Origin of the sequence: Pseudomonas ceruminis (assembly GCF_021602025.1) — a bacterium.
In the GTDB taxonomy this organism is placed as follows: Bacteria; Pseudomonadota; Gammaproteobacteria; order Pseudomonadales; family Pseudomonadaceae; genus Aquipseudomonas; species Aquipseudomonas ceruminis.
On the sequence record NZ_BQHW01000026.1, the window covers coordinates 1 to 91,217 of the forward strand.

Genomic DNA, 91,217 nt, shown 5'->3' on the forward strand with positions numbered 1-91,217 from the left:
CCCACCGTTTCTGGCGCGCAGAACCCTTACCTGCGCATCAGATTACGTCGTCGCAACACAACGCGGTCCGGTGCGCAGATGTACTGGGCGAACGAAGATGGAGGGCTATCAGAAGTCCGGCGCATGGCCTGGGCCATCAGTACTACGACTACGGATTGGCAGGACATTGAAATCGATCTCTCCGGGCATGCCGGATGGAGCGGCAAGAACATGTATGCCATCCGCTTGGATATGATGAACTCGGCCGACACGACCGGTGAAATCGACATCGCCTACATCGCAGTGGGAAGGCGATCGGCGGCAGCCTCAGCGCAAGCGCTATCCAGCCTCGACAGTGTTGTAACGCAGCAGGGCGCAACGCTCACTGCGGAGTCGAAGCGCATCGACGGGCTGTACACCTCAGTTGGGGATGCCAATGCGGCCATCCAAAGTGAGGCCACTGCCAGGTCCAGCGGTGATGCTGCGCTGGGGCAGCGTGTGGATACGGTCCAGAGTAATCTTGGCACCACCAATGCCACTGTGCAGCAGATAAGCACGGCGCAGGCTGCACTCAACGGGAAAGTGAACGCCACCTGGTCTGTGAAACTAGGCCTCACGTCCGGCGGTACCTACTACGCAGCCGGGTTTGGTCTGGGGCTTGAGAACCAGGGTGGCACGTTCCAGTCGAGCTTTGTTGTACTGGCCAACCGGTTCGCGGTTATGAACCCGGTGGGTGAGGGCCTGATCGTGCCGTTCGCTGTTCAGAACGGTCAGGTATTCATCGATGATGCGCTGATTTCGAAATTGGCTGTTCAGAAAGCCATTGTAGGAAACTCAATCAACTCTTCTGAGCTCGCCAATGACGGCACACCAATTATGCGAATGGACTTCGCCTCAGGGACGATCATCATGCTTAATAAAACGGCCACGGCGTACACTGTATATAATCGCCGAGGCATTGACATGGTGATCAACGGTATTCGGCGAATAAGAATGGGCGAATGGGACTGATCTATGCCGAATGGTCTGGAAATATACGGTGCTGACGGTAGGCTACTCGTCAATATGACGATGTCTATCAGTCAGCATCAAGGAGAAGTTGTAACCAATGCCGCCAATGGAGCTGTTGCTATGCCTGCTCTCCCTGCAGGTAAACAGCGCTTTTACATTGTGGTCACGTTGGTCGACACGCAGCAGTGGAAGGGAAAGAAACCAGGTGTAACAGTTTCTGGAAATACGCTGTCATGGCAATACCAGCACTCAACTTGGTTTGGCCAGTTTTCTGCCAATTGCCGTATCTATTATGGATACTATTAGGATGACATATGCCCGTTGGATTCCAAGCCTTCAAGGAGGACGGCACCCTCCTATTTGACATCGATCGTATCTGTTACGGCCTGCTAAAGAGTGGTTACCTAAATTTGGTGGACAGATGGGGCCGTTACTATATCCGCTCCGCAAACCTTCCCCCCAATGAGGAAAGCAGCTGGTCCTATCTGAATTTGCTTGACCCGATATGCGGGATCACGGTAACCGGCGCGGTTTCCCCTATCGTTTTCTTGGTGGGTGACGGGAAGCCTTGCGGTGAAAGCATAAGTGGGGATGTACGAACCCTGTACTTTCAAGGCTGCACGCCTGGCACCAAGGCATTCGTATTCGATCTGATGCGCGATGTGGGTGAGAGGAGCGGCATGGAATGTTACGACGCATCCGGGAGAGTAAGCTTCACAACAGGCATGCCGCCACTGAACATAGTGGCAACTGTGAATCCGCCGCCCATCAGTCCAACTCAAGTCCCGGGCGCTGACTCTCGAGCAACCCCGTACGTGGGTGGTGCAAATGAAACATCTGGTAGAGAGTGGTCAGGCTCTGATTACAGGCAGCCAAAAGGGGCGGTCTTTGTCGGGGGTGTTAGCGGCGAATTAGCTGCTTGCCTTACATTCTCTAGGAGCTGCGCCTTGAATCAAGGATCAGATTTTGGCGATGGAGTGTACCGGGTTGGTGCAAGCGAGGGGTGCGGCGGCTCTCAAAATGGCGTTCGCTTCTTTTTTAGTCCGGCGGTAGCAACGACCGCCACAATATTCAGCAACTCAAATACATCATGGTTCGATATCCCAACTGATCGGCAACCTCAGGCGCTCGTAATTCGAGCTTCTGATTACCCATTCCCATTTAGATAAACTTTCGTGAAAGAGGAAATCCCTATGCCATATGTAACCGTAAACGTCAGCAATAACTTCGACTCCGCCAACAACAACCGCTATGCCACCCCAGAAGAGGCTGACGCCCGTGCCCGGGAGATCCTGGCTCAGTTTCCGGCGGCCCAAGTCTTCACCGCCAAGGTGCTGAAAGACTACACCGCCAAGGTGACGGTCACCGCCAAGGACCCGGCCGAGCCGGAACCCGCCCCCGAGACGCCGGAATCCTGACTTCCACAACAGATCACCAAGGCCCGCCTCGAGCGGGCTTCTTTTTGCCTGGAGAAAACGCATGCCGATCACCGAGCAGCAACTGCTGCAGATCTTGCCCAAGGCCCGCCCAGTCGCGGGTATTTTCCTGCCTGCCCTGAACCGGGCCATGTCCCGCTGGCGCCTCGACAGCCGGATCAGGCAGGCCGCGTTCCTGGCACAGATCGGTCACGAGTCCGGCCAGATGCGCAACCTGGTGGAGAACCTGAACTACAGCGCCGAGGCCCTGATAAAGACTTGGCCGACCCGTTTCACTGCTGAGAACGCCGGCGCGTACGCCAGGAACCCCGAGAAGATCGCCAACAAGGTATACGGCGGGCGCATGGGCAACGGCCCGGAGGCCTCCGGCGATGGTTGGCGGTACCGCGGTCGCGGCCTACTGCAGGTCACCGGGCGCAGCAACTACCGCGCCGCTGGCGCCGGCCTGGGGCTGCCGCTGGAAGATGATCCTGGGTTGCTCGAGCAGGCCGAGCACGCCGCCCAGTCCGCCGCCTGGTGGTGGGCGAAGCACGGGCTGAACGAAATGGCCGACGCCGGCCGAATCCAAGATATCGGCAGCGTCATCAACACCGGCCAGCCGGGCAGGGTTCCGCATGGCGCGGCCGAGCGAAAGGCGCTGTATGACCTGGCGCTGCGGGTGCTGGCATGAAGTCCTTGGCCATCAGGTGCGCGCTGCTGCTGGCGCTCCTGGGCACCTATTGGTTGACGTACCAGCACGGCCGGTCGGTAGAGCGGGCAGAGGCTGCTGCCGCCTCGGCGCAACGGGACAGCGGCGACCGCCTGGCTGAGGTAATCGGCGAGCGCGCGGCCCGCCAGGAAGAACAACGACGCGCCCAGGCGCAAGAGGAGGCGAGAGCCCATGCCCAGGAAGAACGGAAGATTGCTGATGCTGGCGCTGCTGGCGCCGATGCTGTTGGCCAGCGGCTGCGCGACGAAGGCGCCAAGCTCGCCGCCACCGTCAGTTGCCCCGGCACGGATACCGCAGCTGTCGCCCGAGGCCAGGCAGCCACCCGCGCCGCCATGGTGCTCTCCGACCTGCTCACACGGACTGATGCTCGAGCGGGAGACCTGGCGAAAGCTTATGACCAAGCCCGAATAGCGGGACTGGCTTGCGAGGCGTCCTATAATGCTCTGATCAACTGATTGGAGCATAGCAGTGGAGAAGCGCACCTTTATTGGGATGGTAGAGGCAGGAGAGCCGTTGATACAGCAGGCGGTTGACGCCATGCGTGAGTACCACCAAGCCCAAGACATTGGCGCGCCGCCGGCAGAAGTGGAGCGCCTGCGCCTGCAAGCTGAGTCGTTGTTCCAGGCCGTCTCCGACTATCAGTTCAGGGTGATAGCCAAGGCCCGTGGAAAAGTTTTACCACCTCTTCACTGAAGCGGCTTAACCAGCTCGGCGCCCTGATTGCGCACGTTACCTACGGCAGTGCTCACCCGGTACCACTCGAAGGCCTCAGCCGGCTCACCCAGGTTGAGCGCCATTTGCTCGGCCTGTTCCTTCGGGGTCCCGGCCGTCATCCACTCTCGAGCCAAGGACGGCGCGAAAACCACCGGTCTACGGTCGTGCACATCGACCATGCCACCCTGTGCGTCGGCGGTGATGATCACGAAACCGTCATGCTCGTTGCCTGCGAACTGGCCGATACTGGCGCACAGGGCAGGATGCCCGTCGCGGCGCCGGATGTAGTAGGGCTGTTTCTTCGGCCCGCCCTCGTCGACCCACTCATACCAACCGTCGATGGGCGTTATGGCGCGGTGCGGCCAGATAGCCCGGAAGAACGGCCCGTGCGCTACCTTTTCGACCCTGGCGTTGATAGGTGCAGCGCGGTCGGTCGCCCAGTGCGGGCGCCATCCCCACCTCACCAGGTCCGCACGCGGGCCTGCCTCCCCCATTCTCAGCACGGCAACAGACGTAGTCGGGGCGACGTTGAATCGTCCCAATGCCTGGTCACCGACGTTGTTTGTCCAAGCCTCTGGCAAGCTGAGGGTCTCGACGAAATCGTGTATCCCCCGGTATTGGCTCAGCCTTCCACACATGCATCGTCCCTCCCGCCTGAGCACTTAAGCATAGTCCGCCGAGCGGTACTGGCGGGTGTGCGTTGCCTGGTGGTGAAATACTGTATCGATATACAGTATTGGTGCTCTATGTATTTCCTCCTTGTCCGCCGTCGCGAGCGCGGCGTAGCAATACCAAGCGAAAAACTCGGGAAAATCACGGCCCTGAGCGCAGACGTGCACATCGAATACAGCCATAGCGACGTGTTAGGGCGCCCCTCTATACAGGCCTGGGTCTTCAATCCGACCCCAAGCGGGGACATCATTCCGCGCCTGCACGATGCCTGCGTGAACGGCATGGCCCAGCTCGGGATGAACATCACCGGGCTGGAAGAGATCGATGGCGTGCTGTATGCGCAGTCGTGGTGGTGTAGGACGGTCTGATGGATGGGTTGCCAAGGGCCTGGCTGGACGAGCTCAACGACCAATTCGCCCTGGTCATGGATCCTGACGGGCGCGCTGTCGTGCTCAGCGAGATGGCCTACGCGGCGCATCGCCGGGGAGAGGTGGCTGAAGATGCCCTAGTCGACATGCTGGAGCTGGTCGAGGCGGCCAGGCTGTGGGCGCTGGAAGCGCCGGCCTTTGAGTAGCTATATAAAGGAAGGGAAACGGTCGGCAGAACGCCGGAGAAGGGCAGCAGCAAGCGTGGGACAAAACTGGGACATTGAATGCCCCAAATGATGATGAATCAATATGCAGCAAAATTAGGCTAAACCCAATGGATACAGGGGTTTGAGCGATTACACCTAGCAAAATAGCAGGTTCTTACCGGATTGCAAATCCGTCTACGCCGGTTCGATTCCGACCTCGGCCTCCACCATTCGAAAGCCCCGCAGATTAACGTCTGCGGGGTTTTTCTTTGCGCGTCAAAAAGCCAAGAGTTCCGAAACTTTTGGCATGGAGTTCCGAAACCTCGCTTCAGATCCTGCTTTAGATTTCCCTCTCCAAAAGGGAAGGCTGGGCTCGCCAGCCTCCGTTGGGGGGGTTATTGATTATTGTCGAAATGTTCTTTGATCGCTTCGTTTATCAGCTGTTTCTGTGAAGAGCGCCGAGAATTAACCAATTGCCAAAGTGAAAAAATGAGAGTAAATGCGAAAGCTGCTATCGAGATGTAGAGGCTCGCATTGCTGCTATTTAGGTATTGATGGATCAGGCTGTTTTTCGTTTTTAACGACGAGATAATGGTGCTTATTTCATCTTGAACCGACTCGTACTCCGAAGAGTTAAGCTTTTGCGCAATGTTTTTGAAACTTCTTGTGTCTTGCTCATCTAATCCGTCGAACGGATTTATTTTGTTGTACTCGAATATAAGATCTTCAAGTTTCTTTAAGAAAATTGTTTCATCGTTTACAGGGCTCGCGCTGCGGATGTAGATCCCTACCTTGAGGTCATCGAGGACATCCGCCAAGGTTGTGGTGCTTTTTTCATAGTAGAGGTGAGGCTTAAATGCTGGCCAAAAGCTGCTCTCAGCATTTTGGCTTTGATTTGTGAAGACTGTTTTAAGGGTTTCAAGAGAGGCGCCATGAATGATCGAATTACGGATCGATAATTGCAGGTCTTGCTTTCCAACGAATTTCCCCGTGGTATCAACAAGGATTAGGGCTCCAGCCAATACTCCCATCAGCATGGTTGCTAGTACAGAGGCCCAGACGAGTAAGATGCTCTGGTTCTTCTCTTTTTTGACTACGGTCTTAACAATGTTGTCCACAATGTCTGAAATTATTTTATCCGAAACGTTGCCGGCACCTTGTTCGTTTATCTGCTTCCGTACTTCTTCACGTATCTGCTCATGAGACTTATCTTTCCAGTCTTTTTTAAATGTTATTTCAAATGATTTCTTTTTTTTACTCGGGCCGTTATTTTCAATGCTGTCATCAACTGTAGGGGTTGTTGATGTATTGTCGTTTTTTATATCGTCTGCTGCTACGGTCATCGCTCAGAGCCTGTAAAGATAAGTTAGCTGGTAACATAATCATCGGGTTGAGGAAGGTATCATTTTCGGCGTAATGATTCATCTTCTTTGTAGGTGTGTTCCACTCATTTAGATGGTTTAGCAATCGCACCAACGCGACGATATACCCGTTCCAGTTATTCCCTCCTTGGAATGACCCAGCAGTACACTCGCATCGCTAAGGTCGTTGATCTCCGAAGCCGCCTTCGGTCGGATGTCGCGGAACTGGAACTGGGCGATTCGATTGGCCAGGTCCGGCTTCTTTTCCAGTTCGGCTTTTACCCTGGCTGCCTCGCGGGCATCCGCCCACCGGTTTCGCAGCATCGGCCAGCTCATGCGCTTGCCGTGCTCGTTGACGATGAAGAACGGCGAAAGGTGTTGGCTGGTGTATCGCATGATCCGATCGAGCAGCAGGCCCAGCCAAGCCGCAATTGCCTTTGGTCGGACGCCGTCGGACATACGCTTCAAACCGGCCTGCCAGTACATCGCCGTGCAGTTGATCGTCCTGGCTGCAGCCAATCCAGTATCGGCCACGGGCAGAAGGTTGGCTGAGTTACGGGGAGGTGTTGCGGGGATGTTTCTGGATCACCGCCCAAGGCCAGGAAGGCCTAGGGCGGTGAAGATTTCCAAGACCCGGTATCCGGTGGATCGCAAGGCTGCTCCGCTTAAGTGAACAGCATTAGGCCATGCGCCGGGTTTTTTCGTTTGAGTTCCCCGCAAGGGAGGAACCGAGTCAATATTGGCGTGGCGTGGATCGACTGCGCGCTGGAGCAGCTGCGCGAGACAGCTTTCCGCGCGGATAAACACCTGTCTTCATAGCAGCGTGTCCAGCTTGAGACAGCGCGACACAGTGAAGCCCTGGCTCCGAAAGCCGGGGCTTGTGAGTTTTCAGTAATGACCAAGTTGTGACCGAAGCCTGAATTCGCGACTCCCAGTTAGCTGTCAGCTCTTCAAGAACTCATCCAGCACGCATAGCAGCCACTTTGGCTGGCTTTCCTGCACGGAGTGATCAGCAAATGGGATGTTCAATAGCTTCGCTCCAGGGACTCGTTCTGCAAGCTCCATCGAGTTAGCGCGTGATACGAGCCGATCGTCATCGCCACGAACGATCAGGACATCGGCGCTGATAGCCCCCACCGTTTCGCCCGGATAGGCTTCCTCGCTTTCGTCCAGCCAGAGCTTTTGCACGGCAGCAATCAGCCTGTCGAAATCTGGTTCCGGGTTCAGCGCAAGGTAACGATCGACCTCTTGAGGAAACAGTCCGCGCCAGCGTGCGGCGGTGAGGCCTGCATACATCTTTCGAGTCGGATCATCTGGCGGTAGGGCCCAATGTGCGCCAATCGTGACCAGCTTGTTGATCCAGCTCTGGCCTGTAGCAGCTGAGCGGAGGGCTGCGATACCGCCATCACTATGGCCAATGACGTTGGCACCGACCACTCCAAGATGTCGTACTACGGCTTCAACATCCTGCTGAATGCGCTTGTAAGTCAGAAGTGACGTGCCGAGTGTTGATTTCCCTTGTCCACGACTGTCTACGCCGATCAACCGATAGTTCTTTCCAAGGTGTGGCGTAAGAGAATTGAAGGTCTCGATATTGCCAAGACCTCCGTGCAGGAATACGAGTGGAAAGCCACATTCATTGCCTTGCTGCTCGTAGTAAATCCGAGCGCCATCGATCTGAACGTATTCACCGTCCTGGTGATTGAAGACTGTCATACATTTGCGCCTGTGCTGGGAACAATTTCAGCCCAGTCTAGTGCTCATCTGCGATCAAATGAAGACATACGGCACGCCCTACTGCCGTTGGCAAATACCATCTCTGATGGAGTTCATGATGGACCCGACCGACCTCGGCCCAGGCACAGCCACCTGGCTGGGCGGTACGAGCACCGTATTGCTTGGCGGCTTCCTGTGGTTGCGCAAATGGCTATCAGAGATGCAACCGACCGCGCAATGGATACCGCCGACATCGGCGTTGTCCGGCGCCTGAATGAGGTGCTCGACATTGAGCGTGTGGCTCGGAAAGAAGCTGAGGCCCGCGCGCGGACCAGTTCGCCAAGGAGCGAAACGACCTTGTGGCTACTGTAGGGCGCCTGGAGGGCGAGATCGAAGCCCTGACCAGTCAGGTAGGCCAACCAACCAGGCCGCCGACAAGGCGGATGAGGCTCTCAATCGGGTATCGCCATAATCGCGCCACATTTGGAGATGCGCCGTTTCGTGGCGCGTAGTAAGCCCGTTGAGACTTGGACCTGATTCAGTCACCTCACCCGTTCATCTTTGCGGCCGACAGGGCTCGTTCCTTGGGAAGGGGCTTCAGTACCCCTGGGTGCTCGCCGGTTTTGATGAACAGGTAATAACGGTCTTGATCGTCATGCAGGATGCGGTAGACATCGGCTGTCCTGTTGGTGCTTGGCGAGGTGAGCTTGTCCACGATCAACGTGTAGCAATCAACGCCCAATCCGCTCAAAGCTGCCTGCAGCTCTGCGTCGATCTTTGATCGCCATTTCTTCATGTTATGCCGGTACGCTAGGAAGACCAGTGCTATTGCCAGTAGTGGCGTGACACCGGATGCTAAGGTCTTGAGCAACGTTTCCATGTTTCCCATCTAGAAGCTACGTAAACGACCATAAATACCTGCATTCGTGCGCGACGACAATGGGAAGCTGATGATGGTTGGGTACGACGACAAGACTTAAGGCAGTGTCCGGGATTAGTTGACCGCTACAGCGGGGTTTTTCTTTGTGGGTCGAAAATAACAGAGAGTAGGCTAGCGCTTAACGCTCGATATCGGCTGAACTTCTGAGAGCACCTGTGGATCTGAGCTTGACGTCGCGTAACGAAGTGCTAGGCGGCGGATAAGATCACTGTTGCCCAGGGGAGCTCAGGCATGTTTTCGGAAGACTTTTACGGCGCATTCCTCGTGGCCGGAGTCGTACTCGTTTTTGCGGTTCTGGCCATAGCCCTGCATTCGACTCAAGGGTCATGACTCGCAGCCTCACGTGGCGGTGAGGTGGGGGCCGGCGGTGGCGTCTTGCTCCGAACCGCCGGCAAAGAGGATGGCTATTCTACGGTGCAAATCCAGCGGTGGTTGTGCCGGTATGGTGCTCGAGTGAATGTTACGTCCGCAACCAAGGTCATGCCACGATCCTGAAGCGCTTCGGTCAGTTGTACGAGTGTCTCTGCTTCGATAGTCATTGCTGTTACCTCGTCAGATTTACTGCGTTCCTAATTCCTGACCAGATGGGCAACCGCCTGATTCAATTTTTCTTGCTGCTCTAGCCTAAGCCAGAGCCAGAAGGGCAGGCGCCCTGAGCATCAATATTCCAACCTGCGGACAGGCGCATTGCCGCGCTTGAATTGCTGATAGCCGGTGTAGGGAAGAATCACAGTGTCAGCAATACCCGATGCAGCCATGTCGATCAGAATCGGGAATGGCGCCCAATGCGCTCCCGATCTTTGTGGACTGTCCAGGTTGCAGAACTGATACGCAACGCCGCTGTACGCCCGAGGAATGGTGTGGCAATGGGTATGCCATTTAGCCAGGTCATCTACGGCCTTCGGCTCGTTCGACACTGTGCGCACGGTCCCGCACCCGGTCAGCGCAACTGTAATGAGTATTCCAATCCATCGTTTCATGAAACGACCTCTCCCGGTGACGGCCGAAACATAGCGCATCTCTGTCATCACGATTGTCGCCCGCAGCCATCCGGGCGATGGCAAGGGCGGATTCATCCGCCTTTCAGGCGCACATTCTCCTTGCGCTTGAACGCCTCGTACCGAGCAGCCCGTTCCTTCGCGAAGCGACTGCTTATCGAAGCCTCCAGGTCTGCGCGCTGCACAGGCACTGCGCAGTGCGGGCAGACACTGGCCACGCCGACGTCATGGCCACATGCACGGTGCACAAAATGCACTGCAAGCCCCTCGTCTTCCTGCTTGCACCACGTTTCCCCCCAGGCTCGCAGGGCGTAGATCACGGGGTAAAAGTCCCACCCTTTTTGTGTCAGATGATACTCATGTCGCAGCGGCTTTGCGTTATAGGGCCGGCGCTCTACCAAGCCATCGGCTTCCAGTGCTTTCAGGCGCGATGTCAGCATCTGCGGCGTGGCCCCGGTATGGATCTGCATCTCCTCGAAGCGCGCCGTGCCCATGTACAGCTCGCGCAGCACCAGGATCGTCCATTTGTCGCCCACTATATCCACCGAGCGGGCCACCGGGCATACCGTAGCCGGTCTATCTTCTTGAGTTCGCATTGTGTCCGTCGTACCGTGGTAACTATTGTTTTCATAGTACCACGCCGCAGCGGTACAACCCTATTCGATCACGTGTTCACCAGGTGCGCAAAAAAAGCCCGCCGTGAAGGCGGGCAATGAACGTTTTTGAAGGGAGAGCCTTCAGCCTGAGGCTGGCCGGTTAAGTGAGTATTAACTGCAATCCATTGACCCGGACCCACGATGGGCCTATACAGGCGTGCCAGATTTCCAGGAGCAACCATGCGCGACGAAGACGACCTGCACGAGCCTGAGCACGATCACCTGCTCGATCACGAGTTCCTCTACGACGATTTCGAAGCAGAGGCGGATGCCCAGGGCGCCGAGGATGAGGTAGAGGAAGACGAAGCATTGCTGGATGACCTTGATGACGACGATCATGATCACCCAGCCTGGCATGACGACCTGGACGACTGATTAGCGCCCGTCGAGCGAGAAGCGCCCCGGGCCGCTGACGGCCAGCAGCAGCAGCCCGCCAATGATGCTCAGGTTTTTCAGGAACTGCGTCATGTTGGCGGCGCGTTCGGGGTCGGCCATGTTCCAGAACGGGTGGCCGATCAATGCGGTGCCCAGCACGAACAGGGCAAACAGAAAGGCCAGTGGGCGGGTATAGAAGCCTAGGATCAACACGATAGCCACGAAAAACTCCATGATCACCGCTACTGCGGCGGCAAGCATGGGGGCAGGTGCGCCCAGTGAAGTCATGTAGCTGACTGTGCCCTCAAAGCCGGTCAGCTTGGCCCAACCGGACAGGACGAACAGAAGCATCAGCAAAACCCGGGCGATCAGGAGGATGATGTCGCGTTGACCAGCGAACAGGGAGTAGCGCATGGCAGCATTCCAGAGGACGGAGACAAGATCCACTCTAGCAGTTGCGGGATGGATTTCCGCCGGGCAGTAAAAAGGCGCCGCAAGGGCGCCTTTTTCACGGGAATTTGGTGCGAGTGGCGGGACTCGAACCCGCAAGGCTCACGCCGACAGATTTTAAGTCTGCTGTGTATACCAATTCCACCACACTCGCACGCTTGAAAGGGTCGTGACGACCGGCGCGCTTCTAAGCAGAAGGGCCTGACAATCAAGCGCGCTTTATAACCCATTGTTATAGTTGAGTCAACCGCAGCACCTATGATCAAAGGAACGAAGGGTCAATCCAACGGGCAATTGACACCTTGCTGTCATTAGGCCACTGTTGCCCATCTGGTTGGATCCAAATGAGTGCAATGCAATGTCCCAGGCTGGTCCCTCAACTACTACCGAGCGCGTTGTGCGTCCTCGCTTGATCTGGCGCCTGTTGTTCATGGTAGTTGTGCTGCTGGGCGGCTTTCTCTACCTTGGCCTGATCTGCCTGGGTGGCTACCTGCTGATGCTCGGTTTCGAGGCTGAGCGGCTGCAGCCGCAGCGGCTGATGGCACTGGGCGGTGGCACCCTTATTCTGCTGGTGGGCCTCTGGTTGTTGAAAGTGGCCATGCCGCGGCGGATGAGCCCGGTGCTCGTTGAGCGTAAACGTTGATAGGCACTTGCCGCACATGCTGAGTCAGGCGGGTACTATTGGCTAAGCGCATCACGTCCCTCCCGCTGTGCCTGTGGGGTTTGCATGGTTTTAGCTGACTGCATCGAACAACCCGTCATGCCCGCCAGCCGCTATGAGCAACTGGTGCAATCGGTCGTGGACTACGCCATCTACATGATCGACACCACCGGCCGTGTGGTGTCCTGGAACGCCGGTGCCGAACGCATCAAGGGCTACCGCGCCGAGGAAGTGATCGGTCGGCATTTTTCGCTGTTCTTCACACCGCAGGATTGCGCCGCCGGGCGCCCTGAATGGTTGCTCGAACAGGCGCTGGAGCAGGGCGTGGCGCAGGACGAGGGCTGGCGCGTACGTAAGGATGGCACGCAGTTCTGGGCCTTGGCCGCGCTCGATGTGATTCGTGATGACCAGGGGCAAGTCATCGGCTTGGCGAAGGTCACGCGCGATATCACCGACCGACGCGAAACGGCATTGCAACTGGACGCAGTCCGCGCGCAACTGTTCCAGGCGCAGAAGCTTGAAGCGCTAGGCCAGTTAACCGGTGGGCTGGCCCACGACTTCAATAACCTGTTGACCATCATCATCAACTCGGCACGCCTGGCACAGGCCTGCCAGGACCCCAAGCGCCTGGAACGCCTGCTGGAGCACATTCTCGATGCAGGCCAGCGCGGCACGGAGCTGACCAAGCAGCTGCTGACGTTTGCCCGTCACCGTCAGCTGGAGGTCAGCCCGATCGCACCGGCCAAGTTACTTGCTGCCACGCGCGGGCTGCTGGAGCATGCGTTGCCCCGCGATATCGAGCTGGAAGATCACGTACAGCCTGATTTGCCCCTGATCGAGGTGGATGTCGGGCAACTGCAAATGGTACTGCTCAACCTGCTGTTCAATGCCCGGGATGCCATCAGTGGTCAGGGGACGATCCGCATGGCGGTCCATGCGGTCGAGCTCGTAGGCGAGGTGGAAGGCTTGCGTGGCGCCTTCGTGTGTTTCGAAGTGAGCGATACCGGGGCAGGCATCGACCCACAGGTGTTACCGCGGATCTTCGAGCCGTTTTTCACCACCAAGCCGTTTGGCAAGGGCACCGGGCTTGGCCTCAGCCAGGCTTATGGGTTCGCCAAGCAGAGCAACGGCGCAATCAGCGTGCACAGCGAAATCGGCAAGGGCACCTGTATGCGCCTGTTCTTGCCGGCTTCTGGTCCCGGCACGGAAGATCAACTCGATAGGTAGCCACCATGGCACAAGCACTGAAACGGCTGTTGACGGGGATCGAGGGGCTCGATGCACTGCTCAAGGGCGGTTTGGTAGCAGGGGCTTCCTACATCATTCAGGGGCCGCCTGGGGCCGGCAAGACCATCCTCGCCAACCAGTTGGCATGCGGGCATGTGCGCAATGGTGGCCGGGTGTTGGTGGCGACCTTGCTCAGTGAGTCCCACGAGCGCTTGTTCCAATACCTTGGCACACTTGAATTCTTTGATCCGGCCCTGGTGGGTGACCAGATCCAGTTCGTCAGCGCCTTCGACACCCTCGAGCAGGAAGGGCTCGACGCTGTGGTCAGGTTGCTGCGCCAGGAGATCGCCCGGCAGCAGGCCAGCCTGCTGATTGTCGATGGTGTACTCAATGCCCGGGTGCGTGCGGAAACATCCCTCGACACCAAGAAATTCGTCTCGGAACTGCAGGGGCATGCGGCCTTTGCCGGGTGCACGGTGCTATTGCTGACCAGCGCTCGGCTGGATGAGGGCAGCCCGGAGCACACGATGGTCGATGGCGTGATCGAGCTGGGTGAGCAACTGATCGGCAGCCGTGCCATGCGCCATGTCCAACTGCGCAAGACGCGTGGCAGCGGCGCACTGTCGGGGCGCCACGAGTGCCTGATAGACGAGGCGGGGATGCATGTCTACCCGCGCCTGGAGGCCTTGTACAGCCACCCCAGCCAGCATGGCACTGCCACCTTGAGCCGGACCTCCACCGGCATCGCGTCACTGGACGAAATGCTTGGCGCAGGGGTGGCCACGGGCTCGATCAGCCTGTTGATGGGGCCATCGGGAATCGGTAAGACGTCGCTGGGGCTGGCCTTTCTGGCTGCTGGCACGGTCCAGGCACCTGCGCTGCATTTCGGCTTTTACGAAACACCAGAACGGTTACGCCTGAAGGCAACATCGCTGGGTTTCGACTTTGCCGCGCTGGAGAGTCAAGGCGCTTTGCAGCTGTGCTGGCAGCCTACGACCGAGGGCTTGCTCGACCAGGTAGGTGCGCGCTTGTTGGCGCGTGTCGAGCAACAGCGCAGCAAGCGGGTGCTGATCGATAGCCTGGGTGCGTTCAGCCGCCTGGCGGTCGACCCCGCGCGGCTCAATGCATTCTTCCGCGCCCTGACGGGCGAGCTGCGCGCGCGCGATGTCAGCGTCATGCTCACCTGGGAGATGCGCGACCTCTTCGGTTCGGAAATCACCGCACCGGCTCCGGACCTCTCAAGCATTGTCGATAACCTTGTACTGATGCGCTTTGTCGAGATGCAGGCGCAGATGCGGCGCATGCTGTCGATACTCAAGGTGCGCGACAGCCATCATGACCCTGCGCTGCACGAGTTGCATCTCGGGCCTCAGGGCGTCAGCCTGAGCAAGGCTTTCGAGGGCGCCTGCGGCGTGCTCTCGGGTACCCCCGTGCCGCAAGGGGGCGGGTGACGGACCAACCGATGAACACCATTCTTGTGGTCGATGATGAATACCTGATCGCGGATATCCTGGGCTTCGCCCTGGAGGACGCAGGCTTTCTGGTGGAAAAGGCCAGCAACGGGCGCAAGGCCCTAGAGGCGCTGATGGAAAAGCGCGTGGAACTGGTGATCACCGACTACATGATGCCCGTGCTCAATGGCGAAGAGCTGGTGCGGGCGATTCGTGAAGAGCTGCAATTAGCTGACCTGCCGGTGATCCTCATGAGCGGCGCCCAGGCCAGCCAAGGTCGTCCGGAGCTGTTCGCCGCCATATTCGACAAGCCATTCGACATCGACAGGATGATCGCCAAGGTGCACGAACTGCTGGGCACCTGAGGCAGGGGGCGCGGTGCGTGCGGCCATTCGGTCAAGCGCGTCCGTGCGGCTTGAGGCCAGGCGTTCAGTGTTGGTCGTCGTGTTTTTCCGGAGCCGGATTGCCGGCCTGGATGCGCTTGAAGATCTCTTCCCGGTGCACCTGGACATCCTTTGGTGCATCGATGCCAATCCTCACCTGCATCCCCTTGACGCCCAGAATGGTGACTTTGATGTCATCATTGATGACGATGCTTTCGCCAACCTTACGGGTGAGTATCAGCATGTAGTTCTCCTTGGTGATATAGAAATCCGCCTGGCCAGTGACCGCAGCGGTGGGAGCCTGTCCCTCTTCCTTCTCATTAAAGACGCTTTCGGCGGATATTAATTCCCCGCCAGACAAATTCTATCGCGTGTCTTTAGCCGCAGGTGCCGATATGCAGCGTGATGTGCGTGTCGGCGAAGGTGCTCGGTGGCAAGAATAGGGGGCTTCGGCCTGTAAGGGAAATTTCTATGCATGATGGCGCGCATAGTGAGGCTCAATCGTCCTCACTTTGCTCAAGGGCCTGCAGAAACAGCAGCAACGTCACCTCTTCAGGGTCCAGCCCTTTGCGTACGCGCCGCCCTGGCAACTGGGTCAGGCGCCCCAATGCATAATGCTCAAGCACCGCTGGGTGGATATAGCAGCGCCTGCACACGGCCGGGGTATTGCCCAGGCGCGCGGCAACCTGCTTGACGATGGCCGCCACCTGGCGTTTGGCCTCGCTTTCTGGCTCCCAGGCCAGGGGCCTGAGCAGGCTCAAGGCCAGGCTGCTGCCCGCCCAGGTGCGGTAATCCTTGGCAGTGAAGTCGGCACCCGTCAGTTGCTGCAGGAACTGGTTGATCTCGCTCGAGCCGATACTGTGCCGCTGGCCATCTTCGTCCAGGTACTGGAACAGCGCTTGCCCGGGCAGCTCCATGCAGCGTTTGAGCAGGTTGGCCAGGCGCCGGTCGCGCAGGGTGACGTTGTGCTCCACGCCGCGCTTGCCGCGGAACTGGAAGCGGATGGTGCTGCCTTCGACCTTGACATGGCGATTGCGCAGGGTTGTCAAACCGTAGGACTTGTTGTCGCGCAGATAGCGTTGGTTGCCGATACGGATCAGCGTGTGATCCAGCAGGCTTACCACCAACGCCATGACTTTTTCCCGGTCCAGCCCTGGCCGCGCCAGGTGCGTTTCCAGTTGGGCGCGCAGCTTGGGCAAGGCTTGGGCAAACGCCAGCATGCGCCCGTACTTGTGCTGGTCGCGCAGCTCGCGCCACTGGGCGTGGTAGCGATACTGCTTGCGGCCCCGTGCGTCTATCCCGGTGGCTTGCAGGTGGCCTTGCGGGTCGGCGCAGATCCACACATTGGTGTAGGCCGGCGGGATCACCAGGGCGGCGATGCGGGCCAGGGTGTCGCTGTCACGTACACGCTGGCCTTGCGCGTCGAGGTAGACGAAGCGGTCGCGCCAGCGGCGGCGGCTCAGGCCGGGTTGGCTGTCGTCTACGTAATGCAGGCTGGCGGGTAAGGTGCAGTCGAGCATTGGCGGCGTGCCTCGATCAGGATGCTGATCAATGGACAACGGCTGCGTGCCCGATGCTCAGCCCAGCAGCGCCACCGACTTGATCTGAGCGTACAAGGCCAGGCCTGGGTGCAGGCCGAGCTGCTCCGCCGAGTAGCGGGTGATGCGCGCCAGCAAGGCGTTGCCGCCGGCGTCCAAGCTGACCAGCACATGCGCCGGGTTGTCTGCCGAGCGCGTTTCACGCACCCGCACCGGCAGGCGGTTGAGGATGCTGGACGTGCTGTCTGCTGTCAGCGCCAGGCTCACGTCGCGGGCTTGCACCTTCACGCGCAGGGTGCTGCCCATGCTGTGGGCCGGATGGGCGATGCGCAACACCGGGGCACCGTTGCCGGGCAGGCGCAAGTCAAGCAGGTCGTACTGCGGGTCATGGCCGACGACCAGGCCTTCGAACACCACACCGGCATCCTCGCCCTGGGCCAGTGACAGGTCGAGGCGGGCAAGGGTCTCGGCGATCGGCCCGCTGGCCATGGCTTTGCCTTGCTCGAGCAGAACCAGGTGGTCGGCCAGGCGTGCCACTTCGTCCTGGGCATGGCTGACATACACCAGGGGGATGTCCAGTTCGTCATGCAGCCGTTCAAGGTAGGGGAGGATTTCCCGCTTGCGCGGCCCATCCAGTGCTGCCAAAGGTTCGTCCATCAACAACAGGCGTGGGCTGCTGAGCAGTGCCCGGGCGATGCCCACGCGCTGGGCTTCGCCACCAGACAGCGTTGCCGGGCGACGTTCGAGCAGGTGGCCGATACCTAGCAGTTTGCAGGCTTGGTCCAGGCTGACCTTGCGCTCATTGGGTGCAATGCGCCGCCAGCCGAATTCCAGGTTGCCCCGTACCGACAAGTGCGGGAACAGGCTCGCCTCTTGGAACACGTACCCCACTGGGCGCAGGTGTGGCGCCTGGAAGTAGCCCCGTGCGCTGTCTTCCCAGACTTCACCGTTGACTTCGATGTAGGCGCTGGCCGCCCGTTCCAGGCCCGCCAGGCAGCGTAGGCACGACGTCTTGCCTGAACCTGAGTGACCGAACAGCGCGCTGATGCCGCGCCCAGGCAGTTGCAGGTCGACATCCAGGGTGAAGTCGTCACGCGCCAGCTTCAGCTGCGCCAAAATCGATCCGGTCATTTCAGCTCCAGCCAGCCTTGCTGCGGCGTCCGGCGTACAGCAGGAGCAGCACCAGGAACGAGAACACCAGCATGGCACCGGCCAGCCAGTGGGCTTGCGAATACTCCATGGCCTCGACGTGATCGAAGATCTGCACCGAAACCACACGTGTCTTGTCGGGGATGTTGCCACCGATCATCAGCACCACGCCGAACTCGCCCACGGTGTGCGCAAAGCCGAGGATGCTGGCGGTAACGAAGCCGGGGCGCGCCAGCGGCAGTACCACATGAACAAAGGTGTCCCACGGGCTGGCGCGCAGGGTGGCGGCCACCTCCAGCGGGCGCTGGCCGATGGCGCCAAAGGCGTTCTGCAGCGGTTGCACCACGAACGGCATGGAGTACACCGTCGAGCCGATCACCAGGCCGGTGAAACTGAACACCACGCTACCCAGGCCCAGCGCCTGGGTAGCCTGGCCCAGCCAGCCATGGGGGCCAAGGGCGATCAGCAGGTAGAAGCCGATCACGGTCGGTGGTAGCACCAGCGGCAGCGCCACTATCGCGCCCACCGGCCCGCGCAGCCACGAGCGCGTGCGCGCCAGCCACCAGGCGATGGGCGTACCGATGACTAGCAGGATCAAGGTGGTCAGGCTGGCCAGTTTGACGGTCAGCCAGATTGCACCCAGGTCACTGGCGTCCAGTGGCATCAAAGTTCATAGCCGTAGGACTTGATCACCGCGGCGGCTTTCGGGCCTTTGAGGTACTCCACCAATGCCTTGGCGGCAGCGCTGTCCTTGCCTTTGTTGAGGATCACCGCATCCTGGCGGATCGGGTCGTGCAGCTCGGACGGCACGATCCAGGCGGAGCCATTGGTTACCTTGCCATCCTTGTAGATCTGCGACAGGGCCACGAAGCCCAGCTCGGCGTTGCCGGTGGACACGAACTGGAAGGCTTGGGTGATGTTCTGCCCTTCGACGATTTTGCCTTTAGTGGCGTCGCTCAGGCCCAGCTTGCTCAGTACCTGTGTGGCGGCCAGGCCGTAAGGGGCGGCTTTCGGGTTGGCGATGGACAGGTGCTTGTATTCGTTCTTCTTCAGGACTTCGCCCTTGGCATCAACGTAACCTTCCTTGGCCGACCATAGGGCCAGGGTGCCGATGGCATAGGTGAAGCGCGAGCCGGGGACGATTTCTTTTTCCTGCTCGAGCTTGGCCGGGGTGCTGTCGTCGGCGGCGAGGAATACCTCGAACGGTGCGCCGTTCTTGATCTGTGCGTAGAACTGCCCGGTAGCGCCGAAGGCGGCGACCAGCTTGTGACCGGTATCTTTCTCGAAGTCCTTGGCGATGGCCTGAATCGGCGCGGTGAAGTTCGCAGCGACCGCGACCTGAACCTCGTCGGCCCAGGCGCTGTTGAGGGAGATCAGGCTTGCCAGGGCGGTGGCGGCCAGGTGGTTCAGGCGGATACGCATCGAGACAGCTCCTTGGGGTGGTTATCGTTATAGCGGTTACTATATAGCGATAGGCCACCGGCCGGGAAGGGGCTGTAGGGAGGGGCGAACGCCCGTCGAATGGTTCAATGTGCAATAAGCGCCAAGGCCTTCGCGGCAATCTCGCGGGTCAACTGCTCAGCCGGCATGGCCTTGCCCAGGCGTAGCGCCTGCCCCGACCACAGGTTGCTGAAATCGCTGTTCCCTTTTGGGTCGGTGATCGCCCGCAAGGGCATCAGCGCGCCGCCCGCCAGCGGGAAGCGTGGCGCCAGGTCGCTCATCGGCCCCAGCTCGCGCATGATGCGGTTGTTGATGCCGCGGGCCGGGCGTCCGGTGAACACGTTGGTCAGGGCCGTGTCGCTGGCGGCTGCGCTGTCCAGAGCGCGGCGATGAGCCGCAGAAACCTTGGCCTCAGGGCAGAACAGGTAGGCTGTGCCGATTTGCACGGCGCTGGCGCCCAGCGCCAATGCGGCGACCAGGCCGCGGTGATCGGCGATACCGCCTGCTGCGATCACTGGCAAACGGACCGCATCGGCGATCTGCGGTACCAGGGCGAAGGTGCCGATTTGGCTGGTGATGTCTTCGCTGAGGAACATGCCGCGATGGCCACCGGCTTCGTAACCCATGGCGATGATTGCGTCGCAGCCATGGTCCTGGAGCCATAGCGCTTCTTCTACAGTGGTCGCGCTGGACAGCACCTTGGCGCCAGCCGCTTTGACCCGCTGCAGCAGCGCCGCCTCCGGCAAGCCGAAGTGGAAGCTCACCACCTCTGGGCGCAACTGCTCGACCAACTGACAGCTCGCCTCGTCGAACGGTGCGCGGTTGGAGACTGGCGTGGGTGCCTCGAAGTCGGCACCCACTTCTGCGTAATACGGCTTGAGCGCTTGTTTCCAGCGGTTGTCACGGTCGCTGTCGGGGGACGGAGGCTGGTGGCAGAAGAAGTTGAGATTCAGCGGCAGGCCCGGGCAGGCACTGCGAAACGTTGCGATCTCGTCACGCAGTTGCTCGCCTGACAGCATGGCGCAGGGCAGGGCACCCAGCCCGCCTGCCCGAGCCACGGCGATGGCCATGGCTGAACCCGTGGCACCGGCCATGGGCGCCTGGAGAATGGGCAACTGGATGCCCAACAGATCAACGATACGGTGGTCGGGCCAGTTGCTCATGCAGTTCTCCTTTTAACGGTGGGCGTTACAGGGCCTTGCTGACTTGAATGTCGCTGATCTTGTCGGCGTCGTCGCCATGGATCTTGCGCAGCGCATCGAGCGCCTGCGCTTGCGATGCATCGGGCATCACGGCGAAATCCCAGCGGCGCTGGCCGTCGAGCTTGTACTTGATGACGTATTTGGTCTGGGTCATGGCAGGTGTTATCCGAGTTTTGACGACGAGCGACGAATGATCTTGATCTTATGGCTGAAGGCCGGCTTGCGTGTCACCGAGATCGGGCGGGCCGTCACCGTATCAATGGTGATGTTCCAGAAGCCGGTGCTGGGCACGGTGATCTTGGCCGGAAAGCGCTCGAAGTGACCACCGTGGTAGGTGTGCCGGCCGCCGTTCTTGAAGCTGCGGAAATTGGCGTCGTTCATCAGGCGGATGTTGCAGCGCTGGGAGCATTCGATGACGACCACGTCGTCCTCGTTCAGGTGCTCGCGCTGGTGTACGAATTTCATGTGATGCTCCGCAAGGTCTGGTTCTGCAAAGGCGAACGATACCACGCTGGCAGATAAATCCGCCAAAGCACGGAGCAAAAGCGCCTGGCTGCTGTCCTAAGCATTCTTGAAAGCAGAGGTGTTGCAAATGAAGTGGATGGTGGCGGCGTTGTCCCTCGCGCTGGGCGGTTGTGTCAGCGTTTCGGAACTGGAACAGTCCCGTGAAACTCTGGATGTGATCTCCGGCAAGACGCCGCGTGAATATGCCGATTGCGTCAAGCACGAGCTTGCCAGTTCGCGTGACCCGTTGGTGGAAGAGCCACGCGGCGACGGCTTGCGGTTGATCGTGCCGCAAAAGCTGTCATCCGGTGCCGGCCCCGCAGCCTTGGTGGATATCGACAAGCGCGGCAGTGGCAGCAGCATCAAGCTGCACGAGCGGTTGAACAACTTCCCCCTGCGTCTGGGTGATGTGCGCACGGCGGCGACCGAGTGCATCTCCGGCAGTTGATCCAACTCAAGTAAAACGCGGTTAAGAGGCCAATTGCCATCCCTTGGTCGGGATGGGCGTTGTTGCGAATTCCCCTCCGGGGCTAGTATCCATTTGCTTATGTTTTTTGAGCCTAAGCTTATAACAAAAGAAATGGAGATTCGTGATGACACCGTTGAGTCGCGTCGTGATCGGCAGCCTGCTGATCCTGGCCTGGCCCTCGGCGCACGGCGCTGATGGCCAGAAAATCTTTACCCAAGGCGGGGCTAATCCTGCTGCCATGGCTTGTCTGGGCTGCCACGGCCCAGACGGCAAAGGCATTGCCGCCGCCGGGTTCCCTCGCCTGGCTGGCCTGCCTGCCGGCTACCTCAGCAAACAATTGCATGACTGGCGCAATGGGGAGCGCAAGCAGGCGGTGATGGAGCCGCTTGCCAAGGCCTTGACCGAGGAGGAAATCAAGGCGGTCAGCAGTTACCTGGCTGGCCTGCCAAGCGACCCCGCCCCAGACGTGCGTCGCCAGCAGATCGCCGACGATCCCACCACTCGGCTGGCCCTTTACGGCGATTGGAGCCGGCAGATCCCCGGTTGCGTGCAATGCCACGGCCCCGGTGGCAGTGGGGTTGGCGAGCACTTCCCGCCGTTGGCGGGGCAACCTGCCAGCTACTTGGTGGCACAACTCAACGGTTGGCGCGATGGAAGCCGCCGCAACGACCCCAATCAACTGATGGTCGGCGTAGCCAAGGCCATGACCGACGAGGAGGTCAAGGCCATTGCCGAGTTCTTCGCCAAATCCGCCAGCCCGGAGGTCACGCCATGAACGCATTGATGCCGACACTGCTGCTGTTGGCCATGGGCAGCGCCGTTGCCGCGCCCATTGCCATGGAAGATCAGTCGCAACTGAAAGTGCCTGCTGCCCAGGCTGCCCCGCAGTTCGTGCCGCCGGCCGAACGCGAGTTGCCGGACAATGCCTTTGGCAAGATGGTCCGCGAAGGCCACGCGCTGTTCGTCGACACCCGTCGGTTGATGCCCGAGGCCGTGGGCAATGGCATGAACTGCAGCAACTGCCACCTCGACCAGGGGCGGCTGGCCCATTCCGCGCCGATGTGGGGCGCCTATCCGATGTACCCCGCGTATCGAAAGAAAAACGACAAGGTCAACACTTACGCCGAGCGTATCCAGGGGTGTTTCCAGTTCAGCATGAATGGCAAGCCGCCCGCGGCTGACAGCCCTCAGATGACGGCGTTGGCGGTCTATGCGTACTGGTTGTCGACCAAAGCGCCTACCGGGGTCGAACTGGCCGGTCGCGGTTACCCCGACGTGCCCCAGCCCGAGGGCGGCTACGACTTCAAGCGCGGACAGCAGGTGTACCAGGAGCAATGCGCCCTGTGCCACGGTGACAATGGCGAAGGGCAGAAAGTCGCCGGTGAATACGTGATGCCACCGCTGTGGGGCAAAGACTCCTACAACTGGGGTGCCGGCATGCACCGGATCAACACCGCGGCTTCCTTCATCAAATACAACATGCCGCTGGGCAAGCCGGGCAGCCTGAGCGACCAGCAGGCCTGGGATGTGGCGGCCTGGGTCAATCGCCACGAGCGGCCGCAAGACCCCCGGCTGGTAGAGGGCTCTGTCGAGAAGACGCGAGTGAAGTTCCATGCCAATGACGGCGTCAACCTGTATGGGCAGAAAGTCGAGGGGGTGCTGATCGGGCAGGGGACAGGTAGCTGAGGGGCTGACAATGCCGGCCTTTTCGCGGGTCTGCCTGCGAAAGGGCGCGCCGGGCACCTGTTTCTGTCATCCCGTCGTCACCGCCCTGCAATCACCGCCGGGTAGCAATGGGCGCTATCTACCTCAAGGAGCGCGGCCATGGAACTCTGTGTCATCGGGGCGGGGTATGTAGGGTTGGTGACAGCGGCTTGCTTTGCTCAGTTGGGCAACCGCGTAATCTGTCTGGAGCGAGATCCGCAGCGGCTTGCACAATTGCGCCAGGGCCAGTGCCCTATCCATGAGCCGGGGTTGCAGGCACTGCTGCACAACGGCATTCAGCAAAGGCTGTTGAGCTTCAGTGATGACTGGCAGCCCTCGCTGGCCAGGGCGCAGGTCGTGTTTATCGCGGTCGGTACACCCAGCCAGGAGGATGGGTCGGCCGACCTGCAGCATGTGCTGGCCGTGGCAGATAGCCTTGGTCGCTTCTTGCCCCGCAGTTGCCTGGTGGTGAACAAGTCGACCGTGCCGGTAGGCACTGCCGAACGCGTTGCCCAGCACATCATGCTTGGCCTGCGGGCACGCGGTGCAGCGTTTGCCATCGAGGTGGCAAGCAACCCGGAATTTCTCAAGGAGGGCAGTGCAATCGATGATTTCATGCGCCCTGACCGCATCATCATCGGCACTGACAACGACGCCGCGGCCCAGTGCCTGCAACGTCTGTACGCGCCGTTCGTGCGTAACCACGACCGCATTCTGGTCATGTCCGCGCGTGCCGCCGAGTTCAGCAAATATGCAGCTAACGCCTTCCTGGCGACCAAAATCTCTTTCATCAACGAACTGGCTGGGCTTTGCATGCAGCTTGATGTGGATATCGAACAGGTTCGGCACGCCATCGGCAGTGACCGGCGCATCGGTAGCCACTTCATCTATGCAGGCTGCGGCTACGGCGGCTCGTGCTTCCCCAAGGACATCCGCGCATTGCTGCGCACGGCACAGCAGCACGCCTATCAGCCCGCCATCCTGGAGGCGGTGCAGGCCCGTAACGAGGAGCAGAAGACCCTGCTGTTCAAGGCCCTGCAGCAGCATTTTGGCGGGTTCATGCGTGGGCGTACCGTGGCGCTCTGGGGCCTGGCATTCAAGCCGGGTACCGATGACCTGCGCGAGGCGCCCAGCCTGGTGTTGCTCGATGCCTTGCTGGCCGCCGGCGTGCGGGTTCAGGCGTGTGACCCGGCGGCGTTGGCGGGGGTTGCCGAGCGTTATCCGCAGGCGCTTGCCAGCGGCCAGTTGCGGCTTGGCGAAGACCCCTACGCCTGCGTCACAGGCGCCGATGCCCTGGTGCTGGTAACCGAGTGGAAGCTGTTCCGCCAACCGGATTTCGCCCGCGTACGTGGGCTGATGCGCATGCCGGTGCTCTTTGACGGGCGTAATATTTACGATCCTTTGGAACTATCTACACTGGGTTATCTCTATCATGGCATCGGTCGGCCGCAGGTGGGGCATTGTAAGGTGACTGCCGCCTGATTAGACTGCGCCGAATTCCCTAGGCTATGCCTTCGTTTAAGGACGTATATGATCAAGAAATGCTTGTTCCCGGCAGCCGGTTACGGCACCCGCTTCCTACCCGCTACCAAAGCCATGCCCAAGGAAATGCTGCCAGTGGTCAACAAGCCGCTGATCCAGTATGGCGTTGAAGAGGCGCTGGATGCCGGCCTGAACGAGATCTCGATCGTCACCGGCCGTGGCAAGCGCGCCCTGGAAGACCACTTCGACATCAGCTATGAGCTGGAAAACCAGATCAAGGGCACTGACAAGGAAAAATACCTGGTCGGCATCCGTCGCCTGTTGAACGAGTGCTCGTTCTCTTACACGCGCCAGACCGAAATGAAAGGCCTGGGCCATGCCATCCTGACTGGCCAGCCGCTGATCGGTGACGAACCGTTCGCTGTGGTGCTGGCGGACGACCTGTGCGTCAACCCGGAAGGTGACGGTGTCCTGACCCAGATGGTCAAACTGTACAACCAGTTCCGCTGCTCGATCATCGCCATCCAGGAAGTCGACCCGCAGGAAACCAACAAGTACGGCGTTATCGCCGGTGACATGATCCGCGAAGACATCTTCCGTGTTACCAACATGGTAGAAAAGCCCGCGCCGGAAGACGCCCCGTCGAACTTGGCGATCATCGGTCGTTACATCCTCACCCCGGATATCTTCGATATCATCCGGAACACCCCGCCCGGCAAAGGTGGCGAGATCCAGATCACCGACGCCTTGATGCAGCAGGCACAGAACGGTTGCGTGATCGCCTACAAGTTCAAGGGCCAGCGCTTCGACTGCGGCGGCGCCGAAGGCTACATCGACGCGACCAACTTCTGCTTCGAGAACTACTACAAGACCGGCAAGGCATACTGATTCGCCAGCGCAGATCCACGAGCCATCCTTCGGGGTGGCTTTTTTGTTTGTGGCGGCTAACGGCGGTATGCTGGGCGCCAGCCTAGGAGACTGAATACATGGCCTACGATTTTGATCTGTTCGTGATTGGCGCCGGTTCCGGCGGTGTGCGTGCGGCGCGCTTCGCTGCCGGCTTTGGGGCGAAGGTGGCGGTAGCCGAAAGCCGCTACCTGGGGGGCACCTGCGTCAACGTCGGGTGCGTGCCCAAGAAGTTGCTGGTGTACGGCGCCCACGTCGCCGATGAGCTGGAGCAGGCCGCCGGGTTCGGCTGGACGCTGGAAGAAGGCCACTTCGACTGGGGCACCTTGATCGCCAACAAGAACCGCGAAATCGAGCGCCTCAATGGCATCTATCGCAACCTGCTGGTGAACAGCGGCGTGACCTTGTTGGAAGGCCATGCGCGCATCACCGGAGCCCACGAGGTGCAAGTGGATGGCCAGCGCTACAGCGCCGAGCACATCCTCATCGCCACCGGCGGCTGGCCACAGGTGCCGGACATTCCGGGCAAGGAACTGGCCATCACCTCCAACGAAGCCTTCTACCTCAAGGACCTACCACGGCGCGTGCTGGTGGTAGGCGGTGGTTACATCGCTGTCGAGTTTGCCGGTATTTTCCAGGGGCTTGGCGCCGATACCACTTTGCTGTACCGCGGCGACCTGTTCCTGCGCGGCTTTGACGGTTCGGTCCGTACCCACCTGAAGGAAGAGCTGGAAAAGCGCGGGCTCAACCTGCAGTTCAATGCTGATATCCAGCGCATCGACAAGCTCGATGACGGCAGCCTCAAGGCCACCCTCAAGGACGGCCGCGAACTGGTCGCCGATTGTGTGTTCTACGCCACCGGCCGGCGTCCCATGCTCGACAACCTGGGCCTTGAAAACACCGGTGTCGAGTTGGACCCGCGTGGTTACATTCGGGTCGACGAGCAGTACCAGACCACCGCGCCGTCGATCCTGGCCATCGGTGATGTAATTGGCCGCGTACAGCTGACCCCGGTGGCCCTGGCCGAAGGCATGGCCGTGGCACGGCGCTTGTTCAAGCCAGAGCAATACCGGCCGGTGGATTACCAGAACATCCCCACGGCGGTGTTCAGTCAGCCGCCGATCGGGACCGTTGGCCTTACTGAGGAGCAGGCGCTGGAAGCGGGGCACAAGGTGCAGATCTTCGAAAGCCGCTTCCGCGCCATGAAGCTGACGCTCACCGACATTCAGGAGAAGACCCTGATGAAGCTGGTGGTGGATGCCGACACCGACAAAGTGCTGGGTTGTCACATGGTTGGCCCGGATGCCGGCGAGATCATCCAGGGCCTGGGCATTGCACTGAAGGCGGGCGCGACCAAGCAGCAGTTCGACGAGACCATTGGCGTGCACCCGACTGCTGCCGAAGAGTTCGTCACCCTGCGTACCGCCACGCGCTGATAACGCTGGGCTCATCGCTGGCAAGTGGCTCCCGCACTGTACTTGTGGGAGCCACTGTCTTGCACAACTGCAGAAGTCGACGCATTTCCTGTGGGACTGGGGTTCACCCGCAATCCTTTGCTCAGCCCAAACCCTTCTATTAATAATCTCCTCTTATAGCCAAAACCAATCGTCAGCATGAGGTTTGCCAATGAGCCTTTTTGACGACCAGCGGTTAGGATTCTCTCCGTCAACTGATTTCAACCCCATGAAGGAGCGTCTCTCATGCCTATCATCAACAGCCAGGTCAAACCGTTCAACGCCACCGCCTTCCACAACGGCGAATTCGTTCAGGTAAGCGAAGCCGACCTGAAGGGCAAGTGGTCTGTCGTGTTCTTCTACCCGGCCGACTTCACCTTCGTCTGCCCGACCGAGCTGGGTGACCTTGCTGACAACTACGCCGAGTTCCAGAAGCTGGGCGTGGAAATCTACGGTGTGTCCACCGACACCCACTTCACCCACAAAGCCTGGCACGACACTTCGGAAACCATCGGCAAGATCAAGTACCCGCTGATCGGTGACCCAACCCACGTCATCTCGCGCAACTTCGACGTGCTGATCGAAGAAGCCGGCCTGGCCGATCGCGGAACCTTCGTGATCAACCCGGAAGGCCAGATCAAGATCGTCGAAATCAACGACGGTGGTGTAGGCCGTGACGCCAGCGAGCTGCTGCGCAAGGTCAAGGCTGCCCAGTACGTTGCCGCTCACCCGGGCGAAGTTTGCCCGGCCAAGTGGAAAGAAGGCGAAGCGACTCTGGCTCCGTCGCTGGACCTGGTCGGCAAGATCTAAGACCGTGCGTCAGATGCGGGCGGTGAGCAGCCGCCACTTCTAAGCTGTCACCGCCCCGCAAAAACGCCCGGGCGACATCGCCTGGGCGTTTTTATTTACACGTTTGAAAAAAGGAATCGCCCGTATGTTGGACGCCACGCTTAAATCGCAACTGAAAACCTACCTGGAGCGGGTCACCCAGCCGATCGAGATCGTTGCTTCCCTCGACGACGGCGCGAAGTCCCGCGAATTGCACGACCTGCTGGTGGAAATCGCCGGCCTGTCGAACCTCATTACCCTGAGCGCGGACGGCACCGATGCCCGTCGCCCATCGTTCTCGCTCAATCGCCCCGGGGCAGACATCAGCCTGCGCTTTGCCGGCATCCCCATGGGCCACGAATTCACCTCCCTGGTATTGGCGCTGCTCCAAGTCGGCGGCCACCCATCCAAGGCCAGCGCCGAAGTGATCGAACAGATCCAGGCCCTGGAAGGCGAGTTCACCTTCGAAACCTACTTCTCGCTGTCGTGCCAGAACTGCCCCGACGTGGTCCAGGCGCTGAACCTGATGGCCGTGCTCAACCCCAATGTGCGCCATGTCGCCATCGATGGCGCACTGTTCCAGGATGAAGTCGAGTCGCGCAAGATCATGGCGGTCCCGAGCATCTACCTCAATGGTGAAGTATTTGGCCAGGGCCGCATGGGCCTGGAAGAGATCCTCGGCAAGATCGACACCAACGCCGGTGCTCGCCAGGCCGAAAAAATCAATGCCAAGGACGCCTTCGACGTGCTGGTGGTCGGTGGTGGCCCCGCCGGTGCGGCCGCAGCCATTTACGCGGCGCGTAAAGGCATCCGTACCGGTGTCGCAGCCGAGCGCTTCGGCGGCCAGGTGCTCGATACCCTGGCCATCGAAAACTTTATCTCGGTGCAGGAAACCGAAGGGCCGAAACTGGCCACGGCGCTGGAAGAACACGTCAAGCAGTACGACGTCGATATCATGAACCTGCAGCGCGGCGAAGCGTTGATCCCCGCCACCGACGGCGGCTTGCACGAAGTGCGCCTGGCTGGCGGTGCGTCGCTCAAGGCCAAGACCGTGATCCTCGCCACCGGTGCTCGCTGGCGCGAAATGAACGTGCCGGGTGAGCAGGAATACCGCGCCCGTGGCGTGGCCTACTGCCCGCACTGTGACGGCCCGCTGTTCAAAGGCAAGCGCGTGGCGGTGATCGGTGGCGGCAACTCCGGTGTTGAAGCGGCCATCGACCTGGCCGGCATCGTCGCCCAGGTGACGTTGATCGAGTTCGACAGCCAGTTGCGTGCCGACGCGGTGTTGCAGCGCAAACTGCATAGCTTGCCGAACGTCAAGGTGATCACCAGTGCATTGACGACCGAAGTGGTCGGCAACGGTGAGAAGGTGACCGGTCTGCGCTACAAGGACCGTACAACCGACGCGCTGCATGATTTGGCGCTGGAAGGTATCTTCGTGCAGATCGGCCTGCTGCCCAACACCGACTGGCTCAAAGGCACGGTCGAGCTGTCGCCACGTGGCGAGATCATTGTCGATGCCAAGGGGGCGACCAACATCCCCGGCGTGTTCGCCGCAGGTGACGTGACCACGGTGCCGTACAAGCAGATCGTCATCGCCGTAGGCGAGGGTGCCAAGGCATCGCTGGCGGCCTTCGACCACTTGATCCGCGCTTCTGCACCGGCGTAATCCTGCTGTTGCTCCTTCGCGGGCAAACCCGCCCCCACAGGCACAATGCAGCGCCTGTGGGGGCGGGTTTGCCCGCGAATGCGTGGGTTCAGGAAAAACCGTGCCGAGGGTGTCTATGATTACTGCAGACACCTTCAGGAATCTCACCCATGACCCTGATCAGCCGCGAACCCTGGTGGCTAGTGCCACCCAAGCCCGGGCAGAAGGAGCAGGACCTGCGCTGGGGCTACCTGGAAATCTACGCCGACGGCCGTACCGTGTTCGTCGACCAGCGCCCCAGTGACCGGGAGCTGGCAGAGCGCAAGAGCTGCCGCAACTTCCCCGACCTGGAGCACTGAGTGCCCTAGCCCTCCAGCTCGGCCAGGCGTGCTTCAAGCGCGGCAATACGTGCTTCCAGGGCTTCGATTCGCTCTTCCGACACGTTACCGCTACCCGCGCGTGCACCGCCTTCCTGCTGGCGCGCCGCCAGAATCGCCTCGATTTCAGCCGTGTCGCCCAGCGCGTGGGTATAGCGGTCTTCACGTTGCCCCGCCTGGCGCGGCAAATGCAGGGCCAGGCCGCGGGAGATCAAGCGCTCGAGCTGGTGCTGGATCTGTTCGGTGTCGTCGAATTCGTGCAGCCGGTTGCTGCGGGTCAGCAGCTCGTTGAGGGTTTGTGGCCCGCGCAGGAACAAGAGGCCCATCAGTATCAGCTGTGCCGGTACCAGCTCCAAGGCCTTGTCCACGCGTTGTTCCCAGCGGTCGGCACGGCTGCCCATCTGCAGGCGGGTCATGTCCTTGCCTTCCAGCGCACGCAGGGCCTGGCCGACCTGGCCTTGGGTCAGGTTCATGACCGGTTCGCGGCTGGTCTTCTGGTTGCAGGCCAGGAGCAGGGCGTTGAGGGTCAGCGGGTAGCTTTCAGGGCTGGTGGCCTGTTTTTCGATCAGCGAACCGAGAATGCGGATCTCGATACTGGTAAAGCGGCCTGCGTCTGCGGTTTCGTGTTCTGACATGGCCCTGTCTCATTGCGAGGAAAAGGCCACTAGCGTAGGTAAAGCGCCTGGCTTAAGCAATCACTGGCCTGTTCGCTGAACAAGCCCGCTCACCGCTACCGCGTTTGGCGCAGGCGCTTCGGCGCTATCCTGGGGGCAGGGAACTACCCCGGCCCCAGCCATCTCAGGCGCTGCGTCGCTCCTCAGCCTGGCACGCCGCCGCCGTGAACAGCACATCGGTCGAAGAATTCAGCGCTGTCTCTGCCGAATCCTGCAGCACACCGATGATGAAGCCTACCGCCACCACCTGCATGGCGATTTCGCTAGGGATGCCGAACAAGCTGCATGCCAGCGGAATCAACAGCAGCGAGCCGCCGGCCACACCCGACGCGCCGCAGGCGCAGATGGCCGCAACCACACTCAGCAGCACGGCGGTCGGCAGGTCGATCGCAATGCCCAGGGTGTGCACTGCTGCCAGTGTCAACACGGTAATGGTGATCGCCGCACCGGCCATGTTGATGGTGGCGCCCAGCGGGATCGACACCGAGTAGGTGTCTTCATGCAGTCCCAGGCGCTCCGACAGCGCCAGGTTGACCGGAATGTTGGCTGCCGAACTGCGGGTGAAGAATGCCGTGATGCCGCTTTCGCGCAGGCACAGCAAGGTCAGAGGGTAGGGGTTGCGGCGAATCTTCCAGAACACGATCAACGGGTTCATCACCAACGCCACGAACAGCATGCAGCCGATCAGCACCGCCAGCAAATGCAGGTAGCCCAGCAATGCATCGAGGCCCGATTGGGCGAGGGTGGCGCTGACCAGGCCGAAAATGCCCAGCGGGGCGAAGCGGATGACCACGCGCACGATCAGGGTGACGCCATTGGACAGGTCTTCGACCACGGTTCGGGTGGTATCACCGGCATGGCGCAGGGCCACACCCAAGCCGATGGCCCAGGTCAGCACGCCAATGAAATTGGCGTTGAGGAAGGCGTTGACCGGGTTGTCGACGGCACTGAGCAGCAGGTTCTGCATCACCTCGACAATGCCGCCTGGCGCGCTCAGCGCAGCCTGGTCAGTGGTCAGCGCCAGGTGCGACGGGAACAGCATGCTGGCGACCACGGCGACCACTGCAGCAGCGAAGGTGCCCAGCAGATACAGCCAGAGAATCGGGCGTATATGGGTTTCCTGGCCGTGGCGATGGTTGGCGATCGAGGCCATGACCAGGATGAACACCAGTACCGGTGCCACCGCCTTGAGGGCGCTGACGAACACCTTGCCGAGAAAGCCTAGGTCGCGCGCAATGTCGGGGGCGAGCAGCGCCAGGGCGATGCCGGCAACCAGGCCGATGACGATCTGAGTCACCAGGCTGGTGCGGTTAAGGAGGCGGAGGACGGGGGACATGTGCAGCACAATCTCGGTATCTTCAAAGCGCGCGACTTTACCATAGACCATTGGCTGGCAGTTCCGGCCTCTTCACTGGGTCACCTGCCAAGCGCGCGCCGCGATCACCAATGAAACAACTCCCTCCTCGCGCCCTCGGTGATGGCCACGATCCCTGGGTGCTTGACCTTGCGTTCGACCGAAATGGCATAGAACGACTCGCGCACCGCCTCGGTCTGCCCGATCAACTGCACCCCATACTGCCGGCACACCTCCTCGGCAATCACGCTCGGCGCCACAAACAGGCCGCTGCCCGACTGGCCGAACGCCTGCATCAAGGCGCTGTCGTCGAATTCGCCAATGATCCTTGGCTGTACCTGCTGCTCGCTTAGCCAGCGCAACAGGCGGCTGCGCACTACCGTTTCCTGGCCGGGAATCAGCAGCGGAGCATCGTGCAGGCAGGCGGGGAAGTCGCCCGCATGCTGCAGCGCCAAGGCTGGGGTTGCAAAAAAGCTCAGGCCGCATTCGCCAAGCTTCTGGCTGTAACCCTTGATGTCCAGGTGGCTGGGCATCGGGCTGTCGGAGATCACCAGGTCCAGGCGTTGGATCGCCAGGTCTGCCAGCAGGCGTTCGAGCTTGTCTTCACGGCAGTTGATACGCAGGACTTCGTCCAGTGCCATGGTGGGAGCAAGCAGGCGGTAGACGATCGACTTGGGCACCACATCGGCAACCCCCACACGGAACAGGATCTGCTCCTGCGGGCCGGCGCGCAGCATGGCCTCAAGCTCACCAGCGATCTGGAACATCTGCTCGGCATGCACCAGCGTCTGGCGGCCCGTTTCGGTCAGTTCCAACTGCCGGCCAACGCGCTGGAACAGCTCCAGGCCATAGGTTTGCTCGAACAGGCTGATCTGGCCGCTGATGGTCTGGGGCGTCAGGTTCAACTGCTCACTGGCGCGGGCGATGCTGCCGGTCTTGGCCACGGCCCAAAAATAGTGCAACTGGCGATAGTTGAGCATCGCTGCGCTCTCGATTCGTAAAAACCGAAGTATAACCGCTGAAAATACGAATTTTCCTGATGTATGGGCCTCTTTAGAATCCCAACCCATCAGGTGCCGTGCGCGGCGCCGGGAAATCGACAAGCGAGGACGTCATGCTGCAACTTAAATCCATTGGCACACCGTTGGTGCTGGCCTTGGCACTGTTGAGCCTGGTCGGCTGCGACCAGGCGGAGAAATCCGCCCAGCAGATGCTCGACCAGGCCGCCCAATCGGCCAAGCAAGCCATCGATGACACCAACAAGGCAGCGCAACAGGCGCTGAGTGACGCCATCGGCACCGAGGGGCACAAGCCCAAGGACGCCGAGGCGCAAACCAAGACCCAGGACATCTGACCCAGAACCGCTGCAGGACTGAAAAATGGAATATCTGCTGGAACTCGCCGCAAGTCCCACCGCCTGGGTAGCCCTTGCCACACTGGTGGCCATGGAAGTCGTACTGGGTATCGATAACCTGATCTTCATCTCGATCCTGACCAACAAACTGCCGCTCGAGTATCGCTCCAAGGCGCGACGCATCGGCATCAGCATGGCCCTGGTCATGCGCCTGGCGTTGCTCAGCACAGTGGCCTGGATCGTTCAGTTGACCGACCCGGTGTTCGAAGTGTTCGGCAATGCCTTCTCCTGGAAGGATGTGATCCTGATCGCCGGTGGCCTGTTCCTGTTGTGGAAAGCGACCAAGGAAATCCACGAAAACGTCGACCCGCACGGCGCCAAGGAAGAAGCGAAGGTCTCTTCCACGGTTACCCTGGGCTTTGCGGCGGCGATCTTCCAGATCCTTTTGCTGGACATCGTCTTCTCGGTCGACAGCATCATCACCGCCGTGGGCATGACTGAGCACCTGCCGATCATGATCATCGCCGTGATTGCGGCCGTGATTGTAATGATGGTGGCCGCCGACCCGCTGGCGAACTTCATCAACGACAACCCGACCGTCGTCATGTTGGCCCTGGGCTTCCTGATCATGATCGGCATGACCTTGATCGCCGAAGGCTTTGGTGCCCATGTGCCGAAAGGGTATGTGTACGCGGCGATGGCGTTCTCGACGGTGATTGAGATCCTCAACATCCTGGCCCGCCGGGCGCGGCTCAAGCGCGAAGCGGCCGAAGGCTGACAGGGCGGGGCGCTTTGCGCCTCGTTTGCAGGCAAGCCTGCTCCCTCGCGGGCCACCACTGTTGCTCAAGGCAGTGGCGGCCCGTGGGGAGCGGGCTTGTCCCGCGAAAGTGCCGCAGAACTATCAGCTGTCAGTGCGCTTGTGCGTGCCGCCGTGTACGGTTGGTCGGCTGGGCCCTGGCCTCAGCCTGCGGTGGCTGGTGGTGATGCTGTGAATGACGCCGTACGATCCGCAGAACGCCCCATAACATGGCGGCTGCAACGCTAAGCCACATCCCTACCAGCATGAGAATTGCCATTGTCAGGCTCATGTGTGCCTCCTTCTCTCGGGCTAGCCCACGGCTTGCCCTCCAGACACTGCTTTAGTCTAGCTGCAGGCCTGTGACGTTCCATTGATCGATGGTCGACTGCTTGGGTCGTTTCGTTCCAAGCCTGCGTCGGGCTATACCCGCGCTGCGTGGCGTCCTATGATCTGCGCCAGAGCCGGGCGCTGACAGCCTGGCGTCGGAACAAGCGAGTGTCCATGGAGCGAAATTCCCTGAAAGCGTGGGCCGCCAGCCCGCGTCGGTTGCTGGTGGCCTGCCTGTTGGCTGTAAGTGTGGCCGGTTGTGCCGGGGCACCACCCGCCACGCTCAAGGGCCTGCCACAACGGGTCGAGATCAGCAGCGTGCCGTTCTACCGGGGCAACGCCAACCACAGCGGTGCAATGGCCTTGGCGGCCTTGCTGTCGCAGCAGGGGGCGCCGATCACGCCGGGCTTGCTGGATAAGCCATTGGGCCTGCCCCAGGGCACCGCATCGCTGGGTGACAGCATCCCGCGGGTGGCACGGGAGTACGGCATGGTCGTCTACCCGCTGGAAAAACACCTGGATGCCTTGCTGACTCAGGTGGCGGCGGGTAACCCGGTGCTGTTGCGCTATCAGGAAGGGTCGGCGTGGTGGAGCGAGCCGCGTTATGCGGTGTTGATCGGTTACGACCGGTACAAGCAGCGGGTGTTGCTGCGTTCAGGCATGCACCGGCGGCAACTGATGGCCTTTGATGATTTTGCCGCAGGGTGGGCGAAGGAAGGGCATTGGGCAGTGCTGGTGCAGCCCCCGCGGCAACTGCCGGCCCAGGTGGACCGACAGCGCTGGCTGCAGGCTGCCGACGAACTGGCCCGGGCAGGCCAGGAAGTCGCGGCGAAACAGGCGGTGAGCAGCCTCGGCAAGTAGCGTTGCGCCACCGGCCCGCCGCGGCGAGCCGGGGCTGCCTGCCTCAGAAGCCCAGGCGATCGCGCAGGCTGTAGTACCACGCACCGATGGCGCTGAACGGTACACGCAGCATCTGGCCGCCAGGGAACGGGTAGTGCGGCAGGCCGGCGAAGGCGTCGAAACGCTCGGCCTGGCCACGCAGCGCCTCGGCCAGCACCTTGCCCGCCAGGTGGGTGTAGGTCACGCCGTGGCCCGAGCAACCCTGCGAGTAATAGATGTTATCGCCGATACGGCCGACCTGGGGCAGGCGCGACAGGGTCAGCAGGAAGTTGCCGGTCCAGGCGTAGTCGATCTTGACGTTCTTCAGTTGCGGGAAGGCCTTGAGCATCTTCGGGCGGATGATCGCTTCGATGTTGGCCGGGTCGCGTGCACCGTAGACCACGCCACCGCCGAAGATCAGGCGCTTGTCGCTGGTCAGGCGGTAGTAGTCGAGCAGGTAGTTGCAGTCCTCGACGCAATAGTCTTGCGGCAGCAGGGTACGGGCCAGTTCCTCGCCCAGCGGCTCGGTAGTGATCACCTGAGTGCCGCAAGGCATCGACTTGGCAGCCAGTTCTGGCACCAGGTTGCCCAGGTAGGCGTTACCCGCAACGATGATGAACTTGGCGCGTACCTTGCCCTGTGGGGTGTGAACCACCGGGTTGGCACCGCGCTCGATGCGCACGGCCGGGGTTTGCTCATAGATGATGCCGCCCAGCGACTCGACCGCGGCCGCTTCGCCCAAGGCCAGGTTCAGCGGGTGGATGTGGCCGCCGCTCATGTCCAGCATGCCGCCGATGTAGCTGTCGCAGGCCACGACTTCACGGATACGCTTCTGGTCCATCAGCTCCAGCTGGGTGTGGCCGAAACGCTCCCACAGGCGCTTTTGCGATTCCAGGTGGCCCATCTGCTTGGAGGTCAGCGCAGCGAACACGCCACCGTCCTTCAGGTCGCACTGGATGTTGTACTTGGCGACGCGCTCGCGGATGATGCGGCCGCCTTCGAAGGCCATGTGGCCCAGCAGTTGCGCTTGCTGGGGGCCGACGGTGCGCTCGATGACATCGATGTCACGGCTATAACTGTTGACGATCTGGCCGCCGTTGCGGCCCGACGCGCCGAAGCCGACCTTGGCCGCTTCGACGATGCTGACCTTGAAGCCGTTCTCCAGCAGGAACAGTGCGCTGGACAGGCCTGTATAGCCGGCGCCGATGATGCACACATCGGTCTCCACCTCACCCTGCAGCGCCGGACGTGGCGGCACCGGGTTGGCCGAGGCGGCGTAGTAGGACTGGGGGTAGGGGGTATTGGCCATGCTCGAGAAACCTCGTGTTTTATATTTTTAACGAATGTAGCGATGCTATCAATAATAATAAACACCCGCTAGTCGTCCGGTGAAAATCCTTTACCCCCTACGACGAACCGCTTCTCTATAAAGAGTTTAAGATTCAGTGGGTTAGCGCGAAAAAAAGTGTTGACAGGTGTTTGGGAATGCGTAGAATGCGCACCACACGACAGGCACATAGCTCAGTTGGTTAGAGCACCACCTTGACATGGTGGGGGTCGTTGGTTCGAGTCCAATTGTGCCTACCAAATCCCAGAAAGGGCGATCCGCAAGGATCGCCCTTTCTGCATTCCGGGGTGAGGTAACTGCATTTCCCAGGTGGCCGACAGGCTTCTGAAAGTTTTTGATTTTTTTGAAAAAAACGCTTTACAGGTGTGCAGTCGATCTCTAATATGCGCACCACACGACAGGCACATAGCTCAGTTGGTTAGAGCACCACCTTGACATGGTGGGGGTCGTTGGTTCGAGTCCAATTGTGCCTACCAAATATCAGAAGGGGCGATCCGTAAGGGTCGCCCTTTTTGCATGTGCGCGTTATATGGGTGTCGCACGGTGTAACGTATGGTCGCGGTCCAGGCCACGGGCGGTCATGCTAGAATCCGCCGCTTCGAATCTGGAGGTACACGCGTGCGCAAACTGGCAGTGGTAATGGCAGTGCTGGCCCTGGCGGGCTGTGAGAACGAGGTCGAAGGTGTGCACAAACAGGTGGCCGAACACTTGCACAACCCAAAGACGGCCAAGTTCGGCAACGTGCGGATCGACACCAAGGGCACCATCTGCGGCCAGGTGCGCGGCAAGGACGATGCCGGGCAGTACGAAGCCTACCGCAGCTACGTGGCGATCAAACGTGACGCTGGCCAGTACGAAATCATTGTCGATGACACCGGCAACAACCTGCGCATTCGCGAAATGTGCGGCGGTGCCGACCTGCAGCGCCGCGCCGAGGCACTGGCCGATCAGCCGGCGCCGCAAGGCTGGGATGTCGAAGTGATCCAGGGTGCCAACATGGGTGCGCTGACCGACATGACCGCACGCCTTATCGAAAAGGGCATTCCCTCTTCGGTGGAGTACCGCGACGGCAAGCCAGTAGTGTTGATGGGGCCATTCCCGACCAAGGAGGAGGCCGAAGCACGCAAGGCAGACGTCATGGCCAAGCTGGGGACTGATTCGGTCGTCATCCAGCATGGCGCTCAGCGCTGACACGCTTGCAGTAGCCACGACCTTGTATCGCGAAGGGGCAGCCTGGCAGCCCCGCAGTGTCAGCAGCCCAGCCCCTTTGCGAGCGGAAACCGCCCTTGTACGTCAGGGCTGGTCGGCAGTGCAATGGCCGACGCAGACGGCCTGTCATCTGTAACCCGACCCGGCTATGCTTGCTCTGGAAGAAGGCCGAACGGGGAGGGCCTCATGTCTACACTGGAACGGGCTATCGTAGTGGCCGCCAGAGCGCATGAAGGGCAATACGACAAGGGTGGCGCTGCATATATCCTGCATCCATTGCGGGTGATGATGCGGGTTTCCACGCCTGAGCAGCGGATCGTCGCGGTGCTGCATGACGTGATCGAAGACACGCCGCTTACACTTTCCGACCTCGCTCGCGAGGGCTTCACGCTGAAAATCCTCGCCGCCCTGTTGGCTTTGAGCCGCCGTGAAAGCGAAAGCTATGAGGACTTCGTCGTGCGCCTGGGCAGCGATCCGCTGGCCCGTACCGTCAAAATGGCCGACCTGGCCGACAACAGTGACCTTTCGCGTATTGCCTGCCCAGGCCCGGCTGACCTGGCACGTCTGGTGCGCTATCGGCAGGCCAGCGCCTACTTGCAGGCGCTGGCCTGAGCCTAGCCACAGGCCTTGAGGTTAACCGGCCCGACAAAATCGTTGCCGCGCCCCATCACGCACGCCACCTGCTGGTTGCGCTGTCGCTCCCAGGCTTGTGGCGGGTAGGTCTTGTTCCAGGCATTGAACAACTGCTGGTCCTGTTTGGACAGGCGCAGGTTGTACTGCTTGCTCATGTAGAAGTAAGTGCGCGCGATCATGCCGCGGATCGATGGGCGCGGCATGACCTTCTTGGCCTTGAAATCGACCTGGGTCAGGCAACTGCCATATTGGCCCTGCTGCACAGGCAGCCAGCCGAAGCTGAAGTTGCTGCGGTCACCATTGACCTCGCCGATGCTCGGTACCAGGTTGTGCAGGTCGGCCTCGGCGCGCTTGTACACTGCGTCGTGCCGTGAGCAGTTCTTGCGCCCACCTTCCTGCCAGCACTGGCGCTGATGGCCGATCTGCCAGGCCGGCACGATGTGTTCCCATTCGATACGTGAAGCGCGCTGGGCGCTTTTGCGGGGTGTGTAACCGCACGAAGCCAGGTCGACCTTGTTGCCCTTGTACTTGCAGCCGCAATAGAACTCCGTCGATTGCGGTGCATACAGCTTCCAGGCGACCTTCTTGGCCTCCTGGAAGGTACGTGGCGCATCGGCGTGGGCGAGGGAGGTGGACAGCAATAGGCAGGTAACGGCGAAAAACGAAACTCTCATGCGTGATCAGTCTTCCTTCGGCACGGTCCAGAAAATCTGCACGCCGCCATCGTCACGGTGGGCGAGGGTGACATTATCGTTCTCGGCGATTTCCTCGAGCAGGGTTTCCCAGTCGTCGGGCGACTCGTGCTCAAGGCGGAAGATCAAGGCAGCGCGGCTGCGCTGGGCGGTGGGGCTGTTGATGATTTTCTGGATACGCAGGCCCAGTTGCACATAAGGGCTGGGCGTTGCGGGGGCGGTACTGGCCACGGGGCTTTTCCTTATTTTGCTGTATGTGCGTACAGTATTTCACTGTAGGCATTTTCGCAACAGCATGTAAGGTGAAAAGCCCCTGTGGCACAGCCCAGTGCAGGGTGGAAGACGGGCGCGCCTAGACGCCCGCGCTCATGTCGCGATCAGTATTCCCAGAAAATGCGCTGCAATTCCTTGCTGTCCTGAGTCTTGGTCATTGCCACCATCGCGAGGATCCGCGCCTTCTGCGGGTTCAGGTCGTGGGCCACGACCCAATCGTTCTTGTCATCAGGCTGTTCGGCATTGCGTAGTACGAAACCACCCTGGTTGACGTGGGACGAGCGGATGATCTGCACGCCATTCTTGCGCAGTTCCTGCAGGGCGGGAACTACCCGCGACGACACCGAGCCATTGCCGGTACCGGCATGGATCAGCGCCTTGGCGCCATTTTGCGCCAGCGCCTTGTAGGCTGTGTCGGTCACGTTGCCATAGCCGTAGGCGATATCGACCTGGGGCAGGCTGCTGATCTGCTTGATGTCGAACTCGGAGTTGACGGTGTGGCGCTTGGCCGGCAGGCGGAACCAGTACGACTTGCCTTCTACCACCATGCCCATTGGGCCCCAGGCGCTCTTGAAGGCTTCGGTCTTGATGTTCACCGACTTGCTCACGTCACGCCCGGACTGGATCTCGTCGTTCATCGTCACCAGTACGCCCTTGCCGCGGGACTGCTTGTCGCCGGCCACGGCCACGGCGTTGTACAGGTTGAGCATGCCGTCGGCGGACATGGCGGTGCCCGGGCGCATCGAGCCGACAACCACGATCGGCTTGTCGGTCTTTTCCACCAGGTTGAGGAAGTAGGCTGTTTCTTCCAGGGTGTCGGTGCCGTGGGTGATGACGATACCGTCGACGTCGTTGCTCTCGGCCAGCTCGGCGACGCGCTTGCCCAGCTTGAGCAGGTCGTCGTTACTGATGCTTTCGGAGGCGATCTGCATCACCTGCTCGCCACGCACATTGGCAATGTCAGCCAGCTCCGGTACGCCTGCAATCAGTTTGTCGACGCCGAGTTTGGCAGCCTGATACGTCGCGCTGTTGGCAGCGCTGGCGCCGGCACCTGCAATGGTGCCACCGGTGGCGAGGATGACCACATTGGCTAGCTTCTGCTGGGTTTCGGCTTCTTTGGCAGAAGCAGTGGCTGGCAGGATCAACAGCAGCGCCAGGGCGCTGGGGGCGAAGGTCTTCAGTGCAGCATTCATAATTATTGTGCTCTCTTCCTAATGAGATTTTTGCTGTGTTGCCCGTAATCAGAGGCAGATTTCGTACCAGTCGGGAACGATGGGTGAGCGCGGTGGCTGTAACCGTGGCCTAGACGCGAAACTGCAGCGTAGCAGCCCCGGTTCAGGGGCGGCGCCTAGCTCGTTCGGGATCCAGGACTGCTTCTACAAGGGCACCTCGCGGCTTCGATGAAATCGGTTTTCCGAACAAGCCTAGGAAAACCTGTTCGGTTTTTCGGAAAAATCTCAGATAATCTGCGCCAAGTACGACGCGGCCCCGGAAGCGAAACGGATTTGACAAAATCAGGTCCTGTTTCCATAGTTGTTCAACGCAAACGTTTGCTATCCGATAAAAACCACAAGATTCGGAGTCATCTTCCATGAAACTGCCGTTCCCCGGTCGTCTTTTGGCGCTCGCCGTCATTTCCTCTCTTTCCCTCGCCATGCCGCTGTCGGCCGCACACGCAGAGGACACGCCCAAGGTAGCCCTGGTCATGAAGTCATTGGCCAACGAATTCTTCCGCACCATGGAAGATGGCGCCAAGGACTACCAGAAGGCCAACCCCAACGACTTCGAGCTGATTGCCAACGGTATCAAGAACGAAACCGATACCGGCGAGCAAATCCGCATTGTCGAGCAGATGGTCAACTCAGGCGCCAAGGCCCTGGTCATCGCCCCTGCAGACTCCAAGGCACTGGTCTCGGCGGTCAAGAAGGCCATGGACCAAGGCGTCATCGTCATCAACATCGACAACCGCCTCGACCCGGAACTGCTCAAAAGCAAGGGCATCAACGTACCCTTTGTCGGCCCCGACAACCGCAAGGGTGCACGCCTGGTAGGCGAGTACCTGGCCAAGGAAAAACTCAAGGCCGGTGACCAGGTCGGCATCATCGAAGGCGTGCCGACCACCACCAACGCCCAGCAGCGTACCGCGGGCTTCAAGGACGCCATGGACGCTGCCCAGATGAAGATCGTCTCGGTGCAGTCGGGTAACTGGGAGATCGACAAGGGCAATGCCGTCGCCGCCTCGATGCTCAACGAGTACCCTGACCTCAAGGCGCTGTTGGCCGGCAACGACAGCATGGCGCTGGGCGCCGTTTCGGCCGTGCGCGCCGCGGGCAAGGCCGGCCAGGTGCAAGTGGTGGGTTACGACAACATCAATGCCATCAAACCGATGCTCGACGATGGCCGCGTGCTTGCCACGCTCGATCAGGCTGCCAGCCAGCAGGCCGTTTTTGGCATCCAGGCGGCGCTGAAGATGCTCAAGGGCGAACAACCGGGCGTGGACGCCGATAACGTCATCCAGACCCCGGTCAAACTCATCACCAAGCCTTGACGGCCAGGAGAGGTGGCCATGCCTGCATCGGCCAATGAAGTGGTGCTTGCCGCCAGCGGCTTGGGCAAGACCTACGCCCAGCCGGTGCTTGGTGACGTCAGCCTGGCCCTGCGCGCGGGTCAGGTGCTGGCGTTGACCGGCGAAAACGGGGCGGGCAAGAGCACCCTGTCCAAGCTGATCAGCGGCCTGGAAACCCCCTCCACCGGTCATATGACCTACCGCGGCCAGGCCTATGCGCCGGGCAGCCGTAGCGAAGCTGAGCGCCTGGGCGTACGGATGGTCATGCAGGAGCTCAACCTGCTGCCCACCTTGACCGTGGCCGAGAACCTGTTCCTCGACAACCTGCCCAGCCGCTTCGGCTGGATCAACCACAAGCGCCTGCGCCAGTTGGCCACGGCCGCCATGGCCCAGGTGGGGCTGGACGCCATCGACCCGAACACTCCGGTTGGCGAGTTGGGCATCGGCCATCAGCAAATGGTCGAGATCGCCCGCAACCTCATCGGCGACTGCCATGTGCTGATCTTCGATGAGCCCACGGCCATGCTCACCGCCCGTGAAGTGGAGCTGCTGTTCACCCAGATCGAGCGCCTGCGCCAGCGTGGCGTGGCCATCGTGTATATCTCCCACCGCCTGGAGGAACTGCAGCGCGTTGCCCAACGCATCGTCGTGCTGCGCGACGGCAGGCTGGTGTGCGACGAGCCTATCCAGCGCTATGACAGCGCCGAGCTGGTCAACCTGATGGTGGGGCGCGAGCTGGGCGAGCACATTGACCTGGGCCGCCGTCAGATCGGCGCGCCGTTACTCAAGGTCGACCGGCTGTGCCGGGGTGACAAGGTGCGGGACGTGTCGCTGCAGGTGCGGGCGGGGGAGATCTTCGGCGTCTCCGGGCTGATCGGTGCCGGGCGCACCGAGTTGCTGCGGCTGATCTTCGGGGCCGACCGTGCCGACAGTGGCAGCATTGCGCTTGGCCAGCCCCTGAGGCCAGTGAAGATTGACTCGCCCAAGGCGGCGGTCAAGGCGGGCATTGCCCTGATCACCGAAGACCGCAAAGGTGAAGGCCTGCTGCTGACGCAGTCGATCAGCGCCAACATCGCCTTGGGCAACCTTGCTGGGTTGTCCCGCCTGGGTGTTGTCGATGGCCAGGCCGAAAAGGCCTTGGCCGAGCGTCAGGTCGACGCCATGCGTATCCGCAGCGCCAGTGCGGCGCAAACGGTCGGTGAATTGTCTGGTGGCAACCAGCAAAAGGTCGTGATTGGCCGCTGGCTGGAGCGCGACTGCCAGGTGCTGCTGTTCGACGAGCCGACTCGCGGCATCGACGTGGGGGCCAAGTTCGACATCTACGGCTTGCTGGCTGAGCTGGCGCGGCAGGGCAAGGCCTTGGTGGTGGTGTCCAGCGACCTGCGCGAACTGATGCTGATCTGCGACCGCATTGCCGTGCTCTCGGCCGGTCGCCTGATCGACACCTTCGAGCGTGACCACTGGAGCCAGGACCAGCTCCTGGCCGCCGCCTTCGCCGGCTATCAGAAACGTGACGCACTGCTGCATGACCCAGTACCCAGGATGGATGCATGAAGACCACACCTCTCGAAACCTCCGGCAGCAAGGCGCTGCGCCGTAGCGCTACTTACCTTGGGCTGGGCACCTACCTGGGCCTGGCGGGTGCCTTGTTGGCCATGATCGTGCTGTTTTCGTTGCTCAGTAGCCACTTCTGGTCATACGCCACATTCAGCACCCTGGCCAACCAGATTCCCGACCTGATGGTGCTGGCCGTGGGCATGACCTTCGTGCTGATCATTGGCGGCATCGACCTGTCGGTCGGCTCGGTGCTGGCACTGGCGGCCTCTACGGTCAGTGTGGCCATTCTTGGCTGGGGCTGGGGTGTGCTGCCCGCCGCCTTGCTCGGCATGGCCATCGCTGCCGTGGCGGGCAGCATCACCGGTGCCGTCACTGTGGCCTGGCGCATTCCCTCGTTCATTGTCTCGCTCGGCGTGCTAGAGATGGCTCGCGGCCTGGCCTATCAGTTTACCGACTCGCGCACCGCCTACATCGGCGATGCCTACGCCTGGTTCTCCAATCCGTTCGCGTTCGGCATTTCGCCGGCATTCATCATTGCCTTGCTGGTGATCATCCTTGCCCAACTGGTATTGACCCGTACCGTGTTCGGCCGTCACCTGATCGGCATTGGCACCAACGAAGAGGCCGTGCGCCTGGCCGGCATCGACCCGCGCCCGTACAAGGTGCTGGTGTTCGCACTGATGGGCCTGCTGGCGGGCCTGGCCGCGCTGTTTCAGATCTCGCGCCTGGAGGCCGCCGACCCTAATGCAGGCTCCGGCCTGGAGCTGCAAGTGATCGCTGCCGTGGTCATCGGCGGCACTAGCCTGATGGGGGGGCGCGGCTCGGTGATCAGTACCTTTTTCGGCGTGCTGATCATTTCAGTGCTGGCAGCAGGCCTGGCGCAGATCGGCGCCTCAGAACCGACCAAGCGCATCATCACCGGGGCGGTGATCGTCATCGCCGTGGTGCTCGACACTTACCGTAGCCGGCGTGCAGGCCGGCGGAACTGAAGACATGGCAACCATCAAAGATGTCGCGGCACTCGCGGGTATTTCCTACACCACGGTGTCCCATGTATTGAACAAGACCCGCCCGGTCAGCGAACAGGTGCGGCTGAAGGTCGAGGCGGCCATCGTCGAGCTCGACTACGTGCCCAGCGCGGTGGCGCGTTCGCTCAAGGCGCGCAGCACGGCCACCATCGGCCTGCTGGTGCCCAACAGCGTCAACCCGTACTTCGCCGAGCTGGCCCGAGGCATCGAGGATGCCTGTGAGCGTAACGGCTACTGCGTGATCCTGTGCAACTCGGACGATAATCCGCAAAAGCAGCGTAGCTACCTGCGCGTGCTGCTGGAAAAGCGCATCGACGGCCTGGTGGTTGCTTCGGTGGGCGAGGACAGCGACCTGCTGCAGAGCCTGGCCGGCGTGCGCACGCCAATGGTCATCGTCGACCGCGAACTGGAGGGGGTGGATGCCGACCTGGTGCGCATCGACCACGAGCAGGGCGCCTACCTGGCGACCCGTCACCTGCTGGAGCTTGGCCACCGCGACATCGCCTATATCGGCGGCCCTGCCGAAACCGGCGTCACCCAACTGCGCCTTGCTGGGTTCCATCGGGCCATGGCCGAAGCCCACGTTGCCGTACAAGGCGATCACATTCTGCACTGCGATTTCACCAGCCCTGGCGGCCATGCGGCGGCGGCGCAACTGCTCGATGGCAAGCGGCCAACGGCGATCTTCGCCGGCAACGACATGATCGGCTTCGGCGTGCTGCGCGCTGCTGCCGAACGCAATGTCAGCGTGCCGGGGGAGTTGTCGGTGATTGGCTTCGATGACATCGAGCTGAGCCGCTACGTTTACCCGCCGCTGACCACGGTGGGCCAGTCGATCCGCGAGCTGGGGGAAAGTGCCGCGGCGCTGCTGCTGTCTCGCATCGCTACACCGCGCCGTGATGCCGTGGAGCAACGCATCGTTGCACCGCGCATCGTGCTGCGTGAATCCACCGGGCCGCGCCCGGACCTGTTCAATGATTACCGCTAAGGAAATCGTCATGAGTGCCAAGGTAGTGGTGGTCGGTAGCCTCAACATGGACCTGGTGGCCCGTGCCCAGCGGCTGCCGCGTGCCGGCGAGACATTGGCTGGCGAAAGCTTCTTTACCGTCCCTGGCGGCAAGGGCGCCAATCAGGCGGTGGCGGTGGCGCGCCTGGGCGGTAGTGTGGCGATGGTCGGCAACGTCGGTGACGATGCCTATGGCGAGCAGTTGCGCCAGGCGCTGGCCGTGGAAGGGGTCGATTGCCAGGCGGTGAGTGTATGCCCGGGGGTGTCCAGCGGCGTGGCGCTGATTACCGTCGATGCCGCCAGCCAGAACTGCATTGTCATCATTCCGGGCGGCAACGGCCTGCTGACGCCGGCCTCCGCGCAGCGCTTCGATGCCTTGCTGCAGGCGGCCGAAGTGATCATCTGCCAGTTGGAAGTGCCCGCCGAGACCGTTGACTGGGTTCTTGCCAGGGGGCGTGAGCTGGGCAAGGCCGTCATCCTCAACCCGGCGCCCGCCACCGGTCCGCTGCCGCCTGGGTGGTTCGCCCATATCGATTACCTCATCCCCAACGAAAGCGAGGCCGAGGCGCTGACCGGGCAGCCGGTCAATGACTTGGCCAGCGCCCGCCGCGCCGGTGAGCACCTGCTGCAGCTGGGCGCCGGCAAAGTCATCGTCACCCTGGGGGCACAGGGTGCGCTGTTCGTCAGCCGTGCGGGCAGCCGGCATTTCCCGGCACCCCAGGTTCAGGCACTGGACACCACGGCAGCCGGCGACACCTTCGTCGGTGGTTTCGCGGCAGCGCTGGTTCAGGGCCTGGAGGAGGGCGAAGCGATCACCTTCGGCCAGCGCGCCGCAGCGTTGTCCGTCACCCGCGCCGGCGCTCAGCCTTCGATCCCGACCCTGGCGGAGCTGACCCCATGAAAAAGACCGCGCTGCTGAACATTGCCCTGTCGCGGACCATTGCCGGGCTGGGCCATGGCGACATTCTGGTGATCGGTGATGCCGGGTTGCCGGTACCGCCAGGCGTCGAGCTGATAGACCTGGCCTTGACCCAAGGCATCCCGGACTTTGCCAGCGTGTTGCGCGCAATACTGAGCGAGATGCAGGTAGAGCGCCATGTGCTGGCCGAAGAGATGCAAAAGGTCGTACCGCCAGGGCTGATCGAAATCGAGCGGCTGCGCGGCAAGCTGGGCAAGCGTGAATGGCTGAGCCATGAGGAATTCAAGGTGCTCTCGCGCAGTGCCAGGGCTGTGGTGCGTACAGGTGAATGCCAGCCCTACAGCAACATTGCCCTGATATCCGGGGTGACCTTCTAGAAGGCGAGGGCTACGCCCTCGTTCGCCGGCAAGCCGGCCATAGGGCCGCAATGCGGCCCTGATTGATCCACCGCCAAGGCAACAGGAGTGCCCCATGCTCAAACCCCTGCTACAAGGACTTACCCTCATGGCTGCAGCCGCTACCACTTCCCTCCAGGCCGCCCCCCGCGACCTGATCATCGACACCGACCCCGGTGCCGACGACGTGGTCGCGCTGTTTCTGGCCATGGCTTCACCCGATGAGCTGAACATTCGCGGCATCACCACCGTCGCCGGCAATGTGCGCCTGGACAAGACCTCGCGTAACGCACGCCTGGCCCGCGAATGGGCTGGCCGCGAAGATATCCCGGTATACGCTGGGGCAGGGCGGCCGCTAGTGCGCACACCAATCTACGCCGCCGAGGTGCATGGCGAGGAAGGCCTGACCGGTGTGCAGGTGCATGAGCCGAAAAAGCCCCTGGCCCCGGGCAATGCCGTGCAATACCTGATCGACACCCTGGGCGCTGCCGAGCCCGGCAGCATCACCCTTGCCATGCTCGGCCCGCAGACCAACCTGGCGCTGGCGCTCATTCAGCGGCCCGACATCGCCAAAGGCATCAAGGAAGTGGTAGTGATGGGCGGCGCCCACTTCAATGGCGGCAACATCACCCCGGGGGCGGAGTTCAACCTGTTCGCCGACCCCCATGCTGCCGAAGTGGTGCTGGCCAGCGGCGTGCCGTTGACCTACCTGCCGCTGGACGTCACCCACAAGCTGCTCACCAGCGATGCCCGGCTCAAGCAACTGGCAGCGGTGAACAACCACGTCAGCAAATTGGTGGTGGACATCCTCAACGCCTATGTCACCCACGACATGGACCTGTACGGCATGCCCGGCGGCCCGGTGCACGACGCCAGCGTCATCGCCTACCTACTCAAGCCTGAGTTGTTCAGCGGGCGGCGGGTCTACATGAGCATCGACAGTCGCGAAGGCCCGACGTTCGGCCAGACCGTCGCCGACTGGTACGGCGTGCTCAAGCGGCCCGCCAATGTACTGTGGATAGGCGAGGGTGACGCTCAGGGCTTTTTCGACCTGCTCAGCGCGCGTCTGGCTCGATTGCAATAGCGGCGTGCGGCGTGTAGCGCTCGAACACCTGGTCGATGAAGCTGCGCGCCGCCTCACTGCCCAGGTCCCGTACCAGCAGGTCCAGGGCGATCAGTACCAGCTCTTCTGGGGTGCTGGGGCTGTAGGCGCTTTGGCCCTCGGCCCATTTGACCTTGATGTCGGCGTCAATGCTGTGGTGGCTCATGAAAGGCTCTCGTGTGGGGCCCGGGTGGAGGGGCGAACACCCGACCCTGGTGTTCGCAGCAGGCACTGTGCCTGCACTTCTTAAAGTAAATCATGACTTTGCGTCAATGGCCCTGCGACTTAAGAATAAAAAAACCGATGATGCAAACCAGGCGTGTGATGCAAAATCCGGTCACGATTGCCTTTCGCCTGTAGCGCCAAGTTCAGGCAGACTTGGGCGGTTTTGCAACAAATTCCTGGTGGAAGTGTCGGATCAGACAGTTCCCAGATCGATTTAGGAGGATTCATGTTCCGTACCCGTGCTTCCCTGGCAACCCTGCTGGTCGCTGCTGTGCTGGCTGGTTGCAGCACTGGTGGCAACTCTGGTGCTGCCGCCCCGGCTGCATCCGCCGGCAACGATGGCCGCTGCGAGGCCGGTGGCGCCGACTTCGCCATCGGCAAGCAGGGCACTGCCGAGCTGCTCGAGCAAGCACGCAAGGCCAGCGGTTCGCAAATGGCGCGCATCCTCAAGCCGCACGATGTGGTTACGTTGGAATACCGCTCCGAGCGTTTGAACCTGAATGTGGATGAGCGTGGTGTGGTAACCCGCGTGAACTGCGGTTGATCACAGTACCGGCAGCACTGCATCCGATGGGCTGCCTTTACGGATTGGATTAGTGTCCCGCTTTTTTAAGGCAGTCCAATTCCCACTCGAAGCCATAAAAAAACCCGCCACAAGGGCGGGTTTTTTTACAGCTATCCGAATTACTCCGGACGAACCTGTGCAGCCTGCATGCCCTTCTGGCCGCGCTCGGCGACGAAGGAAACAGTCTGGCCTTCTTTCAGGCTCTTGAAGCCGTCGGATTCGATGGCCTTGAAGTGTACGAACAGGTCGTCGCCGCCGCCTGCTGGGGTGATGAAGCCGTAGCCTTTCTCATCATTGAACCATTTGACGGTGCCTTGTTGGCGATTGGACATGGGTGAATCTCCAGAACATTTAGTTTTTCAGTGGTGCAATGTGGCCGAGGCTACGGAGCACGGACAACATCATAGTCTAATTCTGCGCATGTAGCGCCTTTTACCTTCGCAGGATACTGATCCAGGACAAATAATGCCTGCAAAGTAGCCCGCGCACGGGTCATTTCGGCTTGCAGGCGGCTTGTACCACACTCTGGGCCTTCTGCATCAGCTTGGCGTCCACGCCATCCTTGCTGTCGAGGTCTTCGATTTCCTTGTCGGTGAAATTCTTTTTGATGGCTTGCGCGCCGCACGAGCAATGCTTGGTCGCGGTGGCGGCGTCGACGCCTTGAGCACCAGCTACTTGCTGGCACTGAGCCATGTAGGCCTTCTCCTTGCCAGGCGGGAAATCCCCTGCGTTGGCAGCCAGCGGCAGCAGCAGGGCGCTCGCGGCACACGCGGCGAGAAGAGACGTAAATCTCATAACCAGACACTCCTTGGGTTAAGGTCTCATCAAGAGTAGGTTGCTTCCCAAAGTCTGATAGGAAATTTTCCGCGTTAGTTCACCCAAACGGCGTAATTTCCAAATATTTCTGCCTGCCGCCTAAGCTGCGTGCTAGCATGCCCGGCTTGCAGCTGCTCAGGTGCGGCTTGCAGCTATCTTTTTACTTTCCAGTCACTCAGGTCCCCCTGGCAAGCCGAAAGGCTTCTGCCACTGTGAGGCAGGCTTCCCGTGTGGAAGGCAGGTCGGATCTTGTACTGGCTCATCCCAACCCACGTGACCTTTGGTAGGGGTCACCACTAGGAGAGGAGGCGCCATGCCCGTTATTACTCTTCCCGATGGCAGTCAACGCGCGTTTGATCACGCGGTATCCGTAGCCGATGTTGCCGCCTCGATCGGCGCTGGCCTGGCCAAGGCCACTCTGGCCGGCAAGGTCGATGGCAAGCTGGTCGACGCCTGCGACTTGATCACCCACGATGCCACCCTGCAGATCATCACCCCTAAAGATGAAGAGGGACTGGAGATCATCCGTCACTCGTGCGCCCACTTGGTCGGCCACGCGGTGAAACAGCTGTACCCGACCGCCAAGATGGTCATCGGCCCGGTCATCGACGAAGGCTTCTATTACGACATCGCCTACGAGCGCCCCTTCACCCCTGAAGACCTGGCTGCCATCGAAAAGCGCATGCAGGCGTTGATCGAGAAAGACTACGACGTGGTCAAGAAGATGACCCCGCGCGCCGAAGTCATCGAACTGTTCCAAGCCCGTGGCGAAGACTACAAGCTGCGCCTGGTCGAGGACATGCCCGATGAGCAGGCCATGGGCCTGTACTACCACGAAGAATACGTCGACATGTGCCGTGGCCCGCACGTGCCGAATACCCGCTTCCTCAAGGCCTTCAAGCTGACCAAGCTGTCCGGCGCCTACTGGCGTGGCGATGCCAAGAACGAGCAGCTGCAGCGTGTGTACGGCACCGCCTGGGCTGACAAGAAGCAGCTGGCCGCCTACATCCAGCGCATCGAAGAAGCCGAAAAACGCGACCATCGCAAGATCGGCAAGCAGCTTGACCTGTTCCACCTGCAGGAAGAAGCCCCAGGCATGGTGTTCTGGCACGCCAACGGCTGGACGGTTTACCAGGTGCTCGAGCAGTACATGCGTAAGATCCAGCGCGAAAACGGCTACCAGGAAATCAAGACGCCGCAGGTTGTCGACCGCATCCTCTGGGAGCGTTCCGGCCACTGGTCCAACTATGCCGAGAACATGTTCACCACGTCGTCGGAAAACCGCGACTACGCGGTCAAGCCGATGAACTGTCCGTGCCACGTTCAGGTCTTCAATCAGGGCCTGAAGTCGTACCGCGACCTGCCGCTGCGCCTGGCCGAGTTCGGTGCCTGCCACCGTAACGAGCCGTCCGGTGCCCTGCATGGCATCATGCGTGTGCGCGGCTTCGTGCAGGATGATGCGCACATCTTCTGCACCGAAGATCAGGTGAAGAAGGAAGCTGCTGATTTCATCAAGCTCACCCTGGATGTGTACAAGGACTTCGGTTTCACTGACGTCGCCATGAAGCTGTCGACCCGCCCGGCCAAGCGCGTGGGCTCCGAAGAGCTGTGGGACCGTGCCGAAGGCGCCTTGGCCGACGCCCTGAACGAATCGGGCCTGGAGTGGGAATACCAGCCAGGCGAGGGCGCGTTCTACGGCCCGAAGATCGAGTTCACCCTGCGTGACTGCCTCGGCCGTAACTGGCAGTGCGGCACCCTGCAGTACGACCCGAACCTGCCAGAGCGCCTGGACGCCAGCTACATCGCCGAAGACAACGCGCGCAAGCGCCCGGTGATGCTGCACCGCGCCATCCTCGGCTCGTTCGAGCGTTTCATCGGCATGCTCATCGAGCACTACGCCGGTGTGTTCCCAGCGTGGCTGGCACCGACCCAGGCGGTGGTCATGAATATCACCGACAAACAGGCCGATTTCGCCCTCCAGGTGGAAAAGGAACTGAACGGTAGCGGATTCCGTGCCAAGTCGGACTTGAGAAATGAGAAGATCGGCTTTAAAATCCGCGAGCATACTTTGCTCAAGGTCCCGTACCTTTTGGTTATAGGGGATCGCGAAGTCGAAACGCAAACCGTCGCAGTGCGTACTCGCGAAGGCGCAGACCTGGGCTCGATGCCCGTCGCGCAATTCGCTGAGCTCCTGTCGCATGCGGTTTCCCGGCGTGGTCGCCAAGAATCGGAGTAATGACTATTAAGCGTGAAATGAGAAACGATAAACGAGCTGCACCGAAGGCCCCGATCAACGAGAATATCTCGGCACGCGAGGTTCGGTTAATTGGCGCTGACGGCGAGCAGGTTGGCATCGTCTCGATTGATGAAGCGCTTCGTATCGCTGATGAAGCGAAGCTGGATCTGGTGGAAATCTCTGCAGATGCGGTACCACCTGTCTGCAAGGTGATGGACTACGGCAAGCACCTCTTCGAGAAGAAGAAGCAGGCCAACGAAGCCAAGAAAAACCAGAAACAGATCCAGATCAAAGAAATCAAGTTTCGTCCAGGGACGGAGGAAGGGGATTACCAGGTAAAACTACGCAACCTGGTACGTTTCCTTACTGATGGGGACAAGGCCAAGATCTCTCTGAGATTCCGTGGCCGTGAGATGGCTCACCAGGAGCTGGGCATGGAGCTGTTGAAGCGGGTCGAAGCTGACCTCGCCGAATACGGCGCCGTTGAACAGCATCCGAAGATGGAAGGACGCCAGCTTATGATGGTCATCGCCCCCAAGAAAAAGAAGTAATCTCCCGGGCACGGCAGGCCTGATGATTATGTGTAATTTTATCGAATGCGGAGTTCCAACATGCCAAAAATGAAAACCAAGAGCGGTGCTGCAAAGCGCTTCCTGAAGACCGCTACCGGCTTCAAGCACAAGCACGCTTTCAAGAGCCACATCCTGACCAAAATGTCGACCAAGCGTAAGCGTCAACTGCGCGGTGCCAGCTTGCTGCACCCGTCTGACGTGGCAAAAGTCGAGCGCATGCTGCGCGTACGTTAATTTCGGTCAAAGATAGAGGAAGTTACTCATGGCTCGTGTAAAGCGCGGCGTTATCGCTCGTAAGCGTCACAAGAAAATTCTGAAACTGGCTAAAGGTTACTACGGTGCACGCTCGCGCGTATTCCGCGTAGCCAAGCAGGCAGTCATCAAGGCAGGCCAATACGCCTACCGCGACCGTCGCCAGAAGAAGCGTCAGTTCCGCGCACTGTGGATCGCTCGTATCAACGCCGGTGCCCGCACCAACGGTCTGTCTTACAGCCGTCTGATTGCTGGCCTGAAAAAGGCGTCGATCGAAATCGACCGTAAGGTTCTGGCTGACCTGGCAGTGAACGAAAAAGCGGCGTTTGCTGCGATTGTCGAGAAAGCTAAAGCCGTTCTGGCTTAAGTACCCACGACAATCATCCGGCAGCGCGTTGCGCTGTCGGGTGTAAAACGTCATCGATAGGGGAAGAGCCTTCAAAGCTCTTCCCCTATTTTCGTATCTGGAGTCTGTACATGGAAAACCTGGATGCGCTGGTCTCCCAAGCCCTGGAAGCAGTGGAGCGCGCTGAAGACATCAATGCCCTGGAACAGATCCGGGTTCAGTATCTCGGCAAGAAGGGCGAACTGACCCAGGTGATGAAGACCCTGGGCAACCTGCCAGCCGAAGAGCGGCCGAAAGTCGGCGCGCTGATCAACGACGCCAAAGAGCGCGTCACCGAGGTGCTCAACGCACGCAAAGCAGCCTTTGAAGAGGCCGAGCTCAGCGCTCGCCTGGCGGCCGAATGCATTGATGTGACCCTGCCAGGCCGTGGCCAGGCCACCGGTGGCCTGCACCCGATCACCCGTACACTCGAGCGCATCGAGCAGTTCTTTACCCACATCGGCTACGGCATTGCCGAAGGCCCCGAGGTGGAAGACGACTACCACAACTTCGAAGCGCTCAACATCCCCGGCCACCACCCGGCCCGGGCGATGCACGACACCTTCTACTTCAATGCCAATATGCTGCTGCGTACCCACACCTCGCCGGTGCAGGTACGGACCATGGAGTCCACTCAGCCGCCGATTCGCATTGTCTGCCCAGGCCGCGTCTACCGCTGCGACTCGGATATCACCCACTCGCCGATGTTCCACCAGGTCGAAGGCCTGCTGATCGATCGCGACATCAACTTCGCCGACCTCAAGGGCACCATCGAAGAATTTCTGCGCGTCTTCTTCGAGAAAGAACTGGCCGTGCGCTTCCGCCCGTCGTTCTTCCCCTTCACCGAGCCGTCCGCCGAAGTCGACATCCAGTGCGTGATGTGTTCCGGCAAGGGCTGCCGCGTGTGCAAGCAGACCGGCTGGCTGGAAGTCATGGGCTGCGGCATGGTGCACCCGAATGTGCTGCGCATGTCCGGCATCGACCCGGAAGAGTTCCAGGGCTTCGCCTTCGGCATGGGCGCCGAGCGCTTGGCCATGCTGCGTTATGGCGTCAACGATTTGCGTCTGTTCTTCGACAACGACCTGCGGTTCCTGGCCCAATTCCGCTAGGCCCAATCGACGCAATTTCTAGGAGAACAGCATGAAATTCAGTGAACAGTGGCTGCGCGGTTGGGTAAACCCGCAAGTCTCCCGTGATGAACTGGTCGCCCGCCTGTCCATGGCCGGCCTTGAAGTCGACAGCGTAACCCCCGCTGCCGGCCAGTTCAGCGGCATCGTCGTGGGCGAGATCCTCGCCACCGAACAGCACCCGGACGCCGACAAACTGCGCGTCTGCCAGGTCAGCAACGGCCAGGAAACCTTCCAGGTGGTATGTGGCGCGCCGAACGCACGCCCCGGCATCAAGATCCCGTTCGCCATGATCGGCGCCGAACTGCCAGGCGACTTCAAGATCAAGAAGGCCAAGCTGCGCGGCGTCGAGTCCTTCGGCATGTTGTGCTCGGCGGCCGAGCTGCAGATCAGCGAAGAGAACGACGGCCTGCTGGAACTGGCAGCCGATGCCCCGGTGGGTGAAGACATTCGCCAGTATCTGAACCTGGACGACGCCAGCATCGAGATCGGCCTCACCCCGAACCGCGGTGACTGCCTGTCCCTGGCCGGCCTGGCGCGCGACGTCAGCGCCCTGTACAACGTCCCGGTCACCCGCCCGGTAGTGCCTGCCGTGCCAGCCGCCCATGACGAAGTGCGCGCGGTCGACGTGTCCGCGCCGGCCGCTTGCCCACGCTACCTGGGCCGCGTCATCCGCAACGTCGACCTGAGCAAGCCGACCCCGCTGTGGATGGTTGAACGCCTGCGCCGCAGCGACGTGCGCAGCATCGACGCCGCCGTCGACATCACCAACTACGTGATGCTCGAGCTCGGCCAGCCGATGCATGCCTTCGACCTCGCCGAAATCAATGGCGGCATCCGCGTACGCATGGCCGAAGAGGGCGAGAAGCTCGTCCTGCTCGACGGCCAGGAAGTCGCGTTGCGCGCCGACACCTTGGTCATTGCCGACCACACCCGCGCCTTGGCCATCGCCGGCGTCATGGGTGGTGAGCACAGCGGCGTCAACACCAAAAAGACCCGCGACCTGTTCCTGGAAAGCGCTTTCTTCGAGCCAATTTCCGTCGCCGGCAAGGCCCGCTCCTACGGCCTGCACACCGATGCCTCGCACCGCTACGAGCGCGGCGTCGACTCGCAGCTTGCCCGCGAGGCCATGGAGCGTGCTACCCAGCTGCTGCTGGACATCGTCGGCGGCGAAGCCGGCCCGATCGTCGAAGCCGTCAGTGAACAGCACCTGCCGCAAGTCGCACCGGTGACCCTGCGCGCCGAACGCATCACCCAGATGCTTGGCATGGAGCTGGACGCCGCCCAGGTCGAGCAGATGCTCAATGCCCTGGAGCTAACCACGACGGCGAACGGGGCAGGGCAGTGGACCGTCAATGTCCCGAGCCACCGCTTCGACATCAGCCTGGAAGTCGACCTGATCGAGGAGCTGGCCCGCCTGTACGGCTACAACAACCTGCCAGTTCGCTACCCGCAAGCCCGCCTGGCCCCGCAAGCCCGCCCGGAAACCCGTGGCGAGCTGCCGAACCTGCGCCGCCTGCTGGTCGCCCGTGGTTACCAGGAAGCCATCACTTACAGCTTCATCGACCCGAAACTGTTCGAGCTGTTCACCCCAGGCGTAGAGCCGCTGCTGCTGGCCAACCCCATCTCCAGCGACATGGCCGCCATGCGTGCGTCGCTGTGGCCGGGCCTGGTCAAGGCTTTGCAGCACAACCTCAACCGCCAGCAAGACCGCGTGCGTCTGTTCGAGAGCGGCCTGCGCTTCGTCGGCCAGCTGGGCGACCTCAAGCAGCAACCGATGATCGCCGGCGTCGTCACCGGCAGCCGCCTGCCGGAAGGCTGGGCCAACGGTCGCGACAGCATCGATTTCTTCGACGTCAAGGCTGACGTGGAAGCCCTGCTGGGTTACTCCGGAGCCCTGAGCGACTTCACCTTCGTCGCGGGCAAACACCACGCCCTGCACCCAGGCCAGACTGCCCGCATCGAACGCGACGGCAAGGAAGTCGGCTACCTCGGCGCCCTGCACCCAGAGCTCGCCAAGGCCCTGGACCTGGACCGCCCGGTGTTCGTCTTCGAGCTGGTGCTCGGTGACGTGGTCGAAGGCCGCCTGCCGAAGTTCAGCGAACTCTCCAAGTTCCCGGAAACCCGTCGTGACCTGGCGTTGATCGCAGGACGTGATGTGGCTTCTAGTTCGGTGCTTGAAGTAATTCGTGACAATGCAGGCGAATGGCTTACAGACCTCAGGCTGTTTGACGTCTACCAAGGTAAAGGCATTGATCCTGATAGAAAAAGCCTTGCCGTCGGCTTGACCTGGCAGCATCCATCGCGCACTCTTAACGACGATGAGGTGAACACTACCCTGCAAAACATCCTCACCTCGCTCGAACAAAGGTTGAACACCACGTTAAGGAAATAACGGCATGGGTGCTCTGACGAAAGCTGAGATGGCCGAAAGGCTGTACGAGGAGCTGGGGCTTAACAAGCGTGAGGCCAAGGAGTTGGTCGAGCTGTTTTTTGAAGAAATTCGGCACGCACTTGAAGAGAACGAGCAGGTCAAGCTGTCCGGTTTCGGCAACTTCGACCTTCGCGACAAACGCCAGCGGCCGGGCCGCAACCCCAAGACAGGGGAAGAGATCCCGATCACTGCACGGCGCGTCGTCACCTTTCGTCCAGGGCAGAAGTTGAAGGCCCGGGTTGAGGCCTATGCTGGAACCAAGCCATAACGACGAACTGCCCCCCATACCGGGCAAACGCTACTTCACCATCGGTGAAGTGAGTGAGTTGTGTGCCGTAAAGCCACACGTGCTGCGGTATTGGGAGCAGGAGTTTCCTCAGCTCAACCCTGTGAAGCGGCGGGGGAATCGGCGGTATTATCAGCGCCAAGACGTGCTGATGATTCGCCAGATTCGTGCGCTGCTTTATGATCAGGGGTTTACCATTGGCGGGGCGCGGTTACGGCTCTCCAGTGATGAGGTGAAGGATGAATCGAGCCAGTACAAACAGCTGATTCGGCAGATGATTGTTGAGTTGGAGGATGTGTTGGTAGTGTTGAAGAAGTGACCTGTTAAGGGTGAATGGAATTTTTTTGAAAAAAAGCTTCCATTTATCAGGAGGTTAGGGTAAATTCTTCAACGTTCTCGGCACTATTGAGAACATGCTTCAAAGCCCAGTCGGGGCGTAGCGCAGCCCGGTAGCGCACTTGCATGGGGTGCAAGGGGTCGAGTGTTCGAATCACTCCGTCCCGACCATATATTTCAACGACTTAGCCACCTTCGGGTGGCTTTTTCGTTTTTGCATGTGGGGAGTTTTTCGGGACTTCATCCGATTTTCCTCTTCAAGATCGTCAACACCGGCCCGCGAGAGTCAGTTGTTGATACCATGTTCGCAGCCTCAATCAGCTTGCCCAGCTCAGCGCCGGAATAGTGGCTGGTGATGCTGCCGTTCTTGTGCCCGAGCAGTGACTTCCGATCCTCTTCAGTAACGCCTGCTGCCCGCAGTCGTCGACCGAAGGTGTGCTTCAAGTCGTGAATCCTGATCGAGGCATATCCAGGGTGAGCGGGGCGAAGGTTTTCCTCCTGCCAGAGTTTCGCCGCTCTCACCCGTGCCTTCTTCCATGCCGAGTCGTTCATCCGGTGCATCGCGGTGCCGTTGTATGGGAATACCCATTCCTTGCTGATCCCGCGCTGCCTTTCAATGATCGACTTGGCCACGTTGTTCAGCACCACCAGGCGCTCGTCGCCATTCTTTACGCCCGACCGGGCGTGTCTCCCGCCGAAGTCAGCAGGGATCAGGAAAACACTGGTTCCCAGTTCCGGCACCGATATCTCCCAATCCCACCTCAGCTTGCACACCTCTTGCTCCCGGCAGCCCGTGTTTACCTTGAACAGGGCCATCGTTTGCAGGTGGCCAGGCAATTCGTTGAAGAGGATCGACTGCTCCTCCCATGACATTGGGTAGGGCTTGCGGCTCGACTTCTTCTCTTCGAGCTTCCTGAGCATGGGCACACTGTCCAGCCAGGGCCGGCGATCATCGTCTCGCCACTTCCTGGCGCAGAGCGTCAAAACCCGGACCGCGCGCTCGATGGCGATGTTGATCGTCCGGTTGCTCACGGCCTTTTCAATGGTCCCATCCGGCAGAACCTTTTCTGTCTGCCGATCCCTGATGAACGGCTCCAGCGCCTGGTCATCGATGTGCGTCAGCGGCAGGTGGCCCAGGTACGGGTGAAGCTGCTTCATGCACAAGGCAGTGAGGTGGATGGATGGCTGATCCTTGACCTCAAGGAGGTAGCGCATTGCCGCCTCCTCCCAGGTGTGCACCTGCCGAACGCCATACACCTTCCTTTGACGCAGTTGCTCGAGCTTGTGGATCAGGTACTGCTCTGCCTCTTCCCGGTCACCAGTTCCAGTACTCTCTCGAATTCGCTCCCCTTTGTAGACTTTATCGATTTGCCAGACACCGCCCTTCTCGTAGAGGCCGGTGATCGTTTTTCGCGCCATGTATCATCTCCTCGGCGCTCGCTGCGGGGCCGATTGTTGTCCTGTCCGGTGGCTTTTTCAATCGCCTTGGCCTCGATGTAGGCGTCCGCCCACTCATCAAGCTCCTGGCGGTCAAAGGCAACGCCCTGCTTGCCGATTGGAAATTCCCGCACGTTCGGCCTGACCGTCTTGTTGAACTCATCCCGGCACATGCCGAGATACCCAGGCGCATCGCCGAACCGGATGAACCGCGGCTGAATGCTTGAGGGCTTTGCTGCTGTGGCATTCGCCATGCGTGTCTCCACGCCGCCGGTGGCGGCAGGTTGGTGGTCAGGTCGTGGCCTGGGCGATGGTCTGCTCGAAGCGCGATGCCAGTTCGGCGTTGACCTCGGCCTTTGCCAGGCTGTCGGCGGTGCCCTTGGCACGGTGCAGGGCTTCGTACTTGCGCAGCTGGGCAGCGGCTTCGATCAGATCCCTCAGCAGCAGGGGCGCCGCGGCGATCAGCTTGGCGTTGGCCCGGCGCAGATCCCGGCTGAGTTCAGCAGGTCCGATCTCGGTGAAGGTCACGCAGTCGCCGCAATCAGCGATCATCCAGCCGTCAGAGGGGAGCGCCTTCACGCCATCACCACTGTCGGCGCCGAGGCCGGTGAAGACCTCGGTTTCGTTCAGGACTTCCCATGGGCCGGGCGTGTGTTTGTGTTTCGTCATGGCAATAGCTCTCCATGCCCGCGCATGTCGGCGGGCTTGAGTAGTTGGGGGAGGGGTTAGGCGAGTTCGGCGGCGAACGCGTCGACCAGGGCCTGGCTGGTGAAGTTTATCGGGAGAGCGTCGGTGCTCTTTCCGTCGCTGATGAGTACCCAGCCGTTCTTGTACAAGGTGCAGGTGTTGCGGCCATGTTGGATCTTGGCGATCGGCAGGCCGCCGAATGGAAGCCAGCGATTGATACGGTAGAGCAGCTTCATCGCGGCCCCCTGTAGATCAGGTAGGCCATGTAGGCGAGGGCGATCATGGCTTCCACCTCTTGCCGACGCGGTACACCATCATCATGTTGTGACGGAGTGGAACCTTGAGGACGTGGTCGAAAAACTCGCCCTTTCCAGAGATGAATCCGGTAGGCACCTTGGTTCCCCCGGCACCGAATTCACGCCAGCATTCTTCTCCGCCGTTCTTTTCCCAGTAGGCACGCTCGCGCTTTGGAATCTCATCGTAGGTTTTTTCGAACACGGAGATATCCGGGATATCGCAGATCCGGCGCCATGCGGGATTGCGTTTGCACCATTCAGCAGCATGCTGAGAGGCTTGATCGACAGAGTAGAATTCCTTTGTGCTTTGTTCGGTCATGGCATCAGCTCCTTGGGCACCTGGACGGTATCGCCGAGCTTGGCGGCGACGTAGGCGCGGGTTGCTGCGATCAAACGGTTTTCACCGCTACCTAATCCCGCCCGGGCATCGCCGTCACCGAGATCGACCCAAACCTCTGCGCCGCGGCCGCCGCCAAGCACTTTGGGAACTCGGCGCTCTTCTGGGTCGATTCGTTCAATCAGTGGCCCGCCCAGCGCCCAGTCTTCCCACGGGTTGTAGCGTTTGGTGTGCTCGATGGCCTGGCCCTGGTACCGGGCGAACACCCTCCAGGGGTTGCCGTACTGCGGCGGGACCAGTTCAAGGTTCAGCCCTTCGGCTTTGCCAACGGCCCAGCCCAGCGCTTCGCCGGCTAGGTCTGCCGTCTTCACTTCGATCAGGTCGGTCATGCGCGCCTCCGCTCGGGATTGCCATACTGGTCGTACTCCGGGCGCTGTGGAGGATACGCCTCAGCGGTGAGCGCCTGGTCGATGGCGGCGCGAAGGTTTTCGTTGTAGTTCTCCCCAAGCACGCGCCGGTTGGGCTTGCCCATGTAGTGACCAACGATCTCGATGCCGATGGTGTAGTCACCGTCCATGCCGTTCGAATGGCTTTCGAAGATGACGTCCCAGCAGCAGGACTCGATGGCATTCAGGCGAGCCCTGTCCAGGCGCAGGGCTTCCAGTTCATCGCTGGAGACGATGGTGAATTGCGTTTTCCTCTTGCTCACAGCTCATACCTCTCATCAATCCAGCGCCCAGGCGCCAGTGCGGGTGTAGGTTCGGGTTGTGTTTCGTGCGGGGAGAGCTGGCGCTGGTTGCCGGCCTGCAGCTGGCTGTCGGGGATGCAGCTGATGCCAACCCCGTTGAGCAGGTAGCAGGTGACGCCGCGCTGGCTGTCGTGCTGCACGTCGATAACGTTCTCGGTTGCGCTGGCGCCGGTGGCCAGCAGCAGGAGGCAGAGGGCGAGGCGGGTCATGGCTGCACCTTGTGGCGAATCCACACGCAGATCGGGCCATCCTCGGTGTCATGGATGGAGAAGATGAACCAGCCATCACCCGCCGGTTGCGTAGGGTTCCAGCTGGTGCAATCTGCCGTTCCGTCGTGGTACCAGGCTGCCTGCAGGGTTTCGGGTGCGTCGTACTCGAACTCAACTTGCTTTACGTCCAGGCCGCGATCATAGAACCAGGCATAGGGAATCAACTCCTCGTCTGTGGATGGCCAGGCAGGGTGCGTCCAGAAACCGTGCTCATCACGCTCAATGGCTACCGGCTGAATCAGTTGCTTTTCTTCAGGCATGACTTCGTCCTTGGCCGCCATATCGCGGCAGTGAATAGAGGGGAGAGGGGTTAAAGCTGGGTGGAGTGCGGATGTTCTCTTTTCATCGCTTTCGGTAAGTCTGGGTGAGATCGCTGTTGACCACATGCCCGCGCTGCAGCACCAGGTTGGCCAGTGCTGCGCGGTCCTTCTGGCTGTGGCTGGCTTGGTTGAGCAAGCCGAAGTAGCTGTTGGCCGTCTCGCGCAGGTTCTCTGTAGTCGCTGCGGCTGTGCGCTTCATAGCTTGAGCTACCGACTTCTTGCGGGTGGTTCGCCGCCAGGGCTTGATCACATGCCCAACGAAGTCCACGCCGCGGTCAATCGGCTGCAGGATGGTCTTCGAAGGATTGAGCCTGACTCCCAGACGTGGTAGGAAGGCTTCAATCTGGCGCAGCCAATCGTTCAGTCGCTGCGGCGACTCATGCAGCAGCACGAAGTCGTCGACGTAGCGGATGTAATGCTTTGCCTTGAGTGTGTGCTTGCAGAACTTATCCAGGGCGTCGAGGTAGACGTTGGCGAAGAACTGCGACGACAGGTTGCCGATGGGCAGGCCAAGATATGCCGGCTGCGCGGTCAGCCGTTTGTGCTGCGGTACCTGGTTGAACAGGTGCGCAGGGCTGCGCTCCACGTAGTTCTCACGCGGGTCATGCATGAGCACCTGCAGGGCCAGCTGCCTAAACCACGGATCATTGATCCTGTCCCTCAGCTGGCGACCAAGCACACGCTTGTCGATCGACACAAAGAAGTTGGCCAGGTCGCACTTGAGGTAGAAGCCTTGCTTCGACCAGTTCTGCGTCTGGCTGCGGATCTTCGCTTCCATGCGCTTACCGGCGTACAGCGTGCCGCGCCCCGGGATACAAGCGCAACTGTCCGCTATGAAGCTGCGCTCGATGTCGGGGCCGATGCGGTTGTACAGCAGGTGATGCACGATGCGGTCGCGGAATTCGGCAGCCCACACCTCGCGGGCCTTTGGCCGGGTGACCACAAAACAGATTGAGCGGCCGGGCTGGTAGGTGCCACCCTGCAGCTCGTCGAATAGATCGAGGAGATTGGCTTCCATATCGACTTCGAATCGGCGGGCACTCGCGGTGTTCCGCTTGTGCCGGCGGCAGTCGTAATAGGCCTGCGCCAATTCCTCGAAGGTAAAACTCGCAACGGGCGAATCTGCGGACGGGGCGGACGAGAAACTCGTTGTTCTTGTGGTTGTTGTTGAGCCAGCCATCCTCAAAGTCCATGTTGTAGGCGTTGTTGGCGGAGCGCTGCGACCTATCGTGCTATCTACGTCGCCAGGCCGATTGCTCAGCCTGGAAACTGCGCCGGACCTGCCAGCATCTGCTGGCGGTATCCGTGCTGCGCATGGCGGTGATCACAGATCAGCGGCACGACCAGATTCAGCGTGCAGGCAAGAGGGCCGTAACCCTCAAGCAGCGGACGCGGTTGCGGATTTCTTCCAGGCGTTGGCCTGGCGACCTACGGAGGCCGTTAGCTTCATTGCCTTTGCGTGCTGACCCTTGCTGATCAAGCCCTTGTTGGTGAGGGCGCGTAGCAGGTAGTTCAGCATCCAGACGCTTTCGAGCAGGAGATTCAGGTGGGGGAGCTTGTCCCTAGCCATGTTGGCCCGACCAATCAGCACCAGGGCTTGAAGGCACTCGTCACGGATCTTTGACCCTACGACCTGCTTGAGGTCGCGCGGGATGTTTCGAACCAGGTCGAGCGACAGGCCAAGCAGCTCCTCGGCCACCTTGTGGATCTCAAGCTCTGTGTGCAGGGCCATCCTGGCCTCCTAAAAACGAGGGCGCCGAGGCGCCCAGGAATGAAGAATTGGATTACGGAATAAATCTGCGGACGGGGCGGACGAGAAACTCGTTGCACTTGTGGCCGTAGCGGAGCCAGCCACCCTCAAAGTCCATGAAGTAGGCGATGTCGGCGGAGCGCTGCGAAGATGACCAGTGATAGCTCTTCTCGAACAGCTCTGGCACGTTCGCCTCTGCCAGTTGCAACTCGCGCCGGGCAGGCAGGTAAAAGTCGCTGTGGCCATCCGCGGTGAATTCGCTAGCCAGCTTCGCAGCTGGGTGCTCCTTGCTATCTGCCAGCAGAGCACGCGTGTTGGCTAAGCCATCGCTGGCGCTGGACGCGCCATCGACTTCCTTGCCAGATCCGCCCCAGGCCGCGCTCAGCTGCTCGGTCAGCAGCGGCACAATGAGGTAGTAGTCCGGTGCACCGTTCTCGCCGCGCACCAGGCCGGCGTTGTAACCGCCTTGGCCTGGCCAGTACGAACCCAGGGCTGGGAATCCGGCGGTCGCGGCATCGACAGCCGCGTAGTTAAGAAGCCGGTCGAACTCGCGCTGGATGATTCGGGACGCCACACTGGCGTCAATGCTGATGTTGACTTGCTCCATGGGTGCTCCTTATGAAAATTGGGGCAGGCGGCCGGCGCTTCCCGGCGTGCTTCTGGTCTGAACGCTTTCCTGGCGAACCCGGAATCGCCTGCAGAGAAAGGAATGAAGAGGTGAATTACTGAAGGATGAGGCTGCGGACGGGGCGGACGAGAAACTCGCTGTCCTTGCGGCCGCTGTCGAGCCAGCCACCCCCAAAGTCCACGCTGTAGGCGTTGAGGGCGGAGCGCTGCGAACTAAGCCAGTGCCAGCCGTCTTCGCGCAGGGTGACCAGGCCATCGGCTTTCGCGGCCATCAACAATTGGCCTTCCAGGCAGGACGGGATGAATGCGCCCAGCTCCAGGGCCTTGATGGCGATCTGGCTGCCGGCCTCGGCCATGGCGCGGGTATTGGCCTCGCCGTCGCTGTAGCTGCCAGCGCCTTCGATCTTGGTGCCGTATTCGCCCCAGGCGCCTTCGAACTCGTCAGGCATCAGCACCAGGGCACGCTCTTGGCCGTTCAGCCAGTAGCGGGTAACGAAGATGCCGCCAGCCAGCGGTTGGCCGCGCTCTGGCAGGTCGGCGGCGGCGATGGATTGCAGTGCAAGTTGGGTCATGACTTTCTCCAGGGTATAAGCCGCTCTCCATGACTGGTGGCGGGTGCGTGATAACTCGGGGGTGTTGTTACTTCAGGATGGCCTTAGCGCAGGCCTGGATTTCGATCCAGAGGGCCGAAGATGGCCGCGATTCGTACTTGATCAGCGCCTTAGCTATGCGCTCAGCCAGTTCTTCCTTGCTTCCGATTGGGGGTGGGGGTGCTTGGTGAGCAACCTGAATCGGCAGGTCGAACTGTCCAGGAAGGTCGACTCTCATGCGTCGCGTCTCCTTGATCGTCTGTGATCCCGCTGGGCGGCAGATTGATGTGCTGCTGGCGCCGGCCGTGCCGGACGCGCGCGGTGATGCGTTTCATGCTTTGCGTTTTGCTCGCTTTTCGGCGGTGGTCGGGAAATTGATATCGAACTCACGAAGCAGCCGCTTTAGCTGCTTGTCTGAGATCTTCATCAGCCGCACCACCTGATACCTGGTCATGCAGAGGTTGCGGTAAGCGATGATCTGATCCGCTTTGTCCCTGTCGGTCGCCGGGTCGCTGAGCTTCTTGCCCAGATTGCCCTTGCCGCGCCTTGGATCCGGCTTGAATTTGAATTGGCCATCGAGGGCGTAACTTCCCAGGCAGCTCAGTGACAGGCCGGTGTGTGCAGCCGCTTCGGCATAAGTCATGCGCTTCGCCAGTTCGCGCACTTCTTCGATGCGCTTCCGGCGTCTTTCAGTGCGGGTATTCAGCGGAGCGGCTTGCGCTCGTGCTGGCTCAAGATCGCGGTGCGCGCGCCGCGGCACGTAATCTTTGGTCGGCAGGCTTTGCACCTGGCCGCCGTCGAGAAAGAAGCTATCGATGCTCGCATTGAGCTGGGCCAGCACCGCTTCACGATGGTCTGGGGTTGGTGTGCCATTCACTGCAGGCCACCCCGCTTTGTCGCTGCGCCTGCCTCCATCGCATCCACAAACCGCATGGCTGCCTGGTAGCTGTACGCGAAGCCGTGCACGGCACCTGTCGCGATCTCGACTACATCCCAGGTGCTGCCCTTGTTCGAGGCCTGGAATCGCGGGGCGGGCTGGCCGACCTTGGCGATTGCCTCGGCCCTCACGGATTTGCTGCGCTCGAGCACGGCAAGCTTCTGCTCGAAAGCAGGGTGCATTGCTGAATGCATGGGATGATCCTCGGTAGAGTCAGGCGTGAAGTTCCAGGGCCTCGGCCCGGCGAACGATTCGAACTTGGGCGGTGCGGCGATCCGGCGCGCGGCGGTCGCGGCGCATTGGGTCGCTGTCGTTGATCACCGCATGCATCGCTATGAGGCAGGCGAGGGCGATGCAGAGCGGGCTGATGATCTGGCGGCGCATGGCTTCTGCGACCAGAGCGGCGCGGCGGGGCACGTCGAGCTTGTACATAGCGGCGGCGATGCGCTTCTCGACGCCACCCTCGCTGATGCCGAAGTGGCGGGCGATCTCTTTCGAGGTCATCCCGCGGGCGATATCAAGAACGCATTCCAGCTCGCGGGGAGCCAAGCCCCGGCCAAGATGGCCAATCCATGTGCCGATGGTGATCGTGTCCATGATGTCTCTCTGGGAGGTTTGCTGGCTGAATGCTGGCGAAGTGCTAGCCTTTAGGATCACCTGCAAAAAATGGAGTTATGAAATGGCTTTGACGACCCGGTGCCCGAAGTGCGAGTCGACGATGTTTGAGCTGGCCACCCAAACGAAGGTGGCCGGCAGTGGTCACGTTATTTACTTTGTCCAATGCGCTTCCTGCGGGTGCGCAATTTCTGCAATGAATGCTCAAGAGGTGCATCTCATTGAGCAGATTGCGAAGAAGGTTGGCGCCAGGTAGGCCTGTTGATTTCCCGCCTGCCCCTGATTGCAAGGGCAGGTGGTGAAATCTCCCCGGCCTCGCTACTGGCGACGGGCCGGGTGTTTGCTAATTGTTCCTCCAGCCGCGGGCCGTTCGGCTTGTTCTCCCGCTGGATAACTGCATTGGCGCTTTACGCTGCGCGCCCGGGGCAGTTGCCACCCCTCTGGACCGTTGAGGCCTGTCCATCGCTGCCTTTGCTGCGGCCGGTGTCGATCCGGCATAGGCAAAATATAAGTACGCTTATCTTTGGTGTCAATAAGCACGCTTATAAATTTTCACGAAGGCATGAAAAAGCCCGCATTTGCGGGCTTGGTTGGGGCGGCGAGTTACTTACGACGGGGAGATCTTCGAACGGTGGACCACCAGAAGACCCGGCCGAGCATGCGAACTTCGTCATTCCATTGCTCGGCCGTCATGACTTCATCGGGGTACTCGTCGTCATTCTCGCTGCTGATACGGATCGCCCCTTGCGGTAGGCGATAGAGGTACTTGGTGCGCAGCATGCCGCCGTGATTGAAGGCGTAGATCTCGCCGTCGATGATCGACGTGTCGCTCATGTCGAAGCCGATCGCAGCGCCATCAAGGATCAAGCGCTCCATGCTGCGGCCTTTCACGCGCGCGACTGCCGCGCTCTTCTTGTCGACACCAGCGGCACGGAGTGTTGCACAACTGAAACGCAATTTGCGGTTCGCCACCTCGATTACTTCAGTCATTCCGTTGCCACCTGAAAACTCAACTTCAGCGAAGTACGGGACTTCACAATCATCTTCATCAAGCGGATCGCCTTCGTCCCAGGCCGACAGCTCACCAAGCAGTTCCAGCTCGTGAGTTATAGGCTGGTTTCCTGGCTGGACTGAGGATTGGTCCATTTGGCCGATGCCTTCAGCCAGCCAGAGGGGATTCACCCGGCATACCTGGGCAATCTTGGTGAGGTGAACGCTGCGAAGGTTCTTCCCGGTTTCAAGTTGGGAAATGACGGGCTGCTCTACGCCGACCTTTTCGGCCAGGGAGCGCTGAGTCAGCTGAGCATGCTTGCGAGCTGCCTTGATTCGATCTGCGAGGGTGTCCATGGCGTGGAATCTATAAGGCAACTTATAGGCTTGCAAATAAGGCTCCTTATTCATACAGTATAAGCACGCTTATCAGGAGTTGAATCCATGACCCCCATCGAAAAGCTCGTCGGTTTCTTTGGCGGGCAAGCGAAGACAGCTGCTGCGCTCGGTGTAAGTCAGGCCGCCGTTTCGTATTGGTCCACCGGCGCTCACACCATGAGCGCAAAGCGGGCGTTTCTTGCGGAAGAGCTCACCCATGGCGCTGTAACAGCGAAAGAGCTCTGCCAACCAGTTACGGGCAAGACCGCTGCCTGACGTGAAGAATTATGCGTGACCTGGCCTTGCGCCAGTAGTGAACTGAACCAGCTGTGAATTTAACCAGTAGGAGAGAGCAGATGGACCAGCAATTCCCAGTGGACGGCGATGCAAGCGAAAAGCTGGCTTTCATCGCCGCCCAAATTTCTACCGCTTCACTTTCTCAATACCAGCAAGAAGTTCCTCAATCGGAGTGCGCAGTATGCTCCTGCCGCCTTTCCACTGAGGGTTCTCAGGAAGCTTCGAGAGCACTGCCGCAGCATCGCGTTTCAGCACTTCAACGTCCAGTTGAGGGTTCAGCGCTACTGCTTTGCCAACCAGAGTCAGTGCAGCAAGAACCCCAATTTCGAAAGGAGTGATCACTTCATCTTCCATGTCCGGTCTCCTTGGACCTTGTTGTGTGGAAGCAAAAAGCTACCACGGATGCACCGGACACCCATAACGCCCGAATTGCGGGCATAAAAAAACCGCCTGGCAGGGCGGCTTTCTCTACAGCATTTCAACGGGTTTAAGCATGACAAACATAGTCCCACTTGACAAGTCCAGGGGGTTCACCCGGATGGACAATCAGCTCATGGATGGCCTGTTGGCTATCGATCTCCCGGCCAGGGAGATGAAGATTGTGCTGTACGTGGCCAAGGCCACCATCAACTTCGGCGCGGGCGCTCAGCGCATCCCGGCGACCGACATCGCAACGGCCATCAACGCCCACCCTGATTCCGTATCCAAGGCGATATCCAGTCTGCTGCGCCGTCGTGTGTTGTTCCGCGAGGGTGGTGCCCGGGGTGACATCGGCGTGAATGCCCCGAAAGACTGGGTTTACGTCACTGATCCGAAACAGCCCAAAACAGCCGAGTCGGCTCAAGTGGTCCGAATCGGAGAAGAGCCGAAACAGACCAAAACCGCCGAGTCCCTTCTTTATTCTAAGAATCTAACCCCCTATGTATTTCTTTCTTCGAAAGAAAATACATGCCCCCCCAGCGATGAGCAGCCGACTCCGGCCAAGGCTGACCGCAAGGCGCCATTCGGGAAGGTCGCCATGCTGGCCGACAACCCGCACGGCCTGGATGAGTCGCTGATCGCTGACTACCTGACTGTCCGCAAGGCCGCAAAAGCCCCGGTGACTGCCAGGATCTGGTCCGGCCTGAATGCCAAGCTGGAGCAGTGCAAGGCATTCGGCATTCAGCCTGCCCAGGCCCTGGAGGTCGCCGTCGAGAACGGATGGCGCGGATTCGAGGTGGACTGGGTGACCAAACGTCTCGCCGCCCAGCTGCCTGCTAACCCCAACAGCCGCCACCACGGTTTCAGTGACCGCGACTACACCGGCGGCCTGACCGAGCGCGAGGACGGTACATATGCGATCTGAATCGGTGATCACCATGTCCGAGGTGCGAAACGCCGCCGGCTTCCGCGTCCAGCCTGCGCATTGCGAGCATCACGGCGACTTCGAGCAACGTGTGACCATGCTCATGGGGCGCGAAATCGTCGGCCGGTGCCCGGAGTGCGAGAAGGCCGCCATTGCCGAGCGAGAGGCCAAGCAGCAGGCCGAAGATACCCGCCTGAAGCGTGAGGCCATGACCCGCAAGCTTGGTTCGGCGCTGATCCCGAAGCGCTTCTCCGACCGCACCCTGGCCAACTACCGCGTCGACCACGAAGGGCAGCGCAAAGCCCTGGCCTACTGCACTCGCTACGTGGCGGCCTTCGAGGAAATCGAGCGCACCGGCCGGTGCCTGATGCTGCTGGGCAAGGTCGGTACCGGCAAGACCCATCTGGGTGCCGGCATGGCCAACGAGCTGATGCGCAACACCTCGGCCACCGCCGTATACCGGACGGTCGGGGCCGTCCTGCAATCCATCCGGGCGACATACGACCGCCAAAGCGAACAGTCCGAGGCCGACATCCTGGCCAGCCTGATCGAGCCTTCACTGCTGGTTCTGGATGAGGTCGGGGTCAGCAAGGAGCAGCCGAGCGAGTTCGAGCTGACCACCCTTTTTTCGATCATCAACGGGCGCTACGAGCAGATGCGCCCCACGGTGGTGATCTCCAACCTGGAGGCCGGCCAACTGCGCCACGCCATGGGCGAGCGGTGCTATGACCGCCTGCGCGAGGGCGGCGGGGTGGTGGTGCCCTTCGAGTGGGATTCTCACCGCGGCAAGGAGTCCTGACCATGCGGCAAACCAAGCTGACCAAGGCCGCACGCGGTCGAGAGTGCCAGGTGCGCATTCCAGGCGTGTGCAACGGCAACCCCGAGACCACAGTCCTTGCGCACTACCGCCTGGCGGGCACCTGCGGCGTCGGCAAGAAGCCGCACGACCTACAAGGCGCCTGGTCCTGCAGCGCCTGCCACGACGCCTGCGATGGTCGCAGCCGATCCGTGGATCGTGAAACCGCTCGCCAGTACCACGCCGAGGGCGTCATGCGCACCCAGGCGCTTTTGTTGAACGAGGGAGTGTTGATCGCATGAATGCCCCCGCCATTCGTCCGTTCAGGGCCAGGCCGGCCCGCGCCAAACCCGTCGACCGGGAAGGGCAGGAGCAGGTCGCGCTGATGAAAGAACTGCAACTGCGCTACCCGCAGGCCTACAAGCTGATCTACCACGTGCCGAACGGCGGGCACCGGGTCAAGGCCGTGGCCGCCAAGCTGAAGGGGCAGGGCGTCAAGGCCGGCGTGCCCGACCTGGTGCTGCCTATGGCGCGCGGCGGGTACTTCGGCCTGTACATCGAATTCAAGGCCATGCCGCCCTTCGATGCGCCGGTGTCGCCCAGCCAGGACGCCTACCTGCAGGCTCTCGCTGGTCAGGGCTACCTGGCGATCGTGTGCCGGGGCAACATCGATGCCGTCGAAGCCATCCGCGCTTATCTGCTGCTGCCCGCGACGGTGGCCGCATGAGCGCGACCCGTGAAGTGAAGCTGAGCGAGGCCGAAGTGCGCCGGCAGGCCGCCGACAAGTCAGTGCGCGACCTGCGTGACCCGCGTCACCCTGGCCTGTACCTGCGCTTCTGGAGCAACCGTGAGCGCGGCACCTGGCACCTGGTGCGCGGTAAGAAGTGGGTGCCCGTGGCGCGCTGGCCGGAGCTCAGCGTGGCGGCGGTGATCGCCGAGCTGCCCGCGCTGCGTCAGCGCCTGCTGCGTTCCCCGGCCACCGCCCCGGTAGTCTCCGGCATGGCCACCGTGGGCCAGTTGCTGGACTGGTACGGTGACCGCATGGCCCGCGACCGCTCGCTGTCGGCCAAGCGCAAGGCCGGTGCCCGCTCCGCCATTGGCCAGCACTTGAAGCCGCGTCTGGATGATCTGGCGATCGTCGACGTGAATGCCGATGCGCTGGACAAGCACCTGATGTGGCCGTGCCAGGCCGAGGTGTCGCTGTCCTACCTGCGGCAGATGTTTGCGCTGCTGCTGACCGCCTTCCGCCAGGCCCTGCAGTTGGGCCTGATCGACCGCAACCCGATGGCCGGGATGCGTTTCAACGACTTCACCAAGGCCAAGATTCTGCCCAAGTCATCCCGTCTGCGTGACGTACAACTGCCGGAGCTGATGCGGCAGCTGGCCCAGGCCTTCGAGGAGGCCCCTGGCGACGCCATGCTGGCCCTGATGATGTTGGCCCACGGTACCCGGATCGGCGAGACCCGCATGGCGCGCTGGAACGAGATCTCGCTGGCTGCGGCCGAGTGGTTCATCCCCGCGGCCAACGCCAAGACCCGCACCGAACACCGCCTGCCGCTGACCGCCCAGGTGCAGGCACTGCTGACCCGGCACCGGGCCATCCAGCAGGCCATGGGCTACGAGGGTGTGTACCTGTTCCCGAATCGCCGGGGTCTGTGCCTGAGCGAGACGCAGGCCAGCAACGTGTTCAAGCGTCTGGGGCAGGGCGAGTGGACCAGCCACGATCTGCGCAAGGTATCCCGCAGCACCTGGACCGACCTAGGCATCGACGGCCACATCGGCGAGATGCTGCTGAACCACAAGCTGGGCAAGATCGCCAGCACCTACATCCACACCCAGGCCATGCAGCAGCGCCGCGCCGCGCTGGAGAAGTGGCATGCCTGGCTTGATCGGGTTGGCTTTGCAGCCATCCACAGCCTTACCAAGGCCTTATTTGAAATTTCGCAGAATTCGCCAGAGGCCACAGCAGGCAAGGCGCCGAGCGACCTTACCGCATTTGTAATTAGCGAGGATTCGAAATGCTGAAAAAGGGCATTCGCCGCGAGTTCTCTCGGCAACTGATGCCGTTGACCACCTGCCCAGGGTGTCGAGGCCTTGCCACCCTCGATGGACTTTACGGCCCGCGGCCATGCATGGGTTGCAACGTGTCCGGCTGGGTTGATGCGGCTACCGGAAAGGCGTTGCCACTTGAAGAGCTGGTAACGCAGCTGAGCCTGCGCTTGCAGGCTGCTCAGCGACACATCAACGAATTGAAGCGCTCTCGGGTCAATGGGCCAGAAGCGACATATCAGGGAAGCAATCGGCGCGGCGCCGGCGGCACCAACTACACCGGGGATTGAGGGGGAAGGACATGAAAAAACGCACCTACGTAGACAAGGCCCTTGGTGACACCGCATACATGCTCGAGCAATGGGGCTGGTGGCGCATGGATGGCATGGGCGTGCCTCAGTATGTCTGCCCGCTTTATGCGCTCATGAAGGAACACGTCCCAGCGGAAGGCGGGCTCAAGCAGTACGTGATCACGGACGACCTAGCACTTTCGGTAGATGGAGCCGTAGCCAGGCTGAACAAGCGCAACCCGCAGATGGGCGGATTCGTCTGGCTGTACTTCGGTGCTAAGTGGCCTGCGCTGCGCATCGCACGCGAGCACAAGATGAGTGAAGCCAAGGCGCGCGAGTTGATAAACACTGGTGTGGCCTGGATCGATTGCGCCCTGGAGCAATTGCGAGAGGCTGCATAAAAAGCTTTCCGCGCGGATAAACACCTGTTTTCATAGCAGCGTGTCCAGCTTGCAAGCAACGCGACACAGCGAGATCCCGGCGAATGAGGCCGGGATTTTGCGTTTTGGAGATGATCAAAGCCCGGCGTGAACGTGCAGGGGTAACAGTCAGCGTGGGGACTGGAGGGAAACGCCACGACATCGACCTGACAGGGTCGACATCTCCGCCCATTCGAAGCCTCGGCAATTGCCGGGGCTTTTTCGTTTTCGGCTCCACCACACCCATCGCCCTGAACTGGGAGTGCTGTTGGGGCCGAACCTACTGCGCTCCCCAAAAGGGAGGAATTGAGATGCCAAACATGCCCGAGAAGGATCCTGGCCTGTGGGCCGCTGTGCTCGCCTGGGTGCTGGCTCACCAGCCTCAGTTGTATGCCGCTGGCCTGTCGGTCGCGATTGCTGCCCTTCGGGTAGTGTACGGCGGTGGGACACGCCGGCAGATGATCTTGGAAGGCGCGCTATGCGGCCTCATTACCTTGGCCCTGGTGCCCTTGCTCGAATGGATGGGCTTACCGCAGGGCATGGCCACCTTCGCCGGTGGTGCCGTGGGTTTCATGGGTGTGGAGAAGCTTCGCGGCTATTCCGACCTATTCCTATCCCGCAAGGCTCAAGGCTGATGGCCAGGCTCAAGACGCTGAGCCCTCGCATCAAGGAGAACACCGGCACTCGGGTCAAGGTGGTGAACCCCAGCAGTTGGCGGAGCGGCATGACCAGCTCCCAGCGAGGTTACGACTACAAGTGGCAGAAGGCGAGGGAGCGTTACCTGAAAGACCATCCGCTCTGCGTCTACTGCGCCAAGCAAGGTCGAACCACTGCAGCGTTCATCGTTGACCACATCGTCCCGCACCGGGGCGACAAGGTCTTGTTCTGGGACCAGGCCAACTGGCAGTCGCTGTGCAAGCCCTGCCACGACTCGGTGAAGCAGGCAGAGGAGGCTGCAGGACTAGCCGGGTGACGCCGTCGGAGCTGCAGAACCGGTCGGGAGCGCTTCGAAGCACGCCAATGACGTGCATCAACCCCGGGGGCGGTCAAAATATAGCCATTCTCACTTAGCTAGACCGCCACCGACCCCACGTACAGATTTTTTTCCCCCACAGGATTTTTGTTAAATGGCTTTAACATCCCGCAAGCGCGCTTTCATCGCTGCGCTGAGGGAAGGTGCGTCCAATCGAGACGCTGCTGTGGCGGCTGGCTATTCCGAGAAGACAGCGTCTGCGGCGGGGTCTCGGCTGGTAAAGGACAAGGACGTGGCGGCCGAGCTGATGAAGCTGCGGGCGCTCGGCCTGATGCCTCCAGATGTTAAAGGTGATGTTAAAGCGGATGTTAAAGCTGGCCCCGCTGCGAAGTCCTCCAAACAGACCGACGAAAGTGCAGCCTCGCCGCGTACAGCTGACGATCCAGCCGCCCCGGAACCTGCCGACTTCGACCTGATGAAGGTACTGCTCCACCGCGACCCGAAGGACTACCTGCTGTCGGTAATGAACGACCTGGAGTCTGAGGCGAAACTGCGTGTCGACGCAGCAAAGGCTCTGATGCCCTTCATGCATCCCCGAAAGGGAGAGAGCGGCAAGAAAGAGGAAGCCAAGGCGAAGGCAGCCGACGCGGCCTCTGGTAAGTTCGGTGCCCGCCGTGGGCCTCTGCGGTCGGTGAAGTGATGGACTGGACAACCGCATGCCCCGACTGGGAGCAGCGCATCGTCGCGCGCCAGAGCCTCATCCCGTTCAAGCCACTGTTCCCGACCGAGGCTGAGGAAGCGCTCGACGTGTTCGGCGCGCTGCGCATGGTGGACGCCACCGGCAGCCCGCTGATGTCCGAGACCGTCCGTGACTGGGTCAACCAGTTCGTCGCGGCGATCTTCGGGGCCTACGATCCCGACGAGGGGCGCCGCCTGGTCAGCGAGTTCATGCTGCTGATCAGCAAGAAGAACGGCAAGTCGACGATCGCCGCCGGGATCATGCTCACCGCATTGATCCTCAACTGGCGACCGTCCGGCGAGTTCATCATCCTGGCGCCGACGAAGGAGATCGCTGACAACTCCTACATCCCGATTCGGGACATGGTGCGGGCTGATGAGGAGCTCGACGCCCTGCTCAAGGTGCAAGATCACCTGCGCACCGTGACCCATCGGCAAACCAACGCCACCCTCAAGGTGGTTGCTGCCGATAGCGAAACGGTGTCTGGCAAGAAGGCCATTGGTGTGTTCGTCGACGAGCTTTGGGTGTTCGGCAAGCGTGCGAACGCCGAGGCAATGCTGCGTGAGGCCACTGGCGGTCTGGCGTCCCGGCCCGAGGGGTTCATCATTTGGGCCACGACCCAGTCCGATGCGCCGCCCGCCGGGGTGTTCCGGCAAAAACTGATGTACGCCAGGAAGGTTCGCGATGGGGAGATCGTCGACAAGTCCTTCCTGCCGGTGCTTTATGAGTTCCCGAAAGCGATGCTTGATGCTGGCGCCCACCGGGATTTCTCCAACGCCTACATCACCAACCCGAACCTGGGCCTTTCTGTAGATGAGCCTTTCATCGAGCGCGGCTATGCGCAGGCCCAACTCGACGGCGAGGAATCGTTCCGGGGCTTTCTCGCCAAGCACCTCAACGTCGAGATCGGCCTGGCCCTGCTGTCAGACCGGTGGGCAGGGGCGGACTTCTGGGAGCAGCAAGCGTCCGAGCTGTGCCGCACGTTGGACGATCTGCTCGAGCGCTGCGAAGTGATCGACATTGGCGTCGATGGCGGCGGTCTTGACGACCTGCTGGGCCTGGCTGCCATTGGCCGAGAGACCGGCACGCGCCGCTGGCTGACGTGGACACACGCTTGGGCGCATCCCTCGGTGCTGGAGCGGCGCAAGTCCGAGGCACCGCGCATTCGCGACTTCGCCAAAGACGGTCACCTGACCCTGGTGCAGCGCATCGGTGACGACATTGAGGACGTGGCCCAGCTTGTGGCGCGAGTGGAGCAGGCCGGCCTGCTGGACAAAGTCGGCCTCGACCCGGCAGGCGTCGGCGCCATTCTCGATGCGCTCGAAGCGGTCGGCATCCCCCGAGACAAGATCGATGGCATTTCACAGGGCTGGCGCCTGGGTGGGGCGATCAAGACTGCCGAGCGCAAGCTGGCCGAGGGCACGCTGCTGCACGGTGGACAGCCGCTCATGGCCTGGTGCTGCGGCAACGCCCGCGTCGAGCCCAGGGGCAACTCGATCCTGATCACCAAGCAGGCCAGCGGCTCGGCAAAGATCGACCCGCTGATGGCGCTGTTCAACGCCGTGACGCTGATGGCGCTCAATCCTGAGGCGAAGGGCGGCATGGACAACTACCTCAACAACGGCTTCTTCGACCTCATAGGCTGACCATGGGATTCAAATGGTACAAACCCTCGACCTGGGGCTTTTTCGGTTACACCGACCCCGCCACCGGGGACTACGTGGAAGCCGATCTCGAGGTGGGCGGCAAACGGACCAAGGCTGGCGTTCGAATCACGACCAAGAACGCGCTCTCCATCAGCATGGTCTGGTCCTGCGTCAAGATCCTTTCCGAGTCGCTGAGCGGTCTGCCGCTCAAGCTTTACGACGACACGGGCGGCGGGCGGAGGCTCATCAACGGCAGCGATCGGATGCTGAGGCTGCTGCGCAAGCCCAACCCCTACATGACGATGCTGAACTTCCTCAAGTTCGTGGTCGTGAACATGGCGCTGCGCGGTAACGCCTTCGCCTTAATCGAGCGCAACGGCCAGGGCGACGTCATCGGCCTGGTACCGCTGGATGGCCGGACAGTTCAGATCGATACCGAGGAGGATCTGCTGTACACCGTGACGCCGTCCGAGGGCGATCCATTTCCGGTGTCGCCAGAGCACATGCTGCACTTCAAGCTTTTCAGTCTTGACGGCGTGGTCGGCCTTTCGCCGCTTGAGCACCAAGCCGAAACCATGGGCCTGGCCAAGGCCGGCCAGCAGTGGTCGGCGCGGTTCATGAGGAAGGGCGGCTTCACTGGTGGTTACGTCATCTATGACAACTTCCTGACCGACCAGCAGCAAGCTCAGGTGCTCAAGCGTTTTCCTGATGTGCGCAAGGCTGATACCGACGATATCGGCAAGATGGCCATTCTGCAGGGCGGCCCGAAGATTGTGCCGGCTGGGATCAGCCAGAAAGACGCCCAGTTCATCGAGTCGCAGCAGTTTCAGGAGGAAGCCCTGGCCGGCATCTACGGTGTGCCGCTGTGGCTGGCCAACCGCGCTGGCAAGACATCAATCATGGGTTCGAACCTGGAGCAGCAGCTCATCGGGTTCATCACCTTCGGCCTTAAGCCCTACATCGACACAATTGAAGACGAGCTGAACAGCAAGTTGTTCGGCAACACATCACGCTTCGTGGAGTTTGTGGTCGAGGGGTTGCTGCGTGCCGACAGCGCAGGCCGCGCCACCTATCTGGGGGCTGCCCTCGGAGGCTCGGGTGGCTCTGGTTGGATGACCATCAACGAAGCCCGCGCCAAGGAAAATCTGCCTCTCTTGGAAGGCGAAGAATACAACCGGGTGACCCGGTGGGAGGTTCAGAAAAATGGCGAGTCTTGAATGCCCATTCGAACTCAAGTCCGTTGACGAAGCCGGTAATTTCGAGGGCTACGCTGCGGTGTTCAATAACATCGATCTCGGCGATGACGTGATCGTGCCGGGAGCTTTCACCCGGGTAAAGGCAACACGCGGCGGCAAGCTCAAGCTGGCTTTGTACCACGACCTGACCCGCTTGGTTGGTGCCGCCGACTTCACCTCGGATGACCATGGCCTGCTGTTGAAAGGCCAGGTGAACCTCAAGGTCAGCTACGCCCGTGACGCCTACGAACTGATGAAGGACGAAGTCCTCGACAGCATGTCGATCGGCTTCAACACCATTAAGGCAGATTTCGAGGATCGCGCCGGCCGGCGCGTCCGCATCATCAAGGAGGCCGAACTCTGGGAGGCCTCCTTCGTACCGTTCGGCATGAACCCTGAGGCACAAGTCCTCAGCGTCAAGTCTGACATCAGGCTTTTCGAGAAGGCGCTGCGCGAACGCATGGGCCTCTCGCAGAAGGAAGCGGCGGCAGTCGCTTCGCTCGGCTACACCGCGCTACGCCGTGATGGCGGGAGCGAGGCCACGGCGATCGTGGATGAGCTGAAAGAAATTCCCAACTTGTTCACCCAATATTTCGGAGTATCGCCATGAGCGAAGTGAAAGAACTGAAGGATTCCATCGAGCTGCAACTGAAGAGTGGCTTCGGCGAGTTGCAGAAGAAGTACGATGCGGCCATGGATGAAATGCAGAAGGGTAACCAGGTAACTGGCGACCTGAAGAAGCAGATCGAAGACCAAAAGGGCGAGCTGCAGAAGGTCATCGACCAGGTCGTGGATCTGGAGCAGAAGGGCGTCAAGCTGCGTGGCCAGCCCAGCGAGGGCAAGAGCTTCATCGACCTGATCAACGGCGACGACGGCTACAAAGCGCTCAGCCAGAAAAGCGCCGCGCTGGCACAGCTCGAAGTCACCAAGTCCGACATGGCCAGCATGAAGGAAATGAAGGTGACCAGCGCTGGTATCGTTGCTCCCGTCTACGATCCGGTGATTCAGCCTGGCATTCGCCAGGAGCTGCGTATCCGCGATCTTCTCACCTCCGTCCCGGTCGCTGGCCAGAACTACACCTACTTCCGCGAGAAGCTGCACACCCGTGGCGCTGCGCCGGTGGCGGAGGGCGGCCTGAAGCCAACCAGCAACGTCACCTTCGAGACTGTAACTGACCGCGTGAAGAAAATTGCGGTTTGGATGCCGGTGACCGACGAGGCGCTGGACGATGTTCCGCAGATGTTCGCCTACCTGCAGCAGCTGCTGCGCTATGACCTGAAGCTTGAGGAGGAGGCGCAGATTCTCAAGGGTGACGGTACCGGCGAGAACCTGCCTGGCCTGATGACCCAGGCGACCACCTACGACGCAGCCCTCAGCAAAGCCGGCGATACCGCCATCGACTTGGTCCGCCGTGCCATCTACCAGGTGCGTAAGCAGTCGCAGATGTCCGCTGACGGCACCGTGATGACTGAACTGGACTGGATGAACATCGAACTGCAGAAGGACGGCGAGAACCGCTACCTGTTTGCCAACCTGCAGGGCCTGGTCACTCCTATCCTGTGGGGCCGTCCGGTAATCACCTCCGACAGCATGGACGAGGGCGACGGCACCACCGGTGGCGAGTTCTTGGTGGCGAACTTCGCTCGCTCCACCACGCTGTTCGACCGTATGTCGTTCATGTTCAAGATGGGCCTGATCAACGATCAGTTCATCAAGAACGAACGTGCGCTGCTGGTCGAGGAGCGCCTGGGCCTGGGCGTGCGCCGCAAGGAAGCCCTGGTGAAAGGTCGCTTCCTGACCGCCTAACCCCACCGAAGGCCGGCACATTGCCGGCCTCTTAATTTCTGGAGGCAGCATGAAAATCAAGATTCTGTGGGGCTTTGTCGGAAACGGCGCGCTACTGGGTGCCACCTCGAACAAGGTCAAGGCCGGCGAAACCTTCGATGATGCCGACGACGAGTACGCCTACACCCTGATCGGCAAAGGTTTGGCAGTAGAACTCGACGCCAACGGCAAGCCTCGCCTGGCAAAGCCGAAGGAAACTAAGCCCGCGGCGTCGAAGGAGGACAAGGCCGCTGCTGACAAGGCCGCTGCTGACAAAGCCGCTGCCGAGGCCAAGTAAATGCTGGACCTGGCCACCGTGAAGCTGCACCTGCGGGTCGATGGTGACGATGAAGACCTGCTGATCGGCGGTTATGTCGAAGCCGCTAAGGCGCACGTCGAGCAGCACTGCGACCGCAAGCTGGTCGAGGCCGACCCTGTCGAGCCTGAAGAGATGGGCCTTACCCGCGATGTTGAGCAGGCTGTCCTGCTGCTGGTGGGTCACTGGTACGCCAACCGTGAGGCCGTGGCCGTTGGCACCATCGCCACGGCCATGCCGCTCGCAGTCGAAAGGCTGCTCTGGTACAGGAAGCGCTTCTGATGAGAGCCGGTCCTTTGCGGCACCGCTGCCGCCTGAGCAAGTACGAGCGCGTGCAGAACGACACCGGCGGCTATGACCAGGAATGGGTGCCGGCCGGTGAGCTCTGGACGGAGATCACCATTCCTACGGGGCGCACTCAGCCGGTGGCTGAGCGACTGGAGGCGACCGTCAGTGCCGAAATCCGCATCAGACCGCGATCTGACATTGCTGTCGGCTGGCGACTGACCGAGAAGAGTACCGGCTTGATCTACAAGGTTGAGGCGGTGCTGCCCAACAACGAACGGGACATGCTGCGCCTGCTGTGCTCCAGCGTCCCCAATCCATGAGGTGAACCATGAAGATTCGTGCACTGGGCATCCTCTCCGGCGCCTCTGGCGATCGCGAGAAGGGTGAAGAGTTTGTGGTCGACAAGGAGTATGGCGCCGGCCTCATCGCCCGCGGCTACGCCGAGGAGGTGACCGAAGCGGCCGCCGAGAAGGCTACCAAGCCAGCCAAGGCCGACCAGGCCAAGGAGTAGGCTATGGTCAGACGCTCCAGTATTCGGGGCGATATCCGGCTGCGTCGGACGCTTCGCAACATCCACAAGACCATGGACAACGAGTTGAAGCCAGCCATGGAGCAGGCAGCGGGTCGCATCTTGGCCACCCAGCAGCAGCTGATCCCTAAAGACACAGGTGACGCTGCTGCAGCGTTGAGGGTGTACGTGTCGCCCAGCGGCCTGGACGCCCAGATCGGCATTCGGGGCAAGCGGGACAATCGCCGGTTCTTCTACCTGCGCTTCATCGAGCACGGGACGAAGGGCTACATGGGCGGCAAACGCGCGGGCAGCCGCAACCAGCGCGAAACCAACAAGAGCGACGGCCAGCACTTTTTCGGCAAGCACCCGGACATTCCTGCCAGGCCCGCCCATCCGTGGCTGCGACCGTCAATGGACGTGAATAGGGAGTATGTGATGGCCGATCTTGAGGCAGCTGTCCGCCGGACGCTGCGCAAGGCGAGCCTGGGAGTGGGCAATGGCTGACCCATCTGTTGCTCTGCAGAAGGCGCTGTTCGCCAGGCTTCGCGATGAGGTGAGCTGCCCAATTCACGACGGCGCCGGTATCAACACGCCGAAGCCCTATGTGTCGATCGACCGCGAGGTTTCGGTCAACGCACGCCCGATCTCCGGGCGCAAGCGCGAGCAGCGCCTGCTGTACTTGTCCGTATGGTCTGACGCTGTTGGCCAGGCCGAAGTGAAGCGCCTCAACGGCGAGGTGATCGCCGCATTGGACGAGCGCCCACTGCCGCTGGAGGTCGGCCGCGCAGTCTCGGTCCGTGTCATCCAGTCGGATGCCCAGCGCGACGCCGACGGCGTTACCTACCAGGGCTCGATCACGGTCCGCGTGATTACTACCCACTGAGTCAACCACTGGCCGCGCCGCGGCTTTATCCAATGTGCCTTTGGAGGATTCCCCATGGCCGAAGACAACCTCAACACAGCCGCCGGCTGCCGCCTGGCCATTGGCGGCAAAACCGGCGCCGGAACCGAAACCGAGTACAAGGCCGACACCTACGTTGATGTAGGCGAGATCGAAGACCTTGGCGAGTTCGGCGACACGTTCAACCCCGTGAACTTCACCTCACTGCGCGATGGCCGGGTACGCAAGTACAAGGGCACCGCGGATGCTGGCGATATGACCATGGTCGTGGGTCTGGACAACGGAGACGTTGGGCAGAAGGCGGTGGCCGTTGCCCACAAGGACCGCTCCAAGGGTAATTACAACATCAGGATCACGCTGAACGACGGTGACCCAGGCGCATCTCCACCGGTCCTGCCGACAACGTACTACTTCGGTGTGAAGATGATGAACAACAAGGTGGCTGCTGGTTCTGCCGACAACGTTGTGCGTCGCAACGTCACCCTGGGCATCAACACCGACATCCTCGAAATTCTGCCTGGCCCCGCCAACCCTTGATAGATGGGGCTTCGGCCCCGTCCCCTGCTGAGAGAAGCCCATGAGCGAAGCTCTGTATGGCACCACCACCTTAGTGGTTGGTGCACGAACCTACACCCTGCGCCCAACCCTCGAGGCGGCCCTGCTGATTGAAAGCCGATTCGGCGGTCTGCGAGGCGCGCTTGAATCGATGCGACTGATGAGTATCGGTGCCAGCGCCGACATCATCGTCGCCGGCGCCAGCCTGCAGGCTGACCAGCATGCCCAGGTCGCTGCCGAAGTATTCCAGACCGGCGTGGCCAAAGTCTCAGCCAAACTGACCGACTTCATCACCGTGCTGCTAAATCCGGTACCGCCGAGCGTGGTCGCCCGGGGAAAGGGCGGGGCGGACAGCACAGCGCCGTAAAGGATGGTAGCTACGTCGACTATTTGTTCGGCGTGGCCACCGGCTGGCTTGGCTGGCCGCCTGACACGGCGTGGCGTACGCCCATCCCACAACTCATGCTGGCGCTCGATGCACGTCTCGACTGGACCGGACGCGGCCAGGCCCAAACCTCAGCGTCTGACCAGGGGCAGGCACCGCGCAGACCCGGCAACGTTGCTGACAAGTTGAAGGCCTTCTTCCGAGGCCGGCAGCAAGAGTAAGTCTCCGCCTACGGGCGTTTTTTTGTGCTTGGAGAATTGCATGGCCGATCAACAAGTCCAGGGGATGCTGGTCCAGATCGAGGCCACCACGGCGCAGCTTCGCCGCGAACTGGCGAACGCCGACCAAGTGGTGGCGCGAAGCACGCAGGCGATCGACCGCAACCTGGCCACCGTCGATTCGGCCTTCGATAGGGCTGGGGCGGCAGCTCAGTCAGCTGGCGTGCTGATGCGCGGCGCGCTCGCGGCCGTAGCCGGTGCGGGGTTGATCGGCGGCATCATTAAGCAAGTCGACGCCTACGGGCAGATGTCCGACCGGATGAAAGCTGCCGCCGGTAGCGCGTCCGAGTATCAGGTGGTGCAGGAGCGCCTGCTGCGCACAGCCCAGGAAACCTACCGCCCGCTGGCCGAAGCGCAGGAGCTGTACATCCGCACGGCTGACGTGATGCGCAGTCTGGGTTTCAACACCCAGCAGACACTCGATATCACCGACAGCTTCAGCTTCCTGCTGGTGACCAACGCCGCATCGGCCGACAAGGCTGGCTCGGCACTCGACGCGTACTCCAAGGCGTTGCAGACAGGCAAAATCGACGCTGACGGGTGGGTATCCATCCAGAGTGCTATGCCCACCATAGTCGATGCCATCGCTGCCGGTACCGGCAAAAGTGCCGCCGAGATCCGCAAGCTGGGCGTGCAAGGCAAGCTTGCGCTGGACGACCTGAACACGGGCCTGCTGCGCACGGTCGAGGTGAACCGCAAGGCTGCGGCAGACATGTCTACCAGCGTGCAGGATGCCCTGGTCAACATCAACAACGCCATCAGCACCTTCCTGGGCAACATGGAGGAGCGTACCGGTGCCGTCGGTGGACTGTCGAAAGTCCTACTTGCACTGGCTGACAATGTGAACTTGGTCGCCAGCGCCATGGGCGGGGCGGGCGCGGCGGCGCTGACCTTGTACGTCGCGAAAGCTGGTTTGGCAGTCAAGGCAGCTTTGGCACAGCGCGTCGCTGAAGTGGAGAACGCACGTGCCGCGCTGCGCGGCGCAGAGGCACAGCGGATCTTCGCGCAGGCTCAGGTGCAGCAGGCTCAGGCCTCTGTGGCCGCTGCGACCGGCCTGCAGCGTCTGTCGCTGGTGCAGACGCAGCTGTTGCCCAAGCAGGCAGCGCTCAAGGCATCTACCGATGCGCTGGCCATTGCCCAAGGCAACCTCACCCGTGCTGCTACGGGCGGCCTGCTGGCGGCACTCGGTGGTCCGGCTGGCCTGGCCCTGCTCGCCGGCACTGCCGCTGCCAGCTTCCTATTGCTGGGCGACAGTGCCGACAAGGCTGGCGTGAGCCTGGACGACATGCACAAGCCGGTTGCACAGCTGCGCGAAGAGTTTGCCAAGCTCAACCGTGACCAGCGCGAGGCCTCGCTGGTCAAGTGGCAGCAGGAACAGATCGGCGCAACTGATGCGGTGCGCAGCGCCTACGGCGACCTGGCCCAGTCTATCCGCCAGTCCGTCGTAACGGCGCCCGCTCGTGATTCCGGTGGTCGGTACAACCAGCAGCTGCGCGCTTATCAGGAAGTGGTGGACCGGCTGAACGAGGCCCGGGCCGCTGGCGGCGACCTGGCCCCCGTCCTGCGCGAAGTCGGCGACCGGCTGAATCTGCCAGTGGGCACGGTGCAGAAGTGGATCACCCAGGCCGGTGCTGTCAGCGATGCCGACCAACGCTCTGCCCTGATCACTGAGACACTGCGAGTGCTCACCGGTGTGACCGATGAGAACACCGCTTCGACCCAGGAGAACAACGCCGCCAAGGCGGGAATGAGCGCTGCAGGTCAGACGTACCTGGAAACCCTGCAGAAGCAGTTGGCGGGCCTGCAAGATAATGGCGATGCGATCAAAATAGCCAACCGGCATATCGCCGAGAATGCCGACCTGACCGAAACCGACCGAAAGGCGATTCTCTCGGCGGCCAATGCGATCGAGGCGCAGAAGAAGGCGAACAAGGACGCCACCGCCAGTAGCAAGGACAGAACCAAGGCTCTAAGGGACGAGATCAAGGCGCTGGATGCGATCATTGACCGCGCCCTGCCGGAGCGCAAGCGCCTGGGTGACCTGAAGGAGGGTATCGAAGGCCTGCGCAAGGCCCAGGCCAAAGGAAAGATCACCGCTGCCGAGATGGAGCTCGGTATTAAGAACCTCAACACCGCCTATGCAGACGGCACGATCCAGAAGCGTACCGAAGCTGAGCGTAAGCTGGCCGAGCAACGGCGCAATAGTGCCGAGGCCTATCGCAAGGCAATGGAGGTGGTGCTACAGACACGGCAGGACGCGATCAATGCCGACGTGGCTGGTGTCGGCATGGGCGATGACCAACGCGAGCAGGCCGACCGCCTGAACGCCGTGCGGCAGAAGTACGCCGAGGCGCGGCGGCAGTTGGAGGAGCAGCAGGAGGACGTATCCCGTCGCCTGAGCCAGGACGCCTATCAGCAGCGCTTGGCAGACCTGGCCGACTACCAGGTGCGGGAGCTGCAGATGGAGGTCGACGGCTTTGAGGCGCGCCTGCAGGCCCAGCGTGACTACCGTAACGGTGCCAAGCGAGCCTGGGCCAACATCCAGTCCGACGCGGCCAACGTGGCTGGCGCCACTGACGACATGCTCACCACCGGATTCAATACAGCACGTGATGCGGTGGCTGAGTTCGCTCGGACGGGGAAGGCTAACTTCAAGGACTTTGCCACCAGCGTGATCTCAGATATGGCCAGGATTGCCAGTCAGCAGGCTGCGAGCTCGCTACTGAGCGGGTTGGTTGGCTTTGGCGTCTCTGCCGTGGGCAATTACTTCGGCGGTGGGGGAGGAAACGGTATGGCAGCTGGCTCTGCCGGAGCAGTCTCTTCCAATCTTGGCGCATCGCAAGCTGGTTACGGCAGCAAATTTTTTCCGCAGGCGTTGGGCGGAGCTTGGTCAGGCGGCGTGCAAATGTTCGCCAAGGGCGGTGCGTTCACCAATACCGTCCTGACCAGGCCCACAGCCTTTGGCATGGCCAACGGCGGGTTGGGCGTAGCCGGTGAGGCTGGGCCTGAGGCCATCATGCCATTGGCGCGCGGTTCGGATGGATCGTTAGGCGTGCAGGTGGTAGGCGGCTCCGGCGGAGGATCGACCATTGTTCAAGTCACTGTGCCAGTCGCAGTGACTCTGGAGGACCGCAGCGCGGATGGTATGGAGTTAGATAGCACTGCGCTGCAGCAGACAATGGAGCGGAAAATGCAGGGGGTCGCTGAGCGAGCGATCGCAGCGTCGTGGCGTCCTGGCGGAGCGAGTCACCGCAACAGCACGGGGAGGATCTGATGGCGATCGAGACATTTACCTGGGTCCCTGACGATGAGGCCAGCGGTGACAGCACACTGCGCACCAGAAAATCGCCGTTTGGCGACGGATATGTCCAGGTGTCGAGTGATGGGCTGAATGGCGAGTCGGACAGCTGGGCCCTTTCATTCGGCGGGCTGGCCGATGAGATCCAGCCCGCTATTGCGTTCATACGTCGCCATCGAGGCGCCAAGTCGTTCCTTTGGACCAACCCCGAAGGCGCGCTCGGCATGTACCGCTGCGAAACATTCCGTCAGCAGCGAAAGCCAGGGGGCCTCGTGCTGCTGACGGCAACCTTCGAGAGAGCGTACCACCCATGAGTTTGATCACTCAGTTGCAAAAGCTGGAGCCTGGTGCGGAGATTCTGTTATTCGAGCTGGATGGCTCGGACTTCGGCGCGGACACTCTGTGGTTCCACGGGCACGCGATACCGCACACGTCTCAGGAACTGGCAGCGGCAGGCGCGAACGCCGACCGGCTACCCGCCAAGTCGATCTGGTGGCAGGGTAATGAGTACGGAGCCTGGCCCATGCAGATTGACGGCATCGAGGCGAACTCGGACGGCACCTCCGTGCGGCCCACGCTGACGGTCGGTAACGTCAATGGCAGGATCACAGCGCTGTGCCTGGCCTTCGACAACCTGCTCGAGTTCAAGCTGACCATACGTCACACCATGGCGCGCTACCTGGACGCGGTAAATTTCCCAGGCGGTAACCCCGACGCTGATCCGACCGAGGAGGCGATTGAGGTCTGGTACATCGATCAGAAGGTGTCCGAGAACGGCACCACGGTTGCCTGGGAGTTGGCCAGCCCGGGTGACGTTGGTGGCGAGACGATCGGCCGGCAGATGACCCAGCTGTGCCACTGGGCAATGACCGCTGGGTATCGCGGTCCGAACTGCGGCTACACAGGTCCGTACTTCGACCTCGACGGGAATCCCACCAACGATCCAGCCAAGGACCAGTGCAATGGCTGCCTGGACTCAGGCTGCACGGTTCGTCACGGCCAGGGCAACCAGTTGCCTTTCGGCGGCTTCCCTGCCGTTTCGCTCATCGCACGGAGCTGACCATGCGCAAACACATCATCGCCGCCGTGCAAGCGCACGCTGCGGCAGAGTATCCGCGTGAGTGCTGCGGGCTGATCGTCGCCGTGGGCCGCTCCCATCGGTACATCCGGTGCGACAACACCGCAACCGATCCGGCCGAGGAGTTCCGTATCTCGCCTGAGCAATATGCGGCAGCCGAGGATCAGGGCGAGGTGGTCGGCATCGTGCACTCGCATCCCGATGCGACCAGCAGGCCGTCGCCGCGGGATCTGGCCATGTGCGAGGCCACTGGCCTGCCTTGGTACATCCTGTCGTGGCCGGAGGGCGACCTGCGAAGCGTCACGCCAACCGGTCACACACCACTGCTTGGGCGTCCTTTCGTGCACGGCGCCTGGGATTGCTGGCAGGTCTGCGCGGACTGGTACAAGCGCGAGTGGGGGTTGGAATTCCCGACCTATGCCCGGGAGGAGGGATGGTGGGAGCAAGCAGACGGCCCAAGCCTCTACGAGCAGGCCTACGAAGCTGCAGGCTTCGACCAGGTCAGCCAGCCGCAGCGCGGCGATATGATCGTTATGGCCGTGGGGCGTACCGCGCACCCGAACCATGCGGGGATCTACCTGGGCGGTGACGCCCAGTTGCCCGACGAGCAGGCCCAGGTCTTCGGCCCTGGCCCCTTCATGCTGCACCACCTGCTTGGGCGACCATCAGAAATCATCGTGTTCGGCGGGCCATGGCTAGACCGGGCGCGCCTTGTGCTGCGTCACCGAGACGCCAAGTGATACATTCAGCGCTTTTCAGGGAGGGATCACATGCGAATTCTGATCGGTGCGGTGGGACTGGCGTTGCTGGCGGGGTGCGCGACTTCAGCAACCTCAATTCAACAAGCGGTTCCAGTGCCAAACGACGAACTGTATGCCTTTCAATCTGAGCCACTAGGAAGTAGCGGAACGCTCTCCGTGGTGCGCGACTCCGGTTTCGTTGGTTCTGGCTGCGATGTCGTTGTATATATCGACGGAGCGAGGGCCGCGAAGGTCGGGCCGGGGCAGCGGGCTAGCTTCCACCTTCCTGTTGGGCGGCCGAATATTGGCGTAGGCCTGGCGGAGTCAGGACTCTGCGCAGGAATGGCGGTGCGCTCTGTTACTGGCGATGTCCAAGATGGCCGTGAAACCATCTACAGGATCAGCGGAGATATGAGCGGCGTCTATATAGGGCCATACATAAATTACAAGTAATCAAGCCGCCTTCGGGCGGCTTTTTGTATTCCGAGGAAAATATGAATCCAGAAATGACAGCTATTGAATTTTCAGGCTCTTTCCGAAAAGCACTTGGGCGAAAGCATCAGCGTTTGCTGGACACTGGGAGCGTTCGAGAGCTGCTGAAAGCGCTTACGATCACTCTGCCTGGATTCAAGGAAGAGGTTGACCGCCTGGACAGACTCGGCATGCGGTTCGCCATTTTTCGCAACGGAAAGAACGTTGGGGAAAGTGAGTTCGAGCGTGGCGGAACAAGGGCGGTAAAGATTGTTCCGGTAGTATCCGGCAGCAAGCGAGGTGGGCTTCTTCAGACAGTTGTTGGCGCGGTTCTGATTGCGGCAGGGGTATTTCTCTCTTCTACCCCGTTTGGTGCGCCTTTACTCGGCGCCGGTGTTGCTATGGTCGCCGGCGGCGTAATCCAGATGCTCAGCCCCCAAGCAAAGGGCCTCTCCCAAAGCGCAGCGCCCGAGAACCTCCCGTCCTACGCCTTCGGCAGCGCCAAGAACACCACCGCCAGCGGCAACCCTGTACCGATCTGCATCGGCGAGCGCCGTTGGGGCGGGGCAATCATTTCGGCCTCGATTGAGGCGCAGGACAAGGCCTAGGGCCGATTCAGCGAACAAGCCGCCTCCGGGCGGTATTTTTTTGCCCGGAGGAAAGCATGGGCCCAGCAGATCAACTGGATATCACCGGCGCCAAGGGCGGCGGCAGCAATCCAAAAACGGCTGTTGAGGCGCCTGACAGCCTGCAGTCGACGAACATTGGCAAGATCTTGATTGCCGTGGGCGAGGGTGAGTTCGACGGTGAGCCGACCGATCGTGACATCTACCTCGATAACACCCCGATCATGGATGCCAGCGGCAACGTGAACTTCCCGGGTGTGAAATGGGAGTGGCGCCCAGGCTCCGTCGAGCAGGATTACATCCAGGGCATTCCTGCGATCGAGAACGAGACTACCGTCAATGTTGAACTGCACAGCGACAACCCGTTCAGCCGCGCCCTGAGCAATACCCAGCTTTCGGCCGTGCGTGTGCGCATGGCTTGGCCGCGCCTGGCTCAGCAGGACAGCAGTGGCAACACCAATGGCTATCGCATCGAGTACGCCATTGATATCGCTACCGATGGTGGCGCCTACGTCGAGGCGCACCTGGGCGCGGTGGACGGCAAGACCACCAATGGCTACCAGCGCTCGGTACGCGTCAACCTGCCCAAGGCAACCTCCGGCTGGATGCTGCGGGTGCGCCGGATCACCCCGAACGCCAATAGCGGCACCATTGCGGACACGATGACCATCGCTGGCTACACCGAGATCATCGACCAGAAGCTGCGTTACCCGAACACCGCGCTGCTGTACATCGAGTTCGACGCCCAGCAGTTCCAGAACATCCCCGCCGTGACCGTGAAGTGCAAGGCCAAGCGTTGGCCCGTGCCCAGCAATTACGATCCGGTGGCCCGCACCTACAGCGGTGTATGGGATGGCACCTTCAAGCAGGCCTGGACCAACAACCCGGCGTTCGTGACCTATGGGGTTTGTGTAGAGGACCGTTTCGGCCTGGGTAAGCGCATCAAGCCGTGGATGGTCGACAAGTGGGAGATGTACCGCATCGCCCAGTATTGCGACCAGCGGGTGCCGAATGGCGTCGGCGGTCAGGAACCGCGTTTCCTGTGCGACATGAACTTGCAGGGGCGCGCCGAAGCCTGGACGCTGCTGCGCGACCTGTCGGCCATCTACCGGGGCATGGTGTACTGGGCTCACGGCTCGCTGTTCATGCAGGCGGACATGCCGCGTGCCCAGGACATCGACTACGTGTTCACCCGGGCCAACGTCATCGACGGAGAGTTCGTCTATGGTGGCGCCGAGCGTAACACCCATTACAGTCGGGCCCTGGTCAGCTACGACAACCCGGCGAACAACTACGACACCGACGTCATCCCGGTGACCGACAACGCGCTCCAGCGCCGGTACCGCGACCGCCCGATCGAGATCTCGGCCATCGGTTGCACCCGCGCCTCCGAAGCCCAGCGCCGCGGCAAGTGGGCGCTGCTGAGCAACAGCCAGGACCGCACTGTCACCTTCAAAACCGGTATGGAAGGGCGCATTCCGCTGCCTGGCTACGTCATTCCCGTCGCTGACGAACTGGTTGCTGGCCGTCCGAACGGCGGCCGGATTTCGGCGACTGCAGGCCGCGTGGTGACCCTGGACCGTGACACGCCGATCAAGGCTGGCGACCGGCTGTTCTTGAACCTGCCGAACGGTACCGCCCAGGCCCGCACGGTGCAATCGGTCGCCGGCCGCGCTGTGACGGTGACCACCGCGTATGGCGTACAGCCCGAGCCGGAACTGCAGTGGGCAATCGACTACGACGACCTGGCGGTGCAGCTGTTCCGGGTGCTGAAGACCACGCGCACCCAGGAAGGTGAGTACGAGATCACTGCGCTCGAGTTCAACCCGAGCAAGTTCGCTGCCATCGACACCGGCGCCAAGCTGGACGAGCGCCCGATCAGCGTTATTCCGGTGACCACCGTGCAGCCCCCGGCAAGCGTTACTCTGTCGTCCGCTCACATGATCGACCAAGGTATCGCGGTCAGCACCATGACCATCGCCTGGCCGGCGGTGGAGGGCGCTGTCGCCTACGACGTGGAGTGGCGCAAGGACAACGGTAACTGGGTCCGCCTGCAGCGCACCGGCGCAACCTCGGTAGACGTGGTCGGCATTTACGCGGGTGCCTACCTGGCACGCGTACGCGCTGTGAGCTCGTTCGACATCACGTCGATCTGGAAAAGCTCGACCCTGACGCAACTGAATGGCAAGGAAGGCCTGCCGCCTTCGGTCACCTTCCTCGACACCGAGAGCCTGCTGTTTGGCATCGGCATCAAGTGGGGCTTCCCTGCTGGTGCCGAAGACAGCCAGCGTACCGAGCTGTGGTACAGCGAGGGTACCGACCTGGGCCAGGCTACCAAGCTGGCCGACCTGGCCTACCCGCAGAACGAATACGTGATGCAGGGCCTGCGCGCGGGCCAGCGGTTCTACTTCTGGGCGCGCCTGGTGGATCGCACTGGAAACCTGGGGCCTTTCTTCCCGATCGCTCCGACTGTGGTCTCTGGCATGGCCAGCGACGACGCTGGCCCGATCTTGGAGCAGATCAAGGACCGGATCACCGAGAGCGAGTTGGGCAAGGAACTGACCAGCCGTATCGACCTGATCGACATGAACGGTCCTGGCTCGGTGAACGAGCGCCTGGGCGAGGTGCGCAGCGAGCTGAACGAGCAGATTGTCGAGGTCAACAACTCGGTCAATCAGGTGCAGAACGATCTGCAGGAACAGATCGACAACATCGCCGACCTGGCCGACTCGATGCCCTACAAGCCAGACCAGGCCTACACCGCTGGTCAAAGCGTGCTGGGCGAGAACGGCAAGCTGTACCAGGCGAAGGTC

119 protein-coding genes, 4 tRNA genes and 3 pseudogenes are annotated in these 91,217 nt (G+C 61.1%); 79 read left to right on the plus strand and 47 right to left on the minus strand.

Annotation, left to right across the window (positions count from 1 at the left end; genetic code table 11):
- The 6 genes from L6D80_RS23915 to L6D80_RS23940 form a co-directional block, all read left to right on the plus strand.
- On the plus strand, positions 1–990 hold a 990-nt coding region (locus tag L6D80_RS23915; protein ID WP_236183073.1), incomplete at its 5' end, for a DUF1983 domain-containing protein.
- A 3-nt stretch (positions 991–993) separates the two neighbouring features.
- A complete protein-coding gene (locus L6D80_RS23920) occupies positions 994–1,296 on the plus strand; it encodes a hypothetical protein (RefSeq protein ID WP_082422918.1) in 303 nt (100 codons plus the stop codon).
- A gap of 887 nt (positions 1,297–2,183) precedes the next feature.
- A complete protein-coding gene (locus L6D80_RS23925; RefSeq protein WP_176515214.1) occupies positions 2,184–2,408 on the plus strand; it encodes a hypothetical protein in 225 nt (74 codons plus the stop codon).
- A 61-nt stretch (positions 2,409–2,469) separates the two neighbouring features.
- The gene (locus tag L6D80_RS23930) at positions 2,470–3,096 is read left to right on the plus strand and encodes a glycoside hydrolase family 19 protein (RefSeq protein WP_176515212.1); all 627 of its coding nucleotides are present in this window, start codon (positions 2,470–2,472) and stop codon (positions 3,094–3,096) included.
- Complete coding sequence (locus tag L6D80_RS23935; protein WP_176515210.1) at positions 3,093–3,590, plus strand: DUF2514 domain-containing protein; 498 nt, start codon at positions 3,093–3,095, stop codon at positions 3,588–3,590. Before L6D80_RS23930 ends, L6D80_RS23935 begins: the two co-directional genes overlap by 4 nt.
- Positions 3,591–3,603: 13 nt before the next feature.
- Positions 3,604–3,828 carry a hypothetical protein gene (locus tag L6D80_RS23940; protein WP_176515208.1) on the plus strand — a complete coding sequence of 75 codons (225 nt, stop codon included), beginning with the start codon at positions 3,604–3,606 and terminating at the stop codon, positions 3,826–3,828.
- Here L6D80_RS23940 and L6D80_RS23945 read toward each other — a convergent pair.
- The gene (locus tag L6D80_RS23945; protein WP_176515206.1) at positions 3,822–4,487 is read right to left on the minus strand and encodes an SOS response-associated peptidase; all 666 of its coding nucleotides are present in this window, start codon (positions 4,485–4,487) and stop codon (positions 3,822–3,824) included. The genes L6D80_RS23940 and L6D80_RS23945 overlap by 7 nt on opposite strands.
- Positions 4,488–4,595: 108 nt before the next feature.
- Between L6D80_RS23945 and L6D80_RS23950 the strand changes: the two genes are divergently transcribed.
- A complete protein-coding gene (locus L6D80_RS23950) occupies positions 4,596–4,889 on the plus strand; it encodes a hypothetical protein (RefSeq protein WP_176515204.1) in 294 nt (97 codons plus the stop codon).
- A pseudogene (locus L6D80_RS23955) lies at positions 4,886–5,074 on the plus strand (hypothetical protein); the annotation flags it as partial. The gene L6D80_RS23950 and the pseudogene L6D80_RS23955, both read left to right, overlap by 4 nt.
- Before the next feature lie 416 nt (positions 5,075–5,490).
- Here the strand turns inward: L6D80_RS23955 and L6D80_RS23960 are convergent.
- Both L6D80_RS23960 and L6D80_RS23965 read right to left on the minus strand, forming a co-directional pair.
- Positions 5,491–6,438 carry a hypothetical protein gene (locus L6D80_RS23960; protein WP_176515200.1) on the minus strand — a complete coding sequence of 316 codons (948 nt, stop codon included), beginning with the start codon at positions 6,436–6,438 and terminating at the stop codon, positions 5,491–5,493.
- Between the two features lie 117 nt (positions 6,439–6,555).
- A complete protein-coding gene (locus tag L6D80_RS23965; RefSeq protein WP_373876112.1) occupies positions 6,556–6,915 on the minus strand; it encodes a site-specific integrase in 360 nt (119 codons plus the stop codon).
- Between L6D80_RS23965 and L6D80_RS23970 the strand changes: the two are divergent.
- A pseudogene (locus L6D80_RS23970) lies at positions 6,875–7,129 on the plus strand (IS4 family transposase); the annotation flags it as partial. The gene L6D80_RS23965 and the pseudogene L6D80_RS23970 sit on opposite strands and share 41 nt — an antisense overlap.
- Positions 7,130–7,398: 269 nt before the next feature.
- Here the strand turns inward: L6D80_RS23970 and L6D80_RS23975 are convergent.
- The gene (locus L6D80_RS23975; protein ID WP_176515198.1) at positions 7,399–8,172 is read right to left on the minus strand and encodes an alpha/beta fold hydrolase; all 774 of its coding nucleotides are present in this window, start codon (positions 8,170–8,172) and stop codon (positions 7,399–7,401) included.
- Between the two features lie 118 nt (positions 8,173–8,290).
- On the opposite strand from L6D80_RS23975, the pseudogene L6D80_RS23980 reads away from it, so the two are divergent.
- A pseudogene (locus L6D80_RS23980) lies at positions 8,291–8,684 on the plus strand (chemotaxis protein).
- A gap of 35 nt (positions 8,685–8,719) precedes the next feature.
- On the opposite strand, the gene L6D80_RS23985 reads toward L6D80_RS23980, so the two are convergent.
- The 3 genes from L6D80_RS23985 to L6D80_RS23995 all read right to left on the minus strand — a co-directional run bounded on the left by L6D80_RS23985 (position 8,720) and on the right by L6D80_RS23995 (position 10,706).
- On the minus strand, positions 8,720–9,052 hold the full coding sequence (locus L6D80_RS23985) for a hypothetical protein (RefSeq protein WP_176515196.1): 333 nt from the start codon (positions 9,050–9,052) through the stop codon (positions 8,720–8,722).
- A gap of 719 nt (positions 9,053–9,771) precedes the next feature.
- Positions 9,772–10,092: a YceK/YidQ family lipoprotein gene (locus L6D80_RS23990; RefSeq protein WP_082422898.1), complete on the minus strand. Its 321-nt coding sequence runs from the start codon at positions 10,090–10,092 to the stop codon at positions 9,772–9,774.
- Between the two features lie 92 nt (positions 10,093–10,184).
- On the minus strand, positions 10,185–10,706 hold the full coding sequence (locus L6D80_RS23995) for a winged helix-turn-helix transcriptional regulator (RefSeq protein ID WP_176515194.1): 522 nt from the start codon (positions 10,704–10,706) through the stop codon (positions 10,185–10,187).
- 240 nt (positions 10,707–10,946) lie between these two features.
- Between L6D80_RS23995 and L6D80_RS24000 the strand changes: the two genes are divergently transcribed.
- The gene (locus L6D80_RS24000; RefSeq protein WP_054903608.1) at positions 10,947–11,141 is read left to right on the plus strand and encodes a hypothetical protein; all 195 of its coding nucleotides are present in this window, start codon (positions 10,947–10,949) and stop codon (positions 11,139–11,141) included.
- Here the strand turns inward: L6D80_RS24000 and L6D80_RS24005 are convergent, their stop codons facing one another.
- Entirely contained in the window at positions 11,142–11,555 is a 414-nt protein-coding gene (locus tag L6D80_RS24005; RefSeq protein WP_054903607.1) for a DoxX family protein, read from the minus strand.
- Between the two features lie 105 nt (positions 11,556–11,660).
- Positions 11,661–11,745: transfer RNA gene (locus L6D80_RS24010), tRNA-Leu, on the minus strand.
- A gap of 204 nt (positions 11,746–11,949) precedes the next feature.
- Here L6D80_RS24010 and L6D80_RS24015 point away from each other — a divergent pair.
- The 4 genes from L6D80_RS24015 to L6D80_RS24030 all read left to right on the plus strand — a co-directional run bounded on the left by L6D80_RS24015 (position 11,950) and on the right by L6D80_RS24030 (position 15,295).
- Positions 11,950–12,234, plus strand: coding sequence for a hypothetical protein (locus tag L6D80_RS24015; RefSeq protein WP_054903606.1), 285 nt, complete (start codon positions 11,950–11,952; stop codon positions 12,232–12,234).
- An 84-nt stretch (positions 12,235–12,318) separates the two neighbouring features.
- Entirely contained in the window at positions 12,319–13,479 is a 1,161-nt protein-coding gene (locus tag L6D80_RS24020; protein WP_054903605.1) for a two-component system sensor histidine kinase NtrB, read from the plus strand.
- A 5-nt stretch (positions 13,480–13,484) separates the two neighbouring features.
- Complete coding sequence (locus L6D80_RS24025) at positions 13,485–14,930, plus strand: ATPase domain-containing protein (protein WP_054903604.1); 1,446 nt, start codon at positions 13,485–13,487, stop codon at positions 14,928–14,930.
- Between the two features lie 11 nt (positions 14,931–14,941).
- Positions 14,942–15,295 carry a response regulator gene (locus L6D80_RS24030; protein ID WP_054903603.1) on the plus strand — a complete coding sequence of 118 codons (354 nt, stop codon included), beginning with the start codon at positions 14,942–14,944 and terminating at the stop codon, positions 15,293–15,295.
- Between the two features lie 64 nt (positions 15,296–15,359).
- Here the strand turns inward: L6D80_RS24030 and csrA are convergent, their stop codons facing one another.
- From csrA to L6D80_RS24070, 8 genes are all read right to left on the minus strand, one after another.
- Positions 15,360–15,557: a carbon storage regulator CsrA gene (csrA, locus tag L6D80_RS24035; RefSeq protein ID WP_008089330.1), complete on the minus strand. Its 198-nt coding sequence runs from the start codon at positions 15,555–15,557 to the stop codon at positions 15,360–15,362.
- 253 nt (positions 15,558–15,810) lie between these two features.
- Positions 15,811–16,833, minus strand: coding sequence for a DNA topoisomerase IB (locus tag L6D80_RS24040; protein ID WP_176515191.1), 1,023 nt, complete (start codon positions 16,831–16,833; stop codon positions 15,811–15,813).
- A 57-nt stretch (positions 16,834–16,890) separates the two neighbouring features.
- Positions 16,891–17,982 carry a molybdenum ABC transporter ATP-binding protein gene (modC, locus tag L6D80_RS24045; protein ID WP_054903601.1) on the minus strand — a complete coding sequence of 364 codons (1,092 nt, stop codon included), beginning with the start codon at positions 17,980–17,982 and terminating at the stop codon, positions 16,891–16,893.
- A gap of 1 nt (position 17,983) precedes the next feature.
- Entirely contained in the window at positions 17,984–18,664 is a 681-nt protein-coding gene (gene modB / locus L6D80_RS24050; protein WP_054903600.1) for a molybdate ABC transporter permease subunit, read from the minus strand.
- Positions 18,664–19,422, minus strand: a complete 759-nt coding sequence (modA, locus tag L6D80_RS24055) for a molybdate ABC transporter substrate-binding protein (RefSeq protein ID WP_054903599.1) — start codon at positions 19,420–19,422, stop codon at positions 18,664–18,666. The genes modB and modA overlap by 1 nt, the downstream gene beginning before the upstream one ends.
- A 104-nt stretch (positions 19,423–19,526) precedes the next feature.
- Entirely contained in the window at positions 19,527–20,603 is a 1,077-nt protein-coding gene (locus tag L6D80_RS24060; protein WP_176515189.1) for an NAD(P)H-dependent flavin oxidoreductase, read from the minus strand.
- Between the two features lie 25 nt (positions 20,604–20,628).
- Positions 20,629–20,796 carry a hypothetical protein gene (locus tag L6D80_RS24065; protein WP_176515187.1) on the minus strand — a complete coding sequence of 56 codons (168 nt, stop codon included), beginning with the start codon at positions 20,794–20,796 and terminating at the stop codon, positions 20,629–20,631.
- Between the two features lie 8 nt (positions 20,797–20,804).
- On the minus strand, positions 20,805–21,107 hold the full coding sequence (locus L6D80_RS24070) for a DUF1883 domain-containing protein (protein ID WP_054903597.1): 303 nt from the start codon (positions 21,105–21,107) through the stop codon (positions 20,805–20,807).
- Positions 21,108–21,234: 127 nt separating this feature from the next.
- Here L6D80_RS24070 and L6D80_RS24075 point away from each other — a divergent pair, with 127 nt between their 5' ends.
- The 9 genes from L6D80_RS24075 (at position 21,235) to L6D80_RS24115 (ending at position 29,996) form a co-directional block, all read left to right on the plus strand.
- Positions 21,235–21,594 carry a hypothetical protein gene (locus L6D80_RS24075; RefSeq protein ID WP_054903596.1) on the plus strand — a complete coding sequence of 120 codons (360 nt, stop codon included), beginning with the start codon at positions 21,235–21,237 and terminating at the stop codon, positions 21,592–21,594.
- Between the two features lie 145 nt (positions 21,595–21,739).
- Positions 21,740–22,390, plus strand: coding sequence for a c-type cytochrome (locus L6D80_RS24080; protein ID WP_176515185.1), 651 nt, complete (start codon positions 21,740–21,742; stop codon positions 22,388–22,390).
- A complete protein-coding gene (locus L6D80_RS24085; RefSeq protein WP_176515183.1) occupies positions 22,387–23,301 on the plus strand; it encodes a c-type cytochrome in 915 nt (304 codons plus the stop codon). Before L6D80_RS24080 ends, L6D80_RS24085 begins: the two co-directional genes overlap by 4 nt.
- 138 nt (positions 23,302–23,439) lie before the next feature.
- The gene (locus tag L6D80_RS24090; RefSeq protein ID WP_176515181.1) at positions 23,440–24,801 is read left to right on the plus strand and encodes a UDP-glucose dehydrogenase family protein; all 1,362 of its coding nucleotides are present in this window, start codon (positions 23,440–23,442) and stop codon (positions 24,799–24,801) included.
- A 48-nt stretch (positions 24,802–24,849) separates the two neighbouring features.
- Positions 24,850–25,689, plus strand: a complete 840-nt coding sequence (gene galU / locus L6D80_RS24095) for a UTP--glucose-1-phosphate uridylyltransferase GalU (RefSeq protein ID WP_054903592.1) — start codon at positions 24,850–24,852, stop codon at positions 25,687–25,689.
- 98 nt (positions 25,690–25,787) lie between these two features.
- Positions 25,788–27,143 (plus strand): glutathione-disulfide reductase, encoded by a 1,356-nt coding sequence (gene gorA, locus L6D80_RS24100; protein ID WP_176515180.1) that lies wholly within the window; start codon positions 25,788–25,790, stop codon positions 27,141–27,143.
- Between the two features lie 264 nt (positions 27,144–27,407).
- Complete coding sequence (gene ahpC / locus L6D80_RS24105) at positions 27,408–27,971, plus strand: alkyl hydroperoxide reductase subunit C (RefSeq protein WP_033696855.1); 564 nt, start codon at positions 27,408–27,410, stop codon at positions 27,969–27,971.
- 124 nt (positions 27,972–28,095) lie between these two features.
- Positions 28,096–29,658, plus strand: a complete 1,563-nt coding sequence (gene ahpF / locus L6D80_RS24110; protein ID WP_054903590.1) for an alkyl hydroperoxide reductase subunit F — start codon at positions 28,096–28,098, stop codon at positions 29,656–29,658.
- A gap of 149 nt (positions 29,659–29,807) precedes the next feature.
- On the plus strand, positions 29,808–29,996 hold the full coding sequence (locus tag L6D80_RS24115) for a hypothetical protein (protein WP_176515955.1): 189 nt from the start codon (positions 29,808–29,810) through the stop codon (positions 29,994–29,996).
- Positions 29,997–30,001: 5 nt separating this feature from the next.
- Here the strand turns inward: L6D80_RS24115 and L6D80_RS24120 are convergent, their stop codons facing one another.
- From L6D80_RS24120 to nhaR, 3 genes are all read right to left on the minus strand, one after another.
- A complete protein-coding gene (locus tag L6D80_RS24120) occupies positions 30,002–30,649 on the minus strand; it encodes a YceH family protein (RefSeq protein WP_176515953.1) in 648 nt (215 codons plus the stop codon).
- Between the two features lie 163 nt (positions 30,650–30,812).
- Positions 30,813–32,024 (minus strand): serine/threonine transporter SstT, encoded by a 1,212-nt coding sequence (sstT, locus tag L6D80_RS24125; protein ID WP_176515952.1) that lies wholly within the window; start codon positions 32,022–32,024, stop codon positions 30,813–30,815.
- A 104-nt stretch (positions 32,025–32,128) separates the two neighbouring features.
- Positions 32,129–33,022 carry a transcriptional activator NhaR gene (gene nhaR, locus L6D80_RS24130; protein WP_054903587.1) on the minus strand — a complete coding sequence of 298 codons (894 nt, stop codon included), beginning with the start codon at positions 33,020–33,022 and terminating at the stop codon, positions 32,129–32,131.
- 134 nt (positions 33,023–33,156) lie between these two features.
- Between nhaR and L6D80_RS24135 the strand changes: the two genes are divergently transcribed.
- Both L6D80_RS24135 and L6D80_RS24140 read left to right on the plus strand, forming a co-directional pair.
- On the plus strand, positions 33,157–33,396 hold the full coding sequence (locus L6D80_RS24135; protein WP_054903586.1) for a hypothetical protein: 240 nt from the start codon (positions 33,157–33,159) through the stop codon (positions 33,394–33,396).
- Between the two features lie 25 nt (positions 33,397–33,421).
- Positions 33,422–34,174 carry a TerC family protein gene (locus tag L6D80_RS24140; protein ID WP_176515950.1) on the plus strand — a complete coding sequence of 251 codons (753 nt, stop codon included), beginning with the start codon at positions 33,422–33,424 and terminating at the stop codon, positions 34,172–34,174.
- A 130-nt stretch (positions 34,175–34,304) separates the two neighbouring features.
- On the opposite strand, the gene L6D80_RS24145 is transcribed toward L6D80_RS24140, so the two are convergent.
- Positions 34,305–34,484 carry a hypothetical protein gene (locus tag L6D80_RS24145; protein WP_054903584.1) on the minus strand — a complete coding sequence of 60 codons (180 nt, stop codon included), beginning with the start codon at positions 34,482–34,484 and terminating at the stop codon, positions 34,305–34,307.
- Positions 34,485–34,696: 212 nt separating this feature from the next.
- On the opposite strand from L6D80_RS24145, the gene L6D80_RS24150 reads away from it, so the two are divergent.
- The gene (locus L6D80_RS24150) at positions 34,697–35,383 is read left to right on the plus strand and encodes a peptidase C39 family protein (RefSeq protein ID WP_176515948.1); all 687 of its coding nucleotides are present in this window, start codon (positions 34,697–34,699) and stop codon (positions 35,381–35,383) included.
- 43 nt (positions 35,384–35,426) lie between these two features.
- Here the strand turns inward: L6D80_RS24150 and L6D80_RS24155 are convergent, their stop codons facing one another.
- On the minus strand, positions 35,427–36,710 hold the full coding sequence (locus tag L6D80_RS24155; protein ID WP_054903582.1) for an NAD(P)/FAD-dependent oxidoreductase: 1,284 nt from the start codon (positions 36,708–36,710) through the stop codon (positions 35,427–35,429).
- Positions 36,711–36,911: 201 nt separating this feature from the next.
- On the opposite strand from L6D80_RS24155, the gene L6D80_RS24160 reads away from it, so the two are divergent.
- From L6D80_RS24160 to L6D80_RS24175, 4 genes are all read left to right on the plus strand, one after another.
- Positions 36,912–36,988, plus strand: a tRNA-Val gene (locus tag L6D80_RS24160).
- Between the two features lie 160 nt (positions 36,989–37,148).
- Positions 37,149–37,225, plus strand: a tRNA-Val gene (locus L6D80_RS24165).
- Between the two features lie 142 nt (positions 37,226–37,367).
- Positions 37,368–37,940, plus strand: a complete 573-nt coding sequence (locus L6D80_RS24170; RefSeq protein WP_054903581.1) for an SPOR domain-containing protein — start codon at positions 37,368–37,370, stop codon at positions 37,938–37,940.
- A 204-nt stretch (positions 37,941–38,144) separates the two neighbouring features.
- The gene (locus L6D80_RS24175; RefSeq protein ID WP_054903580.1) at positions 38,145–38,570 is read left to right on the plus strand and encodes a GTP pyrophosphokinase; all 426 of its coding nucleotides are present in this window, start codon (positions 38,145–38,147) and stop codon (positions 38,568–38,570) included.
- 2 nt (positions 38,571–38,572) lie between these two features.
- On the opposite strand, the gene L6D80_RS24180 is transcribed toward L6D80_RS24175, so the two are convergent.
- The 3 genes from L6D80_RS24180 to L6D80_RS24190 form a co-directional block, all read right to left on the minus strand.
- Positions 38,573–39,265, minus strand: a complete 693-nt coding sequence (locus L6D80_RS24180; protein ID WP_176515946.1) for an endonuclease — start codon at positions 39,263–39,265, stop codon at positions 38,573–38,575.
- 6 nt (positions 39,266–39,271) lie between these two features.
- On the minus strand, positions 39,272–39,514 hold the full coding sequence (locus tag L6D80_RS24185) for a DUF1654 domain-containing protein (protein ID WP_054903673.1): 243 nt from the start codon (positions 39,512–39,514) through the stop codon (positions 39,272–39,274).
- A 146-nt stretch (positions 39,515–39,660) separates the two neighbouring features.
- The gene (locus L6D80_RS24190) at positions 39,661–40,749 is read right to left on the minus strand and encodes an asparaginase (RefSeq protein ID WP_054903672.1); all 1,089 of its coding nucleotides are present in this window, start codon (positions 40,747–40,749) and stop codon (positions 39,661–39,663) included.
- A gap of 398 nt (positions 40,750–41,147) precedes the next feature.
- On the opposite strand from L6D80_RS24190, the gene L6D80_RS24195 reads away from it, so the two are divergent.
- The 7 genes from L6D80_RS24195 to L6D80_RS24225 all read left to right on the plus strand — a co-directional run bounded on the left by L6D80_RS24195 (position 41,148) and on the right by L6D80_RS24225 (position 48,111).
- A complete protein-coding gene (locus L6D80_RS24195) occupies positions 41,148–42,104 on the plus strand; it encodes a sugar ABC transporter substrate-binding protein (protein ID WP_054903671.1) in 957 nt (318 codons plus the stop codon).
- An 18-nt stretch (positions 42,105–42,122) separates the two neighbouring features.
- Positions 42,123–43,676, plus strand: coding sequence for a sugar ABC transporter ATP-binding protein (locus L6D80_RS24200; protein ID WP_176515944.1), 1,554 nt, complete (start codon positions 42,123–42,125; stop codon positions 43,674–43,676).
- The gene (locus L6D80_RS24205) at positions 43,673–44,668 is read left to right on the plus strand and encodes an ABC transporter permease (RefSeq protein WP_176515942.1); all 996 of its coding nucleotides are present in this window, start codon (positions 43,673–43,675) and stop codon (positions 44,666–44,668) included. The genes L6D80_RS24200 and L6D80_RS24205 overlap by 4 nt, the downstream gene beginning before the upstream one ends.
- A gap of 4 nt (positions 44,669–44,672) precedes the next feature.
- The gene (locus L6D80_RS24210; protein WP_054903669.1) at positions 44,673–45,695 is read left to right on the plus strand and encodes a LacI family DNA-binding transcriptional regulator; all 1,023 of its coding nucleotides are present in this window, start codon (positions 44,673–44,675) and stop codon (positions 45,693–45,695) included.
- Between the two features lie 10 nt (positions 45,696–45,705).
- A complete protein-coding gene (rbsK, locus tag L6D80_RS24215; RefSeq protein ID WP_176515940.1) occupies positions 45,706–46,614 on the plus strand; it encodes a ribokinase in 909 nt (302 codons plus the stop codon).
- Positions 46,611–47,009 carry a D-ribose pyranase gene (gene rbsD, locus L6D80_RS24220; protein WP_054903667.1) on the plus strand — a complete coding sequence of 133 codons (399 nt, stop codon included), beginning with the start codon at positions 46,611–46,613 and terminating at the stop codon, positions 47,007–47,009. The genes rbsK and rbsD overlap by 4 nt, the downstream gene beginning before the upstream one ends.
- 94 nt (positions 47,010–47,103) lie before the next feature.
- Entirely contained in the window at positions 47,104–48,111 is a 1,008-nt protein-coding gene (locus L6D80_RS24225) for a nucleoside hydrolase (protein WP_176515938.1), read from the plus strand.
- On the opposite strand, the gene L6D80_RS24230 is transcribed toward L6D80_RS24225, so the two are convergent.
- Positions 48,083–48,295 carry a hypothetical protein gene (locus tag L6D80_RS24230; RefSeq protein ID WP_054903665.1) on the minus strand — a complete coding sequence of 71 codons (213 nt, stop codon included), beginning with the start codon at positions 48,293–48,295 and terminating at the stop codon, positions 48,083–48,085. The genes L6D80_RS24225 and L6D80_RS24230 overlap by 29 nt on opposite strands.
- 285 nt (positions 48,296–48,580) lie before the next feature.
- Here L6D80_RS24230 and L6D80_RS24235 point away from each other — a divergent pair, with 285 nt between their 5' ends.
- Positions 48,581–48,898, plus strand: a complete 318-nt coding sequence (locus tag L6D80_RS24235) for an I78 family peptidase inhibitor (RefSeq protein WP_054903664.1) — start codon at positions 48,581–48,583, stop codon at positions 48,896–48,898.
- A 140-nt stretch (positions 48,899–49,038) separates the two neighbouring features.
- On the opposite strand, the gene L6D80_RS24240 is transcribed toward L6D80_RS24235, so the two are convergent.
- Together L6D80_RS24240 and L6D80_RS24245 are read right to left on the minus strand one after the other, a co-directional pair.
- Positions 49,039–49,251 (minus strand): cold-shock protein, encoded by a 213-nt coding sequence (locus L6D80_RS24240; RefSeq protein WP_003250656.1) that lies wholly within the window; start codon positions 49,249–49,251, stop codon positions 49,039–49,041.
- A 160-nt stretch (positions 49,252–49,411) separates the two neighbouring features.
- Positions 49,412–49,714, minus strand: a complete 303-nt coding sequence (locus tag L6D80_RS24245; protein ID WP_176515936.1) for a hypothetical protein — start codon at positions 49,712–49,714, stop codon at positions 49,412–49,414.
- A gap of 334 nt (positions 49,715–50,048) precedes the next feature.
- Between L6D80_RS24245 and thrS the strand changes: the two genes are divergently transcribed.
- The 9 genes from thrS (at position 50,049) to L6D80_RS24290 (ending at position 57,534) form a co-directional block, all read left to right on the plus strand.
- Positions 50,049–51,971, plus strand: a complete 1,923-nt coding sequence (gene thrS, locus L6D80_RS24250; protein WP_176515934.1) for a threonine--tRNA ligase — start codon at positions 50,049–50,051, stop codon at positions 51,969–51,971.
- Entirely contained in the window at positions 51,971–52,522 is a 552-nt protein-coding gene (gene infC / locus L6D80_RS24255) for a translation initiation factor IF-3 (RefSeq protein WP_176515932.1), read from the plus strand. The genes thrS and infC overlap by 1 nt, the downstream gene beginning before the upstream one ends.
- A gap of 60 nt (positions 52,523–52,582) precedes the next feature.
- Positions 52,583–52,777, plus strand: a complete 195-nt coding sequence (rpmI, locus tag L6D80_RS24260; RefSeq protein WP_054903661.1) for a 50S ribosomal protein L35 — start codon at positions 52,583–52,585, stop codon at positions 52,775–52,777.
- Positions 52,778–52,805: 28 nt separating this feature from the next.
- The gene (gene rplT, locus L6D80_RS24265) at positions 52,806–53,162 is read left to right on the plus strand and encodes a 50S ribosomal protein L20 (protein ID WP_003250671.1); all 357 of its coding nucleotides are present in this window, start codon (positions 52,806–52,808) and stop codon (positions 53,160–53,162) included.
- Positions 53,163–53,272: 110 nt separating this feature from the next.
- Positions 53,273–54,289, plus strand: a complete 1,017-nt coding sequence (pheS, locus tag L6D80_RS24270) for a phenylalanine--tRNA ligase subunit alpha (protein WP_016391494.1) — start codon at positions 53,273–53,275, stop codon at positions 54,287–54,289.
- Between the two features lie 31 nt (positions 54,290–54,320).
- Positions 54,321–56,702, plus strand: a complete 2,382-nt coding sequence (gene pheT, locus L6D80_RS24275; RefSeq protein WP_176515931.1) for a phenylalanine--tRNA ligase subunit beta — start codon at positions 54,321–54,323, stop codon at positions 56,700–56,702.
- Between the two features lie 4 nt (positions 56,703–56,706).
- A complete protein-coding gene (gene ihfA / locus L6D80_RS24280; protein WP_003250679.1) occupies positions 56,707–57,009 on the plus strand; it encodes an integration host factor subunit alpha in 303 nt (100 codons plus the stop codon).
- The gene (locus L6D80_RS24285; RefSeq protein ID WP_008100384.1) at positions 56,990–57,346 is read left to right on the plus strand and encodes a MerR family transcriptional regulator; all 357 of its coding nucleotides are present in this window, start codon (positions 56,990–56,992) and stop codon (positions 57,344–57,346) included. Before ihfA ends, L6D80_RS24285 begins: the two co-directional genes overlap by 20 nt.
- Positions 57,347–57,457: 111 nt before the next feature.
- Positions 57,458–57,534, plus strand: a tRNA-Pro gene (locus L6D80_RS24290).
- 69 nt (positions 57,535–57,603) lie between these two features.
- Here L6D80_RS24290 and L6D80_RS24295 read toward each other — a convergent pair.
- From L6D80_RS24295 to L6D80_RS24380, 18 genes are all read right to left on the minus strand, one after another.
- Entirely contained in the window at positions 57,604–58,767 is a 1,164-nt protein-coding gene (locus tag L6D80_RS24295) for a tyrosine-type recombinase/integrase (RefSeq protein WP_236183080.1), read from the minus strand.
- Entirely contained in the window at positions 58,653–59,054 is a 402-nt protein-coding gene (locus L6D80_RS24300) for a hypothetical protein (protein WP_236183074.1), read from the minus strand. The genes L6D80_RS24295 and L6D80_RS24300 overlap by 115 nt, the downstream gene beginning before the upstream one ends.
- Positions 59,055–59,091: 37 nt before the next feature.
- Positions 59,092–59,469, minus strand: coding sequence for a hypothetical protein (locus L6D80_RS24305; protein ID WP_176515928.1), 378 nt, complete (start codon positions 59,467–59,469; stop codon positions 59,092–59,094).
- 56 nt (positions 59,470–59,525) lie between these two features.
- Complete coding sequence (locus tag L6D80_RS24310; RefSeq protein WP_176515927.1) at positions 59,526–59,723, minus strand: hypothetical protein; 198 nt, start codon at positions 59,721–59,723, stop codon at positions 59,526–59,528.
- Positions 59,724–59,766: 43 nt separating this feature from the next.
- Positions 59,767–60,102 (minus strand): hypothetical protein, encoded by a 336-nt coding sequence (locus L6D80_RS24315; protein WP_176515925.1) that lies wholly within the window; start codon positions 60,100–60,102, stop codon positions 59,767–59,769.
- Positions 60,099–60,509, minus strand: a complete 411-nt coding sequence (locus tag L6D80_RS24320) for a DUF2591 domain-containing protein (protein WP_176515923.1) — start codon at positions 60,507–60,509, stop codon at positions 60,099–60,101. The genes L6D80_RS24315 and L6D80_RS24320 overlap by 4 nt, the downstream gene beginning before the upstream one ends.
- Complete coding sequence (locus L6D80_RS24325) at positions 60,506–60,829, minus strand: hypothetical protein (RefSeq protein WP_176515922.1); 324 nt, start codon at positions 60,827–60,829, stop codon at positions 60,506–60,508. Before L6D80_RS24325 ends, L6D80_RS24320 begins: the two co-directional genes overlap by 4 nt.
- Positions 60,826–61,077, minus strand: a complete 252-nt coding sequence (locus L6D80_RS24330) for a hypothetical protein (protein WP_069017417.1) — start codon at positions 61,075–61,077, stop codon at positions 60,826–60,828. The genes L6D80_RS24325 and L6D80_RS24330 overlap by 4 nt, the downstream gene beginning before the upstream one ends.
- On the minus strand, positions 61,074–61,397 hold the full coding sequence (locus tag L6D80_RS24335) for a hypothetical protein (RefSeq protein ID WP_176515920.1): 324 nt from the start codon (positions 61,395–61,397) through the stop codon (positions 61,074–61,076). Before L6D80_RS24335 ends, L6D80_RS24330 begins: the two co-directional genes overlap by 4 nt.
- A gap of 82 nt (positions 61,398–61,479) precedes the next feature.
- Positions 61,480–62,637, minus strand: coding sequence for an RNA-directed DNA polymerase (locus L6D80_RS24340; protein ID WP_176515918.1), 1,158 nt, complete (start codon positions 62,635–62,637; stop codon positions 61,480–61,482).
- A 198-nt stretch (positions 62,638–62,835) separates the two neighbouring features.
- Positions 62,836–63,189 carry a four helix bundle protein gene (locus L6D80_RS24345; protein ID WP_054882108.1) on the minus strand — a complete coding sequence of 118 codons (354 nt, stop codon included), beginning with the start codon at positions 63,187–63,189 and terminating at the stop codon, positions 62,836–62,838.
- 52 nt (positions 63,190–63,241) lie between these two features.
- Positions 63,242–63,814 carry a DUF1566 domain-containing protein gene (locus L6D80_RS24350; protein ID WP_176515916.1) on the minus strand — a complete coding sequence of 191 codons (573 nt, stop codon included), beginning with the start codon at positions 63,812–63,814 and terminating at the stop codon, positions 63,242–63,244.
- Positions 63,815–63,929: 115 nt separating this feature from the next.
- Positions 63,930–64,406: an Lcl C-terminal domain-containing protein gene (locus tag L6D80_RS24355; RefSeq protein WP_176515914.1), complete on the minus strand. Its 477-nt coding sequence runs from the start codon at positions 64,404–64,406 to the stop codon at positions 63,930–63,932.
- Between the two features lie 67 nt (positions 64,407–64,473).
- Complete coding sequence (locus L6D80_RS24360) at positions 64,474–64,662, minus strand: hypothetical protein (protein WP_176515912.1); 189 nt, start codon at positions 64,660–64,662, stop codon at positions 64,474–64,476.
- A gap of 93 nt (positions 64,663–64,755) precedes the next feature.
- On the minus strand, positions 64,756–65,301 hold the full coding sequence (locus tag L6D80_RS24365) for a hypothetical protein (RefSeq protein WP_176515910.1): 546 nt from the start codon (positions 65,299–65,301) through the stop codon (positions 64,756–64,758).
- Positions 65,298–65,555 (minus strand): hypothetical protein, encoded by a 258-nt coding sequence (locus L6D80_RS24370; protein WP_176515908.1) that lies wholly within the window; start codon positions 65,553–65,555, stop codon positions 65,298–65,300. Before L6D80_RS24370 ends, L6D80_RS24365 begins: the two co-directional genes overlap by 4 nt.
- Before the next feature lie 19 nt (positions 65,556–65,574).
- Entirely contained in the window at positions 65,575–65,958 is a 384-nt protein-coding gene (locus L6D80_RS24375) for a response regulator transcription factor (protein ID WP_176515906.1), read from the minus strand.
- 621 nt (positions 65,959–66,579) lie between these two features.
- Positions 66,580–67,323, minus strand: a complete 744-nt coding sequence (locus L6D80_RS24380; protein WP_236183076.1) for an XRE family transcriptional regulator — start codon at positions 67,321–67,323, stop codon at positions 66,580–66,582.
- Positions 67,324–67,410: 87 nt separating this feature from the next.
- Here L6D80_RS24380 and L6D80_RS24385 point away from each other — a divergent pair, with 87 nt between their 5' ends.
- Positions 67,411–67,620, plus strand: coding sequence for a transcriptional regulator (locus L6D80_RS24385; RefSeq protein WP_176515902.1), 210 nt, complete (start codon positions 67,411–67,413; stop codon positions 67,618–67,620).
- Positions 67,621–67,767: 147 nt separating this feature from the next.
- Here L6D80_RS24385 and L6D80_RS24390 read toward each other — a convergent pair whose 3' ends face one another.
- Complete coding sequence (locus tag L6D80_RS24390; protein WP_176515900.1) at positions 67,768–67,995, minus strand: hypothetical protein; 228 nt, start codon at positions 67,993–67,995, stop codon at positions 67,768–67,770.
- Between the two features lie 139 nt (positions 67,996–68,134).
- Between L6D80_RS24390 and L6D80_RS24395 the strand changes: the two genes are divergently transcribed.
- The 30 genes from L6D80_RS24395 to L6D80_RS24540 form a co-directional block, all read left to right on the plus strand.
- The gene (locus L6D80_RS24395; protein ID WP_176515898.1) at positions 68,135–68,986 is read left to right on the plus strand and encodes a replication protein; all 852 of its coding nucleotides are present in this window, start codon (positions 68,135–68,137) and stop codon (positions 68,984–68,986) included.
- Positions 68,976–69,785: an ATP-binding protein gene (locus L6D80_RS24400; RefSeq protein WP_176515896.1), complete on the plus strand. Its 810-nt coding sequence runs from the start codon at positions 68,976–68,978 to the stop codon at positions 69,783–69,785. Before L6D80_RS24395 ends, L6D80_RS24400 begins: the two co-directional genes overlap by 11 nt.
- Before the next feature lie 2 nt (positions 69,786–69,787).
- The gene (locus tag L6D80_RS24405; RefSeq protein WP_176515895.1) at positions 69,788–70,084 is read left to right on the plus strand and encodes a DUF1364 domain-containing protein; all 297 of its coding nucleotides are present in this window, start codon (positions 69,788–69,790) and stop codon (positions 70,082–70,084) included.
- Complete coding sequence (locus L6D80_RS24410; protein ID WP_176515893.1) at positions 70,081–70,509, plus strand: VRR-NUC domain-containing protein; 429 nt, start codon at positions 70,081–70,083, stop codon at positions 70,507–70,509. Before L6D80_RS24405 ends, L6D80_RS24410 begins: the two co-directional genes overlap by 4 nt.
- Positions 70,506–71,807 carry a tyrosine-type recombinase/integrase gene (locus L6D80_RS24415; RefSeq protein WP_176515891.1) on the plus strand — a complete coding sequence of 434 codons (1,302 nt, stop codon included), beginning with the start codon at positions 70,506–70,508 and terminating at the stop codon, positions 71,805–71,807. Before L6D80_RS24410 ends, L6D80_RS24415 begins: the two co-directional genes overlap by 4 nt.
- Entirely contained in the window at positions 71,801–72,121 is a 321-nt protein-coding gene (locus L6D80_RS24420) for a hypothetical protein (RefSeq protein ID WP_176515889.1), read from the plus strand. The genes L6D80_RS24415 and L6D80_RS24420 overlap by 7 nt, the downstream gene beginning before the upstream one ends.
- Before the next feature lie 11 nt (positions 72,122–72,132).
- Positions 72,133–72,522 (plus strand): antiterminator Q family protein, encoded by a 390-nt coding sequence (locus L6D80_RS24425; RefSeq protein ID WP_176515887.1) that lies wholly within the window; start codon positions 72,133–72,135, stop codon positions 72,520–72,522.
- 329 nt (positions 72,523–72,851) lie between these two features.
- A complete protein-coding gene (locus L6D80_RS24430; protein ID WP_054892292.1) occupies positions 72,852–73,175 on the plus strand; it encodes a phage holin, lambda family in 324 nt (107 codons plus the stop codon).
- Entirely contained in the window at positions 73,175–73,513 is a 339-nt protein-coding gene (locus L6D80_RS24435) for an HNH endonuclease (protein ID WP_176515885.1), read from the plus strand. Before L6D80_RS24430 ends, L6D80_RS24435 begins: the two co-directional genes overlap by 1 nt.
- A gap of 154 nt (positions 73,514–73,667) precedes the next feature.
- Positions 73,668–74,213: a terminase small subunit gene (locus L6D80_RS24440; protein WP_176515883.1), complete on the plus strand. Its 546-nt coding sequence runs from the start codon at positions 73,668–73,670 to the stop codon at positions 74,211–74,213.
- Positions 74,213–75,898, plus strand: coding sequence for a terminase large subunit (locus L6D80_RS24445; protein WP_176515881.1), 1,686 nt, complete (start codon positions 74,213–74,215; stop codon positions 75,896–75,898). The genes L6D80_RS24440 and L6D80_RS24445 overlap by 1 nt, the downstream gene beginning before the upstream one ends.
- Positions 75,899–75,900: 2 nt before the next feature.
- Positions 75,901–77,115: a phage portal protein gene (locus tag L6D80_RS24450; RefSeq protein ID WP_176515879.1), complete on the plus strand. Its 1,215-nt coding sequence runs from the start codon at positions 75,901–75,903 to the stop codon at positions 77,113–77,115.
- Positions 77,102–77,743 (plus strand): HK97 family phage prohead protease, encoded by a 642-nt coding sequence (locus tag L6D80_RS24455; protein WP_176515877.1) that lies wholly within the window; start codon positions 77,102–77,104, stop codon positions 77,741–77,743. Before L6D80_RS24450 ends, L6D80_RS24455 begins: the two co-directional genes overlap by 14 nt.
- Positions 77,740–78,939, plus strand: a complete 1,200-nt coding sequence (locus L6D80_RS24460) for a phage major capsid protein (protein WP_176515875.1) — start codon at positions 77,740–77,742, stop codon at positions 78,937–78,939. Before L6D80_RS24455 ends, L6D80_RS24460 begins: the two co-directional genes overlap by 4 nt.
- 49 nt (positions 78,940–78,988) lie before the next feature.
- Complete coding sequence (locus L6D80_RS24465; RefSeq protein WP_176515873.1) at positions 78,989–79,255, plus strand: hypothetical protein; 267 nt, start codon at positions 78,989–78,991, stop codon at positions 79,253–79,255.
- Positions 79,256–79,555, plus strand: coding sequence for a head-tail connector protein (locus tag L6D80_RS24470; RefSeq protein WP_176515871.1), 300 nt, complete (start codon positions 79,256–79,258; stop codon positions 79,553–79,555).
- Entirely contained in the window at positions 79,555–79,881 is a 327-nt protein-coding gene (locus L6D80_RS24475) for a phage head closure protein (protein WP_176515869.1), read from the plus strand. The genes L6D80_RS24470 and L6D80_RS24475 overlap by 1 nt, the downstream gene beginning before the upstream one ends.
- A gap of 8 nt (positions 79,882–79,889) precedes the next feature.
- Complete coding sequence (locus L6D80_RS24480; protein WP_176515867.1) at positions 79,890–80,072, plus strand: hypothetical protein; 183 nt, start codon at positions 79,890–79,892, stop codon at positions 80,070–80,072.
- Between the two features lie 3 nt (positions 80,073–80,075).
- Positions 80,076–80,576, plus strand: a complete 501-nt coding sequence (locus tag L6D80_RS24485) for an HK97 gp10 family phage protein (protein WP_176515864.1) — start codon at positions 80,076–80,078, stop codon at positions 80,574–80,576.
- Entirely contained in the window at positions 80,569–80,955 is a 387-nt protein-coding gene (locus L6D80_RS24490) for a DUF3168 domain-containing protein (RefSeq protein WP_176515862.1), read from the plus strand. The genes L6D80_RS24485 and L6D80_RS24490 overlap by 8 nt, the downstream gene beginning before the upstream one ends.
- 54 nt (positions 80,956–81,009) lie before the next feature.
- Positions 81,010–81,510, plus strand: coding sequence for a hypothetical protein (locus L6D80_RS24495; RefSeq protein WP_176515860.1), 501 nt, complete (start codon positions 81,010–81,012; stop codon positions 81,508–81,510).
- Between the two features lie 40 nt (positions 81,511–81,550).
- On the plus strand, positions 81,551–81,895 hold the full coding sequence (locus tag L6D80_RS24500) for a hypothetical protein (protein ID WP_054903693.1): 345 nt from the start codon (positions 81,551–81,553) through the stop codon (positions 81,893–81,895).
- A gap of 32 nt (positions 81,896–81,927) precedes the next feature.
- Positions 81,928–82,134, plus strand: a complete 207-nt coding sequence (locus L6D80_RS24505) for a hypothetical protein (protein ID WP_236183081.1) — start codon at positions 81,928–81,930, stop codon at positions 82,132–82,134.
- 40 nt (positions 82,135–82,174) lie between these two features.
- On the plus strand, positions 82,175–85,465 hold the full coding sequence (locus L6D80_RS24510; RefSeq protein WP_176515858.1) for a phage tail tape measure protein: 3,291 nt from the start codon (positions 82,175–82,177) through the stop codon (positions 85,463–85,465).
- Positions 85,465–85,803: a phage tail protein gene (locus L6D80_RS24515; RefSeq protein ID WP_054903695.1), complete on the plus strand. Its 339-nt coding sequence runs from the start codon at positions 85,465–85,467 to the stop codon at positions 85,801–85,803. Before L6D80_RS24510 ends, L6D80_RS24515 begins: the two co-directional genes overlap by 1 nt.
- Complete coding sequence (locus L6D80_RS24520; RefSeq protein WP_176515856.1) at positions 85,800–86,549, plus strand: phage minor tail protein L; 750 nt, start codon at positions 85,800–85,802, stop codon at positions 86,547–86,549. The genes L6D80_RS24515 and L6D80_RS24520 overlap by 4 nt, the downstream gene beginning before the upstream one ends.
- Before the next feature lie 2 nt (positions 86,550–86,551).
- Positions 86,552–87,307 carry a C40 family peptidase gene (locus L6D80_RS24525; RefSeq protein ID WP_176515854.1) on the plus strand — a complete coding sequence of 252 codons (756 nt, stop codon included), beginning with the start codon at positions 86,552–86,554 and terminating at the stop codon, positions 87,305–87,307.
- A 30-nt stretch (positions 87,308–87,337) separates the two neighbouring features.
- Complete coding sequence (locus L6D80_RS24530) at positions 87,338–87,760, plus strand: hypothetical protein (RefSeq protein WP_176515852.1); 423 nt, start codon at positions 87,338–87,340, stop codon at positions 87,758–87,760.
- A gap of 53 nt (positions 87,761–87,813) precedes the next feature.
- Entirely contained in the window at positions 87,814–88,386 is a 573-nt protein-coding gene (locus L6D80_RS24535) for a tail assembly protein (RefSeq protein WP_236183078.1), read from the plus strand.
- A 56-nt stretch (positions 88,387–88,442) separates the two neighbouring features.
- A partial coding sequence (locus tag L6D80_RS24540; RefSeq protein WP_236183079.1) for a TipJ family phage tail tip protein occupies positions 88,443–91,217 on the plus strand: 2,775 nt, incomplete at its 3' end.

Excerpts from the sequence above, each read along its gene's own strand:
- L6D80_RS23920 (WP_082422918.1), top strand. The coding sequence starts at position 994 with ATGCCGAATGGTCTGGAAATATACGGTGCTGACGGTAGGCTACTCGTC.
- L6D80_RS23925 (WP_176515214.1), top strand. The coding sequence starts at position 2,184 with ATGCCATATGTAACCGTAAACGTCAGCAATAACTTCGACTCCGCCAAC.
- L6D80_RS23930 (WP_176515212.1), top strand. The coding sequence starts at position 2,470 with ATGCCGATCACCGAGCAGCAACTGCTGCAGATCTTGCCCAAGGCCCGC.
- L6D80_RS23935 (WP_176515210.1), top strand. The coding sequence starts at position 3,093 with ATGAAGTCCTTGGCCATCAGGTGCGCGCTGCTGCTGGCGCTCCTGGGC.
- L6D80_RS23945 (WP_176515206.1), bottom strand. The coding sequence starts at position 4,487 with ATGTGTGGAAGGCTGAGCCAATACCGGGGGATACACGATTTCGTCGAG.
- L6D80_RS23950 (WP_176515204.1), top strand. The coding sequence starts at position 4,596 with ATGTATTTCCTCCTTGTCCGCCGTCGCGAGCGCGGCGTAGCAATACCA.
- L6D80_RS23960 (WP_176515200.1), bottom strand. The coding sequence starts at position 6,438 with ATGACCGTAGCAGCAGACGATATAAAAAACGACAATACATCAACAACC.
- L6D80_RS23965 (WP_373876112.1), bottom strand. The coding sequence starts at position 6,915 with ATGTCCGACGGCGTCCGACCAAAGGCAATTGCGGCTTGGCTGGGCCTG.
- L6D80_RS23975 (WP_176515198.1), bottom strand. The coding sequence starts at position 8,172 with ATGACAGTCTTCAATCACCAGGACGGTGAATACGTTCAGATCGATGGC.
- L6D80_RS23985 (WP_176515196.1), bottom strand. The coding sequence starts at position 9,052 with ATGGAAACGTTGCTCAAGACCTTAGCATCCGGTGTCACGCCACTACTG.
- L6D80_RS23990 (WP_082422898.1), bottom strand. The coding sequence starts at position 10,092 with ATGAAACGATGGATTGGAATACTCATTACAGTTGCGCTGACCGGGTGC.
- L6D80_RS23995 (WP_176515194.1), bottom strand. The coding sequence starts at position 10,706 with ATGCGAACTCAAGAAGATAGACCGGCTACGGTATGCCCGGTGGCCCGC.
- L6D80_RS24000 (WP_054903608.1), top strand. The coding sequence starts at position 10,947 with ATGCGCGACGAAGACGACCTGCACGAGCCTGAGCACGATCACCTGCTC.
- L6D80_RS24005 (WP_054903607.1), bottom strand. The coding sequence starts at position 11,555 with ATGCGCTACTCCCTGTTCGCTGGTCAACGCGACATCATCCTCCTGATC.
- L6D80_RS24015 (WP_054903606.1), top strand. The coding sequence starts at position 11,950 with ATGTCCCAGGCTGGTCCCTCAACTACTACCGAGCGCGTTGTGCGTCCT.
- L6D80_RS24020 (WP_054903605.1), top strand. The coding sequence starts at position 12,319 with ATGGTTTTAGCTGACTGCATCGAACAACCCGTCATGCCCGCCAGCCGC.
- L6D80_RS24025 (WP_054903604.1), top strand. The coding sequence starts at position 13,485 with ATGGCACAAGCACTGAAACGGCTGTTGACGGGGATCGAGGGGCTCGAT.
- L6D80_RS24030 (WP_054903603.1), top strand. The coding sequence starts at position 14,942 with ATGAACACCATTCTTGTGGTCGATGATGAATACCTGATCGCGGATATC.
- csrA (WP_008089330.1), bottom strand. The coding sequence starts at position 15,557 with ATGCTGATACTCACCCGTAAGGTTGGCGAAAGCATCGTCATCAATGAT.
- L6D80_RS24040 (WP_176515191.1), bottom strand. The coding sequence starts at position 16,833 with ATGCTCGACTGCACCTTACCCGCCAGCCTGCATTACGTAGACGACAGC.
- modC (WP_054903601.1), bottom strand. The coding sequence starts at position 17,982 with ATGACCGGATCGATTTTGGCGCAGCTGAAGCTGGCGCGTGACGACTTC.
- modB (WP_054903600.1), bottom strand. The coding sequence starts at position 18,664 with ATGCCACTGGACGCCAGTGACCTGGGTGCAATCTGGCTGACCGTCAAA.
- modA (WP_054903599.1), bottom strand. The coding sequence starts at position 19,422 with ATGCGTATCCGCCTGAACCACCTGGCCGCCACCGCCCTGGCAAGCCTG.
- L6D80_RS24060 (WP_176515189.1), bottom strand. The coding sequence starts at position 20,603 with ATGAGCAACTGGCCCGACCACCGTATCGTTGATCTGTTGGGCATCCAG.
- L6D80_RS24065 (WP_176515187.1), bottom strand. The coding sequence starts at position 20,796 with ATGACCCAGACCAAATACGTCATCAAGTACAAGCTCGACGGCCAGCGC.
- L6D80_RS24070 (WP_054903597.1), bottom strand. The coding sequence starts at position 21,107 with ATGAAATTCGTACACCAGCGCGAGCACCTGAACGAGGACGACGTGGTC.
- L6D80_RS24075 (WP_054903596.1), top strand. The coding sequence starts at position 21,235 with ATGAAGTGGATGGTGGCGGCGTTGTCCCTCGCGCTGGGCGGTTGTGTC.
- L6D80_RS24080 (WP_176515185.1), top strand. The coding sequence starts at position 21,740 with ATGACACCGTTGAGTCGCGTCGTGATCGGCAGCCTGCTGATCCTGGCC.
- L6D80_RS24085 (WP_176515183.1), top strand. The coding sequence starts at position 22,387 with ATGAACGCATTGATGCCGACACTGCTGCTGTTGGCCATGGGCAGCGCC.
- L6D80_RS24090 (WP_176515181.1), top strand. The coding sequence starts at position 23,440 with ATGGAACTCTGTGTCATCGGGGCGGGGTATGTAGGGTTGGTGACAGCG.
- galU (WP_054903592.1), top strand. The coding sequence starts at position 24,850 with ATGATCAAGAAATGCTTGTTCCCGGCAGCCGGTTACGGCACCCGCTTC.
- gorA (WP_176515180.1), top strand. The coding sequence starts at position 25,788 with ATGGCCTACGATTTTGATCTGTTCGTGATTGGCGCCGGTTCCGGCGGT.
- ahpC (WP_033696855.1), top strand. The coding sequence starts at position 27,408 with ATGCCTATCATCAACAGCCAGGTCAAACCGTTCAACGCCACCGCCTTC.
- ahpF (WP_054903590.1), top strand. The coding sequence starts at position 28,096 with ATGTTGGACGCCACGCTTAAATCGCAACTGAAAACCTACCTGGAGCGG.
- L6D80_RS24115 (WP_176515955.1), top strand. The coding sequence starts at position 29,808 with ATGACCCTGATCAGCCGCGAACCCTGGTGGCTAGTGCCACCCAAGCCC.
- L6D80_RS24120 (WP_176515953.1), bottom strand. The coding sequence starts at position 30,649 with ATGTCAGAACACGAAACCGCAGACGCAGGCCGCTTTACCAGTATCGAG.
- sstT (WP_176515952.1), bottom strand. The coding sequence starts at position 32,024 with ATGTCCCCCGTCCTCCGCCTCCTTAACCGCACCAGCCTGGTGACTCAG.
- nhaR (WP_054903587.1), bottom strand. The coding sequence starts at position 33,022 with ATGCTCAACTATCGCCAGTTGCACTATTTTTGGGCCGTGGCCAAGACC.
- L6D80_RS24135 (WP_054903586.1), top strand. The coding sequence starts at position 33,157 with ATGCTGCAACTTAAATCCATTGGCACACCGTTGGTGCTGGCCTTGGCA.
- L6D80_RS24140 (WP_176515950.1), top strand. The coding sequence starts at position 33,422 with ATGGAATATCTGCTGGAACTCGCCGCAAGTCCCACCGCCTGGGTAGCC.
- L6D80_RS24145 (WP_054903584.1), bottom strand. The coding sequence starts at position 34,484 with ATGAGCCTGACAATGGCAATTCTCATGCTGGTAGGGATGTGGCTTAGC.
- L6D80_RS24150 (WP_176515948.1), top strand. The coding sequence starts at position 34,697 with ATGGAGCGAAATTCCCTGAAAGCGTGGGCCGCCAGCCCGCGTCGGTTG.
- L6D80_RS24155 (WP_054903582.1), bottom strand. The coding sequence starts at position 36,710 with ATGGCCAATACCCCCTACCCCCAGTCCTACTACGCCGCCTCGGCCAAC.
- L6D80_RS24175 (WP_054903580.1), top strand. The coding sequence starts at position 38,145 with ATGTCTACACTGGAACGGGCTATCGTAGTGGCCGCCAGAGCGCATGAA.
- L6D80_RS24180 (WP_176515946.1), bottom strand. The coding sequence starts at position 39,265 with ATGAGAGTTTCGTTTTTCGCCGTTACCTGCCTATTGCTGTCCACCTCC.
- L6D80_RS24190 (WP_054903672.1), bottom strand. The coding sequence starts at position 40,749 with ATGAATGCTGCACTGAAGACCTTCGCCCCCAGCGCCCTGGCGCTGCTG.
- L6D80_RS24195 (WP_054903671.1), top strand. The coding sequence starts at position 41,148 with ATGAAACTGCCGTTCCCCGGTCGTCTTTTGGCGCTCGCCGTCATTTCC.
- L6D80_RS24200 (WP_176515944.1), top strand. The coding sequence starts at position 42,123 with ATGCCTGCATCGGCCAATGAAGTGGTGCTTGCCGCCAGCGGCTTGGGC.
- L6D80_RS24205 (WP_176515942.1), top strand. The coding sequence starts at position 43,673 with ATGAAGACCACACCTCTCGAAACCTCCGGCAGCAAGGCGCTGCGCCGT.
- L6D80_RS24210 (WP_054903669.1), top strand. The coding sequence starts at position 44,673 with ATGGCAACCATCAAAGATGTCGCGGCACTCGCGGGTATTTCCTACACC.
- rbsK (WP_176515940.1), top strand. The coding sequence starts at position 45,706 with ATGAGTGCCAAGGTAGTGGTGGTCGGTAGCCTCAACATGGACCTGGTG.
- rbsD (WP_054903667.1), top strand. The coding sequence starts at position 46,611 with ATGAAAAAGACCGCGCTGCTGAACATTGCCCTGTCGCGGACCATTGCC.
- L6D80_RS24225 (WP_176515938.1), top strand. The coding sequence starts at position 47,104 with ATGCTCAAACCCCTGCTACAAGGACTTACCCTCATGGCTGCAGCCGCT.
- L6D80_RS24230 (WP_054903665.1), bottom strand. The coding sequence starts at position 48,295 with ATGAGCCACCACAGCATTGACGCCGACATCAAGGTCAAATGGGCCGAG.
- L6D80_RS24235 (WP_054903664.1), top strand. The coding sequence starts at position 48,581 with ATGTTCCGTACCCGTGCTTCCCTGGCAACCCTGCTGGTCGCTGCTGTG.
- L6D80_RS24240 (WP_003250656.1), bottom strand. The coding sequence starts at position 49,251 with ATGTCCAATCGCCAACAAGGCACCGTCAAATGGTTCAATGATGAGAAA.
- L6D80_RS24245 (WP_176515936.1), bottom strand. The coding sequence starts at position 49,714 with ATGAGATTTACGTCTCTTCTCGCCGCGTGTGCCGCGAGCGCCCTGCTG.
- thrS (WP_176515934.1), top strand. The coding sequence starts at position 50,049 with ATGCCCGTTATTACTCTTCCCGATGGCAGTCAACGCGCGTTTGATCAC.
- infC (WP_176515932.1), top strand. The coding sequence starts at position 51,971 with ATGACTATTAAGCGTGAAATGAGAAACGATAAACGAGCTGCACCGAAG.
- rpmI (WP_054903661.1), top strand. The coding sequence starts at position 52,583 with ATGCCAAAAATGAAAACCAAGAGCGGTGCTGCAAAGCGCTTCCTGAAG.
- rplT (WP_003250671.1), top strand. The coding sequence starts at position 52,806 with ATGGCTCGTGTAAAGCGCGGCGTTATCGCTCGTAAGCGTCACAAGAAA.
- pheS (WP_016391494.1), top strand. The coding sequence starts at position 53,273 with ATGGAAAACCTGGATGCGCTGGTCTCCCAAGCCCTGGAAGCAGTGGAG.
- pheT (WP_176515931.1), top strand. The coding sequence starts at position 54,321 with ATGAAATTCAGTGAACAGTGGCTGCGCGGTTGGGTAAACCCGCAAGTC.
- ihfA (WP_003250679.1), top strand. The coding sequence starts at position 56,707 with ATGGGTGCTCTGACGAAAGCTGAGATGGCCGAAAGGCTGTACGAGGAG.
- L6D80_RS24285 (WP_008100384.1), top strand. The coding sequence starts at position 56,990 with ATGCTGGAACCAAGCCATAACGACGAACTGCCCCCCATACCGGGCAAA.
- L6D80_RS24300 (WP_236183074.1), bottom strand. The coding sequence starts at position 59,054 with ATGGCGAATGCCACAGCAGCAAAGCCCTCAAGCATTCAGCCGCGGTTC.
- L6D80_RS24305 (WP_176515928.1), bottom strand. The coding sequence starts at position 59,469 with ATGACGAAACACAAACACACGCCCGGCCCATGGGAAGTCCTGAACGAA.
- L6D80_RS24310 (WP_176515927.1), bottom strand. The coding sequence starts at position 59,723 with ATGAAGCTGCTCTACCGTATCAATCGCTGGCTTCCATTCGGCGGCCTG.
- L6D80_RS24315 (WP_176515925.1), bottom strand. The coding sequence starts at position 60,102 with ATGACCGAACAAAGCACAAAGGAATTCTACTCTGTCGATCAAGCCTCT.
- L6D80_RS24320 (WP_176515923.1), bottom strand. The coding sequence starts at position 60,509 with ATGACCGACCTGATCGAAGTGAAGACGGCAGACCTAGCCGGCGAAGCG.
- L6D80_RS24330 (WP_069017417.1), bottom strand. The coding sequence starts at position 61,077 with ATGACCCGCCTCGCCCTCTGCCTCCTGCTGCTGGCCACCGGCGCCAGC.
- L6D80_RS24335 (WP_176515920.1), bottom strand. The coding sequence starts at position 61,397 with ATGCCTGAAGAAAAGCAACTGATTCAGCCGGTAGCCATTGAGCGTGAT.
- L6D80_RS24340 (WP_176515918.1), bottom strand. The coding sequence starts at position 62,637 with ATGGCTGGCTCAACAACAACCACAAGAACAACGAGTTTCTCGTCCGCC.
- L6D80_RS24345 (WP_054882108.1), bottom strand. The coding sequence starts at position 63,189 with ATGGCCCTGCACACAGAGCTTGAGATCCACAAGGTGGCCGAGGAGCTG.
- L6D80_RS24350 (WP_176515916.1), bottom strand. The coding sequence starts at position 63,814 with ATGGAGCAAGTCAACATCAGCATTGACGCCAGTGTGGCGTCCCGAATC.
- L6D80_RS24355 (WP_176515914.1), bottom strand. The coding sequence starts at position 64,406 with ATGACCCAACTTGCACTGCAATCCATCGCCGCCGCCGACCTGCCAGAG.
- L6D80_RS24360 (WP_176515912.1), bottom strand. The coding sequence starts at position 64,662 with ATGAGAGTCGACCTTCCTGGACAGTTCGACCTGCCGATTCAGGTTGCT.
- L6D80_RS24370 (WP_176515908.1), bottom strand. The coding sequence starts at position 65,555 with ATGCATTCAGCAATGCACCCTGCTTTCGAGCAGAAGCTTGCCGTGCTC.
- L6D80_RS24375 (WP_176515906.1), bottom strand. The coding sequence starts at position 65,958 with ATGGACACGATCACCATCGGCACATGGATTGGCCATCTTGGCCGGGGC.
- L6D80_RS24380 (WP_236183076.1), bottom strand. The coding sequence starts at position 67,323 with ATGGACACCCTCGCAGATCGAATCAAGGCAGCTCGCAAGCATGCTCAG.
- L6D80_RS24385 (WP_176515902.1), top strand. The coding sequence starts at position 67,411 with ATGACCCCCATCGAAAAGCTCGTCGGTTTCTTTGGCGGGCAAGCGAAG.
- L6D80_RS24390 (WP_176515900.1), bottom strand. The coding sequence starts at position 67,995 with ATGGAAGATGAAGTGATCACTCCTTTCGAAATTGGGGTTCTTGCTGCA.
- L6D80_RS24395 (WP_176515898.1), top strand. The coding sequence starts at position 68,135 with ATGACAAACATAGTCCCACTTGACAAGTCCAGGGGGTTCACCCGGATG.
- L6D80_RS24400 (WP_176515896.1), top strand. The coding sequence starts at position 68,976 with ATGCGATCTGAATCGGTGATCACCATGTCCGAGGTGCGAAACGCCGCC.
- L6D80_RS24405 (WP_176515895.1), top strand. The coding sequence starts at position 69,788 with ATGCGGCAAACCAAGCTGACCAAGGCCGCACGCGGTCGAGAGTGCCAG.
- L6D80_RS24410 (WP_176515893.1), top strand. The coding sequence starts at position 70,081 with ATGAATGCCCCCGCCATTCGTCCGTTCAGGGCCAGGCCGGCCCGCGCC.
- L6D80_RS24415 (WP_176515891.1), top strand. The coding sequence starts at position 70,506 with ATGAGCGCGACCCGTGAAGTGAAGCTGAGCGAGGCCGAAGTGCGCCGG.
- L6D80_RS24420 (WP_176515889.1), top strand. The coding sequence starts at position 71,801 with ATGCTGAAAAAGGGCATTCGCCGCGAGTTCTCTCGGCAACTGATGCCG.
- L6D80_RS24425 (WP_176515887.1), top strand. The coding sequence starts at position 72,133 with ATGAAAAAACGCACCTACGTAGACAAGGCCCTTGGTGACACCGCATAC.
- L6D80_RS24430 (WP_054892292.1), top strand. The coding sequence starts at position 72,852 with ATGCCAAACATGCCCGAGAAGGATCCTGGCCTGTGGGCCGCTGTGCTC.
- L6D80_RS24435 (WP_176515885.1), top strand. The coding sequence starts at position 73,175 with ATGGCCAGGCTCAAGACGCTGAGCCCTCGCATCAAGGAGAACACCGGC.
- L6D80_RS24440 (WP_176515883.1), top strand. The coding sequence starts at position 73,668 with ATGGCTTTAACATCCCGCAAGCGCGCTTTCATCGCTGCGCTGAGGGAA.
- L6D80_RS24445 (WP_176515881.1), top strand. The coding sequence starts at position 74,213 with ATGGACTGGACAACCGCATGCCCCGACTGGGAGCAGCGCATCGTCGCG.
- L6D80_RS24450 (WP_176515879.1), top strand. The coding sequence starts at position 75,901 with ATGGGATTCAAATGGTACAAACCCTCGACCTGGGGCTTTTTCGGTTAC.
- L6D80_RS24455 (WP_176515877.1), top strand. The coding sequence starts at position 77,102 with ATGGCGAGTCTTGAATGCCCATTCGAACTCAAGTCCGTTGACGAAGCC.
- L6D80_RS24460 (WP_176515875.1), top strand. The coding sequence starts at position 77,740 with ATGAGCGAAGTGAAAGAACTGAAGGATTCCATCGAGCTGCAACTGAAG.
- L6D80_RS24465 (WP_176515873.1), top strand. The coding sequence starts at position 78,989 with ATGAAAATCAAGATTCTGTGGGGCTTTGTCGGAAACGGCGCGCTACTG.
- L6D80_RS24470 (WP_176515871.1), top strand. The coding sequence starts at position 79,256 with ATGCTGGACCTGGCCACCGTGAAGCTGCACCTGCGGGTCGATGGTGAC.
- L6D80_RS24475 (WP_176515869.1), top strand. The coding sequence starts at position 79,555 with ATGAGAGCCGGTCCTTTGCGGCACCGCTGCCGCCTGAGCAAGTACGAG.
- L6D80_RS24480 (WP_176515867.1), top strand. The coding sequence starts at position 79,890 with ATGAAGATTCGTGCACTGGGCATCCTCTCCGGCGCCTCTGGCGATCGC.
- L6D80_RS24485 (WP_176515864.1), top strand. The coding sequence starts at position 80,076 with ATGGTCAGACGCTCCAGTATTCGGGGCGATATCCGGCTGCGTCGGACG.
- L6D80_RS24490 (WP_176515862.1), top strand. The coding sequence starts at position 80,569 with ATGGCTGACCCATCTGTTGCTCTGCAGAAGGCGCTGTTCGCCAGGCTT.
- L6D80_RS24495 (WP_176515860.1), top strand. The coding sequence starts at position 81,010 with ATGGCCGAAGACAACCTCAACACAGCCGCCGGCTGCCGCCTGGCCATT.
- L6D80_RS24500 (WP_054903693.1), top strand. The coding sequence starts at position 81,551 with ATGAGCGAAGCTCTGTATGGCACCACCACCTTAGTGGTTGGTGCACGA.
- L6D80_RS24510 (WP_176515858.1), top strand. The coding sequence starts at position 82,175 with ATGGCCGATCAACAAGTCCAGGGGATGCTGGTCCAGATCGAGGCCACC.
- L6D80_RS24515 (WP_054903695.1), top strand. The coding sequence starts at position 85,465 with ATGGCGATCGAGACATTTACCTGGGTCCCTGACGATGAGGCCAGCGGT.
- L6D80_RS24520 (WP_176515856.1), top strand. The coding sequence starts at position 85,800 with ATGAGTTTGATCACTCAGTTGCAAAAGCTGGAGCCTGGTGCGGAGATT.
- L6D80_RS24525 (WP_176515854.1), top strand. The coding sequence starts at position 86,552 with ATGCGCAAACACATCATCGCCGCCGTGCAAGCGCACGCTGCGGCAGAG.
- L6D80_RS24530 (WP_176515852.1), top strand. The coding sequence starts at position 87,338 with ATGCGAATTCTGATCGGTGCGGTGGGACTGGCGTTGCTGGCGGGGTGC.
- L6D80_RS24535 (WP_236183078.1), top strand. The coding sequence starts at position 87,814 with ATGACAGCTATTGAATTTTCAGGCTCTTTCCGAAAAGCACTTGGGCGA.